At 66.2% G+C, this 110,149-nt stretch carries 110 protein-coding genes and 1 pseudogene (1 of these 111 cut by a window edge); 59 read left to right on the top strand and 52 right to left on the bottom strand.

Annotation, left to right across the window (positions count from 1 at the left end):
- On the bottom strand, positions 1–33 hold the start of the coding sequence (locus tag F624_RS0112760; RefSeq protein ID WP_019574699.1) for a DsbC family protein. Its footprint begins 696 nt before the window's first position; the window shows 33 of its 729 coding nt (coding positions 1–33); it begins with the start codon at positions 31–33; the stop codon falls past the left edge of the window.
- Between the two features lie 46 nt (positions 34–79).
- Complete coding sequence (locus F624_RS0112755) at positions 80–1,225, bottom strand: FAD-dependent monooxygenase (protein WP_019574698.1); 1,146 nt, start codon at positions 1,223–1,225, stop codon at positions 80–82.
- Between the two features lie 116 nt (positions 1,226–1,341).
- On the opposite strand from F624_RS0112755, the gene F624_RS0112750 reads away from it, so the two are divergent.
- From F624_RS0112750 to F624_RS0112735, 4 genes are all read left to right on the top strand, one after another.
- The gene (locus tag F624_RS0112750) at positions 1,342–2,217 is read left to right on the top strand and encodes an MOSC domain-containing protein (RefSeq protein WP_019574697.1); all 876 of its coding nucleotides are present in this window, start codon (positions 1,342–1,344) and stop codon (positions 2,215–2,217) included.
- A gap of 144 nt (positions 2,218–2,361) precedes the next feature.
- Positions 2,362–3,456, top strand: a complete 1,095-nt coding sequence (ychF, locus tag F624_RS0112745) for a redox-regulated ATPase YchF (RefSeq protein WP_019574696.1) — start codon at positions 2,362–2,364, stop codon at positions 3,454–3,456.
- 147 nt (positions 3,457–3,603) lie between these two features.
- Positions 3,604–4,386: a glycosyltransferase family 2 protein gene (locus F624_RS0112740; protein ID WP_169426594.1), complete on the top strand. Its 783-nt coding sequence runs from the start codon at positions 3,604–3,606 to the stop codon at positions 4,384–4,386.
- A 120-nt stretch (positions 4,387–4,506) separates the two neighbouring features.
- Positions 4,507–5,319 carry a flagellin N-terminal helical domain-containing protein gene (locus F624_RS0112735; protein ID WP_019574694.1) on the top strand — a complete coding sequence of 271 codons (813 nt, stop codon included), beginning with the start codon at positions 4,507–4,509 and terminating at the stop codon, positions 5,317–5,319.
- Positions 5,320–5,339: 20 nt separating this feature from the next.
- On the opposite strand, the gene F624_RS0112730 is transcribed toward F624_RS0112735, so the two are convergent.
- The 3 genes from F624_RS0112730 to F624_RS0112720 form a co-directional block, all read right to left on the bottom strand.
- A complete protein-coding gene (locus F624_RS0112730) occupies positions 5,340–5,948 on the bottom strand; it encodes an exosortase H-associated membrane protein (protein ID WP_019574693.1) in 609 nt (202 codons plus the stop codon).
- Positions 5,945–6,469 (bottom strand): exosortase H, encoded by a 525-nt coding sequence (xrtH, locus tag F624_RS0112725; RefSeq protein WP_019574692.1) that lies wholly within the window; start codon positions 6,467–6,469, stop codon positions 5,945–5,947. Before xrtH ends, F624_RS0112730 begins: the two co-directional genes overlap by 4 nt.
- An 85-nt stretch (positions 6,470–6,554) precedes the next feature.
- Positions 6,555–7,025 carry a YqaA family protein gene (locus F624_RS0112720; RefSeq protein ID WP_031254893.1) on the bottom strand — a complete coding sequence of 157 codons (471 nt, stop codon included), beginning with the start codon at positions 7,023–7,025 and terminating at the stop codon, positions 6,555–6,557.
- A gap of 169 nt (positions 7,026–7,194) precedes the next feature.
- Here F624_RS0112720 and dusB point away from each other — a divergent pair, with 169 nt between their 5' ends.
- The 3 genes from dusB to purH are packed head-to-tail and all read left to right on the top strand — an operon-like array spanning position 7,195 to position 10,117.
- Positions 7,195–8,247, top strand: coding sequence for a tRNA dihydrouridine synthase DusB (dusB, locus tag F624_RS0112715; protein ID WP_019574690.1), 1,053 nt, complete (start codon positions 7,195–7,197; stop codon positions 8,245–8,247).
- Complete coding sequence (locus F624_RS0112710; RefSeq protein ID WP_019574689.1) at positions 8,244–8,480, top strand: Fis family transcriptional regulator; 237 nt, start codon at positions 8,244–8,246, stop codon at positions 8,478–8,480. Before dusB ends, F624_RS0112710 begins: the two co-directional genes overlap by 4 nt.
- 47 nt (positions 8,481–8,527) lie before the next feature.
- Positions 8,528–10,117: a bifunctional phosphoribosylaminoimidazolecarboxamide formyltransferase/IMP cyclohydrolase gene (purH, locus tag F624_RS0112705; protein WP_019574688.1), complete on the top strand. Its 1,590-nt coding sequence runs from the start codon at positions 8,528–8,530 to the stop codon at positions 10,115–10,117.
- A gap of 87 nt (positions 10,118–10,204) precedes the next feature.
- On the opposite strand, the gene F624_RS0112700 is transcribed toward purH, so the two are convergent.
- Positions 10,205–11,104, bottom strand: a complete 900-nt coding sequence (locus tag F624_RS0112700; RefSeq protein WP_019574687.1) for a DMT family transporter — start codon at positions 11,102–11,104, stop codon at positions 10,205–10,207.
- 163 nt (positions 11,105–11,267) lie between these two features.
- Between F624_RS0112700 and F624_RS0112695 the strand changes: the two genes are divergently transcribed.
- Both F624_RS0112695 and F624_RS0112690 read left to right on the top strand, forming a co-directional pair.
- Entirely contained in the window at positions 11,268–12,251 is a 984-nt protein-coding gene (locus tag F624_RS0112695) for a quinone oxidoreductase family protein (RefSeq protein ID WP_019574686.1), read from the top strand.
- Positions 12,248–13,069, top strand: coding sequence for an NUDIX hydrolase (locus F624_RS0112690; RefSeq protein WP_019574685.1), 822 nt, complete (start codon positions 12,248–12,250; stop codon positions 13,067–13,069). The genes F624_RS0112695 and F624_RS0112690 overlap by 4 nt, the downstream gene beginning before the upstream one ends.
- On the opposite strand, the gene pip is transcribed toward F624_RS0112690, so the two are convergent.
- Together pip and F624_RS0112680 are read right to left on the bottom strand one after the other, a co-directional pair.
- Entirely contained in the window at positions 13,066–14,016 is a 951-nt protein-coding gene (gene pip, locus F624_RS0112685; protein WP_019574684.1) for a prolyl aminopeptidase, read from the bottom strand. The two genes, F624_RS0112690 and pip, sit on opposite strands and share 4 nt — an antisense overlap.
- A gap of 42 nt (positions 14,017–14,058) precedes the next feature.
- A complete protein-coding gene (locus tag F624_RS0112680; protein ID WP_019574683.1) occupies positions 14,059–14,967 on the bottom strand; it encodes a LysR family transcriptional regulator in 909 nt (302 codons plus the stop codon).
- A 112-nt stretch (positions 14,968–15,079) separates the two neighbouring features.
- Between F624_RS0112680 and F624_RS0112675 the strand changes: the two genes are divergently transcribed.
- Positions 15,080–16,063 (top strand): bile acid:sodium symporter family protein, encoded by a 984-nt coding sequence (locus tag F624_RS0112675; RefSeq protein WP_019574682.1) that lies wholly within the window; start codon positions 15,080–15,082, stop codon positions 16,061–16,063.
- A 124-nt stretch (positions 16,064–16,187) separates the two neighbouring features.
- Positions 16,188–17,108 carry an SMP-30/gluconolactonase/LRE family protein gene (locus tag F624_RS0112670; RefSeq protein WP_019574681.1) on the top strand — a complete coding sequence of 307 codons (921 nt, stop codon included), beginning with the start codon at positions 16,188–16,190 and terminating at the stop codon, positions 17,106–17,108.
- Positions 17,109–17,130: 22 nt separating this feature from the next.
- Here the strand turns inward: F624_RS0112670 and F624_RS0112665 are convergent, their stop codons facing one another.
- From F624_RS0112665 to F624_RS0112625, 9 genes are all read right to left on the bottom strand, one after another.
- Positions 17,131–17,982 (bottom strand): phosphodiesterase, encoded by an 852-nt coding sequence (locus F624_RS0112665; RefSeq protein ID WP_031254891.1) that lies wholly within the window; start codon positions 17,980–17,982, stop codon positions 17,131–17,133.
- A 26-nt stretch (positions 17,983–18,008) separates the two neighbouring features.
- A complete protein-coding gene (locus F624_RS0112660; RefSeq protein ID WP_031254889.1) occupies positions 18,009–19,070 on the bottom strand; it encodes an ABC transporter ATP-binding protein in 1,062 nt (353 codons plus the stop codon).
- Positions 19,060–19,857: an ABC transporter permease gene (locus tag F624_RS0112655; protein WP_031254887.1), complete on the bottom strand. Its 798-nt coding sequence runs from the start codon at positions 19,855–19,857 to the stop codon at positions 19,060–19,062. The genes F624_RS0112660 and F624_RS0112655 overlap by 11 nt, the downstream gene beginning before the upstream one ends.
- 4 nt (positions 19,858–19,861) lie before the next feature.
- The gene (locus tag F624_RS0112650; RefSeq protein ID WP_019574677.1) at positions 19,862–20,698 is read right to left on the bottom strand and encodes an ABC transporter permease; all 837 of its coding nucleotides are present in this window, start codon (positions 20,696–20,698) and stop codon (positions 19,862–19,864) included.
- A gap of 29 nt (positions 20,699–20,727) precedes the next feature.
- Positions 20,728–21,741 carry an ABC transporter substrate-binding protein gene (locus F624_RS0112645; RefSeq protein ID WP_019574676.1) on the bottom strand — a complete coding sequence of 338 codons (1,014 nt, stop codon included), beginning with the start codon at positions 21,739–21,741 and terminating at the stop codon, positions 20,728–20,730.
- Positions 21,742–21,774: 33 nt separating this feature from the next.
- Positions 21,775–22,830, bottom strand: a complete 1,056-nt coding sequence (locus F624_RS0112640) for a LacI family DNA-binding transcriptional regulator (protein ID WP_019574675.1) — start codon at positions 22,828–22,830, stop codon at positions 21,775–21,777.
- 132 nt (positions 22,831–22,962) lie between these two features.
- Positions 22,963–23,532: a signal peptidase II gene (gene lspA, locus F624_RS0112635; protein WP_019574674.1), complete on the bottom strand. Its 570-nt coding sequence runs from the start codon at positions 23,530–23,532 to the stop codon at positions 22,963–22,965.
- Positions 23,532–26,378, bottom strand: a complete 2,847-nt coding sequence (ileS, locus tag F624_RS0112630) for an isoleucine--tRNA ligase (RefSeq protein ID WP_019574673.1) — start codon at positions 26,376–26,378, stop codon at positions 23,532–23,534. Before ileS ends, lspA begins: the two co-directional genes overlap by 1 nt.
- A gap of 117 nt (positions 26,379–26,495) precedes the next feature.
- Positions 26,496–27,506: a bifunctional riboflavin kinase/FAD synthetase gene (locus F624_RS0112625; RefSeq protein ID WP_019574672.1), complete on the bottom strand. Its 1,011-nt coding sequence runs from the start codon at positions 27,504–27,506 to the stop codon at positions 26,496–26,498.
- A 177-nt stretch (positions 27,507–27,683) separates the two neighbouring features.
- Between F624_RS0112625 and F624_RS0112620 the strand changes: the two genes are divergently transcribed.
- Complete coding sequence (locus tag F624_RS0112620; protein ID WP_019574671.1) at positions 27,684–28,244, top strand: HNH endonuclease; 561 nt, start codon at positions 27,684–27,686, stop codon at positions 28,242–28,244.
- A gap of 70 nt (positions 28,245–28,314) precedes the next feature.
- Here the strand turns inward: F624_RS0112620 and F624_RS0112615 are convergent, their stop codons facing one another.
- From F624_RS0112615 to F624_RS0112600, 4 genes are all read right to left on the bottom strand, one after another.
- Positions 28,315–29,739: an alpha/beta fold hydrolase gene (locus F624_RS0112615; protein WP_019574670.1), complete on the bottom strand. Its 1,425-nt coding sequence runs from the start codon at positions 29,737–29,739 to the stop codon at positions 28,315–28,317.
- A 96-nt stretch (positions 29,740–29,835) separates the two neighbouring features.
- A complete protein-coding gene (locus tag F624_RS0112610) occupies positions 29,836–30,951 on the bottom strand; it encodes an acyl-CoA dehydrogenase family protein (RefSeq protein WP_019574669.1) in 1,116 nt (371 codons plus the stop codon).
- Between the two features lie 12 nt (positions 30,952–30,963).
- Positions 30,964–32,142: an acyl-CoA dehydrogenase family protein gene (locus F624_RS0112605; protein ID WP_019574668.1), complete on the bottom strand. Its 1,179-nt coding sequence runs from the start codon at positions 32,140–32,142 to the stop codon at positions 30,964–30,966.
- An 80-nt stretch (positions 32,143–32,222) separates the two neighbouring features.
- Positions 32,223–32,891, bottom strand: coding sequence for a YceH family protein (locus tag F624_RS0112600; protein ID WP_031254881.1), 669 nt, complete (start codon positions 32,889–32,891; stop codon positions 32,223–32,225).
- A gap of 184 nt (positions 32,892–33,075) precedes the next feature.
- Here F624_RS0112600 and purN point away from each other — a divergent pair, with 184 nt between their 5' ends.
- Positions 33,076–33,678 (top strand): phosphoribosylglycinamide formyltransferase, encoded by a 603-nt coding sequence (gene purN / locus F624_RS0112595; RefSeq protein ID WP_019574666.1) that lies wholly within the window; start codon positions 33,076–33,078, stop codon positions 33,676–33,678.
- On the opposite strand, the gene xopAW is transcribed toward purN, so the two are convergent.
- The gene (gene xopAW, locus F624_RS0112590) at positions 33,657–34,646 is read right to left on the bottom strand and encodes a XopAW family type III secretion system calcium-binding effector (protein ID WP_019574665.1); all 990 of its coding nucleotides are present in this window, start codon (positions 34,644–34,646) and stop codon (positions 33,657–33,659) included. The genes purN and xopAW overlap by 22 nt on opposite strands.
- A gap of 260 nt (positions 34,647–34,906) precedes the next feature.
- Between xopAW and F624_RS0112585 the strand changes: the two genes are divergently transcribed.
- Together F624_RS0112585 and F624_RS0112580 are read left to right on the top strand one after the other, a co-directional pair.
- The gene (locus F624_RS0112585; RefSeq protein ID WP_031254879.1) at positions 34,907–35,641 is read left to right on the top strand and encodes a response regulator; all 735 of its coding nucleotides are present in this window, start codon (positions 34,907–34,909) and stop codon (positions 35,639–35,641) included.
- Positions 35,629–36,849 carry an ATP-binding protein gene (locus F624_RS0112580; protein WP_019574663.1) on the top strand — a complete coding sequence of 407 codons (1,221 nt, stop codon included), beginning with the start codon at positions 35,629–35,631 and terminating at the stop codon, positions 36,847–36,849. The genes F624_RS0112585 and F624_RS0112580 overlap by 13 nt, the downstream gene beginning before the upstream one ends.
- Positions 36,850–36,852: 3 nt before the next feature.
- On the opposite strand, the gene F624_RS0112575 is transcribed toward F624_RS0112580, so the two are convergent.
- Positions 36,853–37,116, bottom strand: coding sequence for a DUF1653 domain-containing protein (locus tag F624_RS0112575; RefSeq protein WP_031254877.1), 264 nt, complete (start codon positions 37,114–37,116; stop codon positions 36,853–36,855).
- Positions 37,117–37,206: 90 nt separating this feature from the next.
- On the opposite strand from F624_RS0112575, the gene F624_RS0112570 reads away from it, so the two are divergent.
- The 3 genes from F624_RS0112570 to F624_RS0112560 all read left to right on the top strand — a co-directional run bounded on the left by F624_RS0112570 (position 37,207) and on the right by F624_RS0112560 (position 41,961).
- On the top strand, positions 37,207–38,475 hold the full coding sequence (locus F624_RS0112570; protein WP_031254875.1) for an RsmB/NOP family class I SAM-dependent RNA methyltransferase: 1,269 nt from the start codon (positions 37,207–37,209) through the stop codon (positions 38,473–38,475).
- A 206-nt stretch (positions 38,476–38,681) separates the two neighbouring features.
- The gene (locus tag F624_RS0112565) at positions 38,682–39,884 is read left to right on the top strand and encodes a DesA family fatty acid desaturase (protein WP_019574660.1); all 1,203 of its coding nucleotides are present in this window, start codon (positions 38,682–38,684) and stop codon (positions 39,882–39,884) included.
- Positions 39,885–40,455: 571 nt separating this feature from the next.
- Positions 40,456–41,961, top strand: a complete 1,506-nt coding sequence (locus tag F624_RS0112560) for an aminotransferase-like domain-containing protein (protein ID WP_031254874.1) — start codon at positions 40,456–40,458, stop codon at positions 41,959–41,961.
- A 96-nt stretch (positions 41,962–42,057) separates the two neighbouring features.
- Here the strand turns inward: F624_RS0112560 and rpmG are convergent, their stop codons facing one another.
- The 3 genes from rpmG to trxB form a co-directional block, all read right to left on the bottom strand.
- Positions 42,058–42,228 (bottom strand): 50S ribosomal protein L33, encoded by a 171-nt coding sequence (gene rpmG / locus F624_RS0112555; RefSeq protein ID WP_019574658.1) that lies wholly within the window; start codon positions 42,226–42,228, stop codon positions 42,058–42,060.
- Positions 42,229–42,239: 11 nt separating this feature from the next.
- Positions 42,240–42,473, bottom strand: coding sequence for a 50S ribosomal protein L28 (gene rpmB, locus F624_RS0112550; RefSeq protein WP_019574657.1), 234 nt, complete (start codon positions 42,471–42,473; stop codon positions 42,240–42,242).
- A 233-nt stretch (positions 42,474–42,706) separates the two neighbouring features.
- Positions 42,707–43,666, bottom strand: a complete 960-nt coding sequence (gene trxB, locus F624_RS0112545) for a thioredoxin-disulfide reductase (protein WP_019574656.1) — start codon at positions 43,664–43,666, stop codon at positions 42,707–42,709.
- 212 nt (positions 43,667–43,878) lie between these two features.
- Between trxB and F624_RS0112540 the strand changes: the two genes are divergently transcribed.
- The 5 genes from F624_RS0112540 to F624_RS0112520 all read left to right on the top strand — a co-directional run bounded on the left by F624_RS0112540 (position 43,879) and on the right by F624_RS0112520 (position 50,514).
- Positions 43,879–44,556 carry a Crp/Fnr family transcriptional regulator gene (locus F624_RS0112540; protein ID WP_019574655.1) on the top strand — a complete coding sequence of 226 codons (678 nt, stop codon included), beginning with the start codon at positions 43,879–43,881 and terminating at the stop codon, positions 44,554–44,556.
- A gap of 64 nt (positions 44,557–44,620) precedes the next feature.
- Positions 44,621–46,942, top strand: a complete 2,322-nt coding sequence (locus tag F624_RS0112535) for a DNA translocase FtsK (RefSeq protein ID WP_019574654.1) — start codon at positions 44,621–44,623, stop codon at positions 46,940–46,942.
- Positions 46,943–46,952: 10 nt separating this feature from the next.
- Positions 46,953–47,594 (top strand): outer membrane lipoprotein periplasmic chaperone LolA, encoded by a 642-nt coding sequence (lolA, locus tag F624_RS0112530; protein ID WP_019574653.1) that lies wholly within the window; start codon positions 46,953–46,955, stop codon positions 47,592–47,594.
- Between the two features lie 136 nt (positions 47,595–47,730).
- Positions 47,731–49,296 (top strand): DUF1800 domain-containing protein, encoded by a 1,566-nt coding sequence (locus F624_RS0112525; protein WP_019574652.1) that lies wholly within the window; start codon positions 47,731–47,733, stop codon positions 49,294–49,296.
- Positions 49,297–49,314: 18 nt separating this feature from the next.
- Entirely contained in the window at positions 49,315–50,514 is a 1,200-nt protein-coding gene (locus F624_RS0112520; protein ID WP_019574651.1) for a DUF1501 domain-containing protein, read from the top strand.
- A gap of 22 nt (positions 50,515–50,536) precedes the next feature.
- Here F624_RS0112520 and F624_RS0112515 read toward each other — a convergent pair whose 3' ends face one another.
- Positions 50,537–51,409, bottom strand: coding sequence for a dienelactone hydrolase family protein (locus F624_RS0112515; RefSeq protein WP_031254872.1), 873 nt, complete (start codon positions 51,407–51,409; stop codon positions 50,537–50,539).
- Between the two features lie 259 nt (positions 51,410–51,668).
- Between F624_RS0112515 and F624_RS0112510 the strand changes: the two genes are divergently transcribed.
- From F624_RS0112510 to F624_RS0112475, 8 genes are all read left to right on the top strand, one after another.
- Positions 51,669–52,973 (top strand): replication-associated recombination protein A, encoded by a 1,305-nt coding sequence (locus F624_RS0112510; RefSeq protein ID WP_019574649.1) that lies wholly within the window; start codon positions 51,669–51,671, stop codon positions 52,971–52,973.
- 499 nt (positions 52,974–53,472) lie between these two features.
- Entirely contained in the window at positions 53,473–54,402 is a 930-nt protein-coding gene (locus tag F624_RS0112505) for a branched-chain amino acid ABC transporter permease (RefSeq protein ID WP_027478040.1), read from the top strand.
- Between the two features lie 14 nt (positions 54,403–54,416).
- Complete coding sequence (locus F624_RS0112500; protein ID WP_019574647.1) at positions 54,417–55,499, top strand: ABC transporter permease subunit; 1,083 nt, start codon at positions 54,417–54,419, stop codon at positions 55,497–55,499.
- Positions 55,500–55,511: 12 nt separating this feature from the next.
- A complete protein-coding gene (locus tag F624_RS0112495; RefSeq protein ID WP_019574646.1) occupies positions 55,512–56,282 on the top strand; it encodes an ABC transporter ATP-binding protein in 771 nt (256 codons plus the stop codon).
- Positions 56,283–56,299: 17 nt separating this feature from the next.
- On the top strand, positions 56,300–57,019 hold the full coding sequence (locus tag F624_RS0112490; protein ID WP_157443456.1) for an ABC transporter ATP-binding protein: 720 nt from the start codon (positions 56,300–56,302) through the stop codon (positions 57,017–57,019).
- Positions 57,020–57,186: 167 nt separating this feature from the next.
- Positions 57,187–57,561, top strand: coding sequence for a DMT family protein (locus tag F624_RS0112485; RefSeq protein ID WP_019574644.1), 375 nt, complete (start codon positions 57,187–57,189; stop codon positions 57,559–57,561).
- A gap of 121 nt (positions 57,562–57,682) precedes the next feature.
- Positions 57,683–58,330 (top strand): DUF47 domain-containing protein, encoded by a 648-nt coding sequence (locus F624_RS0112480; protein ID WP_019574643.1) that lies wholly within the window; start codon positions 57,683–57,685, stop codon positions 58,328–58,330.
- A 14-nt stretch (positions 58,331–58,344) separates the two neighbouring features.
- Positions 58,345–59,355: an inorganic phosphate transporter gene (locus F624_RS0112475; protein WP_031254868.1), complete on the top strand. Its 1,011-nt coding sequence runs from the start codon at positions 58,345–58,347 to the stop codon at positions 59,353–59,355.
- A gap of 82 nt (positions 59,356–59,437) precedes the next feature.
- On the opposite strand, the gene F624_RS0112470 is transcribed toward F624_RS0112475, so the two are convergent.
- The 3 genes from F624_RS0112470 to kynB form a co-directional block, all read right to left on the bottom strand.
- Positions 59,438–60,205: a ParA family protein gene (locus tag F624_RS0112470; protein ID WP_019574641.1), complete on the bottom strand. Its 768-nt coding sequence runs from the start codon at positions 60,203–60,205 to the stop codon at positions 59,438–59,440.
- Positions 60,206–60,305: 100 nt separating this feature from the next.
- Complete coding sequence (kynA, locus tag F624_RS0112465) at positions 60,306–61,202, bottom strand: tryptophan 2,3-dioxygenase (protein WP_019574640.1); 897 nt, start codon at positions 61,200–61,202, stop codon at positions 60,306–60,308.
- 53 nt (positions 61,203–61,255) lie between these two features.
- Positions 61,256–61,900 carry an arylformamidase gene (gene kynB / locus F624_RS0112460; RefSeq protein ID WP_019574639.1) on the bottom strand — a complete coding sequence of 215 codons (645 nt, stop codon included), beginning with the start codon at positions 61,898–61,900 and terminating at the stop codon, positions 61,256–61,258.
- Between the two features lie 115 nt (positions 61,901–62,015).
- Here kynB and F624_RS0112455 point away from each other — a divergent pair, with 115 nt between their 5' ends.
- From F624_RS0112455 to F624_RS0112445, 3 genes are read left to right on the top strand one after another with little or no spacing between them, the layout of a single operon-like run.
- The gene (locus F624_RS0112455) at positions 62,016–62,318 is read left to right on the top strand and encodes a FeoA family protein (RefSeq protein WP_019574638.1); all 303 of its coding nucleotides are present in this window, start codon (positions 62,016–62,018) and stop codon (positions 62,316–62,318) included.
- Positions 62,318–64,195 carry a ferrous iron transporter B gene (feoB, locus tag F624_RS0112450; protein WP_019574637.1) on the top strand — a complete coding sequence of 626 codons (1,878 nt, stop codon included), beginning with the start codon at positions 62,318–62,320 and terminating at the stop codon, positions 64,193–64,195. The genes F624_RS0112455 and feoB overlap by 1 nt, the downstream gene beginning before the upstream one ends.
- 2 nt (positions 64,196–64,197) lie before the next feature.
- Complete coding sequence (locus tag F624_RS0112445; RefSeq protein WP_043425948.1) at positions 64,198–64,428, top strand: FeoB-associated Cys-rich membrane protein; 231 nt, start codon at positions 64,198–64,200, stop codon at positions 64,426–64,428.
- A gap of 31 nt (positions 64,429–64,459) precedes the next feature.
- Here F624_RS0112445 and F624_RS0112440 read toward each other — a convergent pair whose 3' ends face one another.
- Genes F624_RS0112440 through F624_RS0112430 form a run of 3 tightly spaced genes read right to left on the bottom strand, consistent with a single transcriptional unit; the run spans position 64,460 to position 66,929 of the window.
- The gene (locus tag F624_RS0112440) at positions 64,460–64,792 is read right to left on the bottom strand and encodes a YkgJ family cysteine cluster protein (RefSeq protein WP_019574635.1); all 333 of its coding nucleotides are present in this window, start codon (positions 64,790–64,792) and stop codon (positions 64,460–64,462) included.
- An 8-nt stretch (positions 64,793–64,800) separates the two neighbouring features.
- Positions 64,801–65,727, bottom strand: a complete 927-nt coding sequence (gene argF, locus F624_RS0112435; protein ID WP_019574634.1) for an ornithine carbamoyltransferase — start codon at positions 65,725–65,727, stop codon at positions 64,801–64,803.
- A complete protein-coding gene (locus F624_RS0112430) occupies positions 65,724–66,929 on the bottom strand; it encodes an aspartate aminotransferase family protein (protein WP_031254861.1) in 1,206 nt (401 codons plus the stop codon). The genes argF and F624_RS0112430 overlap by 4 nt, the downstream gene beginning before the upstream one ends.
- A 384-nt stretch (positions 66,930–67,313) precedes the next feature.
- On the opposite strand from F624_RS0112430, the gene F624_RS0112425 reads away from it, so the two are divergent.
- Positions 67,314–67,643, top strand: coding sequence for a DUF3579 domain-containing protein (locus F624_RS0112425; RefSeq protein ID WP_019574632.1), 330 nt, complete (start codon positions 67,314–67,316; stop codon positions 67,641–67,643).
- Between the two features lie 75 nt (positions 67,644–67,718).
- Positions 67,719–68,942, top strand: a complete 1,224-nt coding sequence (locus tag F624_RS0112420; protein ID WP_019574631.1) for a mechanosensitive ion channel family protein — start codon at positions 67,719–67,721, stop codon at positions 68,940–68,942.
- A gap of 148 nt (positions 68,943–69,090) precedes the next feature.
- Here the strand turns inward: F624_RS0112420 and rpsT are convergent, their stop codons facing one another.
- Positions 69,091–69,390, bottom strand: coding sequence for a 30S ribosomal protein S20 (gene rpsT, locus F624_RS0112415; protein WP_019574630.1), 300 nt, complete (start codon positions 69,388–69,390; stop codon positions 69,091–69,093).
- A gap of 110 nt (positions 69,391–69,500) precedes the next feature.
- Here rpsT and murJ point away from each other — a divergent pair, with 110 nt between their 5' ends.
- Together murJ and F624_RS0112405 are read left to right on the top strand one after the other, a co-directional pair.
- Entirely contained in the window at positions 69,501–71,066 is a 1,566-nt protein-coding gene (murJ, locus tag F624_RS0112410) for a murein biosynthesis integral membrane protein MurJ (RefSeq protein ID WP_019574629.1), read from the top strand.
- An 86-nt stretch (positions 71,067–71,152) separates the two neighbouring features.
- The gene (locus F624_RS0112405; RefSeq protein WP_019574628.1) at positions 71,153–72,004 is read left to right on the top strand and encodes a SirB1 family protein; all 852 of its coding nucleotides are present in this window, start codon (positions 71,153–71,155) and stop codon (positions 72,002–72,004) included.
- Positions 72,005–72,044: 40 nt separating this feature from the next.
- Here the strand turns inward: F624_RS0112405 and F624_RS0112400 are convergent, their stop codons facing one another.
- The 4 genes from F624_RS0112400 to F624_RS0112385 form a co-directional block, all read right to left on the bottom strand.
- A complete protein-coding gene (locus F624_RS0112400) occupies positions 72,045–73,127 on the bottom strand; it encodes a GlxA family transcriptional regulator (protein ID WP_051107392.1) in 1,083 nt (360 codons plus the stop codon).
- Positions 73,106–73,747 (bottom strand): DJ-1/PfpI family protein, encoded by a 642-nt coding sequence (locus tag F624_RS0112395; protein ID WP_019574626.1) that lies wholly within the window; start codon positions 73,745–73,747, stop codon positions 73,106–73,108. Before F624_RS0112395 ends, F624_RS0112400 begins: the two co-directional genes overlap by 22 nt.
- Entirely contained in the window at positions 73,744–74,310 is a 567-nt protein-coding gene (locus tag F624_RS0112390; RefSeq protein ID WP_019574625.1) for an isochorismatase family protein, read from the bottom strand. Before F624_RS0112390 ends, F624_RS0112395 begins: the two co-directional genes overlap by 4 nt.
- 125 nt (positions 74,311–74,435) lie before the next feature.
- A complete protein-coding gene (locus F624_RS0112385; RefSeq protein WP_019574624.1) occupies positions 74,436–75,296 on the bottom strand; it encodes an EamA family transporter in 861 nt (286 codons plus the stop codon).
- Between the two features lie 87 nt (positions 75,297–75,383).
- Here F624_RS0112385 and F624_RS0112380 point away from each other — a divergent pair, with 87 nt between their 5' ends.
- Positions 75,384–75,899 (top strand): MarR family winged helix-turn-helix transcriptional regulator, encoded by a 516-nt coding sequence (locus F624_RS0112380; protein WP_019574623.1) that lies wholly within the window; start codon positions 75,384–75,386, stop codon positions 75,897–75,899.
- Between the two features lie 78 nt (positions 75,900–75,977).
- Here F624_RS0112380 and purM read toward each other — a convergent pair whose 3' ends face one another.
- A complete protein-coding gene (gene purM / locus F624_RS0112375; protein ID WP_019574622.1) occupies positions 75,978–77,024 on the bottom strand; it encodes a phosphoribosylformylglycinamidine cyclo-ligase in 1,047 nt (348 codons plus the stop codon).
- A 95-nt stretch (positions 77,025–77,119) separates the two neighbouring features.
- On the opposite strand from purM, the gene F624_RS0112370 reads away from it, so the two are divergent.
- Genes F624_RS0112370 through folK form a run of 5 tightly spaced genes read left to right on the top strand, consistent with a single transcriptional unit; the run spans position 77,120 to position 81,780 of the window.
- Entirely contained in the window at positions 77,120–78,190 is a 1,071-nt protein-coding gene (locus F624_RS0112370; protein ID WP_019574621.1) for an AI-2E family transporter, read from the top strand.
- A gap of 26 nt (positions 78,191–78,216) precedes the next feature.
- The gene (hda, locus tag F624_RS0112365; RefSeq protein ID WP_027476970.1) at positions 78,217–78,903 is read left to right on the top strand and encodes a DnaA regulatory inactivator Hda; all 687 of its coding nucleotides are present in this window, start codon (positions 78,217–78,219) and stop codon (positions 78,901–78,903) included.
- Between the two features lie 47 nt (positions 78,904–78,950).
- A complete protein-coding gene (locus F624_RS0112360) occupies positions 78,951–79,625 on the top strand; it encodes a histidinol-phosphatase (RefSeq protein ID WP_019574619.1) in 675 nt (224 codons plus the stop codon).
- Positions 79,622–81,277: a polynucleotide adenylyltransferase PcnB gene (gene pcnB, locus F624_RS0112355; protein ID WP_019574618.1), complete on the top strand. Its 1,656-nt coding sequence runs from the start codon at positions 79,622–79,624 to the stop codon at positions 81,275–81,277. The genes F624_RS0112360 and pcnB overlap by 4 nt, the downstream gene beginning before the upstream one ends.
- Positions 81,278–81,303: 26 nt before the next feature.
- A complete protein-coding gene (gene folK / locus F624_RS0112350; RefSeq protein WP_019574617.1) occupies positions 81,304–81,780 on the top strand; it encodes a 2-amino-4-hydroxy-6-hydroxymethyldihydropteridine diphosphokinase in 477 nt (158 codons plus the stop codon).
- A 23-nt stretch (positions 81,781–81,803) separates the two neighbouring features.
- Here the strand turns inward: folK and F624_RS0112345 are convergent, their stop codons facing one another.
- Positions 81,804–82,787 carry a Bug family tripartite tricarboxylate transporter substrate binding protein gene (locus tag F624_RS0112345; RefSeq protein WP_019574616.1) on the bottom strand — a complete coding sequence of 328 codons (984 nt, stop codon included), beginning with the start codon at positions 82,785–82,787 and terminating at the stop codon, positions 81,804–81,806.
- A 135-nt stretch (positions 82,788–82,922) separates the two neighbouring features.
- Between F624_RS0112345 and F624_RS35525 the strand changes: the two genes are divergently transcribed.
- A complete protein-coding gene (locus F624_RS35525) occupies positions 82,923–83,240 on the top strand; it encodes a hypothetical protein (RefSeq protein ID WP_031254853.1) in 318 nt (105 codons plus the stop codon).
- A 103-nt stretch (positions 83,241–83,343) separates the two neighbouring features.
- Here the strand turns inward: F624_RS35525 and F624_RS0112335 are convergent, their stop codons facing one another.
- The 3 genes from F624_RS0112335 to F624_RS0112325 form a co-directional block, all read right to left on the bottom strand.
- Positions 83,344–83,778 carry a hypothetical protein gene (locus F624_RS0112335; RefSeq protein ID WP_019574614.1) on the bottom strand — a complete coding sequence of 145 codons (435 nt, stop codon included), beginning with the start codon at positions 83,776–83,778 and terminating at the stop codon, positions 83,344–83,346.
- Positions 83,762–84,346: a nucleotidyltransferase domain-containing protein gene (locus tag F624_RS33420; RefSeq protein WP_084679502.1), complete on the bottom strand. Its 585-nt coding sequence runs from the start codon at positions 84,344–84,346 to the stop codon at positions 83,762–83,764. The genes F624_RS0112335 and F624_RS33420 overlap by 17 nt, the downstream gene beginning before the upstream one ends.
- 195 nt (positions 84,347–84,541) lie before the next feature.
- Complete coding sequence (locus F624_RS0112325; protein WP_019574613.1) at positions 84,542–85,582, bottom strand: CDP-6-deoxy-delta-3,4-glucoseen reductase; 1,041 nt, start codon at positions 85,580–85,582, stop codon at positions 84,542–84,544.
- Between the two features lie 48 nt (positions 85,583–85,630).
- Here F624_RS0112325 and F624_RS0112320 point away from each other — a divergent pair, with 48 nt between their 5' ends.
- Positions 85,631–86,575: an SDR family oxidoreductase gene (locus F624_RS0112320; protein WP_031254849.1), complete on the top strand. Its 945-nt coding sequence runs from the start codon at positions 85,631–85,633 to the stop codon at positions 86,573–86,575.
- Positions 86,576–86,606: 31 nt separating this feature from the next.
- Here F624_RS0112320 and F624_RS0112315 read toward each other — a convergent pair whose 3' ends face one another.
- Positions 86,607–87,347, bottom strand: a complete 741-nt coding sequence (locus F624_RS0112315; RefSeq protein ID WP_019574611.1) for a TerC family protein — start codon at positions 87,345–87,347, stop codon at positions 86,607–86,609.
- Positions 87,348–87,590: 243 nt separating this feature from the next.
- Here F624_RS0112315 and ppk2 point away from each other — a divergent pair, with 243 nt between their 5' ends.
- Together ppk2 and F624_RS0112300 are read left to right on the top strand one after the other, a co-directional pair.
- Positions 87,591–88,847, top strand: a complete 1,257-nt coding sequence (gene ppk2, locus F624_RS0112305; protein WP_019574610.1) for a polyphosphate kinase 2 — start codon at positions 87,591–87,593, stop codon at positions 88,845–88,847.
- Positions 88,848–89,028: 181 nt separating this feature from the next.
- On the top strand, positions 89,029–90,588 hold the full coding sequence (locus tag F624_RS0112300; protein WP_019574609.1) for an AMP-binding protein: 1,560 nt from the start codon (positions 89,029–89,031) through the stop codon (positions 90,586–90,588).
- 40 nt (positions 90,589–90,628) lie between these two features.
- On the opposite strand, the gene F624_RS0112295 is transcribed toward F624_RS0112300, so the two are convergent.
- The 3 genes from F624_RS0112295 to F624_RS35360 all read right to left on the bottom strand — a co-directional run bounded on the left by F624_RS0112295 (position 90,629) and on the right by F624_RS35360 (position 93,605).
- Positions 90,629–91,879 carry a CaiB/BaiF CoA transferase family protein gene (locus F624_RS0112295; RefSeq protein WP_031254847.1) on the bottom strand — a complete coding sequence of 417 codons (1,251 nt, stop codon included), beginning with the start codon at positions 91,877–91,879 and terminating at the stop codon, positions 90,629–90,631.
- A gap of 255 nt (positions 91,880–92,134) precedes the next feature.
- Positions 92,135–93,331 carry an acyl-CoA dehydrogenase gene (locus F624_RS0112290; protein WP_019574607.1) on the bottom strand — a complete coding sequence of 399 codons (1,197 nt, stop codon included), beginning with the start codon at positions 93,329–93,331 and terminating at the stop codon, positions 92,135–92,137.
- 13 nt (positions 93,332–93,344) lie between these two features.
- On the bottom strand, positions 93,345–93,605 hold the full coding sequence (locus F624_RS35360) for a hypothetical protein (RefSeq protein ID WP_169426589.1): 261 nt from the start codon (positions 93,603–93,605) through the stop codon (positions 93,345–93,347).
- Between F624_RS35360 and F624_RS32495 the strand changes: the two are divergent.
- A pseudogene (locus F624_RS32495) lies at positions 93,504–94,458 on the top strand (LysR substrate-binding domain-containing protein). The gene F624_RS35360 and the pseudogene F624_RS32495 sit on opposite strands and share 102 nt — an antisense overlap.
- A gap of 104 nt (positions 94,459–94,562) precedes the next feature.
- Positions 94,563–95,510, top strand: a complete 948-nt coding sequence (locus F624_RS33415; RefSeq protein ID WP_157443454.1) for a dioxygenase family protein — start codon at positions 94,563–94,565, stop codon at positions 95,508–95,510.
- 561 nt (positions 95,511–96,071) lie between these two features.
- Here F624_RS33415 and F624_RS35355 read toward each other — a convergent pair.
- Entirely contained in the window at positions 96,072–96,242 is a 171-nt protein-coding gene (locus F624_RS35355) for a hypothetical protein (protein ID WP_019574603.1), read from the bottom strand.
- A 195-nt stretch (positions 96,243–96,437) separates the two neighbouring features.
- On the opposite strand from F624_RS35355, the gene F624_RS0112265 reads away from it, so the two are divergent.
- Complete coding sequence (locus tag F624_RS0112265) at positions 96,438–96,998, top strand: DUF2889 domain-containing protein (RefSeq protein ID WP_245573629.1); 561 nt, start codon at positions 96,438–96,440, stop codon at positions 96,996–96,998.
- A 24-nt stretch (positions 96,999–97,022) separates the two neighbouring features.
- On the opposite strand, the gene F624_RS0112260 is transcribed toward F624_RS0112265, so the two are convergent.
- Positions 97,023–97,907, bottom strand: coding sequence for a ParB N-terminal domain-containing protein (locus F624_RS0112260; protein WP_019574601.1), 885 nt, complete (start codon positions 97,905–97,907; stop codon positions 97,023–97,025).
- Between the two features lie 586 nt (positions 97,908–98,493).
- Between F624_RS0112260 and F624_RS0112255 the strand changes: the two genes are divergently transcribed.
- Entirely contained in the window at positions 98,494–99,639 is a 1,146-nt protein-coding gene (locus F624_RS0112255; RefSeq protein ID WP_031254844.1) for a GGDEF domain-containing protein, read from the top strand.
- A 48-nt stretch (positions 99,640–99,687) separates the two neighbouring features.
- Here F624_RS0112255 and F624_RS0112250 read toward each other — a convergent pair whose 3' ends face one another.
- On the bottom strand, positions 99,688–101,265 hold the full coding sequence (locus F624_RS0112250; RefSeq protein ID WP_019574599.1) for a methyl-accepting chemotaxis protein: 1,578 nt from the start codon (positions 101,263–101,265) through the stop codon (positions 99,688–99,690).
- 284 nt (positions 101,266–101,549) lie between these two features.
- On the opposite strand from F624_RS0112250, the gene F624_RS0112245 reads away from it, so the two are divergent.
- Together F624_RS0112245 and F624_RS0112240 are read left to right on the top strand one after the other, a co-directional pair.
- Positions 101,550–102,011: a DUF1569 domain-containing protein gene (locus tag F624_RS0112245; protein WP_245573628.1), complete on the top strand. Its 462-nt coding sequence runs from the start codon at positions 101,550–101,552 to the stop codon at positions 102,009–102,011.
- Between the two features lie 136 nt (positions 102,012–102,147).
- Complete coding sequence (locus tag F624_RS0112240) at positions 102,148–103,251, top strand: Acg family FMN-binding oxidoreductase (RefSeq protein WP_031254842.1); 1,104 nt, start codon at positions 102,148–102,150, stop codon at positions 103,249–103,251.
- A gap of 280 nt (positions 103,252–103,531) precedes the next feature.
- On the opposite strand, the gene F624_RS34865 is transcribed toward F624_RS0112240, so the two are convergent.
- Entirely contained in the window at positions 103,532–103,891 is a 360-nt protein-coding gene (locus tag F624_RS34865; protein WP_157443453.1) for a hypothetical protein, read from the bottom strand.
- 348 nt (positions 103,892–104,239) lie between these two features.
- On the opposite strand from F624_RS34865, the gene F624_RS0112235 reads away from it, so the two are divergent.
- From F624_RS0112235 to F624_RS36240, 3 genes are all read left to right on the top strand, one after another.
- Positions 104,240–104,983 carry a response regulator transcription factor gene (locus tag F624_RS0112235; protein ID WP_157443452.1) on the top strand — a complete coding sequence of 248 codons (744 nt, stop codon included), beginning with the start codon at positions 104,240–104,242 and terminating at the stop codon, positions 104,981–104,983.
- A 55-nt stretch (positions 104,984–105,038) separates the two neighbouring features.
- Positions 105,039–106,433: an ATP-binding protein gene (locus F624_RS0112230; protein WP_169426591.1), complete on the top strand. Its 1,395-nt coding sequence runs from the start codon at positions 105,039–105,041 to the stop codon at positions 106,431–106,433.
- 808 nt (positions 106,434–107,241) lie between these two features.
- Positions 107,242–109,035: a methyl-accepting chemotaxis protein gene (locus F624_RS36240; protein WP_043425958.1), complete on the top strand. Its 1,794-nt coding sequence runs from the start codon at positions 107,242–107,244 to the stop codon at positions 109,033–109,035.
- A gap of 35 nt (positions 109,036–109,070) precedes the next feature.
- Here the strand turns inward: F624_RS36240 and F624_RS0112220 are convergent, their stop codons facing one another.
- On the bottom strand, positions 109,071–109,523 hold the full coding sequence (locus F624_RS0112220) for a hypothetical protein (RefSeq protein ID WP_157443450.1): 453 nt from the start codon (positions 109,521–109,523) through the stop codon (positions 109,071–109,073).
- Here F624_RS0112220 and F624_RS34860 point away from each other — a divergent pair.
- Both F624_RS34860 and F624_RS0112205 read left to right on the top strand, forming a co-directional pair.
- The gene (locus tag F624_RS34860; RefSeq protein ID WP_157443449.1) at positions 109,522–109,923 is read left to right on the top strand and encodes a hypothetical protein; all 402 of its coding nucleotides are present in this window, start codon (positions 109,522–109,524) and stop codon (positions 109,921–109,923) included. The genes F624_RS0112220 and F624_RS34860 overlap by 2 nt on opposite strands.
- A partial coding sequence (locus F624_RS0112205) for a DUF1153 domain-containing protein (protein ID WP_019574590.1) occupies positions 109,920–110,149 on the top strand: 230 nt, incomplete at its 3' end. The genes F624_RS34860 and F624_RS0112205, both read left to right, overlap by 4 nt.

The following is a 110,149-nucleotide window of genomic DNA, read 5'->3' as shown; positions in this document are numbered from 1 at the left end:
CAGCAGCAGGCGGGGAATCAGGGCTGTTTTCATGGTGTGGGGTCGGGGTGTGGGGGCAAAAGGTGAAAAAGGGCCGGGATCAGGCCAGGCCCATGGCCAGGCGGGTCACCCAGCTCTTGAGGGGGCCGCTGCGGTTGAACTGGTTCATGCCCCAGTTGCGGGCGTTCTGCACGGTGGGCAAGGTGTGGTCGAACAGCCTTTGCAGCCCGTCGCTGGCCAGGCCCAGGGCCCAGATGCCGGCCTTGCGCTCGCGCTCGTAGCGGCGCAACAGCTTGGGGTCGCCCACGCTGCGCCAGTAGTCACGCTCGCGCAGCACGCGGGCCAGGGCTTCGACATCGCCCAGGCCCAGGTTCAGGCCCTGGCCAGCCAGCGGGTGCACCGCATGGGCCGCGTCCCCGGCCAAGGCAAAGCTGCGCACCTGGCCAGCCGGGGGCTGGCCGGGCATGGCACCCACCCAGCGGTCGGCCCGCGACTGCTGCAGCGACCAGCTGGCGCGCTCGCTGCTCAGGCTCAGCGAGCCCGCAGGCCAGCCGGCCTGGGCGGCCACGCGATCGGCAAATTCTTGGGGGGGCAGGGACATCAGTTCGGCAACCTCGGCATGAGGCACAGACCACACCAGCGCGATGGAGTTCCCTTGATCGCCACCCAAAGGCAAAAAAGCCATCACCTGACCGGGCAGAAACCACTGGCGCGCCAGTTGCCCGTGGGGCTCGTTGGCCTGCAGGCGGGCGGCAATGGCGGTATGCGGGTAGGGGGTGGTCTCGTACTGCACACCGAATTCTTCGCGGGTGCGGCTGGCGCGGCCTTCGCAGACCACCGTCAGGGCGGCATCGCGCGGGCTGTCAACCCGTTCGATCTGGGGCTGGTAACGCACCGCCTCGGTCAGCCGGGCCTCCAGCGCAGGCACATCGACGATCCAGGTCAGCGCCGGGGTGTTCTGCTCACGGGCCGAGAACACCACCTCACCGCCTTGATCGCCCAGCACCTGCATGCCGGTGACCGCCGTGACGGCATCGCCCTCCGGCCAGCAACGCAGCGAGTCCAGCAATTGCTGCGATGCGTTGTTCAGCGCATAGGCACGCACATCCAGGGCGGGGGGGGCGGTCTGGGCGGGGCGGGGCGGGGTCACCAGGGCCACCCGCAGGCGTTCACGGGCCAGCAACAGGGCGAGGGTCTGGCCGACCACGCCGGCACCACGGATACACACATCAAAGGCTTGCGTCATGGGGTCTGATTGTAGGAGGCAGGCACAATCGCGCCCTGACCTTGCGCAAGCGCCATTCGGCCTTGCAGGGGTGTTTGTGCCGACATGAATGGATGTGATGCAGGAGTGAGCAGGACATGACATGGGACCCAGAGGCTGATTTCGACGTTCAAGGCACGGTGGCGCGCCTGTTTGTGCACCCCATCAAATCCTGTGCCGCCGTCGAGGTGCAGGAGGCGGTGCTGACCGACACCGGTCTGGACCTGGACCGGGCCTGGATGGTGGTCGACCCTGAAGGCATGTTCGTGAGCCAGCGCGAGCTGCCGCGCATGGCGCTGATCCGCCCCCAGCTCAAGACCTACGAGATGGTGCTGCGCGCCCCGGGCATGCTGGCCCTGCACCTGGCCATCGATGGCGTCGAGGGCCCTTGCACCGCGCAGGTCTGGAAAGACACCGTCAAGGCCTACGACATGGGCAACCTGGCCGCCCAGTGGTTCAGCGACTTTCTGGGGCGCCCCCTGCGACTGGTGCGCTTTGACCCCGAGCAACGCCGCCTGTCCAGCCTGCAGTGGACGTCGGGCCTTGAGGCCCCCAACCAGTTCAGTGACGGCTTTCCCGTGCTGGTCTGCAGCGAGGCCTCGGTGGACGAACTCAACCAGCGCCTGGGCCAGGCCGGCCATGCGCCGGTCGGCGTGGAGCGCTTTCGCGCCAACGTGGTGCTGGCCGGGGTCGAGTCCTTTGACGAAGACCGCCTGGAAGACATCGTGATCCGGGCCGACGACGGCGCCGTCGTGCTGCGCCCGGTCAAGCCTTGCACCCGCTGCCCCATCCCCGACATCGACCCCGCCACCGCCAGCAGCAGCCCCGAAGTGGGCGACACCTTGCGCACCTTCCGCCGGGATGAGCGCGTGGGCGGCGGCATCACCTTCGGCATGAACGCCATCGTGATCGAAGGCGCTGAGCGCGTGTTGCGCGTCGGGCAGGTGGTGCAGGGGCGCTACCGCTTCGATTGAGCCGGCGCTGATCAGTACAATCAGCGCCAATTTCCCCGGGCAAGGCCAGCGGTCGATGGATCCGGTCGCAGCGGGCCGGATTCGCGCGTGGCCCTGTCGGTCGCACCGCCGTGCCAGGGAACCATCACCAAGAAAGCAACCTCCATGAGCCTCAAATGCGGCATCGTGGGCCTGCCCAACGTCGGCAAGTCCACTCTTTTCAACGCCCTGACCAAGGCCGGCATCGCGGCCGAGAACTACCCCTTCTGCACCATCGAGCCCAATGTGGGCACGGTTGAGGTGCCGGATCCGCGTCTGGACCAGCTGGCCCAAATCATCACCCCCGAGCGGATCGTCCCGGCCATCGTCGAGTTTGTCGACATCGCCGGCCTGGTGGCCGGTGCCAGCCAGGGTGAAGGCCTGGGCAACCAGTTTTTGGCCCACATCCGCGAAACCGACGCCATCGTCAACGTGGTGCGCTGCTTTGAAGACGACAACGTGATCCACGTGGCCGGCCGCGTCGACCCGATCGCCGACATCGAAGTCATCCAGACCGAGCTCTGCCTGGCCGACCTGGGCACGGTCGAGAAGACCCTGCAGCGCTCGATCAAGGCCGCCAAGTCGGGCAACGACAAGGAAGCCGCCAAGCTGGTGCAGGTGCTGACCCGCGTACAGGCCACCCTCGACGAGGGCAAGCCGGTGCGCACCCTGGACCTGAGCAAGGAAGACCTGCTGGTGATCAAACCCCTGTGCCTGATCACCGCCAAGCCGGCCATGTTCGTGGGCAACGTCAGCGAAGACGGCTTTGACAACAACCCCCTGCTGGAGCGCCTGAAGGAGTACGCCGCCGGCCAGAACGCCCCTGTGGTGGCCATCTGCGCCAAGATGGAGGCCGACATGGCCGACATGAGCGACGAAGACCGCGCCATGTTCCTGGCCGAGCTGGGCCAGGACGAACCGGGCCTGAACCGCCTGATCCGCGCCGGCTTCAAGCTGCTGGGTCTGCAGACCTACTTCACCGCGGGCGTCAAGGAAGTGCGCGCCTGGACCATCCATGTCGGCGACACCGCTCCCCAGGCCGCTGGCGTGATCCACGGCGATTTCGAGCGCGGCTTCATCCGTGCCCAGACCATCGCGTTTGAAGACTTCATCGCCTTCAAGGGCGAGCAGGGTGCCAAGGATGCCGGCAAGATGCGCGCCGAAGGCAAGGAATACGTGGTCAAGGATGGCGACGTGATGAACTTCCTGTTCAACGTCTGACCCTGGCCCCTGAGCCCACTGCCAAGCCGCACCCTGGTGCGGCTTTGTTGTTTTCAGGGAAAGCCTGAATGGCTGGCTTCGTGAAACCAGCCGCTGGCATGGCATTCTTGGTTCCATGTCTGTTCTGTCCACGCCATGACCCTCCCCGTGCCTGACCTCTCCATCATCATCCCCACGTTCCGTCGCGAGGCGTTGCTGCTGGAGGCCTTGCAAAGTGCCCTGGCGGTGCCTGGGCTGGCATTGGAGGTGCTGGTCATCGACGACAGCCCCGAAGGCGGGGCTCAGGCTGTGGTGCAGGCCCTGGGGGACCCTCGGGTGCAGTACCTGCAGCAGCAGCCTCCGAGCGGTGGGCGTCCGGCCGTGTTGCGCAACCTCGGGGCACAAATCGCCCGGGGGCGGCTGCTGTATTTCCTCGACGACGACGATCACGCCCTGCCCGAGGCCCTGGCAGAGGCCTGCAGGCGCCTGGATGGTGCAGGCTGTGGGGTGGCGATCGGTTTGCCGCGGCCGTTTGGCGCGGTATCCACCCGGGTCGAGGAGGAGCGGGTCTATTTCGACGCGGCGGCCCGTTTTCTGGCCCGGCATGGTTCGCGCTGGGCGGTGACGGCACGGCTGTTGTTCGGGCATGCCTTGGTGGTGTGCAGCACTTTTGTGCTGCGGCGCGATGCGTTTTTGGCCACCGGCGGCTTTCTCACCGACATGGCGGTGTATGAGGACATCGACCTGTGCATGCGTGTGGTGCGCCACGCCGGGTTCCTGAACCTGGGCCAGGCGATCGTGGCGCGCCGGGTTGGTGGGCCCAGTCTGATCAGTCAATCGACTCAGGCCCAGATGCTGGAAGCCTATCGCCTGTCGCAGGCGCATTACCGTCGCCAGCGTGGGCCCATGGAGTTTCTGGCGCTCAAGGTACTGAACCGGTGTATGGCTTGAGGCGAGGCGCGGCGCGGCGCGGGAAAGGGCCGGGGGCGGCTTTTTTCGCTTGGGTGGTGTTTTGAGGGGCAAAGTCCGATAATTCGGGCAAATCAACCGGCTGTCCTTTGCGAGGTCGCCATGAACGCCATCAACTCTTCCACCCCCAACGGCTTGCTCGCAGCCCAGTCTGCCTCGCTCACGCGACTGCAGTCTTTGGGACAGAAGCTGTCGTCAGGTCGGGCGATCAACTCGGCGCTGGACAACGCGGCGGGCCTGGCCCAGTCCAGTTCGTTCAGCGTACAGCTGTCCAGCACAGCCGTGGCCATGCAGGGCTTGCAGGATGGCAGCTCTCTTTTGCAAACGGCTTCGGGGGCCTTGGGTGAGGTCAGCTCGAACCTGCAGCAACTCAACGATCTGGCGGTGCAGGCGGGCAATGGCAGCCTGTCGGCCAGCGACCGGCAGGCCCTGCAGTCGCAGGCCAGCCAGCTCACCCAGAACCTGAATCAGATTTCGGGCAACACCCAGTTCAATGGCCAGAACCTGCTGGACGGCAGCTTCAGCGCCAGCCTGCAGACGGGGCCGAATGCGGGCGACACGCAAAGCCTGAGCCTGGGCAGCGTGTCGGCCAACGCCTTGGGGCTGGGCAGCGTCGATCTCACCAGCAGCAGCGGGCAGGCCAGCGCCATGCAGGCCATCAGCCAGGCACTGCAGCAGGTGAATGACCAGCAGGCCGGGGTGGGCGCCTCCCAGTCGGGGTTGCAGGCCAATTTCGATCAGCTCAGTGCGCAGTCGGGGGCCTTGGCGTCTTCGAACGCCAGCCTCAGCGATGCCGACCTGGCCCAGGCGGCCTCCAGCTTCTCGCAGGAGCAGGTGCGTCAGACGGCCGCCACGCGCATGCTGTCGCTCTACCAGTCCCTGCAGAAGGACACGCTCAGTCTGCTGCCCAAGTAAGCGGCGGTCAGATCGGGCCTTCAGTCCGGGGCGCCCGCACTCAAGGCGCCTTCCACCAGCACTTGCTGAATCAGGCGCCGGTCCAGCGCCAGCCAGATCAGGATGGGCGCCAGCGTGGGCAGCAGCAAAAAGCCGATCTGGTAGGCAGCGCCGATCAGGTTGACGTCAAAGGCATCAAACCGGGTCTGGGCGCGTGTGGCCTCGCCGGCCTGCACCGCCACCTGCAGCAGCCAGGTGAAGCACACCCCCCAGGCCTGAAAGGGCAGCAGGGCGACGGCGCCCACCGGGATCTTCCACCACCAGCCCTTGGCCCGCACGGCCAGGAACAAGGCCGCGAGCAGCGGAATGCCGTAGGCGTAGGTCAGCACGTTGGCCTCCGGCGCCACATCGGCCAGGCGGCCGCCGGGCATCTTGACTGTGAGCCCGGTCAGCAGCACCTGCTGGGTGCCGTGCAGCTCCGAGCCATGGGCCCAGAACGGAAACACCGCCTTCATGGCCCATTCGGCCAGCCAGGCCGGCGCCACGGCCACGTAGTTGCGGCCCAGGTACCAAAGCGCCAGGCAGGGCACCAGCCACAGGATGGCGCGCAGAAAAAAACCGCTGATGACGCTGTGCGAGGCCCGCTTCATGCCGCGACTCCGGTGTCGGCCTGCAGGTGTTCGCGGCGGAAGTCCTGGCGCGCCACCCAGCGCATCCAGACCAGCCAGACCACCACCACGTCCAGCATGATCAAGGCCTGCCACAGGTACAGGTGGGCAAATTCAAAAGCCTGGGCGTTCCAGCCCGCGAGGTAGAACAAGGTGATGATGCGCACCAGGTTCACCAGCTGGATGGCCACAAAGCCGATGCCGATGCCGACCAGCTTGTAGCGCCAGCGGGCCGGGTAGGCCGTCAGGGCCGCCAGCAGGATCAGGCAGGCCTCCACGCCATTGCAGCCGGCCTCGATCGACACCCCCATGCCCGTCTTGGCGTTTTGCAGCACCTTGCCGTAAGAGACCACGTTGGCGTCGACCGCCTGCACCAGAAAGGCACTGGCGGAGGCCAGAAAGCTCGTCCAGGGCACGATCAGCCACTGTTGTACCGGTGGGGTCAGTTCGCCCACGAAAAGCACCACCAACAGCACGAGGAAGATCGAGAAGAAACGCAGCATGGACAGGTCGCTCTTGAAGGAGGGAGGGAGTTCAGTTCAAGCCGGCACTGTAACCCAGGCGATTGCTTCTGCAGGCGCTTGCATTTCAGCCCGGAAACAGTTTCATCAGCACCGTGGTCATGGTCAGGTAGCGCAGGCCCTTGCCCACCAGCATCCAGCCCACGCAGGGCCAGAAGGGCAGGCGCAGCCAGCCGGCCACGGCGCACAGCGGGTCACCCAGCAGGGGCAGCCAGCTCAGCAGGCAGGCCTTGGGGCCCAGGCGCTGCAGCCAGCCCAGCACGCGCAGGTGGTGGGGCGAGCGTTGGTAGTGGTCGGCCACCCGGTGGGCGCCATAGCCCATCCACCAATCCAACGCCCCGCCCAGGGTGTTGCCCAGGGTGGCCACGGCGATGGCGGGCCAGAAAAGCTCGGGGTTGAGCTTGAGCAGGCCGAACAGCGCCGGCTCCGAGCCCAGGGGCAGCAAGGTGGCCGAGATGAACGACACCACAAACAGCGTGCCCAGTCCGTATTGGGGCAGCGCCAGAAGGGCGAGCAGAGAATCGAGCCAAGCTTGCATGGGCCCCAGTATAGGCAGGGCGGCCTGCAGCAAATCGACGGCCGGCACTCTCATGCATCGCTCATTTCAATTGCTGAAATTTTGAGCAGCTACAATCGTGCCTCATTTTTCAGCATGCCGTTGCCGACGGCCCCCCATCCTCCTCTCACCCGCCCACCCTGCTTTCCCCATGCAGATCGGACACCTGTCGCTTGAAAACACGCTGTTTGTCGCCCCCATGGCGGGGGTGACGGACCGGCCTTTCCGACAGTTGTGCAAATCGCTGGGCGCGGGCTACGCGGTGAGCGAGATGGTGACCTCGCGCCGTGATTTGTGGAACTCCCTGAAGACGTCCCGCCGCGCCAATCACGAGGGCGAGAAAGAGCCGATCGCCGTGCAGATCGCCGGCACCGAGCCGCAGATGATGGCCGATGCCGCGGTCTACAACATCGAGCGTGGCGCCCAGGTCATCGACATCAACATGGGCTGCCCGGCCAAGAAGGTGTGCAACAAATGGGCCGGCTCGGCCCTGATGCAGGATGAAGCCCTGGCCCTGTCCATCGCCGAGGCGGTGGTGCAGGCCTGCCTGCCGCACCGTGTGCCGGTCACCCTCAAGATGCGCACCGGCTGGTGCCAGACGCACAAGAACGCCGTGGTGCTGGCCCGGGCCTTCGAGTCGGCCGGCATCCAGATGCTGACCGTGCACGGCCGCACCCGCGAGCAGGGCTACAAGGGCCGGGCCGAGTACGACACCATCGCCGCCGTCAAGGCCGCGGTGCGGGTGCCGGTGGTGGCCAATGGCGACATCGACAGCCCGCACAAGGCGGCCGAGGTGCTGGCCTACACCGGGGCCGATGCCCTGATGATCGGGCGCGCCGCGCAAGGCCGCCCCTGGATCTTCCGCGAGATCGGCCACTACCTGAGCACCGGCACCCTGTTGGCCCCGCCCCTGGTGGCCGAGGTGCGCCGACTGCTGCTGGAGCACCTGCAAGACCACTACGCGCTGTATGGTGAGTTCACCGGCGTGCGCTCGGCCCGCAAGCACATCGGCTGGTACGTGAAAGGCCTGCCCGACGGCGAGGCCTTCCGTACCCGCATCAACGGCTTGGAAGACAGCGCCGCCCAAACGGCCGCTGTCGCTGATTATTTCGACGCCCTGGGAGACCGCATGGAGCGCTTGCCGGACAGCCCGGCAGCCCCCCTGGCCGGTGAGGACGAAGAACCCCTGGAAACCGCTGCATGAGCAACAAGAACATCGAAGACTGCGTCCGTGACAACCTGCTGGAGTATTTCCGCGACCTGCACGGCGAGGAGCCCCACGGCATGCACGAGATGCTGATCCGCCTGGTCGAGAAGCCGCTGCTGGAGGTGGTGATGGCCCAGGCCGAGCACAACCAGTCGCGCGCGGCCGAGTGGCTGGGCCTGAACCGCAACACGCTGCGCAAAAAGCTCATCGAGCACGAACTGCTCAAGTGACGACCGAACCTATTTCGAAATCCAAATCCAAAACTGAAGACCCTCGCATGAACGCACTTCTTTCTGTTTCCGACAAGACCGGCATCGTCGAATTGGCCCGGGAACTGCACGCCCTCGGCATCAAGCTGATCTCCACCGGCGGCACCGCCAAGCTGCTGGCCGAACAAGGCCTGCCGGTCACCGAGGTGGCCGAGGTCACGGCCTTCCCCGAAATGCTGGACGGCCGCGTCAAGACCCTGCACCCCAAGGTGCACGGCGGCCTGCTGGCCCGCCGCGACCTGCCCGAGCACATGGCCGCGCTGGCCGCGCACGGCATCGACACCATCGACCTGCTGGTGGTCAACCTGTACCCGTTTGAAGCCACCGTGGCCAAGCCCGGCTGCACCCTGGAAGACGCGATCGAGAACATCGACATCGGCGGCCCGGCCATGGTGCGCAGCGCCGCCAAGAACTGGAAGGACGTGGGCGTGCTGACCGACGCTTCGCAGTACGCGGGCGTGGTGGCCGAGCTCAAGGCCAATGGCAACAAGCTCAGCGACAAGACCCGCTTCGGCCTGTCGGTGGCCGCCTTCAACCGCATCAGCAACTACGACGGCGCCATCAGCGACTACCTGTCGGCGCTGAACTTCGAAGAAGGCAACAACACCCCCTCCAAGCAGCTGTTCCCGGCCCAGAGCAATGGCCGCTTCATCAAGCTGCAAGACCTGCGCTACGGCGAGAACCCGCACCAGCAGGCTGCCTTCTACCGCGACCTGTACCCCGCACCGGGCTCGCTGGTCACGGCCGAGCAGCTGCAGGGCAAGGAGCTCAGCTACAACAACATCGCCGACGCCGACGCCGCCTGGGAATGTGTCAAGAGCTTCGACGTGCCGGCCTGCGTGATCGTCAAGCACGCCAACCCCTGCGGCGTGGCCGTGGGCAGCGGCCCGCTTGAGGCCTACAGCAAGGCCTTCCAGACCGATCCGACCTCGGCCTTCGGCGGCATCATCGCCTTCAACCGCACGCTGGATGCGGCTGCGGCCCAGCAGGTCAGCAAGCAGTTCGTCGAGGTGCTGATGGCGCCCGATTTCACGCCTGAGGCCCTGGAAGTCTTCAAGACCAAGGTCAACGTGCGCATTCTGAAGATCGCCCTGCCCGCCGGTGGTGCCACCGCCTGGGACAAGGGCCAGAACCTGATGGACGTGAAGCGCATTGGCTCGGGCCTGCTGATCCAGAGCGCCGACAACCACGAGCTGCAACTGGCCGACCTCAAGGTCGTCACCACCAAGCAACCCACGGCCGAAGAACTGCAAGACCTGCTGTTCGCCTGGAAGGTGGCCAAGTTCGTCAAGAGCAACGCCATCGTCTTCTGCAAGGGCGGCATGACCATGGGTGTGGGCGCCGGCCAGATGAGCCGCCTCGACTCGGCCCGCATTGCCAGCATCAAGGCCGGCCACGCCAGTCTGAGCCTGCAAGGCACGGCCGTGGCCAGCGATGCCTTCTTCCCGTTCCGCGACGGCCTCGATGTGGTGGTGGACGCCGGTGCCACCTGCGTCATCCAGCCGGGCGGCTCGATGCGCGACCAGGAGGTGATCGACGCCGCCAACGAGCGCGGCGTGGCCATGGTCTTCAGCGGCGTGCGCCACTTCCGTCATTGACCTCACGCACGGTGGAGGGGCCTCCGAGCCCCGTCGCCTGTCAGACGCCCTGCGGCCTTGTGCCGGCAGGGCGTTTTTTCTGGACCCTCAGCGCCGGGCCGACACCACGATGCCGCCCACGATGAAGCCAAACGCCACCGCGTGGTACAGGTGCGGGTGCTCGCCCAGGAACAGCGTGGACATCAGCGCGGCAAACAAGGGCGTGAGGTTGATGAAGAAGCCCGCCACCCCAGGGCCGGCCTGCTGCACGCCGCTGCCCCAGCAGCGGTAGGCCAGCAGGGCTGGTCCCAGCGCGATGAAGGCCAGCGCGGCCAGCAGCGGCCAGCCCCAGCTGATGTGGGCGGGGGTCAGCAGCCATTCGCCGCCGGCGAACAGGCCCGACCAGCCCAGGCCGAACACCATCTGCGCGATCAGAAAACCCGACCAGTCCTGGCGCAGGCCCGGGGGCTCGGCGGTGCGCACCAGCAGCCAGCTGTAGAACGACCAGGCGATCGTGGCCAGCAGCATGAACAGGTCGCCCGCCACCAGCTTGAAGGCCATCAGCTGGGCCCATTCGCCGCGGCTCAGCACCAGCACCACGCCCACGATGGACAGCAGGGCGCCCAGCAACTGCTGGCGCGCCACCGGCACGCCGAAAAACAGCGCACCCACGCTCAGCATCCACACCGGCATGCTCGAGCCCACCAGCGTGGCATTGATCGGGGTGGAGGTCTGCAGCGCCAGGTACTGCAAGGCGTTGTAGCAGCCCACCCCCAGCAGGCCCAGCAGGCTGTAGCGCCGCCAGTGGGCCCACAGGGGGCTGTCGCGGCGCAGGGTGCGGCCGGCCAGCGGCAGCAGCAAGGCGAAGGCGATCACCCAGCGCAGCAGGTTCAGCGTCATCGGCGGCACCAGCTCATGCACCAGGCGGCCCACCACGGCATTGCCCGCCCACAGCAGAGGGGGCAGGGTGAGCAGGGCGATGGTCGAGGGGCTGAGTCGGTGTTGCATGGGGGCGCACTTTACAGTGCGGCCGCTGGCCTTGCGCCGAGAGACCAGCACGGCCCGCCAATTCGTGGCACCATTTCGCCCGGTTTGGCCTGCGCCGCAGCTGCTGGATGCAGAGTCCGTCCCCCACTTCGTTCCCTTCGCCCCCCGCAACCGGAGACATGACATGACCCGCGCCGTACGCATTGACCAGCCTGGTGGTCCCGAACAACTCAAGATCGTGGATGTGGAAGTGGGCCAGCCCGGCCCTGGCGAGATCCGCATCCGCCACCATGCGGTGGGCCTGAACTACATCGACGTCTACCAGCGCACCGGCCTGTACCCCTTCCCCATGCCGCTGCAGCTGGGCATGGAAGGCTCAGGCGTGGTCGAGTCGGTGGGCGAGGGCGTGACCCACCTGCGCGCCGGCGACCGTGCGGCCTATGCCGCCAACCCGCCGGGCAGCTACTCCGAAGTGCGCGTGATGCCGGCGCGCAATGTGTGCAAGCTGCCCGACGACATCTCGTTCGAGACCGGCGCGGCCATGATGCTCAAGGGCCTCACGGCCCAGTACCTGCTCAAGAAGACCCGCCCGGTGGAAGGCCTGCAGCCCGGCGACTTCGTGCTGTTCCATGCGGCGGCCGGCGGTGTGGGCCTGATTGCCTGCCAATGGGCCAAGGCCCTGGGCCTGCAACTGATCGGCACCGCGGGCTCGGACGCCAAGTGCGCCCTGGCCAAGGCGAATGGCGCGGCCCACGTGATCAACTACAGCACCGAGGATTTTGCGGCCCGCGTCAAGGAGATCACCGGCGGCCAGGGCGTCAAGGTGGTGTACGACTCGGTGGGCAAGGACACCTGGGACAAATCCCTCGACTGCCTGCGCCCCTTCGGCCTGATGGCCAGCTTCGGCAACGCCTCCGGCCCGGTGCCGCCCTTTGCCCCCGGCATGCTGGGCGCCAAGGGCTCGCTGTATGTCACGCGCCAGACCCTGTTCACCCACATCGCCACGCGCGAGAGCAACCAGGCCATGGCCGATGACCTGTTCGAGGTGGTGCGCAGCGGCCAGGTGAAGATCCACATCGAGCAGCGCTACCGCCTCGAAGACGTGCAGCAGGCGCACCGCGACCTGGAAGCCCGCAAGACCACGGGCTGCACCATCCTCACGCTGTGAACCACGACACCCCCCTGAGCACGGCCTGGTTGCAGGCCCTGCGCGCGCAGGCCCGGCAGGCGCCGCGTCGCCCGCGCCTGCCGCTGGTGGTGGCGGGCCACACCCCGGGCTCGGTGGAGGATGCGGTGCTGGGCACCCTGCCGGGGGCGGCGGGCCTGGGCCTGTCGCGCCAACTCGACGCGCGCGGGCCGAGCTGGCACCTGCGGGCCGAGCCCACCGAGGCCGGCATCACCGCCGCCTTGGAGCCCCTGGCCCTGGCCCTGCGCGCCGCCGGCCGTTGCGGCCCCTGGCGCAACGAAGCACTGGCCGTGGTCGGCGCCCAAGGGCAGCGCCTGGGCACCATCGAGCGCGGCGCGGTGCGTGTGCTGGGCCTGGCCACGCAGGCCGTGCACCTGGTGGGCCTGGCCCCCGACGGGCGCCACTGGGTGCAACAACGCGCCCATGACAAGCCCAACGACCCCGGCCTGTGGGACACCCTGATGGGGGGCATGGTGTCGGCCGCCGACACCCTGCACCAGGCCCTGGCCCGTGAAACCTGGGAAGAGGCGGGCCTGCATGTGGAGCAGATGCCCGCCCTGAGCCATGGCGGCCACGTCGAATTCGCCCGCCCCAGCGCAGAGGGGGGCGGCTGTGGCTACATGGTCGAGCGCATCGACTGGTTTGTCTGCGAGGTGCCGGCAGGGCGAGCCCCCGAGAACCAGGATGGCGAGGTGGCGCAGTTTGCCCTGCTCACCCGCGAAGAGCTGGTCCGGCGGGTGGCGGCGGGTGAATTCACCCTGGAAGCCAGCCTGATCATTGCCGCCAGCCTGGGGCTTTAGAGCCCGGCGAAGCGGTCGGTGGCGGCCAGCAACTGGTCCAGGATGCCGGGCTCGGTCCAGGCATGGCCGGCGCCCTCGATCAGGTGGAACTCCGAACCCGGCCAGGCCTGGTGCAGGGCGTGCGCGTAGCGCACCGGGCAGGGCATGTCGTAGCGGCCATGCACGATCACGCCCGGAATGCCGGCCAGGCGATGGGCCTCGCGCAGCAACTGGCCGTCGTCCAGCCAGGCGCCGTGCATGAAGTAGTGGTTCTCCAGCCGGGCGAAGGCCAGCGCAAAGTGCGGGTCGGCATGCTGGTCATGGTTGCCGGGGCTGGGCAGCAAGGTGATGGTTTCGCCCTCCCACAGGCTCCAGGCCAGGGCCGCCTCCTGTTGGCGGGCCGGGTCCGGGCCGGTCAGCAGGCGGTGGTAGGCCGCCATCATCTGGCCGCGCTCGGCCTCCGGCACCGGGGCCTGGAAGCGTGCCCACTTTTCGGGAAACATCTCCGACACCCCGTATTGGTAGTACCAGTCCAGCTCGGCCCGGGTCACGGTGTAGACGCCGCGCAGCACCAGTTCGCTCACGCGTTGCGGGTGCTTTTGTGCATAGGCCAGCGCCAGGGTCGAACCCCAGGAGCCGCCGAACACCAGCCAGCGCTCGGTGCCGGGCCGCAGCTGGCGCAGGGCCTCGATGTCGTCCACCAGGTGCCAGGTGGTGTTGGCCTCCAGGCCCGCATGCGGGGTGGAGCGGCCGCAGCCGCGTTGGTCGAACAGCAGCAGGTCGTAGCGGGCCGGGTCGAACAGGCGCCGGTGCTCAGGCGAGATGCCGCCGCCCGGGCCGCCATGCAGAAACACCGCCGGCTTGGCGCCCGGCGTGCCCACGCGCTCGTAATAAATGCGATGGCCGTCGCCCACGTCGAGCAGGCCGGTTTCATAGGGTTCGATGGCGGGGTAGAGGGTGCGTGGCATGGGGGCGGTGCCTGGGGGGATTGATGCCGGAAGTATCGCCGCTCAGCCCCCGGTGTCGGCCTGGCGCTGCCGAGCCACATCGCGGATCAGCTCCCAGGCGGCCTGGGCCAGGGGCGACAGGGCCCGGTTGCGCCGGTGCACCAGCATGATGTCGCGGTCCACCCGCGGCAGCAGGGGGCGCACGGCCAGGCCGTTCAGGCCCTCGGGGGGCAGGGCCAGATCGGGCACCACCGACAGGCCCAGGCCGGCCTCGACCATGCGGAAGATGGTGGTGGGGTGGCCCACGTCCTGCGCGTTTTCGGCCACCACCCCCTGGGCCTCCAGGGCCCGGTCGATCAGGCGTCGGCTGCCCGAGGCGTGGTCCAGCAGCACCAGGGATTCGCCCGCCAGATCGCGCCAGTGCACCTGGGCTTGCTGCGCCAGGGCGTGCCCGGGCGGGCACACCAGGCAGAAGGGCTCGGACAGGATGGGCTCGCAATGCAGGTCTTCGCGCTCGCCGGGGTCGATCACCACCCCGAAGTCGACCTCGCCCGAGCGTACGCTGTCCAGCACGTCGTGCTGAATGCGGTCCAGCAGCGTCAGTTGCAGGCCGGGCCATTGGCGCCGGCACAAGGCGATGCATTCGGGCATCAGGTTGGCCGACAGCGTGGGGCTGCTGGCCACGCGCACCCGGCCCCGGCGCTCGGTGGCCATGCCCTGCACGTCGAGCAAGGTGTTGTCCAGCTCCTCCAGCACGCGTTCCAGGCGGGCGGCCAACTTGCGGCCGGCCTCGGTCAGTTCGACCTCGCGCGTGGTGCGGTTGAGCAGCTTCAGGCCGAGCTGGGCCTCCAATTCGGTGATGCAGCGGCTCACTGCGGGCTGGGTCAGGCCGATCAGCTGGCCGCTGCGGCTGAAGTTGCGGGTGAGGGCCACGGAGCGGAACACCTCCAGTTGGCGCAGGGTGACATTCATGAGGTCGAATAATAAATCCATCAGTGAAATGCATTTCACTTTTGAATCAGGCTGAGGCTTAATCGCCCACCTGGGCCCGGCATGGCGCGGGGCCCACCGCTTTGGAGGCCGCATGGCGCGTTCGCGATTCATCCCTGACAACTACACCTTCGCCATTCTGGGCACCGTGGTGCTGGCCAGCGTGCTGCCCGCCTCGGGCCAGGTGGCCCAGGGCTTCGAGTGGCTCACCGTGGCCGCCGTCAGCCTGCTGTTCTTTCTGCACGGGGCCAAGCTTTCGCGCGATGCGGTGCTGGCCGGCATCAGCCACTGGCGCCTGCACCTGGTGGTGGTGGCCAGCACCTTTGTGCTGTTTCCGCTGCTGGGCTGGGCCCTGCGGCCGCTGTTGCAGCCGCTGGTGACGCCCGATCTGTACCTGGGCGTGCTGTTCCTGTGTGCCCTGCCGGCCACAGTGCAGTCGGCGATTGCCTTCACCGCTGTGGCTCGCGGCAACATGCCAGCCGCCATCTGCAGCGCCTCGGCCTCCACCTTGATGGGCATTTTCATCACCCCGCTGCTGGTGGGGCTGCTGCTGCAACGCCACGCGGCGGGCGGCGATCCGCTGGCCGCCATCGGCCACATCATGCTGCAGCTGCTGGTGCCTTTTCTGGCCGGCCACCTGCTGCGCCCCTGGATCGGCGACTTCGTGAAGCGGCGCGCCGCCATGCTCAAGTACGTGGACCAGGGTTCCATCCTGCTGGTGGTCTACACGGCCTTCAGCGCAGCCGTGATCCAGGGCCTCTGGAAGGACATGCCCATCACCTCGCTCCTGGGCCTGCTGCTGGTGTGTGCCGTGATCCTGGCCCTGGCCCTGGTCTGCACCACCTTGCTGGCGCGCAAGCTGGGGTTTTCGAAAGAAGACGAGATCACCATCGTGTTCTGCGGCTCCAAGAAAAGCCTGGCCAGCGGCGTGCCCATGGCCAAGGTGCTGTTCGCCTCGGGCACGGTGGGGGCCATCGTGCTGCCCCTGATGCTGTTCCACCAGATGCAGCTGATGGTGTGTGCGGTGCTGGCCCAGCGCTACGCCAGCCGTCAACAGATCACCCACGAAGAGCACTGAGGCCGGCGGGCCGGCCATGGGCCCCCGATGTCGCAAGACGGACTGACATCGGGGGGCGCTCTCCTTACAAGGAAGGCGCTGCGGGTTTTCGCAGCGCTTCACCTCACAAAGGGAGACAACACCCATGGCGATCGAACTCGAACTCACCTGCCTGGCCTCAGGCCTTCAATTCCCCGAAGGGCCGGTGCTGCTGCCCGACGGCAGTCTTTTGCTGACCGAGATCCAGCGCGGCACGCTGAGCCGCATCACGCCGCAAGGCGAGGTGCGGGTGGTGGCCGAGTTGGGCGGCGGCCCCAACGGGGTCGCCATCGGCCCGGATGGGGCGGCCTATGTCACCAACAATGGCGGCTCGTTCCGCTTTCACGCGGTGGATGGGCTCAACATCCCCGGCGCCACGCCGCCTGAACACCAGGGCGGCAGCATCCAGCGCGTGGACCTGGCCACCGGCGAGGTGCGCACCCTGTACACCGAATGCGAGGGCCAGCGCCTGATCGGGCCCAACGACCTGGTGTTCGACCGCCAGGGCGGTTTCTGGTTCACCGACCATGGCTGTGGCAACGAGCATTCGCGCCAGTTCGGCGGCTTGTACTACGCCTTGCCCGATGGCTCGCGCATCGTGCGCGCCGGCCCGCCGCTGCTGGCCCCCAATGGCGTGGGCCTGTCGCCCGACGAAAAAGTGGTCTACGTGGCCGACACCTACCTGGGCCGGCTCTGGGCCTTTGATGTGCTGTCGCCGGGCGTGGTGCAGACCGTGTCGCCGTTCCAGCCGGCGCGGGTGGTGGCCAACCTGCCGGGTTGCCAGTTTCTCGACAGTCTGGCCGTGCAGGCCGATGGCAAGGTGTGCGTGGCCACCATCCTGAACGGCGGCATCACCGTGTTCGACCCGGCCACAGGCCTGACCGAGCACGCGGCCGTGCCCGACCTGGTGTGCACCAACCTGTGTTTTGGCGGGGCCGACATGCGCGATGTCTGGATCACGGCGTCTGGCACGGGCAAGGTGTATCGCAGCCGCTGGCCCAGCCCGGGCCTGAAGCTCAACTTCTGATGCCCAACTTCTGATCAGTCGATCAGTCGATCAGTTGCCCCCCGTCGTGAAACGGGTAGGGGCCGGGGTGGCTGCCGCAGGCCACGGTGTGGCTCACCAGCACGCCGGCGTCGCTCCAGGCGTGCAGGCCGAAGCCGGGGGGCTCCAGCGTCCAGGCCGAGGCGGCGTCGGGTGCCAGGTCCAGGCACACCTGGTGGGCGGGCGAGGGCACGGTCTGCGCCAGCGTGCCGCCAAAGCGCACCTGGATGCTGCGGTGCAGGTGGCCGCAGATCACCCGCTGCACCTGGGGGTGGCGGGCCACCAGGGCCTCCAGTTCGGCGGCACCCTGCAGCAGGCCGATCCGGTCCATGTGGCCGATCAGGGTCTGGAACGGCGGGTGGTGCAGGGCCAGGATCACCGGGTGCTCGCGCTGGCGCTCCAGTTCGTCGGCCAGCCAGGCCAGGCGCTGCGGGCACAGCGTGCCGTGGCTGGCGCCGGGCACCACGGTGTCGAGCGCGATCAGCTGCAGCGGGCCCACCGGCACGCTGTACTGCACAAAGCCCTCGGTGCCCAGGTAGCGGTGCTGGGGAAAGCTCTGGCGCAGCTGATCGCGGTCGTCGTGGTTGCCTGGCATCAGGTACACCGGCATGGGCAGGGGGGCCAGCAGCTCGGCCAGGTGGGTGTACTCGGCGGCGCGGCCGAAGTCGGTCAGGTCGCCGGTGATCACCACCGCCTGGGGGGCTTGCGGAAGGTGCAGCAGGGTCTGCACGGCCTGCGCCAGGTAGGGGGCGGTGTCGAGGCGGCCATAGGCCAGGCGGCCGGGCTCGCGGATGTGCAGGTCGGACAGTTGGGCCAGCAAGGTGTTCATGGTGAGGCTTCGCTCGGGAGGGGGCATCGGTCTGGTGGGTGGCGGCGGGCCGCTCAGGCGGTGACCGCTTCGGCCGGCATCAGGTTCTGGGGCGCGACACGCACGCCCACGGTATCACCGGCACGGGCCGGGTGATCGCGGTCCACGTCGACCGAGATCAGCGGCTGGTGTGGCAGGCTGAGGCTGAGCTGCACGCGCTCGCCCAGAAAGCGCCGCTGCATCACCTGGGCCTCGGCCACCTCGGCGTGGGGCGTGCACAGCTCGATGTCCTCGGGCCGCAGCAGCAGCTGGGGCTGGTCGCCCCACAACGGCGGGCAGGGCAGTTCGATCCGGCCCAGCTTCAGCACGTGGCGGCGGCGTGCGTCCTCGTCGCGTTGCAGGCGGTTCACCCGGCCCAGGAAGGTGGCCACGAAGGGGTGCTCCGGTCGGCGGTACAGGGTTTCACCGTCGCCCACCTGCACGATGCGCCCGGCCTGCATGACGGCCAGGCGGTCGGCAATGGCCAGGGCCTCCTGCTGGTCATGGGTGACGTGCACCGCGGTGATGTGCAGGCGGCGCAGCAGCTCGGCCAGCTCGTCGCGCAACTGCTCCTTGAGCTTGGCGTCCAGGGCGGTCAGGGGCTCGTCCAGCAACAGCACGCGCGGGCGCACTGCCACGGCGCGGGCCAGGGCCACGCGCTGGCGCTGGCCGCCCGAGAGTTCGGCCGGGCGCCGATGCTCCAGCCCGTTCAGGCGCACCAGGTCGACCAGCTCGCCCACCACGCGGCGCTGCTCGGCCACGGGGGTGCCCCGCAGGCGCAGGCCGTAGCCGATGTTGGCCGCCACCGTCATGTGCGGAAACAGCGCGTAGTGCTGGAACACCATGCCCACGCCGCGCTGCTCGATCGGCAGCCGGGTGACATCGGTGTCGCCGAACATCAGGCGGCTGCCCTCATCGGGCAACTCCAGCCCGGCGATCAGGCGCAGCAGGGTGGTTTTGCCACAGCCCGAGGGGCCCAGCAGGGCCAGCACTTCGCCAGGCTCGATGTGCAGCGTGGTGGGTTGCAGGCCGCGGGTGCCGTCGGGGTAGGTTTTGGCGCATTGGACGATGTCCACGCGCGTGCGTTCAAGTTCCAAGGTTTTTCTCCATCAGGCGGCCCAGGCCCTGCAGGCCCCACAGCACCGGCAGGATCACCAGCAGGAAGACCAGCGTATAGGCCGAGCCCACCTCCAGGCGCATCGAGGCGTAGCTGTCGGCCAGGCCCACGGGCAGGGTTCGGGTCAAAGGGGTGTGCAGCATCCAGGTGAGGTTGAATTCCCCCACCGAGAGCGTGAAGACCATCAGGCAGCCGGACACGATGGCCGGCAGCACGGCAGGCACCAGCACGCCCAGAAAGCGCTGGTCGAAGCGCGCGCCCAGCGAGCGGGCGGCCTCTTCGAGCGAGCGCAGCTCATCGCGTTGAAAGGCGGCGCCCACCGTGCGCACCATGAAGGGCAGGGTGAACACGATGTGGCCGATCAGCACAAAACCGTAGCTCTGGCGCAGGCCTTGCCAGGCGCCATAGGTGAGGATCAGGGCCAGGGCGCTGGCCAGCCCGGGCACGGCCACGGGCAGGGTCAGCAGCTCTTCGAACAGGCGGGCCCAGCGCGAGCGGCTGCGCGCCAGCGCATAGGCGCAGGGCACGCCCAGCAGCAGGCAGGCCAGCACGCAGGCGCCGGCCAGGCCCAGCGAGGCCAGCACCGTGCCGCCATAGGTGTCCCACACCTCGGCGAGCCAGCGGGTGGTGAGGCCGCTTTTCAGGCCCCGGCTGTAGTTGTTGAGCAGGCCGGCCAGCACCGACAGGGCGATGGGGGCCAGCATGAACAGGGCCACCAGGGCGGTCAGCGCCAGCAGCACAGGGGAGGCTTGTCGTGGGGTGCGCATGGCTTCAGGCTCCGGCCAGGGGCGCTTTGTGGGCTTTGCGGGCGTCGGGGCCGAGCCGCCGCGCCAGCCACAGCACGCCCCAGGTCATCGCGCCCAGGCTCAGCGAGAGGCTGGCGGCGAGCGCGAAGTTGGCGTAGTTGGTGAATTCGTTGTAGATCGTGATGGGCAGCACCTCGTACTGGCTGGCCAGCGTGAAGGCGGTGCCGAAGGCGCCCATGGCGGTGGCGAACACCATGGCGCCGCAGGCCACGGTGGTGGGGGCCAGCTCGGGCCACCACACGTCGCACACCACGCGCCAGGGGCCGGCCCCGAGCGATCGGGCTGCTTCTTCCAGGGCTGGGTCCATGGCGCTGGCAGCCGCCGTGTAGCTGCCGATGGCGCGTGGCAACGAAAAATACAGGTAGGCCAGGAACAGGCCGCCCAGCCCGTAGGCCAGGGTCAGGCGCCCCGCGCCCAGGGCTTCGGTCAGGTCGGCCACCAGGCCTTGGCGGCCGCCCAGCAGGATCATGAAAAAGCCGATGATCACGCCCGGAAACGACAGCGGCAGCGTCAGCAGCGACAGCAGCAGCCCCCGCCCCGCAAAGCGCTGGCGCGCCAGGGTCACGCCCACGCCGGCCCCCAGCACCAGGGTGGCCGCGGTCACGACCAGCGACAGGCCCAGGGTCTGCAGCAGGCTTTTCAGGTAGCGGGCCTCGGTCAGCACGGCAAAGTAGGTGGCCCAGCCCTTTTGGGCGGGCAGGGCCACGAGTTGCAGCACGGGCAGCAACCAGAAGGCGGCGAAGAAGGCCAGCGCCGGGGCGGCGCAGGCCAGTCTCTGGGCCTGGGGAGACAGTGTGGGCATGATGATCCGGCCGGGGCTGTCGTGTTGGCTTACTGGGCTTCTTTGAGGTAGCGCTCGGAGAAGGCCTTCTGCACGGCGGCCATCTTGGCGTAGTCCACCGTCTTGGCGCGGGCGTACTCGCTGGCGGGCAGGAAGCGGGCCTGCACTTCCTTGCTCATGGCGCCGGCGCGCACCGGGCGCAGGTAGGCGTTGGCCCACAGGGCCTGGCCCTCATCCGACAGCACGAAATCGAGCACCTTGCGGCCGTTGTCGGCGTGCGGGGCGTTGGCCACCAGGCTCATCACATAAGGCACCACCAGCGTGCCTTCGGCCGGGATCACGAACTGCACATTGGCCTGGTCCTTGTACTTGGCGCGGTAGGCATTGAAGTCGTAGTCGAGCAGGATGGCGATCTCACCCGACAGCACGCGGGCGTAGGAGGTCTGCTTGGGCACGATGGGCTCGTTCTTCTGCAGGGCCTTGAAGTAGTCGATGGCCGGGCCGAAGTTGTCCAGCGAGCCACCACGGGCCTGGTTGATGGCCACGGCGCCCACGTAGCCCACAAAGGCCGAGGCCGGGTCGAGGTAGCCGATCAGGCCCTTGTAGTCGGGCTTGAGCAGGTCGGCCCACGACTTGGGCACGGGCTTGCCTTTGAGGGCGTCCACATTGACCATGAAGCCCAGGGTGCCCGAGTGGATGGTGAACCAGTGGCCTTGCGGGTCTTTCAGGCCGTCGGGGATGTCGGCCCAGGCGGCGGGCTTGTAGGCCGCCACCACGCCGTCCTTCTGGGCCTGGATGGCAAAGGTGACGCCGAGGTAGGTCACATCGGCCACCGGGCTGGCTTTTTCCGCCACCAGTTGGGCCAGCGACTGGCCCGAATTCTTGTTGTCGGGCGGCACGGTGATGCCGGTCTTGGCCTTGATGGCCTTGATCTGGCCGCCCCAATCCGCCCATTCGGTGGGGCAGTTGTAGCAGATGGCGTTCTGGGCCAGGGCCAGGCTGCTGGCAGCCAGGCCGGCGGCCAGCACGCTGGCACGCAACAGGGGGGTGATGAGGTTTCGCATCGGTTCACTCCAGGGTGGTGGAAAGGACAGGGTTCAACTGACAAAAAGGGTGTCGGACATCGGCGTGCCGGACATTGGCGTGTCGGACAGGGGGGTGTCTGGCGGTGCGCAGGTCTCGCCCACCCGGAAGCCGTGGGCCAGGCTGCGGCTGCCGCTGGGTGGCGGGGCCAGGCCCTCCTGCAGGGCCTGCAGCAGCCACTCGACGCTTTGGCGCCCCAGTTCGGCATTGGGCTGGGTGATGGTGCTCAGGCGCAGGCTCAGGTCTTCGCCCAGGGTGATGCCGTCAAAGCCCACCACGCTGAGCTGGCCGGGCACCGACAGGCCGGCCAGGCGGGCGGCGCGCAGGCAGCGCAGGGCCAGCAGATCGTTCGAGCCGATCAGGGCAGTGGGCCGGTGCGGACCGCGCAGGTGTTCGATCAGGGTGTGCTGGCTGGGCTCCAGGAAGGGCACCTCCAGCACCGGGGCCGGGCTCAGGCCGGCGGCCCGCATGCCGGCGGCATAGCCGCGGCAGCGCTGCTGGGCGCGGTCGGAGGCGGCGCGCTGGCCGCTGACCATGGTGATGTGCCGGTGCCCTTGCTGCACCAGTCGGCCCACCAGGGCCGCCACGGCCTGCTCACCGTCCACCGACACGCAGGGGTGGGCCGGGTGGCGGTTGTAGCACAGCACATAGGGGTGGCCCAGGGCCTGCAGCCGCTGCAGGGCGCTCGACTCGGCCGGGTCGCTCACCACCAGGATCATGCCGTCCACATTGCCGGCCAGCAGTCTGGCCACGGCCTGCTCCTCGTGGGCCAGGCGGTAGTCGGTGGTCAGGGGCACGATGGCGTAGCCCGCGGCGCTGGCCGCGCTGGCAATGCCCTGCAGGCACTCGGCAAACACCGGGTTCACCAGGGTGGGCAACACCACGCCCAGGGCGCGGCTGCGCTGGGTGCGCAGGGTGCGGGCACTGGCGTTGGGCAGATAGCCCGTGTCTTGCGCGGCTTGCTCGACCAGGGCCCGGGTCTCGGGGGCCACCTTGTCGGGCAGGTTGAACACCCGCGACACCGTGGCCACCGACACCCCGGCCCGGCGAGCCACTTCCTGGATGCTCATGGGACGCTGGGGGTTCGATGTAAACGTTTACATTGAACCGTCAGCGTGTGACGAGGTGATGACGGAAAACGGAAAAGAAGAGAAGGCCCGATCCGGCTGGCGGATCGGGCGCCAGATCGGGGGCCGGGGCGCTCAGCGCCCGCGCTTCACGCGCAGCAGCTCATCGAGCACCAGGCAGATGGCGCCCAGGGTGATGGCGCTGTCGGCGATGTTGAAGGCCGGAAAGTAGCCGCCCGGGAACATGGGGGCCAGAAAATCCCAGTGGAACTGCAGAAAGTCGACCACGTAGCCGTGCATCAGCCGGTCCACCACGTTGCCGATGGCGCCGCCCAGGATGCTGGACAGGGCGAACGAGAACAGGCGCTGGCCGCTGTGCTGGCGCAGCTGCCACAGGATGAAGCCGGCAGCCGTGAGGCCGATGCCGGTGAACAGCCAGCGCTGCCAGCCCGCCGCCGTGGCCAGGAACGAGAACGCCGCCCCGGTGTTGTGGGCCCGCACGATGTTGAAGAAGCTCAGCACCGTGGTGCTGTCGTGCAACTGGTAGTAGCCCAGGATCAGCACCTTGGTGAACTGGTCCGCGATCAGCACGATCAGCGCCCAGGCCAGCCAGGGCAGCAGAGTGCTCAGCGGGCCGCCGCCCCCCTTGACCAGTTTGACCTTGGGGGCAGCACCCGCGCCGCCCTTGCCACGGGGCGCCGCCATCAGGCGAAGCTGCGGCTTTCGCCGGCCCCATGCAGGTTGCTGTCACAGCGGCCGCACAGGGTCGGGTGGGCGGGGTTGCTGCCCACGTCGTCACGGTAGTGCCAGCAGCGCTCGCACTTGGCGGCGGTCGAGGGGGTCACGACGACCTGGGTTTCGCTGCCGGCGGCGCCTGCGTTGAGGGTGGCGGCCGAGGTGATCAGGACGAACTTCAGGTCGTCACCCAGGCTTTGCAGGGCGGCCAGCAGTGCGCTGTCCTGGGCCACGTTCAGGCTCACGTTGGCCTGCAGCGAGGCCCCCACCTGGCCGGCCGAGCGCAGGGCTTCGATCTCTTTGTTGACCCCTTCACGGGCGGCGCGGATGCGGTCCCACTTGTCGAGCAAGGCGGCTTCGGTGGCGCCGAAGTTCCAGTAGGTGTCGATGAAGATCGACTCGGAGTTGCCCACCAGCTTCCAGGCCTCTTCGGCGGTGAAGCTCAGGAACGGGGCCATCCAGCGCAGCATGGCCTGGGTGATCTGGTAGAGCGCGGTCTGGGCGCTGCGGCGGGCCAGGCTCTTGGGCGCGGTGGTGTAGAGGCGGTCCTTCAGCACGTCGAGGTAGAAGGCGCCCAGGTCTTCCGAGCAGTAGACCTGCAGCTTGGCCACCACGGGGTGGAACTCGTACTTCTCGTAGTGCGCCAGGATGGTGTCTTGCAGCTGGGCCGCGCGGGCCAGGGCGTAGCGGTCGATCTCCAGCAACTGGTCGGCCGGCACGCTGTCGGTGGCGGGGTTGAAGTCGCTGGTGTTGGCCAGCAGGAAGCGCAGGGTGTTGCGGATGCGGCGGTAGCTGTCGACCACGCGGGCCAGCACCTTGTCGTCACCGGCGATGTCGCCCGAGTAATCGCTGGCCGCCACCCACAGGCGGATGATCTCGGCGCCCAGCTTCTTGCTGACCTCATCGGGCTCGATGCCGTTGCCCAGCGACTTGCTCATCTTGCGGCCCTGGCTGTCTACGGTGAAGCCGTGCGTCAGCAGGCCGCGGTAGGGGGCCCGGCCCTCGACGGCCGAGGCCAGCAGCAGGGACGAGTGGAACCAGCCGCGGTGCTGGTCATGGCCTTCCAGGTACAGGTCGGCTTCGGGGCCGCTTTCGTGGTGGGCGGCCGGGTGGGTGCCGCGCAGCACATGCGAGAAGGTCGAGCCCGAGTCGAACCACACCTCAAGGATGTCGCTGCTCTTGGTGTAGTGCGGTGCGTCTTCGGCGCTCAGGATGTCTTCCACCGTGACGCGGCTCCAGGCCTCGATGCCGCCTTGCTCGATCAGTGCGATGGCGCGGTCGATGATGGCCATGGTGTCGGGGTGCAGCTCGCCGCTGTCCTTGTGCAGGAAGAAGGGCAGGGGCACGCCCCAGCTGCGCTGGCGGCTGATGCACCAATCGGGCCGGCCGGCAATCATGTCGTGCAGGCGGGCCTTGCCGTTCTCGGGGTAGAAGCTGGTCTGCTCAACCGCGGCCAGGGCGATCTGGCGCAGGGTCTGCGGGGCCTTGTCGGTGGTGAACACGCCCTCGCCCTCGTCCATGCGCACAAACCACTGCGCGGCGGCGCGGTAGATCACCGGGGTCTTGTGACGCCAGCAATGCGGGTAGCTGTGCACGATGTCGTGGGTGGCGAACAGGCGGCCGGCGTTGCGCAGTGCCTCGATGATCACCGGCACGGCCTTCCAGATGTGCTGGCCGCCGAACAGCGGGAAATCGGCCGCGTAGGTGCCGTTGCCCTGCACCGGGTTCAGGATGTCGTCATAGGCCATGCCATGGGCGACGCAGCTGTTGAAGTCATCCACACCATAGGCCGGCGAGGAGTGCACCAGGCCGGTGCCGTCGTCGGCCGTGGCGTAGTCGGCCAGGTACACCGGGCTGAAGCGGGCATAGCCCGGGTCCACGTCGTACAGCGGGTGCTTGAAGTTGATCAGGCCCAGGTTCTTGCCCAGGGTGGTGGCCAGCACCTCGCCGCTCAGGGCGTAGCGCTCCATGCATTTCTCGACCAGCGAGGCGGCCAGCACCAGCAGGCCACGCTCGGTCTTGACCAGGGCATACTCGATTTCGGGGTTCAGGTTCAGGGCCTGGTTGGCGGGGATGGTCCAGGCGGTGGTGGTCCAGATCACGGCAAAGGCGGGCTGGTCCAGGGCGGGCAGGCCGAAGGCTGCGGCCAGCTTGGCCGGCTCGGCGCACTCGAAGGCCACGTCCAGGGTGGTGCTCTTCTTGTCGGCGTATTCGATCTCGAATTCGGCCAGCGAGCTGCCGCAGTCGAAGCACCAGTACACGGGCTTCAGGCCGCGGTAGACGAAGCCGCGCTCCATCACGCGCTTCAAGACGCGCAACTCGCCGGCCTCGTTGGCGTAGTTCATGGTCTTGTAGGGGTTGTCCCATTCGCCCAGCACGCCCAGGCGCTTGAAGCCGGCCATCTGGATGCCGATCTGCTCATTGGCGAAGGCGCGGCTCTTGGCCTGCATGTCGTCGCGGCTCAGGTTGCGGCCGAACTTCTTCTCGATCGCGTTCTCGATCGGCAGGCCGTGGCAGTCCCAGCCCGGCACGTACATGGCGTCCATGCCCTTGAGCTGGCGCGCCTTGACGATCATGTCCTTCAGGATCTTGTTGACCGCGTGACCCATGTGGATCTGGCCGTTGGCGTAGGGCGGGCCGTCGTGCAGGATGAACTTGGGCGCGCCGCAGCGGGCGTCACGCAGCTTCTTGTAGATGCCCTTGTCCTCCCAGTCCTGCACCCAGCCCGGCTCGCGCTTGGGCAGGTCGCCCCGCATCGGGAAAGGGGTGTCGGGCAGGTTCAGGGTGCTGCGGAAATCAGGGGTTTGTTCAGCCATGGCTTTGTGTTGGATGGGGCATTGACAGGCTCAAACCCGGGCGCGGCCCGGTGCGGGGAGAAGTCAGCCGTTTGCCCTGAGCCTGTTCCAAGGGGCGCGCAGCACGGTGTGCCGGCGTTAAATTCGGTCGCGCGTGGTCTGGCGATGGGTCTCGGCGTGCATGGACGCCAGAAACCGGCGAGCGTCATCGCAGTCCTGGTTGATGCCCTTCATCAGGGCGTCCAGACCGTCGTACTTGAGCTCATCATGCAGTTTGTGCAGCAGTTCCACGCGGACAATTTTACCGTAGCCCCCGTCGGCACCCAGCGAGGTGGGCCAATCGAAGCAATGCGTCTCGAGCAGCACGCGTCCGCCATTGACGTCATTCGGGTCCAGCGAGGGGCGCACGCCCAGGTTGGCCACGCCCTCCACGGGGCGTTCGGTCAGGCCATGCACGCGCACCACGAAGATGCCGCTGGCGGCGGGTTTCCAGTGTGAAAAGCGCAGGTTCAGGGTGCGGAAGCCCAGCTCGCGCCCCAGCTTGCGGCCGTGCACCACATGGCCGCTGATGGCGTAGGTGCGGCCCAGCAGGCGGCCCACGGCCTCCAGATCACCCCGGCCCAGGGCCTCGCGCACGGCCGAGCTGGACACGCGCAGGCCGCGCACCTCGTAGCTGTTCATGCGGGCCACGTCAAAGCCGCGCGCCGAGCCACTGGCGTCCAGCAGGGCGTAGTCACCGGCGCGCTTGGCGCCGAAGCGGAAGTCGTCTCCCACCAGCACATAGCGCACGCCCAGGCCCCGGATCAGCACGTCGTCGATGAAGCCTTCGGGCGGCTGGCTGGCCAGCCGCGCGTCAAAGGGCAGCACCACGGTCTGGTCGATGCCGCAGCGGGCCAGCTCTTCGAGCTTGTCGCGCAGCGTGCCGATGCGCGCCGGTGCCAGCTCGGCGCGCCCGGTGGCGGCCGCGAAATAGTCGCGCGGGTGGGGCTCGAAGGTCAGCACGCAACTGGGCACACCCCGGTGCTGGGCCTCGCTGCGCAACAAGGCCAGCATGGCCTGGTGGCCGCGGTGCACGCCGTCGAAGTTGCCGATGGTGAGTGCGCAGGCAGGGGCAATGCCCGGGTGCTGAAAGCCGCGGAATATCTTCATTGGGATGTTATCTTTTTGATAGCAAGGGGCGCCCGTCAGTCAAGCGCCTGAAGCCAAATTGTCATGAAAACAGGTTATATTGTGCGGTAGCAGGCGCGGCTTCGATGCAAATCGCTGCGGCTGCCCCCGAGATCTGCGTTCCATGTCAGTGGTTTTCAACCCTTGTAGGAGTGTCACTTGAAGGTCTTGAAGCTGTCCGCCCAGGGCTTGCCCCAGTCCTGGATCACCCTTGAGCAGGCCGTGATTCATTACGCGGCCGGCGAGGTCCGTTGGGAGTCTGGCGCCCAGATCGCGGTGTTCCGCGGTGGGTACAACGCGATCACCGGCGAGCAGTCGCAGATCGTGGTCAACAGCATCATCGGCACCAAGGGTGTGCCCAACATCAACCCCTTCGAGCTGCGCCCAGGCCTGACCAACAGCAAGCTGTTTGCGCGCGACCGCAATGTGTGCGCCTACTGCGGCGAGCACTTCCACGAAACCGAGCTGACCCGCGAGCACATCGTGCCCTTTGCCCAGAACGGGGTGGACACCTGGATGAACGTGGTCACGGCCTGCAAGGCCTGCAACCACCGCAAGAGCCACCGCACCCCCGAGCAGGCCCGCATGCCTCTGCTCTACACCCCCTACGTGCCCAGCCTGTGGGAAGACTTCATCCTGCGCAACCGGCGCATCCTGTCGGATCAGATGGAATTCCTGATGGCGCATGTGCCCAAATCGTCGCGCCTGAGTGCGCATTGACATTGTCCTGAGTCGCAGATGCCGGGGCCAGGGGCCAGGCCCCTGAACCGATTCCAGACCGCTCACGGCCTCAGTAGGTGAGTTCCAGCACCGTGAGGTGTCCTGCCTCTGCCGGCCAGTTGCGCCCGGCCACGGTTTCCCCATTGAACTGTCCCACCACGGCACGCTGCGCCTGGGCGGCCAGACGCAGGCGCGCCGACGAAGCGCCGGCGGTGCCACTGGCCGGCACGCCGGGCAGGGTGGCCTGCCCATCCAGGCTCAGGCTGTCGCGGCGTGGGTCGAAATACCCGCGGGGGCGGGTGAACACCAGCACGCTGCCAGGCTGACGCGCTTCGGCCTCGGCCAGGCGCTCGGCGCGCAGGTGCACCCAGTCGCTGGAGCGGGCAAAGGGGCTGCGGTAGAGGTGGGTGGTGGCGTAGCCCGGTGCGCTGACCACGAACTCGTAGGCCTGCCCGGACTCCGCCGTGAAGGGCCCCCACAGGCCATCGTTGCCCACGATCTTCTGGTGCACCGGAGCGCCCTGGCGCAGGCCGGTTTCAGCGCCCACGGCGTAGATCTCAAGCTGGGCCCCGGGCAGGGGCAGGTTGTTGCTGTAGTTGCCGCTGGCGGGGGCCAGCGGGTTCAGGCCCAGCCCGGTGATCTTGCCTTGCAGCACCGGGTGGGCTTGCATGGCGATGCCCTGGCGGCGCGGTGCCTCGCCGGTCAGAAAGCGCCACATGGCTTCGAAGGCGGGGCGCGAGTAGGCGGTTTCGCGGTGGTCCAGGCCAGCGATGACCACGTTCTCGGCGCCCTTGAGTTCGGGGCCGGCGGCTGTCACGAAGGTGGGCTGGCCGGGGCGGCCGATCCAGACCCCGTCGGGCGAGGCGAACTTGTCGTTGTGGTCGGACCGGATGGTCAGCCAGCGCGTGGGGCCGTCCACCTCGTCGCCGGCCGCGTTGCGGGGGCGGTTCAACCCGCTCAGGAAAGGGCCGGTGCCCGAAAACTCATTGCCCTCGCGAAAGCCGGGAATCGCCCACACGCCGTGGTTGGGCGTGCCCCCCAGGATGGCGTGGCTCACGGTGCGCTGACCACCGCCGTGGCGGATGTAGTTGCGGATGGCGTTGCCGCCGCGCGAGTTGCCGATCAGCACCACCTGGGCGCTGCCGGTGGCTTGCATCACCCGCTCGACCTCGGCCTTCAGAAAGGCCATGTGTTCGGCCGTGGAGCTGCGCCCAGGCTGGGCTTGGGCGTCGTCGTCGCGAGCCAGGGGGTAGGGCAGGTCGATGGCGAACAGGCGGTCTGCCGGCCAGCCCTCGGTCTCGAAGCGCCAGGCGGTGGTGATCCACAGCGCGGCCGTGTCGCCGTTGCCGTGCACGAACACAATCGGCGGGTGGGGCTTCGGTGCTGGGGCCAGGCTGGCGCAGCCCGACAGGGCGCCCAGGGCCAGCGCGCTGCCGGACAGGCCCAGGAAGCCGCGGCGTGACAAACGGGCTCGAATCGGAGAGGTGCTGGGCATGGTGAGGTTCCTGTGAAAAAAAATGGCCCGCTGCGAGGGGCAACGGGCCATGGTGATGCCGTGATTTGACGGCGCTGTGGCAAGAACCGGGCAGGCTCAGGCAAAGACGCCTGCGGTGTCCTGCATGCGGCTGGACACCTCACCCAACTGGTGCAGGCTGTCGCCGAAGGTCATCTCGAGCTGGGTGAGCTTCTTGAAGTAATGGCTCACGATGTACTCGTCGGTCACGCCGATGCCGCCATGCAGTTGCACGGCCTGCTGGCCCACAAAGCGCATCGACTGGCCCAACTGGTACTTGGCGCGGGCCATGGCGGCGCGGCGCTCGGCGGTCGGGGCGTTGAGCTTGAGCGAGGCGTAGTAGCTCATCGAGCGGGCCAGTTCGAGCTGCATCTTCATGTCGGCCACGCGGTGACGCAGGGCCTGGAAGCTGGAGATCACCACGTTGAACTGCTTGCGCGTGTTCATGTACTCGACCGTCACGGCCAGGGTCTTGTCCATCACGCCCACGGCTTCGGCGCAGGCGGCTGCGATGCCGATGTCCACTGCATGTTCGAGCGCGGTCTGGCCGTCGGCGGTGATCAGGGTGGCCGGGGCATTGCTGAAGCTCAGCTCGGCGGCACGGCCGCCGTCCTGGGTGCCGTAGCCCCGGGCGCTCACGCCAGCGGCCTGGCGCTCGACCAGGAACAGCGCGGTTTGGCCGTTGAGCTGGGCCGGCACCACGAAGGCGTCGGCCTGGTCGCCTGCGGGCACCACGCTCTTGTGACCGGTGACGGTGTGGCCAGCGCCGACTGCGGCGGCCGTGGCTTCGGTGGCGTCCAGGCGGTAGCGGGCCTTGCGCTCCTGGTGGGCCAGCACCACCAGGGCTTCGCCCGAGGCAATGCGGGGCAGCCAGGCGGCCTTCAGGTCGGCGCCGGCATAGTGGGCCAGCACGGCGCCCGAGATCAGGGCGTGGGCAAAGGGTTCGGCCACGATGCCGCGGCCCAGCTCTTCGAGCACCACCATGCCTTCGATCGGGCCCATGCCCAGGCCGCCATCGGCCTCGGGGATGTACAGACCGGTCAGGCCCAGCTCGGCCAGTTCGCCGTAGGCCTCGCGCGAGAAGCCGCCGCTGTTGGCGATGCCCCGGCGGCGGTCGAAGTCGTAGCCCTTGTCAACCCATTTGCGCACGGCGTCGCGGAGTTGTTCCTGGTCGTCGGTGAAATCGAAATCCATGTGTGTCTCCTCTCAGCCCAGCACCGTCTGGGCGACGATGTTGCGTTGCACTTCGTTCGAGCCGCCGTAGATGGTGGTCTTGCGCATGTTGAAGTAGGTGGATGCCAGGGGCGCGCAGTAGGCGGCGCCCACGTGGTCGCCTTGCCAGCCGGCGTCCATGGCTTCATGGATGTAGGGCAGGCTGTAGGGGCCGGCGGCCAGCATCATGAGTTCGGAGTAGCGCTGCTGGATCTCGCTGCCGCGGATCTTCAGCAGGCCGGCGATGTCGAGCGAGTTCTTGCCCGACTTCTCGGCCGACAGCACGCGCAGCACCAGCATTTCGAGGGCCACGACATCGACTTCGAGCTTGGCGATCTCGTCGCGGAAGCGCAGGTCGTCGTACACGCCTTCGGCCTTGGCGATGCGCTTGAGGCGTTCGAGCTCGCGCTTGGCACGGTTCACGTCGGCGATGTTGGTGCGTTCGTGGCTCAGCAGGTGCTTGGCGTAGGTCCAGCCCTTGTTTTCTTCGCCGATCAGGTTCTCGGCCGGCACCTCGACGTTGTCGAACCAGACCTCGTTGACCTCATGGTCACCATCGAGCAGCTTGATGGGGCGCACGGTCACGCCGGGCGACTTCATGTCGATCAGCAGGAAACTGATGCCGGTCTGCGGCTTGCCTTCGTTGCTGGTGCGCACCAGGCAGAAGATCCATTCGCCGTACTGGCCCAGGGTGGTCCAGGTCTTCTGGCCGTTGACGATGAACTTGTCGCCACGGCGTTCGGCGCGGGTCTTGACCGAGGCCAGATCCGAGCCCGAGCCCGGTTCGCTGTAGCCCTGGCTCCACCACACGTCGCCGCTGGCGATGCCGGGCAGGAAGCGCTGCTGCTGCTCGGCGTTGCCGAAGGCCATGATCACCGGGGCCACCATCACGGGCCCGAAAGGCACCACGCGCGGGGCGCCGGCCAGGGCGCATTCTTCTTCGAAAAGGTGCTTTTGCACGGCATTCCAGCCGGGGCCGCCGAACTCTTTGGGCCAGGCGTGGCCCAGCCAGCCTTTCTTGCCAAGGATCTTGGCCCAGCGTTGCATGTCGTCACGGGTCAGGCGCAGCGCGTTGTGCACCTTGTGCGACAGGTCGGCGGGCAGGTTTTCCTTGACCCAGGCGCGAATCTCTTCGCGGAACTTCTGTTCTTCAGGGGTGAATGCCAAATCCATGGGGTTGTCTCCGAATGAAGCTTATGTCGTCCGACCGAGGCGTCGGAAGGCAACCCGCGATTTTTAGCACGGTCGTTCGATCAGTCCTGTCCGGGGTGTGACAAGCCCAGTTGCTCGCACAGTTTTTCGAGGGTGGCGCGCAGCGTGGCCACCTCGGCCTCCAGCGCTTCGACCCGGGCCTGCAGGGCCGGGCTGGCGGGCACCGGCGTACCCGCGGCAGGTGCGCTCAGCAGGGCCTCGTCCACCGGCCCGCACAGCAGGTGGGCCCAGCGGGCCTCGCGCGATCCCGGTGCCCGGGGCAGCTTGATCACCAGCGGCCCACCCTTTTCGCTGGAGCGTTCCTGCAGTTCGTCCAGAAAGGCCTCGACCGAGGAGATGTCGGCAAAGCGGTGCCAGCGCTCGCTGTTGATGCGCAACTCGCCGGCGGTCTGGGGGCCGCGCAGCATCAGCAGGCCGAGCAGCACCGCCGACTGGTCGGGCACTTCGAGCACGCGTTTGAAGTTGTGTTCGTAACGCGAGGCCCGCCCGCCACTGGTCTCAAACACCAGGGACAGGTGCTTGAGCTCGTCGAGCGCCTCCTGGGCCTCGGCATCGCTGAGCTGCATCAGGGGTTCGCGACTGGTCTTCTGGTTGCAGCCCGAGACCACGGCGTTGAGGGTCAGCGGGTAGCTGTCGGGCACGGTGCGTGCCTTTTCCATCAGGGTGCCAAGGACACGGGCTTCGGTGGGGCTCAAGGGGCGAAGAGGCATGGTGGGATTCCTGGGGCAGAGATCGGTGCGGCGGCCGCTGCAGCAGGGCAGGGCCCGCTGGCGGCAGGCCGGATTTTGCCTGCAGTGGGCGGGGCCCGGGCCGAACGGCCGTCGCCTGGTGGGCTCTGGGATAATCGCGGGTTGTTCTCAGAGGGCTCCGGCATGCCGCGGGCCTGTCCCATCCATGAAAAACATCGTGATCCTGATCTCCGGCGGCGGCTCCAACATGAAGGCGCTGGTCGGTGCCGCCCAGCGCGAGAACTGGGCGCAACGCCATGGCGCACGCATCGTGGCGGTGATCAGCAACAAGGCCGATTCGGCCGGCCTGGCCTGGGCCCAGGCGCAGGGCCTGGCCACGGCCGTCCTGAGTCACCGCGACTTTGCCAGCCGCGAAGCTTTTGATGCGCAACTGGCGCAATTGATCGACCTGCACGCGCCGGCGCTGGTGTTGCTGGCGGGCTTCATGCGCATCCTCACACCGGGTTTTGTGGCCCGCTATGAGGGCCGGCTGATCAACATCCACCCCTCTTTGCTGCCCGCCTTCACCGGCTTGAACACGCACCAGCGCGCCATCGAGGCGGGCTGCGCCTTCGCCGGCGCCACAGTGCACCGGGTGACGGCCGAACTGGATCACGGCGAAATCCTCGGCCAGGCCGTGGTGCCTGTGCTGTCGGGAGATCGTCCCGAACAGTTGGCGGCCCGGGTGCTGAGCCAGGAGCACCAGCTCTACCCGGCCGTGGTGGCACGGTTGCTGGCGCGCCAGGCTCAGGCCGATGCGCTGAGCTGACTGCCGATTTCGTTCCAGCCGTGCATGTGGGCCTGGTATTCGCGCCGGGCGGCCTGGACCAGTTGGGCCAGATCCTGGGTGGAGGCGCTGTTGCTGTTGCTGTCTGTGCTGCTCGAATGGCCGGTGTCGCTGCTGCTGACGCTCGTTCCATTCGTGCTGTCGAGCTGACTGGCCAGCTGGCTCAGAAAAGTCTGCGCCTCGCTGCTGCTGATGTCGCCGCTCTGATCGCTGTCGATGGTGTTGAACAAGGCTTGCAGCGGGTCTTCGGAGGTGCTGGCGCTGCCCGTGCCGTCCGTGCTGCTGGTACTGCTGGTGCCGGTCACCAGGCTGCCGCTGTTCAGGCTGCTGTCGGTCCAGGGCGGCGGGGGTGGCATGCCGCCCTGAGGGGGCCCATCCTGGCCTGGGGGGCGCGCGGCGTCTAGCTCACTCGAGTTCAGGCTGCCATCGCCATTCGTGTCGAGCTGGCTGATCACATCCGAGGCACTGAGGGCCGAGCTGCTGTTGCCCTGGTCTGAGGCCATCTGGTCGAGCAGGCTTTGCAGCTCGTCCTGGCTCACGCTGCTGTCGCCGTTGGTGTCGAGCTGGCTGAACAGGTCGTCGCCGGCCTGACCGTTCGCTGTGGTGGTTGGACTGCTGCTGCGTGACTGGACAAAATCAAGTGTGGAGGGGGGCGGCGGCAGCACGGATTTCAGCGCGTTGCCCAGTTCGCTGGCGCTCAGGCTGCCGTCCCCGTTGCTGTCGCTGGCTGACAGCAGGTCGGAGGCGGTGCTGCTGCTGGTGCTGATGCCGGTCTTTTGCGAGACATCGGACAGCAGGTTTTGCAGCTCGGTGCTGTCCACACTGCCGCTGCTGTCGGTGTCGAATTGGCTGAACAGGCGCTCTGCCGCTTTTCCCCCACCGGATGGCCTGGGCGGTATGGCGTTGGCCCAGCCATGGCTGGCGCTGTTGACGGTGCTGAGACTGGACATGGTGCTTCCTTTCAGATCGGGCTGAAGCGGCTCCCATGCAGACGTCGGGCGGTCAGATCTCGCCAGCGTTCATGGGCTGGGATCGATTTTTTGAGGCCTGGGTAAATCCTGTTTGTCGGTGGTGTAACTGCCTTGATACGAAAGGCTTTTCAAAGCTTTGAAAAGCGGGGGTAAAGAAGATGGGCAAGCGTTTCCAATCGCTAACGGGCTGCTTACACTGCGGCCACAAATTGCCTCTTCATTGCTTCTTTCGACTACCCATGCAACATATTTTGGTGGTGGACGATGACGCAGACATCACCACCTTGCTGGCCCAGTACCTGGGCCGTTTCGGATTCACGGTGCACACGGCCTCCGATGGTGAGTCCATGCGTGCACGGCTCAACAGCCACCCCATCGACCTGGTCGTTCTGGACCTCATGCTGCCCGGTGCGGACGGTCTGGCGCTGACGCGCGAGCTGCGCGCCCGCTCTTCCCGCCTGCCCATCATCATGCTCACGGCCCGAGGCAATGCCTACGACCGCGTGCTGGGCCTGGAGATGGGGGCCGACGATTACATGAGCAAGCCCTTCGAGCCGCGTGAGCTGGTGGCGCGCATCCAGACCGTGTTGCGGCGCACCGCGGCTGGGGCCGCGACGGCACCCCAGGCGGCAGAGGCGGAAGTGGTGCATTTCGATGGCTGGTCGCTCTACCGCATGGAGCGCCACCTGGTCTCGCCCGAGGGGGTGGTCATTCCCTTGTCGAACGCCGAGTTCCGCTTGCTGTGCACCTTTCTGGGCATGCCCCGGCGCATTTTCAGCCGCGACCAACTCATGGAGCAGGCCCGTGGACGGGCCATGGATACTTTTGAGCGCAGCATCGATCTGCTGGTGTCCCGGTTGCGCCAGAAGCTGTCGGATGACCCCCGCGAGCCTCGTCTGATCAAGACCGTGCGCGGTGCGGGGTACCTGTTCAACGTGCGTTCGGTTCAGGGCCACGTCGGATGGCAGCGCTGAGGCCTGCCGGCCCCAACCACGACACGCCCGGCCAGGATGCCGGCGCGCCGCAGGCCGTGCCGCCCCCGCCCACCTGGCGGCGCTGGCTGAACCGTTGGGTGCCGCGCACCCTGTTCGGACGCCTGGCCTTGCTGTTGTTCGTGGCGGTGCTGGCCAGTCATGTGCTGGCGCTCACGCTGATGTTCAACCTGCACGATCTGACGGGCCATGGCCCGCCACCGCCGCCACAGGAACTCCAGGAGGTGGCTGATGGTGCGACCGCTGAGGAGTCCGTGCAGCCCGGGGCGCTTCGTCTACCAGGGCCTCCGGGCCCGGGCCAGCATGGCCCGCCGAGCCTCTGGGATGCAGGCTTGCTGCTGGACATTGGCGTGCGCCTGTCGGCCTTGATGGTGGCGGCCTGGGTGGGCGCACGCTGGTTGTCCAAGCCCATAGACCGCCTGGCACTGGCGGCCCGCGAGCTGGGCAAGAACATCGACCGCCCCCCTTTGTCCGAAGATGGCCCGGCCGAATGCAAGGAGGCGATCCAGGTCTTCAACCAGATGCAGGCCCGCATCCGGCAGCAACTGGAGGAGCGTGATCGCTTCGTGGCGGCGGTGTCGCACGACCTGCGCACCCCGCTGACCCGCCTGCGCCTGCGGGCCGAAACCCTGGAAAGCAGCGAGGACAGGCGCCAGTTCGGCCGCGACATCGTCGAGATGGACGAGATGATCACCGCCACGCTGGACCACCTGCGCGGGGTGGCCGATCCTGAACCCATGGTGCAGCTCGATGTGAAGGCCCTGGTCGACAGCCTGGCCGACGACCAGCAGGCCTGCGGCCATTGGGTGCCGGTGCATGGCCGTGCCGGCCTGCTGCCGGCCCAGGCCGGGGCTTTGCGCCGCTGCGTGGGCAATCTGATCGGCAATGCGATCCGCTATGGTGGGCAGACCGAGGTGTTTTTGTGGGACACCGGGGACGAGGTCGGCATCGAGGTGCGTGACCATGGCCCCGGCCTGCCTGAGGCCGAGCTGGAGCGTGTGATGGCGCCGTTCTACCGCGTTGAGGGCTCGCGCAACCGGCACCATGGCGGGGTGGGGCTGGGCCTGTCGATCGCGCGCGACATCGTGGCCCGGCATCAAGGTCGGCTGCAGTTGCGCAATGCAGCGGGCGGTGGCCTGCTGGCCATCGTGGTGCTGCCGCGTCTGCCCCTGCTGCCGGTGGCGGCCTGAGTTTCAGGCCCCTGGCAGATCAGGCTCGTGGACCGCTGTGAAGCGCTGCACGCGCCGGCCTTCGACCTCGACGTTCTCCAGGAACATGGCGGCGGGCCGGACCCACAGCCCCTGCTGGCCATAAAGGGCCTGGTACAGCGTGAGGGGTTCCAGGGTTTCGCTGTGGCGCACGGTGTCGATCACGCGGTACAGGCCACCGCGGTAATGGCGGTACAGGCCGGGGGGCACGCGCGGGCTGAGTTCGGGCAGATCGGAGTCGTCTGGCATGGTTTGGCGGTGGGTGGCCGTGGGGGTGATGGGGCCGCGCAGTATGCCGCAACAGCCGGGCGTCCTGACAAGCATGGGAAAATGCGGCCCATGCACCCTAAAGCCCTGTTGGATGCCTGCGCCGAACTGGTCAGGCTCTCCCTTCTTTTCGACCACCCCGCTGACTCGGTGGTGTCCCGTTTTTTCCGTGATCACCGCAACCTCGGGCCTCGCGAGCGCGCCACGCTGGCCGAGACCACCTACAACGTGCTGCGCCAGAAGCTGCGCTTCGAATACCTGGCCCGTTCGGGCTCGGGCCCGAAGGAACGTCGCCTGGCCATCCTGGGTTTTCATGGCCCGCGCGACTTCGTCAAGAGCGCCCTGACCGATCAGGAGCGCAACTGGCTTGACGCCTGCGATGCCGTGACCGACGCCGATCTGCTGGAACCGCATCGCCACAACCTGCCCGAGTGGCTGGCGGCGCCGCTCAAGGCCCAGGTGGGCGAGGGCTTCTGGGCCCTGGCCGCCAGCATGAACCAGGGTGCCCCCCTGGATCTGCGGGTGAACGCCCTGGCCGACAAGCGCGAGGCTGTGCAGAAAGAACTCAAGACCGCCGGCATCAAGGCCGAACCCACACCCTACTCACCCTGGGGTCTGCGCGTGGATGGCAAGCCGGCCCTGACCAAGCTCGATGCCTTCACCCGTGGGGCCATCGAAGTTCAGGACGAGGGCAGCCAGTTGCTGGCCCTGTTGCTGGACGCCCACCGCGGCGAGATGGTGGTCGATTTCTGTGCCGGCGCCGGGGGCAAGACCCTGGCCATCGGGGCCAGCATGCGCAACACCGGGCGTCTGTACGCCTTTGACACCTCGGGCCACCGTCTGGACGCGCTCAAGCCGCGCCTGGCCCGCAGCGGCCTGTCGAACGTGCATCCGGCGGCCATCGCCCACGAGCGTGACGACCGCATCAAGCGCCTGGCCGGCAAGATCGACCGCGTGCTGGTGGATGCCCCTTGCTCCGGCCTGGGCACCTTGCGCCGCAACCCCGATCTGAAGTGGCGTCAAAGCCCCAAGGCGATCGAGGAACTGGTGGCCAAGCAGACGGCGATCCTGCAAAGCGCAGCGCGCCTGCTGAAGCCGGGTGGGCGTCTGGTGTATGCCACCTGCAGCATCCTGCCGCAAGAGAACGAGGCGATTGCCGAGGCCTTCTCGGCCGCCAACCCCGACTTCCTGCCCCTGGATGCCGCGCCCACGCTGACCCAGCTCAAAGTGCCGCAAGCCGAGGGCCTGTGCACCGGTGAAGGCGGGCGTTACCTGCGCCTGTGGCCGCACCTGCACGCCACCGACGGCTTCTTTGCCGCCGCCTGGACGCGCAAGGCCTGAGCGCCTGTTCAAGTCTTCCTGACACTGAACAGTCTCTAAGACGGGGCTGGCACGCCCCGTCAAGCCTGGATAGCAGGGCAATCCATAAGGTTAAAAAAACCGTGTATAGGCTTTGAGCGATTAAAATTCGTGCTAGCTGCGTCCTGCAGCTTTGTTTTTTGGGGAGCAGTCCCCATGAATTCCTTCATCGAGGACAAGGTTCATACATGTTTTTACCGGACTGGGCTGTGCTGAATGCGGCCATCGACTGGCTGGGTCACGGCCTTTGGGATCTGACCTGGTGGCAGGTCGTGCTGTACACACTGGTGACCACCCACCTGACCATCTGTGGCGTGACCATCTTCCTGCACCGTTCGCAGGCCCACCGGGCGCTGGATCTGCACCCCATCCCCCAGCATTTCTTCCGCTTCTGGCTGTGGATCGGCACCGGCATGGTGACCAAGCAGTGGGTGGCCATCCACCGCAAGCACCACGCCAAGTGCGAAACCGCTGAAGACCCGCACAGCCCGCAGACCCGCGGCATCGAGACGGTGTTCTGGCAAGGTGCCGAGCTGTACCGTGCCGAAGCCAAGAACACCGAGACCATCGCCCGTTTTGGCCATGGCACCCCGGACGACTGGATCGAGCGCAACCTGTATTCGCGTTTCAGCTGGCAGGGCGTGGGCCTGATGCTGATCCTGAACCTGGCCATGTTCGGCGCTTTGGGCGCCACCGTGTGGGCGGTTCAGATGCTGTGGATCCCGATCACCGCGGCCGGCATCATCAACGGCATCGGCCACTACTGGGGTTATCGCAACTTCGAGGCGCCGGACGCCAGCACCAACATCTCGCCGATCGGCATCATCATTGGTGGCGAAGAACTGCACAACAACCACCACACCTACCCGACCTCGGCCAAGTTCGCGGTCAAGCCCTACGAATTCGACATCGGCTGGGTCTATATCAGCCTGATGTCCAAGATCGGCTGGGCCAAGGTCAAGAAGACGCCGCCCAAGCTGCAACTGGGTGACATCCGCCCCGTGGCCGACGAAAAGACGCTGGAAGCCCTGATCGCCAACCGTTACGAAGTGATGGCCGGCTATGCCCGTGGCGTGCGCCAGGAACTGGCTGCGCTCAAGGCCAAGCAAGGTGATGCTCCTCTGCTGGATGCCGCCCGCCGCTGGCTGCACCGCGATGCCGAAAAAGTGCCCGCTGCCGCCCAGCCCGAACTGGCCCAGGCCCGTGCGGCCTACCCGGCGCTCGACAAGATGGTGGTGATGCGCGAAGAGCTGCGCCAGTTGTGGCTCAACACCTCGCAGTCGCGTGAGCAGCTCACCCGTGATCTGCAGGCCTGGTGCCGCCGTGCCGAAGAGAGCGGCATTGCCGCCCTGCGCGACTTCTCGATCAGGTTGCGCGCCGCCCAGGCCTGATCGCCGTCAGCCAGGCCCCCATCAGCCGCCCCCAGGTCGTCAGGCCGGGGCGGCTTTTTTGTGGCTGGGTCGTGGCGCTCGGGGGCGGACGGTGTGGCTCCGTTTCAGGTGCCATCCGCCATTGTCCGCGGCAAGCTGTGGCCCCTGGGTTGTGCAGGCTGACCCAGCCTGTGCCCGGGCTGCGCCAGCCTTGCCCGGCTTGCAGTCGAAATGGCTGGCGCGTGTCGGGCTGGCCCGGGTAGAGGAGGACTTGCAGTGGGCCGTTCAAGCCCTGCAACTCGCTGCCCTCAGCCACCCATAGCAGGCGCTGGCCTGAGGGTTCGAGCGACAGGATGCGCTGAGACCGGGGTGCCGGTGGTGGGGCAGCGCCCGGGGTGGCGAGGGGGGTAGCGAGGAGGGTGGTGCTGGCGTTTTTCATGCCTTCAGCGTAGGGCGCCGGGGCTCTGGGCAACAGGCACAGCCAGGAGGGGTCAGGGGCGCATCAGATCCGAAAAAACACCGCTGTTTCGGTATCACGCGCGGGTTTCTGTATCTGTTGCGGTGCGGTGCCTTGGGGCATCATGCTTGCCTCATGTCCGATCTACAGACCCGCCCGCTCGCCGAGCCTTCTCCTCTTTACCGGCAGGTGGCCGAGCACTACCACCAGGCGATCCGGCAAGGGGTTTTGGGCGTCGGCACCCGCATGCCCTCGGTGCGCGAGCTGATGCAGCGCCATGGCGTGAGCCTGAGCACCGCCTTGCAGGCCCTGCGCACGCTGGAGTCCCTGGGCTGTGTGCAGGCCCGGCCCCGGGTGGGGTATTTTGTGTGCGACAGCCCGCAGTCCTTGCTGGGCGAGTGCTCCGAGCCCGATCTGCGGCTGCCTTTGCATCGCCTGGATGGGGCGGAGTTCGCAGGCATCAATGAACGCATTTCGCTGTGGCTCGAAAAAAGCCGCCTGGCGCAGGTGCGCATCGATCTGGGCTCGGCCATGCCGGCGGCCGAGTTGTTTGACGGCGCGGCCTTGAATCGCATCGGTGCGGCGCTGTTGCGGGAGCATCCAGAGATCCTGGTGCAGGGACATTCGCGGCCCGGCACCCATCCGATCTTCCAGGCGGCGATGGCCCGGCGCGCCCTGGAGTCGGGTGTGCATGTGGCGCCGCACGAAGTGATGTCGACGCTGGGCAACTCCGAGGCGGTGAATCTGGCGCTCAGCGCGGTGGCCGAGCAGGGGGATGTGATTGCCATGGAGTCACCCACTTTCTACGGCCTGCTCCAGGCCGTGGAGGCGCAGAACCTGCGGGCCATCGAGATTCCCAGCAGCGCCCGCACCGGTCTGTCGCTGGAAGCGCTGGAGCTGGCCGTGCAGCAGGAGCCCCGGCTCAAGGCCGTGGTGGTGGTGCCGCATCTGCAGATGCCCCACGGCGCGGTGATGCCCGATGCCCACAAGGCCCGTCTGGTTGCCTTTTGCGGGCAGCACAACCTGGCGCTGATCGAGGACGACATCTACCGTGAACTGGTGGACACCCCTGGCATTTCGCGCCCGCTCAAGGCCTGGGATCGCAGCGGCCAGGTGATTTACTGCGTGTCCTTCAACAAGACCTTGGCGCCGGGCTTGCGACAGGGTTGGATGAATGGGGGCCGCTGGCACACCCGGGTGCAGATGCTCAAGTTTGCCAAGACCCGCAACATGCAGGTCTGGGCGCAGTTGCTGGCGGCGCGCTGTGTGGATTCGGCCGCCTTCTCGCGCCATCTGAGCCGGCTGCGCGGCCACCTGGCCCGGCAGCGCGAGCGCAGTGTGCAGGCGGTGGCGCGGCATTTTCCTGTGGGCACGCGCCTCAGCGTGCCGCCGGGTGGCCTGAGCCTGTGGATCGAGCTGCCTTTGGGGGTGTCTTCGTCGCTGCTGTTCGAGCGCGCCCTGGACTGCGGCATCCGGGTGGCGCCGGGGCCGATGTTCTCCAACACCGGCCGCTATGAGCGCTTCATGCGACTGAGCTGTGGCCTGCCCTTCACGCCCGAGGTCGAGGCGGCTTACGTCACGCTGGGCCAGCTGGCCAAGGCCATGATCGCGCAAGACCCACTGGGCCTGTCGGCCGCCTGATCCTGTTCGCCTCGGGCTGGTGGTGTCTGTGATGTGGCGCGGGCAACAAAAAAGCCACCGGGCCGGGGCCGGGTGGCTTGACTGGAAAGGGCTGAATTACTTCAGCTTGATTTCCTTGTAGTCGACGTGCTTGCGAGCTTTCGGATCAAATTTCTTGATCAGCATCTTCTCGGGCGTGGTCTTCTTGTTCTTGGTGGTGGTGTAGAAGTGGCCGGTACCCGCAGTGGATTCCAGCTTGATCTTTTCGCGTCCGCCTTTGGCTGCCATGGTGATTCTCCTTAAGCCTGGCCACGTGCGCGCAGATCTGCGAGCACAGAGTCGATACCGTTCTTGTCGATCAGACGCAGAGCGGCGCTGGAAACACGCAGGCGAACCCAACGGTTTTCAGTTTCAACCCAGAAACGGCGGTATTGCAGGTTCGGCAGGAACCGGCGCTTGGTTTTGTTGTTGGCGTGGGAAACGTTGTTCCCGACCATCGGGCCCTTGCCCGTGACTTCACATTTGCGTGCCATGTGGACACTCCTAAGACTGTTAACGGCCGAAGCCGCACCTCGCCACCCGGGCCGGTCAAGGCGCTTGCCATGGTGTTTCGGGGCAGGCCCGAGGCACCCGGCAGGGTGGCGGTGGAGGTAATTTGCAAATTGGGTGCAGCCAAAGACTGCGCCTTTTCAGCAAAGCTAAAGATTATAGCCTGCGGGCTGATTGGGCTACAAGCGGTTGGCTGGCTGTGGCCAGCGGCGCTGCCTCAGGCCTGGCCGTCTTGCTCCAGGAAGCGCTGTGCGTCGAGTGCCGCCATGCAGCCCGTGCCGGCGCTGGTGATGGCCTGGCGGTAGATGTGGTCTTGTACGTCGCCGGCCGCGAACACGCCGGGCACGCTGGTCATGGTGGCAAAGCCCTGCAGGCCCGAGCGGGTGACGATGTAGCCGTCCTTGGTGTCGATCTGGCCCTGGAAGATCTCGGTGTTGGGCTGGTGGCCGATGGCGATGAAGCAGCCGGTCAGCGCGATGTCTTCGGTGCTGCCGTCTTCGGTGCTCTTCAGGCGCACGCCGGTCACGCCCGAGGTATCGCCCAGCACTTCTTCCAGGGTGCGGAACAGCTTGAGCTCGATCTTGCCGGCTGCCACCTTCTCGGCCACCTTGTCCACCAGGATGGGCTCGGCCTTGAATTTGTCGCGGCGGTGGATCAGGGTCACCTTGCGGGCGATGTTCGACAGGTACAGAGCTTCTTCGACAGCGGTGTTGCCGCCGCCCACCACGCACACGTCCTGGTCGCGGTAGAAGAAACCGTCGCAGGTGGCGCAACCCGACACGCCGCGGCCCATGAAGCTTTGCTCCGAGGGCAGGCCCAGGTACTTGGCCGAGGCGCCGGTGGCGATGATCAAGGCGTCGCAGGTGTACTGGCCGCTGTCGCCGCTCAGGGTGAAGGGGCGCTTGGACAGGTCCACCGAGTTGATGTGGTCAAAGACGATTTCGGTCTTGAAGCGCTCGGCATGCTCCAGAAAACGCTGCATCAGCTCCGGGCCTTGCACGCCGTTCACGTCGGCAGGCCAGTTGTCGACCTCGGTGGTGGTCATGAGCTGACCGCCCTGGGCCATGCCGGTGACCAGGACCGGGTTCAGGTTGGCGCGCGCTGCATAGACTGCGGCGGTGTAGCCGGCAGGGCCGGAGCCGAGGATGAGAACTTTGGCGTGTTTGGTGTTGGACATGGTAAAAGCCTGATGAAATAGCGACCGTTGGTCCCCTGAATTGGGGGGTGCTGCAGAAGTATCAACCGGTGTCACCTGATCGGCGACCCCGCGTTTTCAATGATCGCGATTGTAAGAACCTAATCGGGATCCAGGCCCCTGAGGGGTTTACAAGCCCCTGTTAACCTCAACATCCGGTGCTGGCGCCGGGTGTGCCAAGGAGATTTCACGACATGACGACCATGGTGTCCAACCTTGAATTGCTGCGGCGCGTGCCTTTGTTTGCCTTGCTGACGGCGGCCCAGGCAGAGCTGATTTCGCGGGTGGTGGTGAAGCGGCGCTTCAAGCGCGGCGAGGCCTTGGTGGAGCAGGACAGCAAATCAGATGCCCTCTTCATTTTGCTCAATGGCCGCGTCCGCGTCCTGACCACCGACAAGCGGGGCCGTGAAGTGATCCTGGCCACCTTGCGTACCGGCGATCACCTGGGCGAGATGAGCCTGATCGACAACCAGACCCATTCGGCCACCGTGCGGGCCGAAATCCAGACCGACGTGTTGACCTTGGGGCGGGCTGAGTTTCTGCGTTGCCTGCAGGACAACAGCAGCGTGGCTTACGCCGTGATGAAGCGCCTGGTGCAGCGCCTGCGTCAGGCGGATCAGAAGATCGAATCATTGGCATTGATGGATGTCTATGGCCGGGTAGCGCGGGCCTTGATGGAGCACGCCACCGAAGGCCCCGATGGGGCGCTGGTGATTCGTGACAAGCTCTCGCGCCAGGACATTGCCAAGATGGTGGGCGCCTCGCGCGAAATGGTCAGCCGGGTCATGAAAGACCTGGAGGAGCGCGGCTTTGTTCAGACCGACGAGGCCGGCTGCATGACGGTCAAGGACCGGCTGCTGCAGCTGACCTGAACACCGCCGGCCCCAGCGGCGCAGCCGCCCTGCGCTGCGCTAAGCTTGGCGTCCTTGACTGCCTATGACCTATTCCCTTCACACCCTGAATTCCTCCGCCGCGGCCCGTGACCGCGATGCCCCGGTGCGCTACGGGGTCAGCCGCTTCACCCACGAGATCGGCCTGATCGTCTGGGCGGCTCTGCTGGTGCTGTGGCTGCTGGCCCTGCTGACCTACCACGCGCAAGACCCGGCCTGGTCGACCACGGGGGGCAGCCTGAAGGTCCTGAACTGGAGCGGGCGCCTGGGCGCCTGGCTGGCCGATGTCAGCTACTTCATGCTGGGTTTTTCCGTCTGGTGGGGGGTGGCGGCGGCCGTTCGTGCCTGGCTGGCCAGCCTGGCGCGCTGGATGCGCGCCGACGAGGCCGGTCAGCCTGGCGCGCGCTGGCCGTTCTGGCTGGGCCTGGTGCTGCTGGTGCTGGCCAGCACGGCGCTCGAATGGACGCGGCTGTACCGCTTCGAGGGGCATCTGCCGGGCCACGCCGGGGGCGTGCTGGGCTACCTCACGGGCCCTTTGCTGATGAAGTGGCTGGGTTTCACCGGATCGGCCCTGCTGACCCTGACCGTCGGCCTGGTCGGCAGTGCATTGGTGTTCCGTTTCTCTTGGGGCCATGCGGCCGAGCGCCTGGGCGCAGCGCTGGACTCGCTGGTGCAGTCGCGGCGCAAGAAGAGCGAGATCGCCGAAGACCTGGCGGTGGGCAAGCGCGCGGCGCGTGAACGCGAGGAGGTGGTGCACGAAGAGCGCATCGAGATCCGCGAACACCACCCGCAGCCCGTGCAGATCATCGAGCCGGTGATGATCGACGTGCCCAAGAGCGAGCGCGTGGTCAAGGAGCGGCAAAAGCCCTTGTTCACCGAAATGCCCGACAGCAAGCTGCCGCAGGTTGACCTGCTCGACGGCGCCCTGCTGCGCCAGGAGACCGTGGCCCCCGAAACCCTGGAGATGACCAGCCGCCTGATCGAGAAGAAGCTCAAGGATTTCGGCGTCGAGGTGCGCGTGGTGCTGGCCTCGCCGGGCCCGGTCATCACCCGTTACGAGATCGAACCCGCCACCGGGGTCAAGGGTTCGCAGGTGGTGAACCTGGCCAAGGACCTGGCGCGCTCGCTGAGCCTGGTGTCGATCCGGGTGATCGAGACCATCCCGGGCAAGAACTTCATGGCGCTGGAGCTGCCCAACGCCAAGCGCCAGACCATCAAGCTCAGTGAAATCCTGGGCTCGCAGATCTACCACGAGGCCAAGTCACTGCTGACCATGGGCCTGGGCAAGGACATCATCGGCAACCCGGTGGTGGCCGACCTGGCCAAGATGCCCCACGTGCTGGTGGCTGGCACCACGGGTTCGGGCAAATCGGTGGGGATCAACGCGATGATCCTGTCGCTGCTGTACAAGGCCGAGGCGCGTGACGTGCGCCTGCTGATGATCGACCCCAAGATGCTGGAAATGTCGGTCTACGAAGGCATTCCGCACCTGTTGGCCCCGGTGGTCACCGATATGAAACAGGCCGCCAACGGCCTGACCTGGTGCGTGGCCGAGATGGAGCGCCGCTACAAGCTGATGAGCAAGCTGGGCGTGCGCAACCTGGCGGGCTACAACACCAAGATCGATGAGGCCAAGGCGCGCGAAGAGTTCATCTACAACCCCTTCAGCCTGACCCCCGAGAGCCCGGAGCCGCTGCAGCGCCTGCCCCACATCGTGGTGGTGATCGACGAGCTGGCCGACCTGATGATGGTGGTGGGCAAGAAGATCGAAGAGCTGATCGCCCGTCTGGCCCAGAAGGCCCGTGCCGCCGGCATCCACCTGATCCTGGCCACCCAGCGCCCCAGCGTGGACGTGATCACCGGCCTGATCAAGGCCAACATCCCGACCCGCATCGCCTTCCAGGTGAGCAGCAAGATCGACAGCCGCACCATCCTCGACCAGATGGGGGCCGAGGCCCTGCTGGGCATGGGCGACATGCTTTACATGCCCAGCGGCACCGGCTTCCCGGTGCGGGTGCACGGCGCCTTCGTCAGCGATGAAGAGGTGCACCGCGTGGTCAGCTACCTGAAAAGCCAGGGCGAGCCCGATTACATCGAAGGCGTGCTCGAAGGCGGTACCGTGGACGGGGACGACGGCCCGGGTGGCGAGGGCGGCGGCGAGGGCGGCGAGAAAGACCCGATGTACGACCAGGCCGTCGAGGTGGTGCTGAAAGACCGCAAGGCCAGCATCTCGTATGTGCAGCGCAAACTGCGCATCGGTTACAACCGCTCGGCCCGCCTGCTCGAAGACATGGAAAAAGCCGGACTGGTGAGTGCCCTCACTTCCAGCGGCCAGCGCGAGGTGCTGGTGCCCGCGCGCAACGAATGAGAGTGAGCCCATGAAGTTTCGACAACATCTGCTGGCCCTGGGGCTGGGTTTGAGCCTGGCCGGGCCCGCCTTGGCCACTGGCCTGGACGCCCTGGAGACCTTTGTCAAAGGCACCCGCAGCGGCAAGGCCGAGTTCACCCAGGTGGTGACGGCGCCGGCACGCGAAGGGCAGGTGGCGCGCAGCAAGAGCTCCAGCGGCGTGTTTGAATTTCTGCGCCCCTCGCGCTTCCGTTTCGACTACCGCAAGCCTTTCGAGCAGCAACTGGTGGCAGACGGCCAGACCGTTTGGCTGTACGACGTGGACCTGAACCAGGTCACCGCGCGCAAGCAGTCGCAGGTGCTGGGCTCCACCCCGGCCGCCTTGCTGGCCTCGGCGCCCGACCTCAAGTCGCTGGAGGCCGAGTTCAAGCTCAGTGCCTTGCCCGAGCAGGACGGCCAGCAGTGGGTGCAGGCCCTGCCCAAGTCGCGCGATGGTCAGATCCAGAGCGTGAAGATCGGTTTCAAGGGCGAGCAGCTGGCCACCCTCGACATCCTGGACAGCTTCGGCCAGCGCTCGGTGCTGAGCTTCACTGGTTTTCAGGCCAACCCCAGCCTGCCGGCCGACACCTTTCAGTTCAAGCCCCCCAAGGGGGCGGATGTGGTGCAGCAGTAGGGGTTGGTCGGCGCTGGCGGTCTTTACCATCCGTTTGTCAACGCCAGCCTGCCGCGGGTCGTTGCGAGTTCACCTCGGGTGACGGGCTGGCCTCTTGGCTGGCACGTGCGCCTGGCGCTCAACCGGGAAACCCATCATGGATCTGATGCGTCGACACCTGCTCGCCGGCTCTGCCGCCGGCGCCTGCCTGGGCTTGGCGGGCTGCGCCAGCCTGCCGGGCGCTGAAGGCGGCCCCCGCGATGGCCAGGCCGATAGCGCGGCGGCCCAGGTGCGCTGGCTCAACCGACTGACCTGGGGCGCCACGCCCGAGGCGGCGCGTCAACTGGCCGCTCAGGGCTTGTCGCGCTGGCTGGCGCAGCAGCTCAAGGCACAGCCGGGCGTGCCTTTGCCGCCCGAGGCCCAGGCCCAGATCGAGGCCATGACCATCACCCGTGAGCCCTTGGTGGCCCGCGTGGTGGCCTTGGAGGCGCAGCGGCGTGCCGCCGATGCCTTGAAGGACGATGAGGCCAAGAAGGCCGCCCAGCAGGCCTACCAGCAGGAGTTGAACCGCCAGGGGCGCGAATCGGCCCAGCGCTTCGTGCTGCGCGCCCTGTATTCACCCCAGCAGGTGCAGGAGCAGATGGTCTGGTTCTGGATGAACCATTTCAGCCTGCACCTCTACAAGGGCAATCTGCGGGCGCTGATCCCGGATTTCGAGGATCAGGCCGTTCGCCCCCACGCCCTGGGCCGGTTTCGCGATCTGCTGGGGGCCACGGTCTACCACCCCGCCATGCTGCGCTACCTGGACAACGAGCACAACGCGGCGGGCCGCCTCAACGAGAACTACGCCCGCGAGCTGATGGAGCTGCACACCCTGGGCGTGGGCGGGGGCTATTCTCAACAAGACGTGCAGGCCCTGGCGCGGGTGCTGAGCGGCCTGGGCGTGGTCAACCCGCCCGACGCGCCGCCGCCCCAGTTGCCACCCGCCCTGCAGGGGCAGTATGTGCGCCGGGGCCTGTTCGAGTTCAACCCGCGTCGCCACGATGACAGCCCGCAGTCGCTGCTGGGCCAACCCCTGCCCGGGCGGGGCCTGGCCCGCGTCGAGGCGGCGCTCGACCGGCTGGCCCGGCACCCGTCCACCGCGCGCTTCGTGGCCCGCAAGTTGGTTCTGTTCTGGGTGTCTGACACCCCGGCGCCCGGCCTGGTGGACCGGGTGGCTGCGGCTTTCCAGCGCAGCGATGGCGACATCGCGGCCACGCTGAATGCGCTGTTCTCCAGCCCGGAGTTCGCGGCCTCGCTGGGCACGCTGTTCCGCGACCCGGTGCACTACGTGCTGGCCGGCGTGCGCCTGGCCTATGACGGGCGCGTCATCCTCAACCCCAACCCGGTGCTGAACTGGATCAACCGCCTGGGTGAGCCCTTGTACGGCCGCAGCACGCCCGACGGCTACCCGTTGGAGGCTGCGGCTTGGTCCAGCGCGGGGCAGATGAGCACCCGCTTCGAGGTGGCCCGGGCCATCGGCTCGGGGCCGGCCGGCTTGTTCAAGACCGAGGCCACACCCCCGGTCGAGCAACCGGCCTTTCCCCAGCTGTCGAACGCGCTGTACCACCAGGGCCTGGCGCCCAGCCTGAGCCCGCGCACCCGGCAGGCCCTGGAGCAGGCCAGCTCGCCGCAGGAATGGAACACCTTCTTGTTGTCGTCTCCTGAATTCATGAACCGCTGACTCAAAAGCGAGGCCAACATGCAACGCCGACACCTTCTTCAGCGCCTGGGCGCCGCCAGCCTGGCGCCGCTGGCCTTGCACGGTAGCCGCAGTTGGGCGGCGCCGGGGGCCGGGCGCAACAAGTTTCTGCTGGTTTTTTTGCGCGGCGGCTATGACGCGGCCAACCTGCTGGTGCCCACGGCCAACACCTTTTACGAGGAGTCGCGCCCCAACATCGCCATCGCCCGCCCCGGTCGCCCGCAAGGGGCCTTGCCGCTGGACGCCCAGTGGGGGCTGCACCCGGCCCTGGCCAGCACGGTGCTGCCCCTGTACCAGCGCGGGCAGGCGGCCTTCATCCCCTTTTGTGGCACCGACGATCTCACGCGCAGCCATTTCGAGACCCAGGACAGCATCGAGCTGGGGCAGGGCGTGGGCGAGCGGCGCGACTTCCGCTCCGGCTTCCTGAACCGCCTGTGTGCTGAGTTGGGCGGGGCCGAGGGCCTGGGCATCGCCTTCACCGACCAATTGCCCTTGGTCTTGCGTGGCCCGGTGCCGGTGGCCAACGTGGCCCTGTCCTCGGTGGGCAAGGCCGGGGTTGATGAGCGCCAGGCCCGCATCATCGAGGCCATGTATGGCGGCGGCCCACTGGCCACCCCGGTGCGTGAGGGCTTTCAGGTGCAGGCCGAGGCGCGCCAAAGCCTGCAGGCCGAGATGGAAAGCGCCAACCGGCGTGCCATGAGCTCCCGTGGCTTCGAGCAGGTGGCGCGTCGCCTGGCCTTTTTGCTCAAGTCGGGCCACGACATCGGCTTTGTCGATGTGGGCGGCTGGGACACCCATGTGGCGCAAGGGGGCGCCAGTGGCGCCCTGGCCAGCCGCTTCGAGGAACTGGGCCAGGGCCTGGCGGCGCTGGCCGACGAGATGGGCGAGGCCTGGGGCCGCACCACGGTGGTGGTGATCAGCGAGTTTGGCCGCACCTTCCGCGAAAACGGCAACCGGGGCACCGACCACGGCCATGGCTCGGTGCTGTGGGTGTTGGGCGGCGGCCTGCGCGGCGGGCGGGTGCTGGGCGAGCAGGTGGCCATCAGCCCGGCCACCTTGTTCCAGAACCGGGATTTCCCGGTGCTCAACGACTACCGCAGCGTGCTGGCCGGCCTGCTGGGGCGCCAGTATGGCCTGGGGCCGCAGGCCTTGCAGAGGGTCTTTCCGGGCGCGGCCGTGCGTGATCTCGGTTTGGTCTGAGCCTGGACGCGCGTTGCCGTTTTCAGGGCGCTGGCCGCTCAGCCAGGGCACGCCTCAGAAAGCCGGCCACGGCGTCCTGTGCGGCCGGCCAGTTCAGCAAGGTGTGCGGGGCGTTGGGGATCAGCAGCACGCTGGCCCGGGGGTTGTCCTTCAGGGCCGTGGCGCAATGCCCTTGGGCTTCGGCTGCACCCAGCCAGGGGTTGCTGCGCGAGAAATACGGGTCGGTGCTGCTGATCAGGTTGAGCACGGGCTGTCCCGGCGCAAAGGCGTTGCGCGGGGCCTGCACAAAGTAGTTGGCCTCGCAGCTCCACGAGAACACCATGCGTGCTGCGACGCCATCGCCAGCATAACGGGCCACCGCCACCGCGCCTTCGCTGGTGCCCGCCAGCACGATGCGCCGGGCATCGGCCCAGGTTTGGGCCTGCAGGGCCGCCAGCGCCGGCGCGATTTCCGAGCCGCGCAGCGCATGGATGCGCTCATAGTCCTGGGCTGAGATCGGCGACTGGTAGGTCACCCGCTCGGGCAGGGCAAACGAGTCCGGGGCCAGGCTGGCAATGCCCTGGTCGGCCAGCCACTGTTGCCAGGTGGCGATGGCGCTCAGGCCCAGGCCGGACGATCCATGCAGAAACAGCACCACCGGCACGGCCTGACCCTGTGTCGCAGGCCGTGCACTGAAGGCCCCGGTGTACCGGGCGCCGCCGGTGGCGCGCTCGGGCAGCACCAGTGCCGCCCGCGCCACGCTGGCGGCCAGCGAGGCCGGGGTGTGCTGCCAGGCCGTGCCCTCGATGCGGCCAGTCGGCGTGGTCTGCGCCAGGGTGTGGGCGCTCATGAGCAGGCTCAGCCCCAGCAGGGCGATGCAGCGCATGGGAAGCACGGAGATGCGAGCTGGGGACATGGGTTGCGCCTCTTTGTTCGGTGGGCCCAGTGTCGCGTGCCGGAGCGGTCGTTGCCATCCGTGAAAACCGTGCCCAGGTGCATGGACAATCGAGGCATGAACACGCCTCGCCCAGCCTCCAAGCCTGACACGGCCTTGTCTGTCCCCCTGGCCGAGCGGCTGCGTCCGCACCCGCCGGTCCGCTCATCCTTGCATGAACATCTCGCAATGGCCCTGGTGCAGTTCCCTGGGCTTTTGCTGGGCTCAACGGGGGTGAAGCATGGCTGATCTGTTCGAGCAGGAGCCTTCGGCACCGCTGGCCGAAGCACTTCGCCCCAAGACCTTGGACGAGGTGGTCGGACAGTCGCATTTGCTGGGCGAGGGCAAGCCTCTGCGGCTGGCTTTCCAGTCGGGCAAGCCTCATTCCATGATCTTCTGGGGGCCGCCCGGCGTCGGCAAAACGACCCTGGCACGCCTCACGGCCTCCGCCTTCAAGTGTGAGTTCATTGCCCTGTCTGCGGTGTTCTCGGGGGTCAAAGACATCCGGGCTGCCATGGAGCAGGCCCAGCAGAACCTGTCGCTGGGCAAGCACACGATTCTGTTCGTGGACGAAATCCACCGATTCAACAAGTCGCAGCAAGACGCACTTCTGCCCTATGCGGAAAGCGGTCTGGTCACCTTCATCGGTGCCACCACGGAGAACCCTTCCTTTGAAGTGAACTCGGCGCTGTTGTCGCGGGCACAGGTCTATGTTCTCAAGTCGCTGACCGATGACGAACTGAAGCTGTTGCTGGCACGTGCCCAAGAACTCGCGCTGGGCCACCTGGTCTTCGACGACCTGGCGACGGACACGATCATTGGCTATGCGGACGGCGACGCGAGACGGTTCTTGAACCTGCTGGAGCAGACCAGCACCGCCGCCAAAGCGTCTGGCCTGACCACGATCACCGCCGATTTCCTGCAGAACGCCCTGACCTTGAACAGCCGTCGCTTTGACAAGGGCGGCGACAACTTCTACGACCAGATTTCAGCCCTGCACAAGTCGGTGAGGGGCTCCCACCCGGATGCCGCCCTTTACTGGCTGACCCGCATGCTGGACGGCGGGGCGGATGCCCGGTATCTGGCGCGGCGCATTGTCCGCATGGCTTGGGAAGACATTGGCTTGGCCGACCCCAGGGCCATGCAGATTGCCAACGATGCGGCCCTGACCTATGAACGGCTGGGCAGTCCGGAAGGCGAACTGGCCCTGGGCCAGGCGGTCATCTACCTGGCGGTGGCTGCCAAGAGCAACGCGGGCTACAAGGCCTACAACCAGGCCAAGGCCTTTGTGAAGCAGGACAAGAGCCGTGAGGTTCCGGTGCATCTTCGCAATGCGCCCACCAAGCTCATGAAGGAATTGGGCTACGGGCACGAGTACCGGTATGCCCATGACGAGCCCAATGCCTACGCGGCGGGTGAAACCTACCTGCCTGACGGCATGGAGGAACCGGGTTGGTACCAGCCCGTGCCGCGTGGGCTGGAGCTCAAGATCGGCGAGAAACTGGCCCATTTGCGTGCCCTGGACGATGCCGCACGTCGCACCTGAGTTTTTTTTCATCCCGAATTTCTGAGCTTTGCCGGTCTGGCGATGAGCATTTCCGGTCACGAATGCACTCCTCTGGTGCGTTCGTGTTTGAAATGGGCTTCGGCCTTCCTTGCGCTGATTTTTGAGCGCGCCAACACCTCATTGCTATTGAACTTGTAGCGGTGATTTATGACGGCAAGCCATCTTGCGCCACGATGGGTGGGGTCGCGGATGGCGCGGTCTGCCGTTTATGAGTGCCAGCCTGTCAGCAGTCACGTGAATGAACCGCGGTTTTCATCAGTTTTTATGATGCCCAAATAGGCCTGCTGATGCAGGTCAAAACACGGGTAAACCCCGGTCAGTCAATAACTTTTTCATTCTGTACCGTTGGCTACAATCCCGGCCACCAACCCGCATCCGATTTATCTGGCGGGTTTTTTGCTAGGTGGAAGACGGCTTTGTTGTGCCCCGGCGATCCGCCCGGGGATCGGCAGGGCATCTGACTCAACGGAGAAACTTTATGGAAATATTGCTGCAGCAGATCATCAACGGTCTGGTACTCGGCAGCATGTATGCCTTGGTAGCCCTGGGCTACACCATGGTGTACGGCATCATCAACCTGATCAACTTCGCCCACGGCGAGGTGCTGATGGTCGGGGCACTCACCAGTTGGACCATCATCGGGTTCATGAAGGACGCAATGCCTTCAGCGCCCGGCTGGCTGATCCTGCTGATCGCGGTGATCATCGCCTGCGTGGTCTCGGCAACGCTGAACTTCGTGATCGAAAAAGTGGCTTACCGGCCGCTGCGCAACAGCCCCAAGCTGGCTCCGCTGATCACGGCCATCGGCATGTCGATCCTGCTGCAGACGCTGGCCATGATCATCTGGAAGCCCAACTACAAACCCTATCCCTCGCTGCTGCCCTCGGCACCGATCGAAGTGGGTGGCGCGGTGATCACGCCCACCCAGATCCTGATCCTGGGTGTGACGGCCGTTTCGCTGGCCGTGCTGATGTGGCTGGTCAACTACACCAAGCTGGGCCGTGCCATGCGTGCCACGGCTGAGAACCCCCGCGTGGCCGCCCTGATGGGCGTGAAGCCCGACATGGTCATCTCGGCCACCTTCATCATCGGCGCCGTGCTGGCTGCCATTGCCGGCGTGATGTATGCCGCCAACTACGGCACCGTGCAGCACACCATGGGCTTCCTGCCCGGCCTCAAGGCCTTCACCGCTGCGGTGTTTGGCGGCATCGGCAACCTGGCCGGCGCCGTGGTGGGTGCCATCCTGCTGGGTCTGATCGAGTCGATCGGCTCGGGCTACATCGGCGCCCTCACCGGGGGCCTGCTGGGCAGCAACTACACCGACATCTTCGCCTTCGTGGTGCTCATCATCGTGCTGACCCTGCGTCCTTCCGGCTTGCTGGGTGAACGTGTGGCCGACCGCGCCTGATCGGGGGAATCAACATGAACCAAGACAACAAGACCCTCAAGTACGTGGCCGCTGGCGCGGCCCTGCTGCTGCTGCCGTTGGTGCTGCAGTTCTTCGGCAACGCCTGGGTGCGCATCGCCGACCTGGCCCTGCTGTACGTGATGCTGGCCCTGGGCCTGAACATCGTGGTTGGCTACGCCGGCCTGCTGGACCTGGGCTACGTGGCTTTCTATGCCGTGGGCGCCTACATGTTCGGCCTGCTGGCTTCGCCCCAGCTGACCGACAACTTTGCCTGGATCGCCTCGATGTTCCCGGGCGGCTTGCACACGCCGTGGTGGGTCATCATCCCGCTGGGTGCCGTGCTGGCGGCCTTCTTTGGCGCCTTGCTGGGGGCCCCGACGCTGAAACTGCGTGGCGACTACCTGGCGATCGTGACCCTGGGTTTCGGTGAGATCGTGCGGATCTTCATGAACAACCTGGACCACCCGATCAACATCACCAACGGCCCCAAGGGCCTGGGGCAGATCGACTCGATCAGCTTCTTCGGTCTGGACCTGGCCAAGCGCCTGTCCATCGGCGATTACGACATCAACTCGGTCACGCTGTACTACTACCTGTTCCTGGTGCTGGTGATTTTCACCGTGATCATCTGCTACCGCCTGCAGGACTCACGCATCGGTCGTGCCTGGATGGCCATCCGTGAAGACGAGATCGCCGCCAAGGCCATGGGCATCAACACCCGCAACATGAAGCTGCTGGCTTTCGGCATGGGCGCCAGCTTCGGCGGCGTGGCCGGTGCCATGTTCGGCGCCTTCCAGGGCTTTGTGTCGCCCGAGTCCTTCAGCCTGATGGAGTCGGTGATGATCGTTGCCATGGTGGTGCTGGGTGGCATTGGCCACATCCCTGGCGTGATCCTGGGTGCCGTGCTGCTGTCGGCTCTGCCCGAGGTGCTGCGCTATGTGGCCGGCCCCCTGCAGTCCATGACCGACGGCCGTCTGGACTCGGCCATCCTGCGCCAGCTGCTGATTGCGCTGGCCATGATCATCGTGATGCTGTTGCGTCCGCGTGGCCTGTGGCCCGCGCCCGAACACGGCAAGTCGCTGCAGCAAGTTCGTTAAGGAGAGACACCCATGGCAGAAACCGTACTCAAGGTGTCCGGCATTTCCAAACGCTTCGGCGGCCTTCAGGCCCTGAGCGATGTGGGCATCACCATCGAACGTGGCCAGGTCTATGGCCTGATCGGCCCCAACGGCGCCGGCAAGACCACGTTTTTCAACGTCATCACCGGGCTGTACACGCCCGACACCGGCAACTTCGAGCTGGCCGGCAAGCCCTACCAGCCGACGGCCGTGCACGAAGTGGCCAAGGCAGGCATTGCCCGCACCTTCCAGAACATCCGCTTGTTCGCTGAAATGACCGCGCTCGAGAACGTGATGGTGGGTCGCCACATCCGCACGGGCTCGGGCCTGTTGGGGGCGATCTTCCGCACTTCGGGCTTCAAGGCCGAAGAGGCCGCGATTGCCAAGCGCGCTCAGGAGCTGCTCGATTACGTGGGCATCGGCAAGTACGCCGACTTCAAGGCGCGCACGCTGTCCTACGGCGACCAACGCCGCCTGGAGATCGCCCGCGCCCTGGCCACCGACCCGCAGCTGATTGCGCTGGACGAGCCGGCCGCCGGCATGAACGCCACCGAGAAGGTGCAATTGCGCGAGCTGATCGACCAGATCCGCCGCGACAACCGCACCATTTTGCTGATCGAACACGACGTGAAGCTGGTCATGGGCCTGTGCGACCGCGTCACGGTGCTGGACTACGGCAAGCAGATTGCCGAAGGCCTGCCCGCCGACGTGCAGAAGAACGAAAAGGTGATCGAGGCTTACCTCGGCGCCGGTGGCCATTGAGTGAGAAAGACAAACCCATGACAGCGAAAACGCTTTTGAAAGTGGCTGGCCTGAAGGTGTCCTACGGGGGCATTCAGGCGGTCAAGGGCGTGGACTTCGAGGTTCACGAGGGCGAGCTGGTCTCGCTGATCGGCTCCAACGGTGCGGGCAAGACCACCACCATGAAGGCCATCACCGGGGGCCTGGCGGCCAATGCTGGCGACATCTTCTACCTGGGCAAGCCCATCAAGGGGCAGGGCGCCTGGGACCTGGTCAAGCAAGGCCTGGTGATGGTGCCCGAGGGCCGCGGTGTGTTCACCCGCATGACCATCACGGAAAACCTGCAGATGGGTGCCTTCATCCGCAACGACAAGGCCGGCGTGCTGGCCGACATCGACAAGATGTTTGCCCTGTTCCCGCGCCTCAAGGAGCGCCGCGATCAGTTGGCCGGCACCATGTCGGGCGGCGAGCAGCAGATGCTGGCCATGGCCCGCGCGCTGATGAGCCAGCCCAAGGTGTTGTTGCTGGACGAGCCCTCGATGGGCCTGTCGCCCATCATGGTCGACAAGATCTTCGAAGTGGTGCGCGATGTGTCGGCCCAGGGCGTGACCATCGTCCTGGTCGAACAGAACGCCAGCCGTGCCCTGGCCATTGCCAGCCGCGGCTACGTGATGGAATCCGGTCTGATCACCATGACCGGCAAGGGCAAGGACCTGCTGAGCGATCCCAAGGTGCGCGCCGCCTATCTGGGCGAGTAAGCCACAGCTCCTAGCGCTGCCTGCCGACGGCGCGCTGCGACTGCCAAAGCCGGGTTTCGACCCGGCTTTTTTCATGGGGCCGGCGCTTTGGGGGTCTGCCCGGAAGTGCCTGGCGCGTTAGTGGGCATGCGGTTTGGGTGGGGGCGTCAGTGGCGTGCCTGCGGATAATGGCGCCCATGCTGACCTTTTTCCAATCCTTCCCGGTGCCGCTGCAGGCCGCGGCCCTGCTGGTTCTGTCCAACCTGTTCATGACCTTTGCCTGGTACGGGCACCTCAAGAGCCTGGCGCAGACGCCCTGGTACACCGCCGCCTTCATCAGCTGGGGCATCGCGCTGTTCGAGTACCTGCTGCAGGTGCCGGCCAACCGCATCGGTTACACCCAGCTCAATGTGGGGCAACTCAAGATCATGCAGGAAGTGATCACCTTGACGGTGTTTGTGCCGTTTTCGGTGCTTTACATGCAGCAGCCGCTCAAGCTTGATTACCTCTGGGCGGGCCTGTGCATGGTGGGGGCGGTGTACTTCATCTTCCGCGGCGCCTGAGCTGTCAGCCTGAGGGGGTTCCGGGTTCAGCTGCCGCCCATCCAGGCCGGCCGGTTAGAATCAGAGGCTTTGTCATATTCTCGTCACAATCTGTGACCCCCTCAGTCCGCTAGGAGTCGCCATGCTGTTTGGCAAGCTGTTGCCCCGAGAAGGCAATTTTTTCGAGATGTTCAACCAGCACGCCCAGCACATCGTGGAGGCTGCGCGTGCGTTCTCCCAGTTGGTGGCCAACTACGGCGACCCTCATCTGCGTGAGAAGTACAACCAGGACGTGGACGCTGCCGAGCACGCCGCTGACCGCGTGACCCAGGACGTCAACCGCCTGATCCACAAGACCTTCATCACCCCGATCGACCGCGAGCAGATCCACTCGCTGATCAACACCATGGACGACGTGGCCGACCTGATCCAGGACTCGGCCGAGACCATGGCCCTGTATGACGTGCGCGTGATGACCGATGAGATCAGCCGCCTGACCGACCTGAGCCTGAAGTGCTGCGAGCGCCTGCGCGACGCGGTGCAGCTGCTCGACAAGATCGCCGACCAGCCGGTGGCCGAAGCCGCCCTCAAGACCTGCGAAGAGATCGACCGCCTGGAGTCGGACGCCGACCGCGTGATGCGCTCTGCCATGAGCAAGCTGTTCCGCGAAGAGCCCGATGTGCGCGAGGTGATCAAGCTCAAGGCCATCTACGAGTTGTTGGAAACCATCACCGACAAGTGCGAAGACGTGGCCAACCTGATCGAGGGCATCATCCTCGAGAACTCCTGATCTGGGGCACTCACATGAGCAATGTTCCGGTAGCACTGTGGGCTGTCATGGTGCTGGTCGCCATGGCCCTGGTGTTCGACTTCATGAACGGGTTTCATGATGCCGCCAACTCGATCGCCACGGTGGTGTCCACGGGGGTTCTGAAGCCCGGGCAGGCCGTGGTGTTTGCGGCCTTCTTCAATTTCATCGCCATCTTCATCTTCCACCTCAGCGTGGCCGCGACGGTGGGCAAGGGCATTGCCGATGCCGGTGTGATCGACATCCACGTGGTGTTCGGTGCCCTGGCAGGGGCCATTTTCTGGAACCTGATCACCTGGTACTACGGCATTCCCAGCAGCTCTTCGCATGCCCTGATCGGCGGCATCGTGGGTGCCGTGATCGCCAAGGCCGGCGCCAGCGCGCTGATCGGTGCCGGCATCCTGCGCACGGTGGCTTTCATCTTCATCTCGCCCTTGCTGGGCTTTCTGTTTGGCTCGCTGATGATGGTGGCCGTGGCCTGGATCTGCCGCCGCACCCGTCCGTCCAAGATCGATCGCTGGTTCCGACGCCTGCAACTGATTTCGGCCGGCGCCTACAGCCTGGGCCACGGTGGCAACGATGCGCAAAAGACCATCGGCATCATCTGGATGCTGTTGATCGCCACCGGCTACGCCTCGGCCCAGGAAACGGCCCCGCCGACCTGGACCATCATCTGCTGCTACATGGCCATCGGCCTGGGTACCATGTTCGGCGGCTGGCGCATCGTGAAGACCATGGGCCAGAAAATCACCAAGCTCAAGCCCGTGGGCGGCTTCTGCGCTGAAACCGGCGGGGCCATCACGCTGTTCATCGCCACCTTGATGGGGGTGCCGGTGTCCACCACCCACACCATCACCGGCGCCATCGTCGGCGTGGGCTCGGTGCAGCGCGCCAGCGCCGTGCGCTGGGGGGTGGCCGGCAACATCGTCTGGGCCTGGGTGCTGACCATTCCGGCCTCGGCCTTTGTGGCCGGTGTGGCTTACTGGGTGAGCCTGCAGCTGTTCTGAGCCAGCTCGCACCATCCCGAAACCATCCCGAAACCCCGCCAGCGGTCCTCCGTGGCGGGGTTTTGTTTTTCCGGCGTTCTGCTCAGGTGTTCAGGGACTCGTACAGGGCCACCAGTTCCTGCGTCAGCTTGTGGCGCGGGTCGAGGTGGATCATGGGCCGGGCCAGTTCGTGTGACTCCTTGATCTTCACGCTGGCGCTGAGGTAGGGCTGGCACACCGGCAGGCCTTCGTCGATCAGCTCCTGCACCGTGCGGCGGGGCAGGGCGGCGCGGGGCTGGAACTGGTTCACCACAATGCCGTCCACGCGCAGATCGGGGTTGTGGTCGGCCTGGATCTCCTTGACGCTGTCGAGCAGGCCATAGAGCGCCCGGCGCGAGAAGTCATCGCAGTCAAACGGGATCAGGCACGACTCGGCCGCGATCAGTGCCGAGCGGGTGTAGAAATTGAGCGCCGGCGGCGTGTCGATCCAGATCGCGTCGTAGTCGTCCGCCAGCTCTTGCAGGGCATCGCGCAGCTTGTAGATCTTGTAGCGGCTCTCCAGCTTGCCATGCAGTTCTTCCAGGGCCGGGCTGGACGGCATGACGTGCAGGTTCTCCCAGGGGGAGGCGACGATGAAGTCGCTGGTGGCCGGTGCACGCAGGGTGAACTTGAGCGTGGTGTCGAAAAAGTCGGCCACCCCGCTCAGATCCTGCTCTACCGCGTCACCCAGCAGGTAGCGGCTGGAGTTGCCCTGGGGGTCGAGGTCGACCACCAGGGTGCGTTGGCCCAGGTGCGCGCCGATGGCGGCCAGGTTGCTGGTGATGGTCGATTTGCCGACCCCGCCCTTCTGATTGAAAACAACGCGTCGCATGACCGATTCCGTGCAGTTGCAATGGGGGTATTGTGCATTGCAACATGCCCAAGGTCTTCAGGGAACCTAGGTGTGCCACCCAAGGTTCTTTGCAGGCCGCTCAGAGGTCGGTGCGCAGGCGCCAGATTTCAGGAAACAGCACCACGTCGAGCATCTTGCGCAGGTAGCTCACGCCGCCGGTGCCTCCGGTGCCGCGCTTGAAGCCGATGACGCGCTCGACCGTGGTCAGGTGGCGGAAGCGCCACAGGCGGAAGGCGTCTTCGAGGTCGGTGAGCTCTTCGCCCAGTTGGTACAGATCCCAGTGCGCCTTGGGGTCGCGGTACACCGTGAGCCAGGCCTGTTCGACGCCGTCGCTGGCCTCGTAGGGCTGGGTCCAGTCGCGCTCGGTGTGGCTGGCGGGCACGGCCAGGCCGCGGCGCGCCAGCAGACGCAGGGCCTCGTCGTACAGCGAGGCGCTCTGGTAGCGCTCCTGCACCATGGCCAGCAGCTCGGGGCGGTGCTCGTGGGGCTTGAGCATGGCGGCGTTCTTGTTGCCCAGCGCGAATTCGATGCAGCGGTACTGGTAGCTCTGGAAGCCGCTGGAGTTCACCAGGTAGGGGCGGATGGCGCTGTATTCGGGTGGTGTCATGGTGGCCAGCACGTCCCAGGCATGCACCAGTTGCTCCATGATCTTGCTGACCCGGGCCAGCATCTTGAAGGCCGTCTGCAGGTCGTCGGCCGCGATGTGGCGGATGGCGGCACCCAGCTCGTGCAGCATCAGCTTCATCCACAGTTCGCTGGTCTGGTGCTGCACGATGAACAGCATCTCGTTGTGGTCGGGCGAGCGCGGGTGCTGGGCCGTCAGGATGCTGTCCAGTTGCAGGTAGTCGCCATAGCTCATCGACTGGCTGAAGTCGAGCTGGGCGCGCTCTTCGGTCACGATGCGCTCGGTGGCGTGGGCCGGGGTCGGTTCCTGCGGCTGGTTGGGGTTGGCTTCGGTGTTGTGGTAGGGGCACATGGTGGGGGTCCTTCTTGTGTTAGCTGGGGTTGCAAAGGTCGTGGATGGGGTCGTCAGCGCGGCTGCGGCAGGCGTCTCAGCACGGCCCGCACCGGCGAGGCGTCGGCGCTGATCAGCTTCAGGGGCAGGGCGATCAATTCGTAGTCGCCTTCGGGCACCTCGTCGAGCACCAGGTTTTCCAGCACGCGCAGGCCGCGCCGGCGGATCACCTGGTGGCTGTCCAGCGTCTTGCTGTCGGCGGGGTCGATGCTGGCGCTGTCGATGCCGATCAGGCAGACCCCCAGGTCGGCCAGTTGCTCCAGGGTCTCGGGGGCCAAGGCGGGCAGGTTCGGGTCCCATTGCGTGGGGGCCTGCTGGTAGCAGCGCACCAGCACGCGCGGGGGCATGGCTTGCCCCGCGGGCAGGGCGTGGGCCAGATCAGACCAGTTCAGCAGCGGGCCGCGGCCGATGGCATGGATCACCCGGCAAGGGCCCAGAAAGGGCTCCAGCGGCAGCAGCCCGACGGGGCTGCCACCCGCGTCGTAATGCAGTGGCGCGTCGGCGTGGGCCCCCACATGGGGCGACAGGCTGAGGGTGGCGACATTCACCGGGCAGCCCGGGCCCAGGGTGGCGGCCCAGTGCTGCTGGTAGGGCGCATCGCCCGGAAACACCGGGGTGCCGACATGGATGGGGGGAGAGATATCCCAGATCTGTTGCATGGGCGCTGACGTTACTGGCGCCAGAATTTCGTGGTGTCGCTTATTTCAGACAGGCGGCGCATTTTCTGGAGCGACTAGAATAAGAATAGTTTTCATTCAGAAGGCGACTGTGCCGATGTCCAAGCCCCCCGTGGTCAGCTCCCCCGCCCAGGAGATGGGAGTCCATGAATTGCCGCTGCGCGTCGATGCGCAGGTGGTGCGCCTGGAGTTGCCCAGCTCACCCGAAGACCAGGAGTTGCTGTTGCGCCTGCTCGAAATCGGCTTTCTGCCCGGCGAGCCCGTGCGGGTGATTGCCCGCGGCTTTCCGGCCGCCGATCCGATTGCCGTGCGTGTGGGGCACACCACCTTTGCCTTGCGCAGCCATGAGGCGGCGCTGATCCGGGTGTCCCTGGCCGCCCCTGTTGAAAAGAGAATCTGATGACCGAGGCCGCTCCCTCTTTACGTGCCGCCTTGCTGGGCAACCCCAATTGCGGCAAGACCGCGCTCTTCAACCTGCTCACCGGCAGCCGCCAGAAGGTGGCCAACTATGCAGGCGTGACCGTCGAGCGCAAGGAGGGGGTGGTGGCCACGCCGGGTGGGCGGCGCGTGGTGGTGCTGGACCTGCCGGGCGCTTACAGCCTGAACGCCTTGAGTGCCGACGAGGCCGTCACGCGCGACATCGTGACCGGCCACCGGGCCGGCGAGCCGGTGCCCGATCTGCTGGTGTGCGTGGCCGATGCCACCAACCTGAAGCTCAACCTGCGCCTGGTGCTGGAGGCCCGTTCCCTGGGCCTGCCGATGGTGCTGGCCCTGAACATGAGCGATGCTGCGCGTCGCGAGGGCATCCACATCGACCGCGAGGTGCTGGCGCGTGAGCTGGGCATGCCGGTACTCGAGACCGTGGGCATCCGCCACGACGGCGCCCACGAGCTGCTGGCCTTCTTCGAGCAGTGGCAGTCCACCCGCCGCCCCGGCCAAGCGGCGCGGGCCTGGCATGCGCCCCACTTCGACGAGGTGATGGCCACCCAGCTGGAGGTGCGGCGCATCCTGGGCCTGGCGGTTCAGACCCCGGCCGACACCCTGCACACCGACGACGCCATCGACCGCGTGGTGCTGCACCCGCTGTGGGGCATGCTGATCCTGGCGTTCACCCTGTTCATGATGTTCCAGGCCGTGTTCAGCTGGGCCACCGTGCCCATGGACGCGATCAAGGGCGGCGTGGATGGCCTGGCCGAGCTGGTGCGCGAGCAGGTGCCGCCTGGTGTGCTGCAAAGCCTGCTGGCTGATGGCGTGCTGGCCGGGGCGGGCGGCGTGCTGGTGTTCCTGCCGCAGATTCTGATCCTGTTCTTCTTCATCCTGGTGCTGGAGGATTCGGGCTACCTGCCCCGGGCGGCCTTTCTGCTGGACCGGGTCATGGGTACGGTGGGTCTGTCGGGCCGCTCGTTCATCCCGCTGCTGTCGAGCTTTGCCTGCGCCATCCCTGGCGTGATGGCCACCCGCACCATCACCCATTGGCGCGACCGCCTGGTCACCATCATGATTGCCCCGTTGATGACCTGCTCGGCGCGGCTGCCGGTGTATGCGCTGCTGATCAGCGCCTTCATCCCCGAGCGCACGGTGGGCGGTGTGTTCAACCTGCAAGGCCTGGTGATGTTCGGCTTGTATGTGATGGGCATCGTCGGCGCCATGGCGGTGGCCGCGGTGTTCAAGCTGTGGCGTGGCCATGCCCGGCCCACGCCCCTGGTCATGGAGTTGCCGGCCTACCGCTGGCCCAGTCTGCGCAACCTGGCCCAGGGCCTGTTCGAGCGCGCTTCGATCTTCGTCAAGCGGGTGGGCAGCATCATCCTGGCCCTGATGGTGGTGCTGTGGTTCCTGTCCACCTACCCGGGGGCGCCCGAGGGCGCGACCGGCGCTGCCATCCAGTACAGCTTTGCCGGCCAACTGGGCCGCCTGCTGGAAACCGTGTTTGCACCCATCGGCTTCAACTGGCAGATCGCCATCGCCCTGGTGCCCGGCCTGGCCGCGCGCGAGGTGGCTGTGGGTGCCTTGGGCACGGTGTATGCCCTGTCGGCCAGCGGTGAGGATGTGGCGGCCGAACTGGGGCCCTTGATTGCGCACAGCTGGTCGCTGGCCACGGCGCTGTCCTTGCTGGTCTGGTATGTGTTTGCACCGCAGTGCATCTCGACCCTGGTCACCGTGCGCCGCGAAACCAACAGCTGGCGCTATGTGGCGCTGATGGCCGGCTACCTGTTTGCCCTGGCCTACGGGGCCAGCTGGCTCACCTATCGGATCACCTTGATGCTGGGAGGCGCTTGATCATGTGGCAGCAATGGATTGTGGGCCTGGTGGTGGCACTGGCCGGGGTGTATGCCCTGTGGTATTGGATGCCTGCCGCCTGGCGCAAGCCCCTGGGGCGCGTGCAGAAAAAGCTGGGCGAGGCCCCAGGCTGTGGTGCCTGCAGCGATTGCGCGGGCTGCGGCCCGAGCAAGCCACCGGCGGCAGGCGCCGCCAGCGGCCGGGAGCCGCTGTGGATGAAGCCGGGGGGCTGATCCGGGTTGATGGACTGATCGCAGGTCGCTTTCAAACGATGCGGTCGCCCACCACCTCGGCATAGGGCGGCAGGCCGTGCCGGGCACGGGCCTTTTCACAACCGGGGTCGCCTGCCTGCAGCTCATGGCAGGGCGCCGGGCGCCATTCGTAGATGCCGCAAGCCACCTTTTCGCCCACTTTGCCGGTGAGTGCGGCGCAGCGGATCGGCACATGGTCGGTGCCCCGCATGCGGCAGGTGCTGCCATTGACCTCGACCACCAGCCCGGACGGCACGGTGCCGCCTTGTTCGTCCAACTCGCAGACCGAGAAATCGACCCGGTAAGCGGCGCAGCAAGCGCCGCAGCTCAGGCAGGGGTGGCTCATGGCAGACCTCAGCTGACGCGCCCCAGCAGCAGGAATTCCATCAAGGCCTTTTGCACGTGCATGCGGTTCTCGGCCTCGTCCCAGACGACGGATTGGGGGCCGTCGATCACGTCGGCTTCGACTTCTTCGCCGCGGTGGGCGGGCAGGCAGTGCATGAACAAGGCGTCCGGTCGGGCCACCTTCATCATCTCGGTGTCCACGCACCAGTCGGCGAAGGCGGTGCGGCGGGCCTCGTTCTCGGCCTCGTAGCCCATGCTGGTCCAGACGTCGGTGGTCACCAGGTCGGCGTTGCGGCAGGCTTCCAGCGGGTCGCTGAATACCTCAAAGCAATCGCGGCGGCTGACGCCAGCCACGCTCTCGTTCACCTCATAACCATTGGGCGTGCTGACATGCACCTTGAAGTCGAGCAGCTCGGCTGCCTGCAGCCAGGTGTTGGCCATGTTGTTGCCGTCGCCCACCCAGGCCACCGTCTTGCCCTGGATCGAGCCGCGGTGCTCGATGTAGGTGAAGATGTCGGCCAGGATCTGGCAGGGGTGGAACTCGTTGGTCAGGCCGTTGATGACGGGCACGCGCGAGTGCTCGGCAAAGCGCTCGATCTTGTCCTGGCCGAAGGTGCGGATCATCACAAGATCGACCATGCGGCTGATCACCTTGGCGCTGTCATCGATGGGCTCGGCGCGGCCCAGCTGGCTGTCGCCGGTGGTCAGGTGAACCACCGAGCCACCCAGCTGGTACATGCCGGCCTCAAAGCTCACCCGGGTGCGGGTGCTGGCCTTCTCGAAGATCATGGCCAGCGTGCGGTCGGCCAGCGGGTGGTATTTTTCGTAGGCCTTGAACTTCTTCTTGATGATGGCGGCGCGCTGCAGCAGGTGCGCGTATTCATCGGCGCTCAGGTCCTTGAACTGCAGGTAGTGGCGCAGGGCGTTGGTGCTCATTGCGCGCCTCCCGCCAGGAAGGCCTTCACCAGCGGCGCCAGGATGGCGACGATCTGGTCGGCTTCGTCGGTGCTGAGGATCAGCGGCGGCACGATGCGGATCACGCTGTCGGCCGTCACGCTCAGCAGCAGGCCGGCTTCGGCCGCCTGGCCGGTCAGGGCGCCACAGGGGCGGTCGAGCTCGATACCGATCATCAGGCCTTGGCCGCGGATGTCCTTGACCCCGGGCAGGCTGCCCAGTTCGCGGACCAGGGCGGCGCGCAGGTGGGCGCCGACGCGGGCGGCGTTGTCCAGCAGGCCGTCTTCTTCCATGATGCGGATGGTTTCAACCCCGGCGCGCATGGCCAGCGGGTTGCCGCCGAAAGTGGTGCCGTGGTTGCCGGGCTGGAAGATGGCTGCGGCCTTGGGGCCCGCCACCACCGCGCCGATCGGCACGCCCGAGCCCAGGCCCTTGGCCAGGGGCATCACATCGGGCACGATGCCGGCCCATTGGTGGGCAAACCACTTGCCGGTGCGGCCCATGCCGCACTGCACTTCGTCGATCATCATCAGCCAGTCACGCTCGGTGCACAGGGCGCGCAACTGTTGCAGGTACTCGATCTGCATCGGGTTGATGCCGCCTTCGCCCTGGATGGTCTCGAAGAACACCGCCACCACGTTCGGGTTGCCTTCGGTGGCCTTCTTGAGGGCTTCGATGTCGTTCACCGGCACACGCAGAAAGCCTTCGACCAGGGGGCCGAAGCCTTGCTGGATCTTCTGGTTGCCGGTGGCCGACAGGGTGGCGATCGAGCGGCCGTGGAAGGCCTTCTCATAGACCACGATGACGGGCCGGTCGATGCCCTTGTCATGGCCGAACTTGCGGGCCAGTTTGATGGCGGCTTCGTTGGCTTCCAGGCCGGTGGAGCAGAAAAACACATTGCTCATGCCCGAGAACTCGACCAGCTTGGTCGCCAGGGCTTCCTGGCCGGGCACGTGGTAGTAGTTGCAGCAATGGATCAGCTTAGCGATCTGGTCTTGCAGGGCGGGCACCAGCTTGGGGTGGTTGTGCCCCAGGGTGTTGACGGCAATGCCAGCCAGACCGTCGAGGTACTTTCGCCCATTCACGTCCCAGACCCAGGCGCCTTGCCCGTGCGACATCGCGATGGGCAGGCGGCCATAGGTGTTCATCACGTGGGGTGAAGAGGCCTCAATCAGTGCGGTCATGCTGTACTCCAAAACAGGGCTTAAGGTCGCCAAAAACCAGGTCCCGTTCTATAAAGGCGTGTCGGTCGGGCTTGGCATCGGTCTTGCGATGTCTCGGAGGCCCTGCCGGGATGGATTCCCGGGCGGGCTGAAGGGACATTTCGCTTGGCGGATTTCAAGCCCGGCTGGGTGCCAGCGGGGCCGGTTTTTGGCCGGTAGCTCAGCGACGGTCAAACCGCTGAAACGCAATTCTAGGCGCTGCTTGGCGAAGCTTTTTTGACCATTTCGCATTACAGCAATGCATGTCGTCAGGTGGTTTTTAGTCTTATATAAGATAGAATACTCATGCTGAACCGGGCAGTGATCCTGTCTGAGCTTCTTCCAACCCCACAAGCCCTCACCCCCATGGTTTCTGATTCCGCCAAAGAAGTCTTCATCCAGGGTCTTACCCATGATGGCAAGACCTTCCGGCCCAGCGATTGGGCTGAGCGCCTGGCGGGTGTCATGAGTCAGTTCCGTCCTGGCGGGGCCCACCCGGGCAGTCACCTGAGCTATTCGCCCTGGTGCATTCCGACCACGCTCAATGGCATCAAGTGTGTGGTGGTGCATCGGGATCTGCGCGATTTCGAGCCCATGGCCTGGGATTTCGTGCTCAATTTCGCACGCGACAACCACCTGCAGGTTGCCGAAGCCTGCCTGGTGCCTGACGCTCCCTCCAAGCCCAAAGCGGGCTGAACTGCCGGTTGATCTGCGGCAGGCGCTTGCGTTTGTAACGCTGGCGGGCCATTCGACTCTTCTATCATCGGCCGCATGACGACCGATCTGATTCTGGCCTGGGGCCTGGCTGCACTCGAAACCGGCTTGCTGCTGGCCTTGTTGTGGGGCATCTGGCACCTGGCGGGGCGGCTGCGCCATTGGCTGGACGACTCTGTGGCGCGGTCGTGCGATGAGGAGCTGGCTGATCACCACGCCGAACCCCATTCGGACCGACTGGCGCTGCCGGTGCGCGTGCCTGGCTGGATGCCCTACTTGCGTTCGCTGCTGGCTCGGGTTGTCGAGTTGATGGCCATCTTCCTGTCGGCTGCGCTGCTTTTCTCCTGGCTGAGCTCGGTGCTGCTGCTGTTCCCGCTGACCGAAGGCGTTGGGCATCGGCTGGGCGGTTTTCTGGGCGATGCGCTCAGCACGGTGGGTGGGGGCCTGCTCAAGCAGTTGCCCGGGCTGATCGTGGTGGTGGTGATCGTGGCCCTGGCGCAGGCGGCGGTGCAGGCCTCCAACACGCTGTTCCGGGCCGTGTCGCGGCGGCAGCTGCAGTTGTCGGTGATCCACCCGGAAACCGCCAGCGCCACCCGGCGCCTGGTGGCGTTGGCGATCTGGGCCTTTGCCGTGGTGGCGGCCTACCCCTATCTGCCGGGCTCGCAGAGCGATGCCTTCAAAGGGCTGTCGGTGCTGCTGGGGGCGATGGTGACCCTGGGCTCCAGCGGGGTGGTGAACCAGCTCATGAGCGGCCTGGTGCTGGTGTATTCGCGGGCCCTGCGGGTGGGCGATCACGTGGTCATCGGGCAGGGGGCTGATGCGGTGGAAGGGGTGGTGCAGCAGGTGGGTGGCCTGGCCACCAAGCTGGTCAATGTGCGCAACGAGGAGATCACCATTCCCAATGCGGTGCTCATGAGCAATGCCATCAAGAACTACTCCAGGCTGTCGGGCAGTTCGGGCACCCTGTTCAGCACCCGCATCAGCATCGGCTACGACGCCGAGTGGCGGCAGGTGCACGCCCTGATGTTGCAGGCCGCCGCGCGCACGCCGGGTTTGCGCTCCGAACCCAAGCCCTATGTGCTGCAGCGGGCCCTGGGCGATTTCTATGTCGAGTACGAGCTGCTGGCCCACCTGGACCGGCCGCTGCAGCGCCTTCTGGTGCTGTCGCACCTGCACGAGAACCTGCAGGATTGTTTCAATGAGGCGGGGGTCCAGATCATGTCGCCGCATTTCATGATGCAGCCCGCCCAGCCGGTGATGGTGCGGCGCGAGGCGCCATGACCCCGTGCCCGTGTCGGGCATGGTGCAAAAACGACAGGCAACAAAAAACCGCCCGTAGGCGGTTTTTGCTTTGCTGACAGCGCACCCGTGGCAAACGGCGGACAGAACGCTTGAAAAGCGGCCCGTCCGGGCTGTTTTACCTGAAAACTCAGGCGGCGAGGGCCAGGGCCTTCACCTTGGCGGCCAGGCGGCTCTTGTCGCGCGCGGCCTTGTTCTTGTGGAAGATGCCCTTGTCGGACACGATGTCGACCACGCTCTGGGCCTTGGCAAAGGCTTCAGCAGCCTTGGTCTTGTCGCCGGCGGCGACGGCCTTCTCGACGTTCTTCACAGCGGTGCGGTACTTGGAGCGCAGCGAGGTGTTGGCGGCGTTGATCTTGACGTCTTGGCGAACGCGCTTGCGGCCGGAGGCCAGACGCGGGTTCTTTTTCTTGGGCTTGGTAGATGCCATTTTTAAATTCCTTGTGTGTTTGGAGATGTTGCCAGCAAAGCCCGCGATTGTAGCCCAGCTGTCATGAAGCGTCCAATATTGGCGCCTTGGACTGCGCATACACTCGGTGCGTGACCCTTTTCAAAGCCGCCTCTACCGTCTCGCTGCTCACGCTGGCGTCCCGAATCACCGGTCTGGTGCGGGAGTTGCTGGTGGCCTCGGCCTTTGGTGCCAGCGCGATGACCGACGCCTTCAATGTGGCGTTCCGCATTCCCAACCTGTTTCGCCGCTTCTTTGCCGAAGGGGCATTCAGCCAGGCTTTCATCCCGGCGCTGGCGGCCAGCAAGGAGCAGCACGGCGAGGAGGCCACCCGGCGCGTGATCAGCCAGGTGGCCACGGTGCTGGCCTGGGCCCTGGTGCTCACCTGCGTGCTGGGCGTGCTGGGCGCGCCCTTGATGGTCTGGGGCATGGCCAGCGGCCTGCAGCAAGACCCGGCCGGTTATGACGCGGCGGTGTTCATGACCCGCTGGATGTTCCCCTACATCGGTTTCATGTCGATGGTGGCCCTGTCGGCCGGGGTGCTCAACACCTGGAAGCGTTTTGCCGTGCCCGCCGCCACCCCGGTGTTGCTGAACCTGTCGATGATCCTGGCCGCCTGGCAAGGCGCGCCGTGGCTGGCGCGCATGAACATCGAACCTATTTTTGCCATGGTCGGTGGCGTGATGCTGGGCGGCGTGCTGCAACTGCTGGTGCAGGTGCCGGCGCTGCGCCGCCTGGGGCTTTTGCCGCGCATCGGTCTGAGCTGGCGTCAGCTGCGCCAGGCCTGGCAAGACCCGGCCACACAGCAGGTGGTCGGGCTGATGCTGCCGGCTCTGCTCGGGGTGGGCGTGGCCCAGATCTCAATGATGATCAACACCCAGATCGCCTCGCACCTGGCCCCGGGCAGCGTCAGCTGGATCACCTATGCCGACCGGCTGATGGAGTTCCCGACCGCCATGCTGGGTGTGGCGCTGGGCGTGGTGCTGATGCCTCAGCTGGCGGCCGCGCGCTCGCGCAAGGACACCGCAGGCTATTCCGACCTGCTCGACTGGGGCCTGCGCCTGGTCATGTTGATGTCGGTGCCCAGCGCCGTGGCCCTGCTGACCTTTGCCAAACCCCTGGTGGCCACGCTGTACCACTACGGCCATTTCAGCGATCGCGACGTGCTGCAGACCACCACCGCCCTGATGGGCTGGGGCGTGGGCCTGGTGGGTGTGGTGGCGATCAAGGTGCTGGCGCCGGGCTACTTCGCCAACCAGGACACGCGCACGCCGGTGCGCATCGCCATCGGCGTGCTGGTGCTGACCCAGGTCTTCAACTACCTGCTGGTGCCCTACCTGGAGCACGCGGCGCTCACGCTGTCGATCGGCCTGGGGGCCCTGGTCAATGCGGGCTGGTTGCTGGTGGGCCTGATGCGCCGCGGCTCTTACCGCCCGCTGCCCGGCTGGGGCCTGTTCATGCTGCAGGTGGTGGCGGGCAGCGCGGTGCTGGCCATCTTCCTGATCTGGGCGGCCAACAACTACGCCTGGCTGACCTTGCGCGACACCCCCTTCGTGCGGGTGGCTCTGCTGGGCGGGGTGATGCTGGGGGCCATGTTGATTTATTTCGGTGCCTTGTGGGCCGCCGGCCTCAAACTGCGCCATCTGCTGCGGCGTTGATCTGGCCCCATGAGCGGCGGGCAAGCCCTCTCGCCGGTAGGCGTCACGGGCTTGACGGTCGTGTTCACCCCATTTAAAACCTGACCATGGAACTGCGCTTTTCCGCTCCCACCCCCTTGGCGTACTTCCGCACGCTGGTGCAGAGCGACGACCAATTCCCGCTGCTCGAAGCCGTGGCCAGCCTGGGCCACGACGAGTACCCCGAGCTGGATGTGCAGCAGGTGCTGGGCGATGTGGACCAGTTGCAGGCCAGGTTGCGGCGGCGCATCGCCACCGACGCCGCGGCCATGCAGAAGCTGCAGGTGCTGAACCAGTTCTTTTTTGCCGACCTGGGCTTTGGCGGCAACCTCAACAACTACTACGACCCCGACAACAGCTACCTGCACGCCGTGCTGCGCACCCGCCAGGGCATCCCCATCTCGCTGGCGGTGCTGTGGCTGGAGTTGGCCCAGGGCCTGGGGCTGCAGGCGCAGGGGGTGGGGTTTCCGGGGCACTTTCTGGTCAAGGTGAACCTGGCCGAGGGGCAGGTGGTGATCGATCCCTTCAATGGCCAGTCCCTTGGCCGCGAAGCCCTGTCCGAGCGGCTTGAGCCTTTCCGCCACCGCAGCGGCCTGGGCGACGATTTCGAGGCCCCGCTGGGCCTGTACCTGCAGGCCGCGCGGCCACGCGACGTGGTGGCACGCATGTTGCGCAATCTGAAAGAGATCCACCGGGCCCAGAAAGACTGGGAGCGCCTGGTGGCGGTGCAGAACCGCCTGGTGATCCTGCTGCCCGATGCCTGGGTCGAGTACCGCGACCGCGGGCTGGCCCTGGCCGAGCAGGGCCAGGACGCGTTGGCCCGCGAAGACCTGCAGACCTACCTGCGCCATGCCCTGGACGCGGTCGACGTGGCCGAAGTGGCGGATCGCCTGGCCAGCCTGCGCTCCTCGGGCGCCTGAACCCACCTGAACCCTTCTGAACCCACCCAGGCCGCCGCATTCAGCCTGCGCTGGCCTGCGCCGAAGGCAGGCCCGCCATGCCCAGGTCATGCCAGGTGCGGCGCAGCTGGGTGTCCGAGCTGAAGCCCGCCATCGCCGCCGCCTGGGTCACGTTGTGGCCCGATTGCAGCGCGGCCTGGGCCACGGCCAGCCTGAGCTGGCGCAGGTAGGCCAGGGGCGCGATGCCCGCGTGCTCGGCAAACAGTCGGCCCAGGTGGCGGGCCGAGGTGTGGGCCACATCGGCCATGCGGGGCACGGTCCAATCCAATTGGGGTGACTGGCTGACGGCATCCTGCACCCGGTGCAGGGCCGGGTGCAGGTGGTTGCGGTGGTTCAGAAAGGGCGACAGCTCTGGGTCATGCGGGCCGCGGCGCAGCGCCACCACCAGGGTCTGGGCCACCAGGGCGGTCACGGCCGGGCCACATTCGCCGGCAATGCGGTGCAGCATCAGGTCGATGCCCGTGGTCACGCCGGCGCTGCTGCTCAGGGGCGGGTCGAGCACAAAGACCCGGTTCTGCACCACCTCGCAGAGGGGCTCGGCTTCGCGCAGTTCGTCCAGATGCTGGTGGTGGGTGGTGGCCCGGTGCCGGGCCAGCAGGCCGGCGTGGGCGGCAATCACGGCGCCCGCGCAGACGCACAGCAGCTCCAGCCGCTCTGGCGCCAGCCGCAGGCCGCGCAGCCAGTGCAGCACGGCGCGGCCCTCGGCATGGTCCAGGTCGAGTCGGCGCCCGGGTTGCCCCACCAGCACCACCCAGTCGACCACCCCGTCGCCATGGGTGGCCGTTGTGGTGGCTGTTGTGGTGGCCGTTGTCGCATCGGGATGGGCTGCGGGGTGCAGCTCGGGCAGGGGCTCGATCTGGCTGATGCAGGCCCCCACCGAGCTGCGTGTGCTGGGGCTGGGGCCCACGAAATGCAGCTCGAACACGGCCTCCTGCCCCTGGGCCAGCAGCACCTGGTTGGCGATGCGCAAGGCCTCGGCCGGGCCGGCCCAGTCGAGGATCAGGCTGTCGGGCAGCAGCACGAAATGCACGGCCACCCGGCGCGGCCGTCGCGGTTCCGGCGTCAATCCGCCTGTTGCAGCCATCGGTAATCCATCTGACGCGCGGTGCGTTCAGCCAAGGCCTGCCCGGCCAGCCGGGCCACCAGGTGCAGGCTCATGTCGATGCCCGCGCTGATGCCGGCTGAGGTGAGCAGCGTGCCGTGCTCCACCCAGCGCACGCCTTCGCGCACTTGCAGGCCCGGGTGTTGGCGTCGCAGATCGTCCAGGTCTTCCCAGTGGGTGGTCACCGGCTCGTCGCGCACCACGCCGGCGCTGGCCAGGATGAACACCCCCGTGCACACCGAGGCCGTGAGGCGGGCGTGGCGTGCCGCCTCGGCCACCCAGTCCTGGGTGGCCGGGCATTGGGCGGCCTGGTCGACCACGCCGCCCGGCACCACCAGCACATCGGGCCGCGGGCATTGGGCAAAGCTGCGCGAAGCCTGGATGACCAGACCGGCACGGGCCCGCACGGGCGTGCCGTGCCGGCTGATGCAGTGCACCTGCCAACGGGCTGCGGCCTGCAACTCATCGCCACTGGTGGTGCCGGCCATGCGGGCGGCCATGCGCGCCGCGGTGGTGAACACCTCGTAGGGGCCGGCCAGGTCCAGCACCTCGACCTCATCGAAGCCCAGGATGCCGATCTGCAGCGCTGGCGCCTCGCTCATGCGGCCTCCGTGGCGCGCTGCAAGGCCTCGTCCACGCTGCACAGGGTGCAGAAGCGGCCTTGCAACACCGTGCCGGTGCGCAGCTTGATGTCAGCCGCGCTCAGGGTGCTGCCGTCGGGTTGGGTCATGTCCCAGGTCAGGGTGGCCTCGGTCACGTAATCGACCGTCCAGCCCAGGTCGGAGGCGTGGCGGGTGGTGGTCTCGCAGCATTGTTCGGTGCGGATGCCGCTGATGATCAGCCGACCCACGCCATGGCGGGTCAGCCACACCTCCAGCCCGGTACCGACCAGGGCGCTGTGCCGGTGCTTGATGACGGTGGCGGCCGGCTCGAAGGCGGCCAGCCCTTCCAGCGGGCGCACCTGGCCCGAGACCTCGGCAAACGGGTTGCTGGCCACTTCAGGCCCGTCGCTGTGCAGCACGCGGATCACCGGCAGGCCCCGCGCCACGGCGCCTTCGATGAGCGCGTTCTGCGCCGCCAGGTAGGCCGGCAGCGTGTGCTCGGTGAAAAACGGGCGATGCCGGAAAGACTCTTGCACATCGATCACGATCAGGGCGGTGTTCATTTTCAGACTCCATCAAGGTGGTTTGGAGCCTTGATTCTTCCCAGTTTCATGCGGCTTGACCGCTCGGGTCAAGACCGGATTCGATCATTTTCGGACTTCGGTGTGAGGCGGCTGGCGGATTGTCTTCACTTTTTGGGGGCGCTGGCCCATTGCACCGTCAGGATGCTGCCGAACACCAGCACCAAGCCCAGCAGCGACCAGCCCGTCATGGCCTGCCCCAGCCAGACCCAGCCCAGCACCACGGCCGTGAGCGGGCTCAGCAGGCTCAGCGAGGACACCGCCACCGAGGGCAGGCGGGCAATGCCGCGAAACCACAGCGAATAGGCCAGCAAGGCCCCGACCAGCGACAGGTAGGCATAGCCCAGCCCGGCGGTCCAGCCCAGGGTGGGCAGGGGCGGGTCGATCACCCAGGCCAGCGGCGCCAGGATCAGGCCGCCCAGCAGCAATTGCCAGCCTGTGAAGGCCAGCACGGGCAGCTCGCTGCGCCAGCGCCGGGCCAGCAGCGTGCCTGCGGCCATGCAGGCGGTGCCGGCCAGCGCGGCGCCCAGGCCCACCGGGTTCCAGGCGGCACTGGGCGACAGCAGCAGGGCCGCCATGCCGAACACCCCCAGCCCGGCCGCCCCCAGGGCCAGTGGCACCGGGCGCTGGCGGTCCAGCAGCCAGGCCAGGCCCATCACCAGCAAGGGCTGGATGGCGCCCACCACGGCGGCCAAGCCGCCGGGCAGGTGGTAGGCCGCGATGAAGAGCAGGGCCTGGAAGAAGCCGATGTTCAGGGCCGACAGCAGCAACAGCCGGCCCCAGTCACCGGCCCGGGGCCATTGGCGGCAGTACAGCGTCAGCAGCAGGCCGGCGGGCAGGGCGCGCAGCAGGGCGGCCGTGAAGGGCCGGTCGGGCGGCAGCACCTCGGTCGTGACCAGGTAGGTCGTGCCCCAGATCATGGGGGCCAGTGCGGTCAGGAGGGCGTCGCGCCAGGAGGGTTGGGACATGGGGATGGGCCTATTTATCTCTAGTTCAAGATAAATAAGCGTAGCAGATAATCTTGAGATCGAGATAAAACCCTGTCAGGAGTGAGCATGCCCCCCATCGAAAACCGGCCGCCGGACGCGGTCGACGCCATCCTGGCCCAGTGGCATCGGGAGCGCCCTGATCTGGACGTGAGCCCGATGGGCCTGATCGGGCGGCTGAAGCGCTGCGAGGTCTTGCTGCGGCGCAGGCTGGACGAGAAGTTCGCCGAGTTCGGTCTGGCCGGCTGGGAGTTCGACATGCTGGCCACCTTGCGGCGTTCCGGCGCGCCTTACTGCCTGGCGCCCACGGCCTTGTTCTCCGCCATGATGGTCAGCTCGGGCACCATGACGCACCGCCTCAAGGGCCTGGAGTCTGCCGGCTGGGTGCAGCGCGTGGCCAACCCCGAGGATGCGCGCAGCACCCTGGTGCAGCTCAGCGAGGCCGGGCTGCAGCTGATCGACCGGGCCGTGGCGGCCCACGTCGACAACGAGCGCGCGCTGCTGGCCGCGCTGTCAGCCGCCGAGCAGCAGGTGCTGGACCAGGGCCTGGCCCGCCTGCTGGCCTCGCTGGAGCCGGCCCCATGAAAAAACCAGCCGCAAGGGCTGGTTGATTCGGGGCAGGGCCGTGCTGCGCTGCGGCAGACCGGCCCGGTGGGCGGTGGCTCAGGCCACCACGACGGCGGCGCCGTCACCGCGTTCGGCGATGGCGCCGATGGTGTAGACGGTTTCACCGGCGGCGCGCAGCGTGGCTGCGGTGGCTTCGGCTTCGGCCGCATCCACCACCACCACCATGCCGATGCCGTTGTTGAAGGTGCGGTTCATCTCGATGTCGTCGATGCCGGCCACCTTCTGCAGCCAGGCAAACAGCTCGGTCTGCGGCCAGCTGCCCTTTTGCAGGTGGGCGGCCGTGCCTTCGGGCAGCACGCGGGGGATGTTCTCGAGCAGGCCGCCACCCGTGATGTGGGCCAGCGCCTTGATGGGGTGCTGGGCCAGGGCTTGCAGCACCGGCTTCACGTACAGGTGGGTCGGGGCCATGATGGCTTGCTTGAAGGGCTGGCCGTCCAGGGTGGCGGGCAGGTCGGCACCGGCGCGTTCGATCACCTTGCGCACCAGGCTGAAGCCGTTGGAGTGCACACCGGCCGAGGTCAGGCCCAGCACCACGTCACCGGGCTTCACGTTCTGGCCGGTCAGGATCTTGGATTTTTCAACCGCGCCGACGGCAAAGCCGGCCAGGTCGTATTCGCCATCGGGGTACATGCCCGGCATCTCGGCGGTTTCGCCACCGATCAGGGCGCAGCCCGACAGCTCGCAACCACGGGCAATGCCGCCCACCACGGCGGCGGCCGTGTCCACGTGCAGCTTGCCGCAGGCAAAGTAGTCCAGGAAGAACAGCGGCTCGGCGCCTTGCACCAGCACGTCGTTCACGCTCATGGCCACCAGATCGATGCCCACGGTGTCGTGCATGTTCCATTCAAATGCCAGCTTGAGCTTGGTGCCCACGCCGTCGGTGCCGCTCACCAGCACGGGTTCCTGGTAGCGTTTGGGCACTTCGAACAGGGCTCCGAAGCCGCCGATGCCGGCCAGCACCCCTTCGCGCATGGTTTTCTTGGCCAGCGGTTTGATGCGCTCGACCAGGGCGTCGCCAGCGTCGATGTCAACGCCGGCGTCTTTGTAGGACAGGGGTGTGGAGGAGGTATTGGAGGAGCTCATTTGAAATGGACGGCACGGACAGGCGTGCACGGCGACTAGAATTTGAGGTGATTTTAAGGGGTGCCCCGACCGGGCAGCCTGCAACCCCCACCTTCATGCATTTTTCCACCACTCAAAAACGCGCCTTCACCTGGGTCGGCCTGGCCCTGGCGGCCTGGCTGCTGCTGTGGGCGCTCAAGCCCGTGCTGGCCCCCTTCGTGGTGGCGGCCGTGCTGGCCTACGCCCTCACGCCCATGGTCAACTGGCTCGACAACCTGGGCCGCGGACGCCTGCCCCGGGTGGTGGCGGTGGTGCTGGTCGAGGTGCTGTTCATCCTGCTGGCGCTGGGCCTGGTGATGCTGATCGTGCCCATCCTCACCAAAGAGCTGCCCCTGATGCGCGACCAGGTGCCCCAGTTGTTCGATCGGCTCAATGCCTTGCTCAAACCGCTGGCGGCACAGTTCGGTGTCACCTTGGCGGTGGATGTGGACACGCTCAAGGCCCTGGTCCTCAAGTACCTCAACACCAACACCGAAGACCTGCTGAGCCCGGTGCTGTCCTCGCTCAAGCTGGGCGGCAGCGTGGCCCTGGCCCTGGTGGGCAATGCGGTGCTGATCCCGGTGGCGCTGTTCTACCTGCTCGTGGACTGGGACACTTTTGTGCGCCGCCTGGTCGAACTGGTGCCCCCCCGCCTGCGCGAGGGCTACGACAGCTTCATGGACGATGCCGACGCCGTGCTGGGCCAGTACCTGCGCGGGCAGTTGCTGGTGATGCTGCTGCTGGCCATCTTCTACAGCGCCGGCCTGGCCGCGTTCGGGCTGGACCTGGCCTTGCCCATCGGCATCTTCACGGGGCTGGCGGTGTTTGTGCCTTACCTGGGCTTTGGCCTGGGCCTGGTGCTGGCCACCGTGTCGGGCCTGATGCAGTTCGTCGGACTCAAGGCGCTGATCATGGTGGCGGTGGTGTATGGGCTGGGGCAGTTCGTTGAAAGTTTCATTCTCACCCCCCGCCTGGTGGGCGAGCGCATCGGTCTGCACCCGCTGACCGTCATTTTTGCATTGCTGGCCTTCGGGCAGGTGCTGGGCTTTGTGGGCGTGTTGATCGCCTTGCCCGCCAGCGCCGTGCTGCTGGTGGCCGTGCGGCGCCTGCGCTCGGGCTACCTGGCCAGCCGGCTCTACACGGGTTGAAGAGGGGCTGGGAAACACGCGTCATGATGAAGCAACTGGCACTCGACATCGGCCTGGCCACAGGTCCCACCCTGGACCGGTTTTTTGCCGGCCCCAACGAAGCGGCCCTGCGCCACCTGCAGTTGTGGACCGGCGACGGCGCCCACGAGGCCCAGCGCTCGCCCGTGCCCACCTACCTGTGGGGCGACAGCGGCAGCGGCAAGACCCACCTGCTCAAGAGCGTGCAGACCGCGCTGCGCGAGCAGGGCGCCCGCGTGGGCTGGCTGGATGCCTCGATCCACGAACCCCCCGAATTCGACGAAACCTGGGCCGCCGTGCTGATGGACGAGGTGCACCTGTACACCGCGGTGCAGCAGCATGCGGCCTTCAACTGGTTCGTCAACGCCCACACGCACCAGCGCTGGGTGCTGGCCGCGGGCGAACTGCCGCCGGCCGACCTGAAACTGCGCGAAGACCTGCGCACCCGCCTGGGCTGGGGCCATGTGTTCCATCTGCACGTGCTCAGCGAGCCCGAGCGGCGCGCCGTGCTGCGCCAGGAGGCCGATGCCCGCGGCATCTTCCTCGGCGACGAGGTGATGGACTTCATGCTGAACCGCTTTTCGCGCGACCTGGGCAGCCTCATGCAACTGCTCGACCAGCTCGACGGTTACGCCCTGCGCACCCAGCGCGCCATCACCATTCCCCTCATCAAGGCCATGCTCGAATCCGAGTGAGGCCGCCACCCGCACCCAACGCATCCCGAATGCCAAGTCAGCCCCGCATGAAACTGGTTCTGTTCGACCTCGACCACACCCTGCTGCCCATCGACTCCGACTACGCCTGGGGCCAGTTCACCACCCGCATCGGCTGGACCGACCCGGTCGAGTTCGCCCGCCGCAATGACGAGTTCTTTGCCCACTACCAGGCCGGAACGCTGGACGTGCACGACTACGTGCGCTTTGCCATCGAGGCCGTGCGCGTCAAGGGGCCCCAGGCCGCGGCCGAGGCGCATGAGCGCTTCATGCAGGAGGTGATCCAGCCGGCCATCACGCCCCAGGCCCTGGCCTTGCTGCGCCAGCACCAGGCCGCGGGCGACACCGTGCTCATCATCACCGCCACCAACGAATTCGTCACCCGCCCGATCGCCCGTGCCCTGGGCGTGGACGAGCTGATCGCGGTGCAACTGGCCCGCGACGAGCAGGGCTGGTTCACCGGCGAAATCGACGGTGTTCCCTCCATGCGCGAAGGCAAGGTGCGGCGCATGGAACAATGGCTGGCTGCGCGCCAGCTCGACTGGACGCAGGTCGAGAGCACTTTCTACAGCGATTCCACCAATGATGTGCCGCTGCTGGAGCAAGTGAATCACCCTGTGGCCACCAACCCTGACGACCGCTTGCGCGCCCTGGCCCAAAGCCGCGGCTGGCGCATTCTGGACCTGTTCACCGAGACACCATGATCAAGAAGTTCATCGACAAATTGCTGGGCAAGGGCGCTGCGGCAGCCCCCAAGGCGGGCCGCCCCAAGTTCGGCAAACGCGAGGAGGTGCCCTTCAGCGTGCACGGCATCAACCCCGATCTGGTCGATCGGCGGGCCAACGACGTGGTGCACACCCTGAAGTCGGCCGGCTACGAGGCCTACATCGTGGGCGGTGCGGTGCGCGACCTGCTGCTGGGCCTGCGCCCCAAAGACTTTGACGTGGCCACCAACGCCACGCCCGAGCAGGTCAAGAGCCTGTTCCGCCGCGCCTTCATCATCGGCAAGCGCTTCCGCATCGTGCACGTGGTGCATGGCCGCGGCCGCGAGCATGAGGTGATCGAGGTCTCCACTTTCCGCGCCTACCTCGACAACGCCGCGGCCGAGCAGGTCAGTGGCAACGAACGCACCAGCAAGCAGGCCCTGGCCGGCATGACCCATGCGGTCGATGCCAGTGGCCGCGTGCTGCGCGACAACGTCTGGGGCCCCCTTGAGGAAGACGCCGTGCGCCGCGACTTCACCATCAACGCCATGTACTACGACCCCGAGGCGCAGGTGGTGGTCGACTACCACAAGGGCATCCAGGACGCCAAGAAGAAGGTGCTGCGCATGATCGGCGACCCGGCCACGCGCTACCGCGAAGACCCGGTGCGCATCATCCGCGCCGTGCGCTTCGCCGCCAAGCTCAGCCCGCTGGGCTTCGAGATCGAGCCCAAGACGGCGGGCCCCCTGCTGTCGTCGCAGACCCTGCTGGCCGATGTGCCGCAGAGCCGGCTGTTCGACGAGATGCTCAAGCTGCTGCAGACCGGCCATGCGCTGGCCACGATCGCCACCCTCAAGAAGCTGGGGCTGCAGCGTGGCATCTACCCGCTGCTGGACGTGGTGGTCGAGCGTGCCGATCAGCCCTTTGTGACCGCGGCCCTGCAAGACACCGATCGGCGCGTGGGCGAAGGCAAGCCGGTGGCCCCGAGCTTCCTGCTGGCCACCGTGCTGTGGCAAGACGTGCGTGACGGCTGGGAGCAGCGCCTGGCACAGCGCCAGCACCCCTTCCCGGCCCTGCAGGATGCCATCGACGAGGTCTTCAACGCCCGCATCGGCGATGTGTCGGGCCGCGGCAAGCTGGCCGCCGACATGCGCGAGATCTGGGTGATGCAGCCACGCTTCGACAAGCGCACCGGCAGCGCCCCCTATGGCCTGGTCGAGCAGGCCCGCTTCCGCGCCGGTTTTGACTTCATGCGCCTGCGCGCCGACATCGGTGAGGTCGACGAAGCCCTGGCCGAATGGTGGGAAGAGTTCAGCACCGGCGACGACGCCACCCGCGAAGACCTGCTGGAGCAGGTGCGCGAAGAGCAGCGCGCACGCCAGAAGGCCACGGCCCCCAAGGTGCGCCGCGTGCCGCGCCAGGCCGAGCCGCAAGGCGAGGGCGCACCCGCCCAGCCCGCCCCGGCCAGCCGCGAACCGTCCGAGCACCCTTCAGAGCGATCGTCAGAGCGATCGACAGAGGGTGAGGGTTCCGAGGGCGCCACGCCCGCGCCGCGCAAGCGCCGCCGCCGCAAGCCTGCGGGTGCGCGTGGGGGGCAAGGCGGCGGCCAGGGTGGCGGCCCCTCCGACAGCGGCGGCGACGCCCAGGGCTGAGGCCCATCCGCCCCCTGTTGAACGCCATGACCGACCTCCTTGCTGTGCCCGCGCTGGCCTGCATCGGCGTGGGTGGCAATCTGGGCGACGCCCAGGCTACCGTGCGCCAGGCCCTGGCCGATCTGGCCCGGCTGCCGCACAGCCAACTGCTCAAGGCCTCTTCGCTGTACCGCAGCGCTCCGGTGGATGCCGGAGGGCCTGATTTCATCAATGCCGTGGTCCTGCTGCAGACCCAATTGGCGCCCTTGGCCTTGTTGCACGCCCTGCAGGCGCTGGAGCAGGCGGCTGGGCGCGAGCGGCCCTACCGCCATGCGCCACGCACCCTTGATCTGGACCTGCTCAGCCACGGCGACGCCCGGCTGGACAGTGCCGAGCTGACCCTGCCGCACCCCCGCATGCGCCAGCGTGCCTTTGTGCTGCTGCCGCTGGCCGAGGTCTGGCCCGAGCAGGTGCAGGCGGCCGAGCTGGCCGCGGTGGCCGATCAGGCCATCACCCGGTTGTGAGTGCCTGCCGCTGAGCGGGGAATTCAGTCCACCTTGGCGCCAGACGCCTTCACCACCTTCTCGTACTTGGCCAGTTCGCCCTTCATGAAGGCACCGAACTGCTCGGGCGAGGTGGGCACCGGCTCGGCCATCAGGCCCGCAAAGCGGGTCTTGGTCTCGGGCGAGTTCAGGGCCGCCACAAAGGCCTGGTTCAGGCGTGTGATCACGTCCTTGGGCGTGTGCGCCGGGGCCACCAGGCCCCACCAGGTGTCGATGCTGAAGCCCTTGTAGGTCTCGGCCACGGCGGGCACCTCGGGCAGCAGCGGGCTGCGCTGGGCGGTCGTCACGGCCAGGGCCTTGAGCTTGCCCGAGCGGATGTTGGGCGCTGCCGTGGCCAGGTTGTCGAAGTTGAAGTCGACCTCGCCTGCCAGCAGGGCCAGCTGTGCCGGGTTGCCGCCGTTGTACGGAATGTGCAGCGCGTAGATGCCGGCCTGGGCCTTGAACATCTCGCCGGCCAGGTGGCCTGCGCTGCCACTGCCGCCGCTGCCGAAATTGAGCTTGGCCGGGTTGGCCCGCGCATAGGCCACCATGTCGGCCAGGGTGTTGATCTTGAGGCGCCGTGCGGTGTCGGCATTGATCACCAGCACATTGGGCACGCGCACGATCTGGGTGATGGGGCTGAAATCACGCAGCGCATCAAACGGCATGCGGCTGTACAGCCAGGGGTTGACGGCATGGGTGGCGGTGGCAGCGATGCCAATCGTCAGCCCGTCGGGGGCCGCCTTGGCCACCTGATCGGCACCGATGTTGCCACCCGCGCCCGGCTTGTTTTCGATGATCACCGGGCCCAGCGAGTCTTTCACCCGTTCGGCCAGCACGCGGGCCGTCACGTCGATGGGGCCTCCGGGGGCATACGGCACGATGATGCGGATCGGGCGCCCGGCAGCGCCGGTCTGGGCCAGGGCCGGCAGGTTGGAAAGCGCCGGCAGGGCGGCCAGCGGGCTGAGGAGGACGTTTCTGCGCTTCATGGCCTGATTGTCGTCGCGTCTGAAGGTGCAAACAAATGCTTACATCCCTTTGCAATTCAGGCGTCATGCCCTCGCACAGCCCGCGGCGTTGTCATCCACATGGAGGTTGTCTCCATGTCAATGAAGGAAGTCATCATGAAAGTCCAAGCTCTCGTCTCCGCCGTGATCGTTGCCCTGGCTGCCGGCGTGTCCGGCGCTGCATTTGCCCAGGCGCCCGCTGCGGCACCAGCCGTCGGCCCGGCGCCCGCCACGGCCACCGTGAAGACGCCTTCCACCGTCACCCCGGTGGCCGAGCCCGCTGCTGCCACCCCGGCCGCCCCGGCCGCCGACACCAAGGCCGAGCACAAGCACAAGCGCCACCACAAGCATCACAAGGATGCTGCAGCCGCCGCGGCTCCTGCCACCCCGGCTGCCCCCGCAGCCCCTGCAGCCCCCGCTGCGCCGGCCAAGTAAGTCGGCAACCAGTCCGCCCTGCCTGAGGGGGTTCGGGCGGATGCGAAAAAGCCACCCTGACGAGCGTCGGGGTGGCTTTTTTTGTTGGAGTCCCTGTGCAAGCTCATGGCGGGCGGCCAAGAAGCGAGAGCAGTTCAGGAGCGACCTTGTCGAGGACCTTCAGCGCGAACAGGATGTCATCCGCAGAGGGTTCTATCCCTTGGTATTGGTTGTTGCGGAGGTCGCGGATCGCGTCGACCTGATCGTGCACGGACTCCGTGATTCCGGCGTAGGCACAGGCTGCCTCCAGCGTCTGCATGTGGTGCCCGTCCGCGCTGCCGGCGCGCCAGCCCTGGCTCGACAGCACTGCCAGGCTCAGGTTGAGCAAGGCGTCGTAAGCCGCACCAATCCGCGTCGTTGGGGAATTGCTTTCGCGCTGAGCGTCTGCCACATTGCCTTTGCTGATGACAATCCAGCCGTCGATGCTTCTGCGATGGATGGGGGCCTTCTGAAAGACCTTGCTGCCCGCTTTTTGGAAGTCTTCAGGTTTTCTCAGCACGGAGACTCCCTACAAGAGGAATGATGGGGTTTCTCAGGATTTCGCCAATCAACTCAGGGTTGCCTGGGGCTTCCTTCCAGTCCTGGGGGCTGAACGTCAACACGTTCACTGCACGGCCCAGCAGGCGACCTGCAGGCTTGAAATGTGCCTGCATTTGCAGGCGTGAATTTGCTGTGATGAGCAACAGGTCGATATCGCTGTCTGTGCGTTCTTCACCTCTTGCGACCGAGCCAAAAATGGCAGCTGCTTGCACAGGCTGTTCAAGCTCGGCCAAGCGGGTACGCAGAACACGCACCATGTCGCTGTCTTGACGCAGCAATTGAGCCAGGGGGGTCAACTCACCCCCTGTCGCTGCCGCATATTTGACAGACCGTTCTTGACCTTGTTTTTCGAGCAGGCCCACTTCGGCCCATCGACGAAGCCAGCGGGACGTCGCTCCCGGGTCAATGCCTGCCGCCGCAGCCAACTCTCGGGCCCCATAGCCCCGACCTGGGTGTTCGAAAAGAACACGCAATGCCTTGTAGCGGGCGCTGCCCCCGAAAAGTTCGGCCATGAGTTGCTGGTTCATGATGTGGGCTTACGTGAGGGGCGTGCTGGGCGATGGGGATGGCTATGTTGCCTATTCTGCATCATGCGTTGCTCAATCGGCAACAAGCGATCGCAAGCCGGGCTGTTGTCGATTCAACAACCGGGTTGTGGAGCGGGCACGTGATCCAGCCCCATTGGGGCATGGGCTCAACCCGCTCAACCCGCTCGATCCGACTCAAGCGGCTGCGTGCTTGTCGGCTTCGCTGGTGAAGGCGTCGGCGTAGAACTCTTCGGCGGGCAGGCCGCGCTGGGCGCTGTAGGCCGTCCGGGCCGATTCGACCACGATGGGGGCGCCGCAGGCATACACCTGGTGGCCCGACAGGTCGGCAAAGTCGTCCAGCACCGCCTGGTGCACAAAGCCGGTGCGGCCGCTCCAGCCGTCTTCGGGCTGGGCGTCAGACACCACGGGCACGTAGCGCAGCTGGGGCATCTCGGCCGTGCGGGCCAGCACCCAGTCGTGCAGATACAGGTCTTGCGGGCGGCGGCCGCCCCAGTACAGGGTCACGGCGCGGGTGCTGCCCTTGAACTGCAGCTGCTCGATCAAGGCCTTGATCGGCGCAAAGCCGGTGCCCGAGGCCAGCAGCACGATGGGCTTGTCGCTGTCTTCGCGCAGGTAGAAGCTGCCGAAGGGGCCTTCCACGCGCAGGATGTCTTTTTCCTTCATGGCGCCGAACACGTGGTCGGTGAACTTGCCGCCGGGCATGTGGCGGATGTGCAGTTCGACGCCGGGCGCCTCGGCCTGGGTGTGCGGGGCGTTGGCCATCGAGTAGGCGCGGCGGGCGCCGTCACGCAGGATGAACTCGATGTACTGGCCTGCGTGGTAGCGGAAGGTCTCGGTGGCCGGCAGTTGCAGGCGCAGTTGCATCACATCGGCCGACTTCTTTTCGAGCGCCGCCACGCGCACCGGCATCTTCTTGATCGGGAAGGCGCTCTCGTCGGTCACCTGGCGCGACTCCAGCACCAGATCGGTCTGCGGCACGGCGCAGCAGGTCAGGATGAAGCCCTGGGCCGCTTCTTCGGCGCTCAAGGCCTTGCTCTGGTGTTCGCCATGCACCACTTCGCCTTCGAGCTTCTTGCATTTGCACGAGCCACAGGCGCCATCCTTGCAGCCATAGGGCAGGCCCACGCCCTGGCGGATCGCGGCGGCCAGCACGGCTTCTTCGGGGTTGGCGGTGAAGGCTCGCCCACTGGGCTGCACGGTGATGTTGAAGCTCATCTTTTCGGTATCCTCGGGGCGATCTTTAGAAACTGGAAAGCTCCGATTTTGCCTTCAAACCAAAGCCCTCTCGGCGCCTTGCCCGCGCGGTTCCGGCGCCAACGCCTGTTGATCGTGGGCTGCGGTGACGTGGGCCAACGCGTGGCACGCCAGTTGGTGGGACGCGTGCGCGTGCTGGCCCTGACCTCGTCGCCTGAGCGTGTGGCTGCGCTGCGTGCCCAGGGCATCACGCCCCTGCTGGGCGATCTGGACCAGGCCGCCACCCTTCGCCGCCTGGCCGGCCTGGCCCAGCGGGTGCTGCACCTGGCGCCGCCGCCGGCCCAGGCCGCGGGGGCTTGGTGGCTGGACCCGCGCTCGCTGGCCCTGGCGCGCAGCCTGCGCCGGCGCAGCCTGCCCAGTGCCCTGGTGTATGGCTCAACCAGCGGGGTGTATGGCGACTGCGCCGGGGCCGTGGTGGCCGAAACCCGCGGGCTGCAACCCACCACGCCACGGGCCCAGCGCCGGGTGGATGCCGAGCGCGTGATGCGCCACCTGGGCCGCAGCCTGCGCGTCAGCATTCTGCGCATCCCCGGCATCTATGCCCCTGACCGCGAAGGCGGTACGCCGCGCACCCGCCTGCTGCGTGGCACGCCCGTGCTGCGGCGCGAAGACGATGTCTACACCAGCCACATTCATGCCGACGATCTGGCCACCGCCTGCCAGCTGGCGCTGTGGCGCGGCCAGCCCCAGCGCATCTACAACGTGTGCGATGACACGCGCTTGTTGATGGGCGACTACTTTGACCTGGCGGCCGATCTGTACGGCCTGCCGCGGCCGCCCCGGGTGGCCCGCAACGAAGCCCGCGAGCAGTTGCCCCTCAGCCTGCTGAGCTTCATGAGCGAGTCGCGCCGGCTGCTCAACAGCCGGCTGAAGACCGAGTTGCGGCTGGCGCTGCAGTACCCCACTGTGCGTGAGGGCTTGGATGAGGGAGTGCCTGAGGCTGTGACGAGCTGAGCCCTGGTGCGGCGTTGCTCCGTTCGGGTGCTCAGTCTGGCTTGTGGGCCTGCACCTCGGCCTTGGAGACCTGGCGGCGCAGCCGGATGTTGAGCATTTCCACCGCCACCGAAAACGCCATCGCGAAGTAGATGTAGCCCTTGGGCACGTGGTGGTCAAAGCCCTCGGCAATCAGCACCACCCCCACCACCACCAGGAAGGACAGGGCCAGCATCTTGATCGTGGGGTGCTGCGACACAAAGCGCCCGATGGCGCTGGCAAACACCATCATCAGGCCCACCGAGGCCACCACGGCGGCAATCATCACCGTCACGTTGTCGACCATGCCGACGGCGGTGATGATCGAGTCGAGCGAGAACACCAGGTCGACCAGCATGATCTGCACGATCACCGAGCCGAAACTGCTGCGCCCGCCGGCGCTGTCTTGGTGCTCTTCGCCCTCCAGGGTCTGGTGGATCTCGCCGGTGCTTTTCCAGATCAGGAACAGGCCCCCCGCGATCAGGATCAGGTCGCGCCCCGAGATGTCCTGGCCCCAGGCGCTGAACACCGGGGCGTTGAGCCCAATGATCCACGACAGCACCAGCAGCAGGCCGATGCGCATGAACATGGCCATGAACAGGCCCAGGCGCCGGGCCCGGTCGCGCTGGGCTTCGGGCAGGCGGTCGACCAGCACCGAAATGAAGATCACGTTGTCGATGCCCAGCACCAGTTCCAGGGCCGTCAGGGTGGCAAAGGCCAGCCAGGCCTGGGGAGAGCTCAGGAGTTCCATCATGGTGTGTTGTCTCGTTGCGAAAAGCCGTTTGTAGCCGGTTTCTGCGCTTATGGGCAGGGTCAGATGTAAAAGGGTGGTGCAGGGGTGGGCGGCGGACAGCAGGCCGATGTCCATTGATGCGGGTCAAGCCTGAGTGTGGGGCGGAGGTCGAAAATGACACTTTGATGACCGATGGGGTGGCCTCCGTGGTGCTGCCCCAGACAGGTTCTGAGCACGGCCACGATGTTTTCCGGAGACCCTGACATGACAGAACGCCCATCGACCCCCCGAGCGGCTGGCGCGCCCACTGCCGGCGCCCAAGCCAACCCCAGCAACAACGCGGCGGCGGCCGCGGGCAAAGCCCGCTCTAAAGGCGCTGCACCCCCTGCACGATCTGCACGCAGTGAGCGCAGCACGCGCCGCGGCGACGTGGCGCCTTCGGTGGCACCGCGCGCCCTGGCCCGCCACGTGGCCCGCGAGGCCACCGATGCGGCGCAGCACAAGCAGCTGTCGGTGGTGAAGTCGCTGGTGGCGGGCGGGGCGGGTGATCCGGCTGAAGCGGCGGCGTCGATCGAGCAACGCACCGCCTCCCTGCGCGCCATGCTCGATGGCGTTTCCCAGGACGACCTGCAGATGCTGCTGCAGGAGCTGCGCCCCAACCAGGCCCTGACCGGCGAAAAAGACACCGGCAACCCCGACGAGGAACTGGCTCGCGACTGGCGCCAGGGCGGCTACCCCTACCGGCACCTGATGCGCCGCGCCAGCTACGAGCGCGAGAAGTTCAAGCTCCAGGTCGAGCTGCTCAAGCTGCAGGCCTGGGTCAAGGAGACCGGCCAGCGCGTGGTGATCCTGTTCGAGGGGCGCGATGCCGCCGGCAAGGGCGGCACCATCAAGCGCTTCATGGAGCACCTCAACCCCCGCGGCGCGCGCGTGGTGGCCCTTGAGAAACCCTCCGAGATCGAACGCGGCCAATGGTATTTCCAGCGCTATGTGCAGCACCTGCCCACGCGCGGCGAGATCGTGATGTTTGACCGCAGCTGGTACAACCGCGCCGGGGTCGAGCGGGTGATGGGCTTCTGCACCGATGCCGAATACACCGAGTTCATGCGCCAGGCGCCCGAGTTCGAACGCAACCTGGTGCGCAGCGGCGTGCACCTGATCAAGTTCTGGTTCTCGGTCAGCCAGAGCGAGCAGCGCCGCCGCTTCAAGGAGCGCGAAGCCCACCCGCTCAAGCAATGGAAGCTCAGCCCCATCGACAAGGCCTCGCTCGACAAATGGGACGACTACACCCGGGCCAAAGAGGGCATGTTCTTCGAGACCGACACCGCCGATGCCCCCTGGACGGTGATCAAGAGCGACTGCAAGAAGCGCGCGCGCCTGAATGCCATGCGCTATGTGTTGCACATGCTGCCGTACGGCAACAAAGACAGCGAGCACCTCGGCAAGCTCGACCCCCTGATCGTGGGCCGTGCCCATGTGGTCTATGAGCGCGGCGAGCGCCCGGGCGGCGCGCTGCTGTAGGCACCGTTGAGGGGCATCCTTGGCCCAGCATGTCGCCGAGGTGTCCTCGGCGGTCTCTGGCGTCGATAGCATGGCCGACGGGTCCCCGGGCCCGTCGGCTGGGCACCGGGCGCCTGCGCACCGGCCGGCTGGCAGGCCAACGGGGTCTTGTTCGATACAACCACCGTACCGGAGACAAGCCATGCCTTTCCAGCCCTCTGTCATCCAGCGCATCGCCATTGGCGACATGCTGCGCCGTGCCGCCGCCCGAGCGCCGGGCAAGACCGCCCTCATCGAAGGCGAGCGCCGCCTGAGCTACCGCGAGCTCGACCAGCGCTGCAACCAACTGGCCAACCACCTGCTGGCCCAGGGCCTGAAAAAAGGCGATGCGGTGGCCACGCTGTGCCTCAACAGCATCGAGCAGGTGGTGATGGCCTTCGGCATTGCCAAGGCCGGCCTGGTCTGGGTGCCCATGAACGTGATGCTGGCGGGCGAGCAGATCCAGTACATCCTGGGCCAGGTCGAGGCCCGGCTGGTGATCGCCGACGACGAGCTGCTGGCGCCCGTGCGCGCCGCCATCGAGGCCGTGTGCCCTGCCGTGCTGGTCAACCGGGTCAGCAGCCCGCCCGGGGTGGCCGGCCCCTGGCTGCAAGAGGTCTTGCAGGCCGCCCCCACCGATGAGCCCGAGGTGCAGATCGAAGACCGCGACCTGGCCCAGATCATGTTCACCAGCGGCACCACGGCCCACCCCAAGGGCGTGGCGATCAGCCACCTGGCGGTGTTTGTGGCCTCGCTCAGCGGGGCGATCGAAGGCGGCATCCAGCATGACGACGTGACCGGTGTGGTGATGCCGATCTTCCACTGTGCCGAGCACTCGCTGGTGGCGGCCTTTGTGCACCTGGGGGCCACGATGGTCATCGTGCGCCGCTTCGAGCCCGTGGCCTTCATGCGCACGGTGCAGCAGCACCGCCTGAGCTGGATCTTTCTGCTGCCCATGATGTACCGGGCCCTGCTGGACCACCCCGAGCGCGCCGGGTTCGACCTCAGCTCTTTGCGCCTGTGCCTGTATGCCATGCAGCCCATGGAGCCGGCCTTGCTGCGCCGCCTGACCGAAGAGATCTGCCCGCGCTTTGCCCTGGCCAGCGGCCAGACCGAAACCTACCCCGGCACCACCTATTTCAAGCCCGAGTACCAGCTGAGCAAGCCCGGGCCCTACTGGGGCACGCCCGCGTTGATCAACGACATGGCCATCATGGACGACGAGGGGCAACTGCTGCCCCAGGGGCAGGTGGGCGAGCTGGTGGTGCGCGGCCCCAATGTCATGAACGGCTACTACAAGAACCCCGAGGCCACGGCCGAGGCCTGCCGCCACGGCTGGCACCACACGGGCGACCTGTGCTTCTACGACCCCGATGGCCTGCTGGTGTTTGTGGACCGCAAGAAAGACATGATCAAGACCGGGGGCGAGAACGTGGCGTCCATCACGGTCGAGACCGCCTTGCTGGGCCACCCTGCGGTGGGCAACGCCGTGGTGGTGGGCCTGCCGCATGAACACTGGACCGAGGCCGTGACCGCCTTCGTGGTGCTCAAGCCCGGCCAGGCCGCCGATGCCGAGGCCGTGCTGGCCCATTGTCGGCAGCGCCTGGCGCGCCACGAGGTGCCCAAGGCGGTGGTGTTTCTGCCGGCGCTGCCCACCACGGCCACCGGCAAGATCCAGAAGAACGTGCTGCGCCAGCAATACCAGCAGCACTTTCAGGCCTGAGGGCGCGCTGGGCTTGGGTTCTGCTGGGGTGAGCTGTGGCTCAGAGCACCTTCTGGGCGCGCAGCTCGGCGATGCGGGCGGCATCCAGCCCCAGCTCGCGCAGCACCTCGTCGGTGTGCTGGCCCAGGGCCGGCGGGGCGTTGCGCAGCACCGGCGGGTTGTCGGCCAGGCGCAGCGGGCTGGCCACGCCGCGAATCTGCGCAATGCCGTCGCCCGCCTCGCGCGGCAGCGTCACGGCCAGGCCGCGGGCCTGCACCTGGGCATCGTCAAAGGCGCGCCCGATGTCGTTGATCGGGCCGCAGGGCACGGCCTTGTCTTCGAGCAGGGTGATCCAGTCGGCCGTGTTGCGGCTGCGGGTCAGCTCCGCCATCAGCGGGATCAGCGTGTCGCGGTGCTTCACCCGCAGGGTGTTGGTGACAAAGCGCTCGTCCAGGGCCCATTCGGGCCGCCCGGCAGCGGCGCAGAAGCGGGCAAACTGGCCGTCGTTGCCGATGGCCAGCAGCACGGCGCCGTCGGCCGTCGGGAAGTCTTGGTAAGGGGCCAGGCTGGGGTGGCTGTTGCCCTGGCGCCCGGGCACCTTGCCGGTGTTGAGAAAGCCCGCCGCCTGGTTGGCCAGGATGGCCATGCCCACGTCCAGCAGGGACATGTCGATGTGCTGGCCCTTGCCCGTCTGGTGCCGCACGTTGAGCGCGGCCAGGATGGCGGTGGAGGCATAGACGCCGGTGAACAGATCGGTCAGCGCCACACCCACCCGCAGCGGGCCGCCGCCGGGCTGGTCGTCGGCCCGGCCGGTGATGCTCATCATGCCGCTCATGGCCTGGATCATCAGGTCATAGCCGGCCCGCTCGGCATAAGGCCCGTCCTGGCCGAAACCTGTCACCGAGCAGTAGATCAGCCGCGGGTTCAGCGCCAGCAGGCTGGCGTGGTCCAGCCCGTACTGCTGCAAGCCACCCACCTTGAAGTTCTCCACCACGATGTCGGCGCGCAACGCCATCTCGCGGATCAGGGCCTGCCCCTCGGCACTGGCCATGTCGATCGTCACCGATCGCTTGTTGCGGTTGCAGGCCGTGAAATAGCTGGCCTGGCTCGTGTCCTGCCCCGCCGCATCCTTCAGGAAGGGAGGCCCCCAGTGCCGGGTGTCATCCCCCGCCCCAGGCCGCTCCACCTTCACCACATCCGCCCCCAGATCCGCCAGGATCTGCGTGCACCAGGGCCCCGCCAGCACACGGGACAAATCAAGAACTTTGAGACCCGCAAGGGCCCCAGGCTGGGGTGTGGGCAGTTGAGTCATGTGGCAGATTTTTGGCAATAACAGACTGAATCTCCGAGTGCTGCTCAGGCAGGCATCGTTGTCGGGCGATACAGAGTGCGAGGATTCAACCGGAGGTTTGAAGAACAGGCGCTCGACATGTCGCACGGCCTGGTCTTCTCCAGGCGAGCGAAGCGAAGCCCGTTCCAGGATACCGCGGAGCTGGCTTTGCCAGGCCGCAGGTATCGCCCCCTGGGGGGGAGGGGGCTACACGCAGTGAGCCCCAACAGGGGGGTCTCAGTTCCCGAAAGCCGCGATCCCAGTTTGCGCCCGGCCCAGGATCAGGGCGTGCACGTCATGGGTGCCTTCGTAGGTGTTCACCACCTCCAGGTTCACCAGGTGGCGGGCCACACCGAACTCGTCGCTGATGCCGTTGCCACCCATCATGTCGCGCGCCAGGCGGGCGATGTCGAGGGCCTTGCCGCAGGAGTTGCGCTTGATGATCGAGGTGGTTTCCACCGCGGCCGTGCCTTCGTCCTTCATGCGGCCCAGGCGCAGGCAGCCTTGCAGGCCCAGTGCGATCTCGGTCTGCATGTCGGCCAGCTTCTTCTGGATCAGCTGGTTGGCAGCCAAGGGGCGGCCGAACTGCTTGCGGTCCAGGGTGTATTGGCGTGCGGTGTGCCAGCAGAACTCGGCAGCACCCAGGGCGCCCCAGGCGATGCCGTAGCGGGCGCTGTTCAGGCAGGTGAAGGGGCCCTTCAGGCCTTGCACCTCGGGGAAGGCGTTTTCTTCAGGCACGAACACGTCGTCCATCACGATTTCGCCGGTGATCGAGGCGCGCAGGCCCACCTTGCCGTGGATGGCCGGGGCGCTCAGGCCCTTCATGCCCTTTTCGAGCACAAAGCCGCGGATCGGACCCACAGCGCCGCCTTCGGACACTTCCTTGGCCCACACCACGAACACGTCGGCGATGGGGCTGTTGGAGATCCACATCTTGCTGCCCTTGAGCTTGTAGCCGCCGGCCGTCTTGTAGGCGCGGGTGGCCATGCTGCCGGGGTCGGAGCCGTGGTCGGGTTCGGTCAGGCCAAAGCAGCCGATCCATTCGCCGGTGGCCAGCTTGGGCAGGTACTTCTGGCGCTGGCCTTCGGTGCCGAATTCATAGATGGGCACCATCACCAGCGAGCTCTGCACGCTGGCCATCGAGCGGTAGCCCGAATCGACGCGTTCGATTTCGCGGGCGATCAGGCCGTAGGCCACGTAGTTCAGGCCGGGGCCGCCGTACTGCTCGGGGATGGTGGGGCCCAGCAGGCCCAGCTCGCCCATTTCGCGGAAGATGGCCGGATCGGTCTTTTCGTGGCGGAAGGCTTCCAGCACGCGCGGTGCCAGCTTGTCCTGGCAGTAGGCGGCGGCAGCGTCGCGGATCATGCGCTCGTCGTCGGTCAGCTGTTGGTCGAGAAGAAAGGGGTCAGCCCATTGGAAGGCGGCACGGCTCATGAGGGGTCTCCGGTCAGTGGCAGAAAAGCGATTGCTTGATGCTGTGCATCGTAGCGGGCGGCATGGCTTGGCGCAAACGAGTATTTGACATCCAGATATTCATCAAATGCATTTCTTGTTTCAAAAAAACCCTGAAAATGCCTTCAATCCGCTTCACAAGTTCCATAACAGCATGAGACGCAAAATCCCCTCCACCCAGGCCCTGGCCTGCTTCGAGGCCGCGGCCCGGCACGAGAGCTACACCCGCGCCGCGCAGGAGCTGGCCCTCACGCAAAGCGCCGTCTCACGTCAGGTGACGGCCCTGGAAGATTTTCTCGGCGTGGCCCTGTTTCGCCGCACCCGGCACGGCGTGGCGCTGACGCCCAGCGGCGCCAACTACTGGCGCCAGGTGTCGCGCCGCCTGCAAGGCCTGGAGCGTGACACGCTGGACGTGATGGCCCACCAGGGCCTGGGCGGGGGGGCTGGTGCTGGCGGCCGTGCCCACCTTTGCCACCCGCTGGCTGATCCCGCGGCTGCCGGATCTGGCCCAGCGCCACCCCGACCTGGTGGTGCACATCGAGACCCGCACCCGCCCGTTTCTGTTTGCCGACACCGAGTTCGACGCCGCCCTGTACGCCGGCACGCCCGAGCAGGTGGCCAACTGGCCCGGGGTGCGGGCCGTGCACCTGCTGAGCGAGGATGTGGTGCCGGTCTGCAGCCCCAGTTGGCTGCGCAGCCGGGGCCTGAGCCCGGGCGGGCTCACACCGCAGGCCCTGGCCGGCCTGCCCCTGCTGCAGCAAAGCACCCGGCCCTATGGCTGGCGGCAATGGTTCGATGCCCAGGGCACCGAGGCCCCGCGGGCCATGGAGGGGCCGCGCTACGAGCTGTTCTCGATGCTGGCGGTGGCCGCCTCGCATGGCCTGGGGGTGGCGTTGATGCCGCCGCTGCTGATCGAGTCCGAGCTGGCGCGCGGTGAGCTGGTGCTGGCCTGCACCGCCTCGCTGCAGGGTGAGCGGGGCTACTACCTGGTCACGCCCGCGCAGGACGACCCGCCGGTGCTGACGGCTTTTCGCGACTGGTTGATGGGGCAGGTGGCCCAGGCGGGTGGGGCGAACCCGCTGCAGCTGGCGCAGGGCGCGGCAGCGTGAAAACTGCGTTTTTTTAGCATTTACAAGCGCTTTGTTCATCTGCGGCTGACCGGTTTCCGTTAGGCTTTTGAGCTTTGCCCGAACCGCTTGCCAAGGACGCTGCCTTGAACCCGAATTGCTCCGAAGTCCCCCTGACCTCTGTCCTGTTGCGTCGCCGTCTGCTGGGGGTGACGGCGGCTTTGCTGGCGGCGCCAGCCTTGGCAACGCCCTCCAAGAACAAGGGCCATGCGGCGCCCGCTGGCAAGGCCGCGGCCGTCAAGGGCAAGGCGGCCCCGGTGCGCGGCGCTCGGGCTGTGGCGCCCGCCGCAGGTGCCTCGCCGTCCCCGGCCCCCCGCATCGTGCAGCGTGAGCCGGCCCTGGTGCCGCGCCTGACCTCGGCCGCACCGGAGGGGCCGCATTACCTCGATGCCTCGGGCCTGATGCGCGCCGACATCAGCGAAGGCTTGCCGGGCGTGCCGCTGGAGTTGCGTTTCGTGGTGGTCGATCAGACCGCCATGCCTTTTGCCGGCGCCTTGGTCGATGTCTGGCATTGCGATGCGCGGGGCGTGTACTCCGGTTTTGCAGGGCAGGGCGACAACGGCGACATCGACGCCCGGGGGCGCAGCTTTTTGCGCGGCCGCCAGGCCACCGACCGCAATGGCGTGGCCGCCTTCCGCACGATTTACCCCGGCTGGCATGCCGGGCGCACAGCCCACATCCACTTCAAAATCTGGAACGGCGAGCGCACCGTGCTGACCTCGCAGCTGTTCCTGCCCGATGCGCTGAGCGAATACCTGTACAGCCAGCAAGACGCCTACCTGCGCACCCGCCTGCGCGACACCCTCAACAGCACCGATGCCGTGGCCCTGCAGGCCGGCAACAGCGTGGTGGGCTCGGTGCGTGAAGAGCGCGAGCAATATGTGCTGACCCTGGCCGTGGCGGTGGACCGCTCGGGTCGCCCGTCCGGGGACGCCGCCGACGCGGCCACGTCTGGCGCCGCAGCCAACGCCTTGCGCCTGGACATCGACAGCCCCGAGCGCCGTCAGGCCCTGGTGCCGGGCCTGCGCCGCTGACGCTGCACGATCTATCCCCGCCCACGCTGGACAACATTGTGGACAAGCCGTGGGGCGGGCGGGGAGGGCCTGCCTAAGCCCTTGATTCCATTGGGAAAGCCTTGCGCTGCTCAAAGATTGGGCAGGTGGATGATTCAGACCCCTTGAGGGCTTGAAACCGCAGCAAAACCTCACCGAAACAGCGCTTTCCGGGCCCTGTGCCCCTTGAAGACGGGCTGTACCGCCCCGCTTGCCGGGCCGGCATGAGCTGCGGGCAGCGTGCTGCCGTGTTGTCCCTGTCAAACGAGGAGAACCCTGTGGACAAGCCGTGTGGCGAGCCCTATCAACTGGGCTAAGTTGTTGATTTAAAAGCGCTGTTCTTGCGCTGCTTAAAAAACAGGCAGTGCTGGCGTGGGGGCTCGGTGGGGGCGCCGGCCGGAGTGGGGTTGGTGGTCCCAGCGGGTTCGGCTGGGGGGCGCAAATGGCGCCGCTCCATGCAAAAAGCCCTCGGGCACGGGGCTCGCGAGGGCTTTTGGGGCCTGGGGCAGGGGCCTGCACCCAGTGGCTCGGGGAAAAGAGGCCTCAGCCGCCCTTCTTGGAGCGCTTGCCAGGGTTCTTCTTGCTGCGGGTGGCCACGCCACGCTCCAGGCTCACGCGTTGGCCGCGGCCACCGGTGGGGTTGGGCATGCCCGGCAGGGGAGCGGGTGCGGGAGTGCGCTTGCGATCAGCTTCGGTGACGATTTTGTTGCCCATGGCGTTCTTCTGTACAAAAGGTTGAAACCCCTTATTAGGCCACAGGTCGAAAGTCCCCAAGCCAAACTATGACCTAGCCCGGGGGGCTGGCTTGATGCGCAGGTGACCTGGCACACCGGGCGGTCTCACTAGAATCGCGCTGCCCGCGGGCCCGGCCCGCTGTTTTCTTCAGCCAACAGAGGTGCCGATTTGCCCTTGCCCGAACCCAGCCCACGCCGCCCCTCGCACACCCGCGAGGTGCTCTACAGGGCTTTCCAGCGCGACGATGGCCTGTGGGACATCGAAGGCGAAATGCGCGACACCAAGAGCGAGGTGTTCGACATCCCGGGCGAAGGCCTGTGGCAGCCCGGCGAGGCCATCCACCACATGCACATCCGCCTGACGCTGGACACCGCTTTCGTAGTGCAGGACATCCACGTGGCCATGGACAGCGTGCCGCACGGCGAGTGTCCTTCGGCCCAGGCCACCATGCGGCGCATGGTGGGTTGCTCCTTGTCGGGGGGCTGGCGCCAGACCATCGAGCGCCAGCTGGGCGGCGTGCAGGGCTGCGCCCACCTGCGTGAACTGCTGTTCAACATGGCCACCGTGGCCTTCCAGGCCCTGCCCAATGCCTTCTCGGGCGATGCCCAGCGGCCGCCGCTGCACCTGGGCCGCTGCAAGGCCTGGGATTTTGACGGACCGCTGGTGCAGAAGCACCACCCCGTGTTCTTCGGTTACCAGCCCAAGCCCAAGAAGCCGGCGCCGCCTCAGGCTTGAACCGGGCCAGGCACGCTCTGCGGATCAGAGCTCTTCGCCGCGCTGGCCCTTGAGGCGGGCCACCTCGGCCTTGAGCGCGCTGTTTTCGGCGCTCAGTTCGACGATGGTCTGGCGCAGGCGCGCAATCACGCCTTCGGGGGTTTCGGGCTCGGTGCGCTCCACCGCCTTGGCGGCGCGCACCTTGCGTGCGGCCTGCTGCAACTCCTTCTTGCCCCCGGCCGCGGCGGCCACCTGTTCTTCGACCGGCAGCGTGGCCACGGTGGCGGCCGCATTGATCGAGATGGTGCCCGACTTGACGGCTGCCACCAGTTCAGGGGCGGCGGCCTTCTGGATCTTCTCGATCTGCACCATGGTGGCGTTGCTCACCCGGGCCGCACGGGCCAGGGCTTCGCGGGTCAGGGCAGCATCGGGCTCGGCCGGGGTGGCTGTGCTCGCGGGCGCGGTGGCGGCGCTGGCTGGGGCGGCCGTTGCGTCACCTTCCCAGGGCGGGGTGGCGTTGCCGGCATCCCCCTCGCCGCCGGTCTGCAGGTCGGCCGGGGCCAAAGGGCTCGACGGCGCCGGGGTGGGGGCGGCCGCGGGTGTCTCGCGGCTGGCGATGATCTCTTTTTTGCGCAGTGCCAGCACACCCCGCTGGAAGTCGCTCAGGCTGCGGCGGCCCAGGTGCTGGTCGATCATCCACAGGCGCACGTCGTCCATGGATTTGAACTGGGTGTTCTGCACCGTGTTGAACGCAATGCCGTGCTTCTGGCAGATGCCGTAGCGGTTGTGGCCGTCCACCAGCACATCGCCCCACAGCACCAGGGCATCGCGGCAGCCTTCGGCCAGGATGCTGCGCTCCAGGGCGGCGTGTTCGTCGGGGGTCAGGGGGTCGATGTAGGCCAGCAGTTCTTCGTTGACGATGATGTCCATGGCGGTCAATAGCTTCGCGTGAGGCGCGCCGCGGGGCGGCGCGAGGGAGGGGGTGATGGGGTTTGAGTCACCGGCGCCAGCCTGTTCAGGCCAATCGTCTCGATCATTGGCCAGGGCTCGGCTCAACAGCGTTGCTGTGGGTGGCCTGGCCGGGGTTGCCGGCGGGCTGCGGAGTATAGCCCCAAGCCCACCCCGCCGGCCTGTGCCGAGTGGCGGTGGCGCAAAGCCACCCGTGCCGGAAAGGGAATGGCGTGGCAGGGCTTGCGCGGGTTTTCCCTAGGATGTAAGATTCAGCCTTGTCTCCCGGTCAACCCTGTTGATCGTTCATCCTCAAGGCCCAAAACCTTGGGGATTTTTTCTTTCTGGACAGGCTTCGACGCATGGGAGCCTTCTGGCAGGTGGTCCGGCTAAGCGCCACAGGCCACCCGGCTTCCACCACCATCCAGCCAGTCGGTGCCGTCAATCCCCCATTTGGATGCACTTGCCCCGCTTTCGTGCTGGGCACCACAGCCGCGTTTTTTCTCTGTTACACGTTGCTGGGTCAACGCTACATTTAGCCGATGTTTGCCCGCACCCTTGCAACGCCGTGATTCGATTTGACCTGCCCACTGTGATTGCCTATGCGGGCGTCATGAGTTGCATGATGGGCTTGATCCTGGGCTTCATCGGCCGGGACCGCACGGCCTCCATCAAGGGCCTGAACTTCTGGGCGGCGGCCACGCTGGTGGCCGGGCTGGGCACCCTGACCCGCATCCTGTTGCGCAACTTCACCTCCGATGCGGTGGCCATCGGTGCGCAGAACGTGTGCCTGATCCTGACCGCAGCCCTGTTTCTGGCGGGCACCTGCGAGTTTTTTGATCGCCCGCTGCCGCGGCGATTTCTTGGGTGGCTGGTGGCCGTTGCCGCGGCCGCCATGGTGGTTTTTGCCAGTTACGACGATGGGCCAATCCACCGCCGCATCTTTGCCAGGGGGGTGCTGGTGGCGCTGTATGCCTACCACGCCTGGGTGATTTACCGGCAGGAAAAGACCTTTGCCCGGTACTTGACCTTGGGCTCGCTGCTCATGCTGCTGCTGCTGATCTTGGCCCGGGCCGTTGTCGGCTACCTGGTTCCCGAGAGCGATGGGGTGGATTCCATCGAGATCATGCAGGTCGTCTACGCGGTGGGCTTTTCTTCCTCTGACGTGTTGATTCCTGTCTGCGCCATCTTGATGACCCACGAAAACATCCGGCTGATGCTGGAGGACATGGCCATGCGTGACAGTCTGACGGGCGCCTTGAACCGCCGCGCCTTGTTCCAATTGGGCGACAGCGCCTTGGCCGGCTGCCAGCGCCGAGAGCAGACGCTGTCGGTGCTGCTGCTGGACCTGGACCATTTCAAGCAGATCAACGACCTGCAAGGCCACCATGTGGGCGACCTGGTGCTGAAGCACTTTGCCGACCGGGTGCAGGGCATTCTGCGGCGCCCGGCCTTGCTGGCGCGCTATGGCGGAGATGAGTTCGTGGTGGTGCTGCCCGGCACCACGCCAGAAGACGCCGAGCAGGTGGCTGAGCGCATCCGAAACGGCTCGGTGGCCTTGCCGGAGGTGCCGGTTTGCCATGTCAGCATCGGGGTGGCCAGCTCGGTGCAGGGCCACCTCGAATCTCTGGCGGCGCTGATCCAGCGCGCCGACAAAGGGCTGTACCTTGCCAAGAATGCCGGGCGCAACCGGGTCGAGATGATCGGGGCCTGACGTTGGCCCGGCCCACCTGCAGCTGGCCGGGGCGGCTGTTCGGCGGAATCAGTTCAGCAGGGCGTGCTGGCTGCCCGACGCGTCCAGCCGGAAGCGTGCCACCACCTGGTTGAGCCGTTGCGCCTGGTCGCTCAGGCTGTGGGCGGCGGCCGTCGATTGCTCCACCAGGGCGGCGTTCTGCTGCGTCATCTGGTCCAGCTGCGACACGGCGGTGTTGACCTGGTCGATGCCCTGGCTTTGCTCGGCCGTGGTGGTGGTGATGTCGCGCATCATCAGCGTCACGCGCTCGATGCTGCTCACGATGTCGTTCATGGTCTGGCCCGCATCGCCCACCTGGCGGGCGCCGGTTTCCACGTTCTCGACACTCGAGCCGATCAGCGCCTTGATCTCGCGAGCGGCCTGGGCCGAGCGCTGCGCCAGCGAGCGCACCTCGCCAGCCACCACCGCAAAACCCCGCCCTTGCTCGCCGGCGCGGGCCGCTTCCACGGCCGCGTTCAGGGCCAGGATGTTGGTCTGGAAGGCGATCCCGTCGATCACGCCGATGATGTCGGCAATCTTTTTCGAGCTGCCATTGATCTGGTCCATGGTGCGCACCACCTCGGACACCACATTGCCACCGCGCGCGGCCACCTGGGCGGCCGAGCCGGCCAGGCTGGCCGCTTGCGAAGCGGCGGCCGCGCTCTGGTGCACGGTGCTGGTGAGCTGCTCCATGGCGCTGGCTGTCTGCTGCAGGTTGCTGGCCGTCTGTTCGGTGCGCGCGCTCAGGTCCTGGTTGCCCGATGCGATTTCGCTGCTGGCGGTGGAGATGCTGTTCACCACCCCGTGCACCTCGCGCAGTGCCTGCTGAAGCGCCGAGCGCATGCGGTCGACGGCCTGCAGCAACTGGCCGGTTTCATCGCTGCTGTAGCTGGCCTGGGGCTGGCCCGTCAGGTCCATGTCGGCAATCTGGTGAGCGATGCCTTGGGCCTTGCGCAGCGGCACGGTGATGCTGCGCGCCAGGGACCACGCCAGGGCCGAGCCCAACACCAGACCCAGGCCGGCGCACAGCATCAGCAGCATGCTGGTCTGCGAGCGCAAGGCCTCACTGCGCTGGGCGGATTCGTCCAGCCGCTTGCGTTGGCGGTCGGCCACTTCCTGCACCGAGGCCAGGTACTGGCGCGAGGTGGGCTCGAACACCTCGGTGAAGGCACGCGCCGCCGCATCCGCATCGCCCGACTTCTTGTGCTTGCTGACCTCTTCGCGGGCGCTCAGGTAGGTCTTGCGCAGCTGTGCCACCTTGTCGATCAACTGCTTGTCGTCGGGCGCGGTCATCTGGGCTTCGACCTGCTTCTGCAGGTCATTGGTCAGGCGGATCGACTCGGCCGTGGCGGGCGCAAAGTACTCGATCAGGGCGGCGTCGCCACTCTTGGCAATGGCCGCCGCACGCTGAATGCCGGCCGTGGTGTGGCGCAGCCAGTCGGACGTGGCCCGCTCGGTCTTGAGGTTGATGGCCAGCATGGATTCGGACACCTCGCCCATCTCTTTGAGCTTGATCACGGCGACCAGGCTGCTGAGCAGCGACAGGGCCAGGATCAAGCCCAAAACCAGCGCCAGGCGCTTTCCGATGGAGAGTTGTGTGAGGAACATGGTGACAAGCGGTTGCGTACGGTGGCAAACATTGTTCGGGGTGAACACTTGAATGTGCCACAAACAGGTGCCTGGGTGTGCCCCGGATTGGTGCGCCGCAACACGTTGCGAGTGTTTTGGTTATGAAACTACGTTTTCATTGTCGCGTACTTGTCTATTGACGCTGGACCGGCGGACTTGGCGGGGGCCCAGGCGTGTGAAACGCGGCGTTGAACGCTAGCATCTGCGCCATGCAACGCAGACACTTTTTGGCCCTGCAAGTGGGCGCCTTATCAGGAATGGCCATGGCAAGCAGCCCCATCGCCCCGGTTCAATCACTCGACGACGCCCTGCGCTGGCTCGACCGGGTGGACCAGGCCGGCAGCGTGCGCAGCAGCACCGACTGGAAGATGGGGGCCGTCTTCGAGCACCTGGCTCAAAGCATCGACATGAGCCTGGACGGCTTTCCGCAGCCCAAGAGCGCGCTGTTTCAGCAGACCGCCGGCACGCTGGCCTTTTCGTTCTTCAAATGGCGCGGCCACATGAGCCATGGCCTCACCGAACCCATCCCCGGTGCGCCCGCGCTCACCCAGCAAGAGGCCTGGAAACCCGGTGCCCTGCGCCTGCGTGCGGCTATCGCCCGCTTTCAGGCCCACACCGGCCCGCTGCAGCCCCACTTTGCCTACGGCGCCCTGAGCCGCGCCGACTATGGCCTGGCCCACACCTTCCACATTGCCAACCACCAGGACGCGATCGTGGTGGCCTGAGGCCCCCACCATGAGCCCACCCATGAGCCCAACCATGGGTGCGCCTGGAGGCTGACTTCGAGCGGCGTGCTGCCGAACTGGCCGGGTGTTGCCATGCATCAAAGGGCTTGCGCGCCAATCGAACACCATGGTGTCCATGGTCACGCGCAGACAAATCATCCTGGGTTCGGGCGCTCTGGGTGCGGTCATGGCCGGCTCGGTCGGGTGTTCTTCCAGCGTGGGCGAGCAAGACGCCGCCCATGCCCTCAGGCGGCCCCTGGCCGCCGACACCGGGGACCCGGTGCAACGCATGCGCGAGCTGGTGCGGTATGCCACCCTGGCCCCGTCCAGCCACAACACCCAGTGCTGGCATTTCCACTTGCAGGATCGGGCGCTTGCCATCACCCCGGATCTGTCCCGCAGGTGTGCCGTGGTCGATCCGGATGACCACCACCTGTATGTATCGCTCGGCTGCGCCACCGAGAACCTCGCCCACGCGGCGCTGGCCGCCGGCCTGCAGCCCGACATCCAATTCGACCCGGCCGGCCTTGGCACTGTCCACGCCCGGTTCAGCCCCACCCGCCCCAGCGAAACACCGTTGTTCCGTGCCATCACGCAGCGCCAGTGCACCCGGGGTATTTACGACGGCCAGCCGCTGGCCAGCATGGAGCTGCGCCTGCTTGAGCAGGCCGGCACGGGCGAGGGCGTGCGGGTGCTGCTGCTGACCGAACGCCCCGCCATGGAGCAGGTGCTGGATTTCGTCATTGCCGGCAACACCGCACAAATGGAAAGTGCCGCCTTCATGGCCGAGCTCAAGGCCTGGATCCGATTCAGCGCCAGCGAGGCCGAAAGCACGGGCGACGGCCTGTTTGCCGGTGCATCCGGTAACCCCGCTTTGCCACGCTGGCTGGGCAGCCGTGCCATGGACCTGTTTTTCTCGGCGAAATCTGAAAACGACCGCTATGCCCAGCAGATCCGCAGCTCTGCGGGCCTGGCCGTTTTTGTGTCAGACCGCAGCGACCCGGCGCATTGGATCGAGGCCGGCCGCTGCTACGAGCGCTTTGCGCTGCAGGCCACCGCCCTGGGCTTGCGCAACGCCATGGTGAACCAGCCTGTCGAGGTCAGTGCAGTACGGCAGCAACTGGCCGCTGCACTGGGCCTGAGGCCAGGCCCGCAACGACCAGATCTGGTGGTGCGCTTCGGGCGCGGGCCGGGGCTGCCGCTGTCGATGCGTCGGCCTGTGGAGGCGGTGCTGGTTTGAAGGCGGGGCATTATTGATCAACATCCAGGTATGTCATCTTCTTATGTGCGAGATGATGGAGGCTGTTAAAAATGCTGGCCAGAATGTCATGATAATGCACGTATGCAAAGTGATGGACAAGACTTTGTTAAGGCATTTTTTGAGTCTGAAAGATGGTTTTTCTGAGTCTTCCTCGAAATCTATCGATGAATGCCTCCATTCGTCAACATGACTGCGACCGTCTTTGAGGTGAGTGATAAGAGAAAAAATTAAACCAAGCCCAGCATAAGTGTGTTGAAGATCACTTGCGTGCCACATGTTGCCACCTGTCAAACACCTTATTTTTTTGGCTGAATCTATAAAAAATACCAAACCAAATTTTTTTCAACCAATAAGCACTCAATGGAGGGCTTGCTTTATTGGGGTGTCGTCTTGGCCTCATGTCCTTGATGGGGCCTCGATCTTTCGCCAAGGCAGAGTGCTCCTTTGCCATGCGTGAATCACGACTCAATTCTCGGAAGTCGATGTCATATTTTGAGTTTTCAGATGGTTTGAAGACTGAGTCAATGAAATTTTGCGCACTGGCATCGTCTGAGCGGAATGCGTCGTGAAGCTGCTTGTTGAGTTCTTCAGGCGAAATATCGGAATCAATCGAGTCCATGAATTGAACTTCCAAGCCCCGTCGGTTTTTGCGCATGGCATACCCCTCTTCCTGATTGATTTTTGGGAGGAAGCGATTTCATGAGATTCTTTGGCTTTTCTGAAATGGATATCTCTGCGGCTATCCTGCCTGTATCAAAACAGCATAATCAATCCTGAATGCTGATGACTGATATTAAGTTGCAGTGACTACTTTGAAAATTTGGGAATTCATGCGATCTCTTCATCGACTCCCAATGTAGCGAAAGCGCTTGGATATTTTTAAGACGAATTGCGACGAATTGCGACAATATCGTCACAAAGCGTCTCAACATGTCTTACTTCTTATCCAGTGGAATCGCTTACCATCTTGGCGAAGCTGCTCACCCCACCCTTTCGAATCTGCTCTGCCATGGTCAATCCTGTCGTGCTTGTCGTCGATGACGATGAGGAACTGTCAACAATGCTTCTGCGACTGCTCGGGAGCGAAGGATGGACGGCCCAGGCTGCCTTCAACGCAGCACAAGCGGAGTTGTCGTTGCGTCAGGGCTTGCCCGATGTGGTGCTGTTGGATGTGATGCTGCCCGATGCCAACGGGATGGAGTTGTGCCGTCGCTGGCGTCAGGCGCATCCCCATCTGAACATCCTGATGCTGACCGCACGAGGTGATCCGATTGATCGCGTGCTCGGGTTGGAGCTGGGGGCTGACGATTACCTGCCCAAGCCGTTTGAAAAGCGCGAGCTTGTGGCCCGGTTGCGCTCATTGATCCGCAGGCAGTCTTCGCCACCCCAAACCCCCTCGCTTGTATGGCAGTTCGGGGGGCTGAGCATTCACTTTCTGACCAGGGAGGTGCGGGTCAACGGTGAGGCCATCGCACTGAGCGGCACTGAATTCAAGCTTTTGGTTGAAATGGCCAGAGCACCCGGGCAGGTTGTCAGTCGCCAGCAACTGAGCAACGCCGTGCAGGCCAGCGCCTACCGGCCGCAGGACCGAACAGTCGATGTTCAGGTCAGTCGTTTGCGCCGTCGCCTCGAACAGGAGTTGCCCGGCGGTGAGTGGATAGAAACGGTCCGCGGTGAGGGCTACGCCTTTGTTCCTCGGGGGGCTTCGTGACCGTTGCCGCCTGCCAATGATTGCGGTCAGGTTTGACTCGCTGTTTCTGCGCCTGATGCGTGCCCAGGTCGTGCTGCTCGCCTGCACCTTGCTGATCTTTGAAGCCTCTTTGCTGATTCAACGCAATGAAATGCTTGCCCCTCAGTTTGCAGAGCTTTGGGCGCCGCGAATCAAAGCCATGCTGTTCGACCCCCTGAACACCGACGTGGTGCCGCCTGACAGGCCGGACGCAATCATCGTGCGTCATGACGCAGAGCCACAAGGGCTCACCCTTCGGATATCCGCCTTTCCCGCGGTGGCCGTTTTCAGTGAAGAACTGAGCCGTTTCGGTGTGATGGTGGGTGACGCCCGATTGCGCTACACCGATGAACATTTCGACATGTGGCTGCTGGTGCAAGTACCGGATGCCGCGCCAGTCTGGTTGAGCGGTACCGTGCCCTGGGCCTTGCTGCCGGTCTGGTCGCGCCGTCTGACCGCTGCCACGGTACTTTTGAGCCTGCTCATTGGCCTGTTCAGCTGGAATTTTGCGCGACGGGTCACCAATCCGCTCGCGCATTTGCGCAACCGCATGCAGGCGCATGCAAGCAAAGGGACCGAGCTGCCCCCGCCTGCACAATCCATGCAAGAGCGAAAGGCACCGCCCGAGCTCATCGAGATTGACCAGGCCTATCGCCAGTTGGCCGAACGCCTGCAGCGCAACGAGCGCGAGCGTGCGCTGCTGATGGCAGGCGTTTCTCACGATCTGCGCAGCCCGCTGAGCCGGATTCGGCTTGCCGCTGAAATGTTGCCCGAGTCACCGGACAATGCCGAGGGCGTGGCCTCCATCACTCGCAACGTGGACGTTGCTGACCGACTGACAGCCAGTTTTCTGGAGTTTGTGCGGGCCAGCACAGTGCCGCTGAACGAAGTGGTGGATCTGGCCGATCTCATGCGGCATGTGCTTGCGGGTTTTGACCGAGCTGCAGACGAGCTGACGGCCCATTTGCCGGCCAAGCTGTTGCTGCCGGTGGGCAACCTCTTGCTGATCGAGCGCCTGATGTTCAACGTGGTCGACAACGCATTCAAACACGGGGGCGCACCGGTCACGGTCGATCTGATCGAACAGGGCGGCTGGGCCACGTTGGCGGTTTCCGATGCGGGGCCGGGCCTGCCAGAAAATGGCGCCGAACAATTGATGGAAGCATTTGCCCGGGGCGATGCCAGCCGAGGCTCCCCCGGCTTCGGCCTGGGGCTGGCCATTGTTCAGCAGGTCGTGGTGCGCCTGCAGGGAGAACTGCTGTTTGGCCAGCACCTGAATCGGCACCAAGTCACCGTGCGCCTGCCATTGCGCACCCCGGTCACCCCCCTGTTGATCTGTCAAACGCAAGGCCCAGGCGCTGCATCGCCCGGCGCTGTACGAACTACACGCGCGCCGTACAGAGGTGGCATACCCTTGTCGACCCGGTTCTGAGCAGGGCCTTGCGACGGATTCCGCCGGTCGATGCCACCCAATCATCGCTCCAAGTGCCAGGCACGATGCCGTGAACCAATGACGGCGCCAAAGTGGGCTCCAACCCTTGCCCAGTGCGATGAAGGAACGCTTCGCGTTCTTGACGACCCGCACCGGGGCTCGGCAGTGGTGGCCTTGCACTTGGCAGGCGGTTCTCGCCAACAGGGTTCGGTGGGTGACGAGGGGTTTGTCCGGTGCGGGTACGCAGTCATGTCAAAACCCTGACAAAACCCTGTCCAGCCGATGAGTGATGCGCCCGCGCCACGCCCTTCATCCTGCGGTAGACCCGCGATTCACGCGGCGGTAGTCTAGATCCATGCACACAAGGCAAGCTCGCGATGAAGCGCCGCAAACCCGGCGGCAGATCAAACGACAGGCCCAGCGCCAGGCCGCGCTGCCACCGCCTCGGGACTACCCCGAGAGGGATGTGGCGCCGTGGAAGCCGATGGGTTAGTTGGCGTGAATAGGCGGATCGCGGTCTGCCCTGCCGAGCGCTCATGCTCGTGCAACTGAGGCCAGCCTGTCATGCCACGGCCAAAGCCCATGGCGTGGGGTGTTTGGCGTCGTTGCCTCCGGCGCGCTTTCCGCGAATCCTGGCCTAAATTATCGAATATCGAAATCAGAGTTTGCAGATTTTGCTGCATTTCTTTGTTTTCCCGGTGCCCAACCATGGGATTTGGCCGGTTGCAGTAGCCCTTCGGTGACGGGTGTCACAGGATTTGGTTAAACTGAATCATTTAATCCGCTGGATCCATTGGGGATGCTAGAAATGAATTTGAAAATCAGGCCTCGTTTGTGGGTCGGCTTTGGTGTTGTCATTTTTATGATGGCGATCATCATTTTTCTGGGGTTGGCACGCCTTTCGGGTTTGAAAAACTCACTGGTGGAAATTAATGATCGACGGGTTCCGATCCTGCAAGAGCTTGATGATCTTGCCTACCGAACCATGGACAATGCCCGGATTACCCGCAACATGATTCTCGTCAAAGATAACGAGGCACGTCAGAAAAACTATGATGCATTCTTGAAGAATCGCGAAGAGGTGAATAATAAAATTCTTCCAAGACTACGGCAGCAAATTCAAGCAGATGGTGCTCCAAAATTGAAGGCTCTTGAAGAGGCTCAAATGCCATTCGCTAGTTTCACGGATGATGTGGTGAAGCTGGCCATGGATCAGAAAAACGAAGAGGCAATTTCACTTCTTTATGGTGAGCGATATCGAACCCAGGGCGATTATCTGGCGGCCATCAAGAGTGCCATCGACTATCAAAAGGGGAAGATGCATGAAGACAAAGTGGCGGCAGAAAATGATGCCGACAATGCACGCAACCTGATCCTCGGAGCAGGGCTGGCGGCCACCTTGATTGCCGTTTTGGCGGCCACCTACATTGCCCGATCCGTGGTCAAACCCATCAATGACGCGGTAGAGATGGCATCTTTGGTAGCTGCTGGTGATCTGACTTCTTCTGTTCAGATTGACAGCACGCGGCAAGATGAAACCGGGCAATTGCTGGCAGCATTATCAAAAATGAGGGTTAACCTGGTTTCCATTGTTGAGAAAGTTCGGCAGGGATCAGAAGCTGTTTCTGACGGAAGCTCTGAAATCGCGTCGGGCAATCAAGACCTGTCTGCCCGCACAGAAAGCCAAGCCAGTGCGTTGGAGCAAACGGCGGCATCTATGGAAGAGCTCAGTTCGCAAGTCAAAAACAACGCAGAAAATGCCCACCAAGCCAATCAACTGGCCAGCAATGCATCCGCCATCGCCGCCAAGGGCGGTGAAGTGGTGGGGCGTGTCGTTGAAACCATGAAGGAGATCAACGACTCTTCGCGAAAGATCTCCGACATCATCAGTGTCATTGATGGCATCGCCTTCCAGACCAATATCCTGGCCTTGAACGCCGCCGTTGAGGCGGCGCGTGCCGGAGAACAAGGTCGAGGTTTTGCCGTGGTGGCTTCCGAGGTGCGATCCCTGGCGGGTCGCAGTGCAGAGGCCGCCAAAGAAATCAAGGGCCTGATCAATGCGAGCGTCGAGCGGGTAGAGCAGGGTGCCGCCCTGGTTGACGAGGCTGGAGCGACCATGTCGGAGGTGGTCTCTTCCATCAAGAAGGCCAGCGACCTGGTCGGTGAAATCAGCTCGGCCAGCAATGAGCAGGCCGCCGGGGTGGCCCAAGTGGGTGAAGCTGTGACCCAGATGGACCAGGCAACGCAGCAGAACGCAGCGCTGGTTGAGCAGATGGCCGCAGCTGCAGGCAGCCTGAAATCTCAATCTGAAGAGTTGGTCGCCACCGTGGCCGCGTTCAAGCTGGATGCCCGGGCCGGCAGCGACAGCCGCTCGAGCGCCCGACGCTGGGTGGCCGCGCCGCAGACAATCCAGCGCAAGGACGACGCGCCCAGGATTGCCAGTGCCGGTGCTGGTTCCAGTGCTGGTGCCATCGAGCCCCCGCCCAAGGCCGCACCGAAGGCGCCTGGCCTGTTGGCGAAGGCCCCCAGCCCGGCATCGACCCGTGTGGCAAAAGCCACCGCCACGGTTGGCGAGGGCAACAACGACTGGGAGTCGTTCTAAGCAGGGCCGCTGATCAGGTGTCGCCAGACACGCGCTCAGGGCTTGGGGCTGACCAGGGGCGCCCGCATGTCCACAATGGGCTGATGGGCCGCGTTCTGGTCCAGGCGGCCTGTTGCGGGCTCTTGGCGCAATGAACCCCGAGGCACGGTGGTGACCAGGATCGACATCCGCCCCGCCTGGCAAGTCGCGATCGCGATGCCCCCGACGCCGCCAGGCTGCGGCCGGACGGTGACCGTCAAGAGGTTCATCCCCTCGGGCTGCAGGCGCCAGAAGCGATGCTGGTCACGGGGTGCCAGTTGCAAACCGTCGACGCCATAGAGCGTGACAAGAGAAGGGGCCTGCTCCACCTCACCCAAGGCCAGCTTCAGCCTCCAGGCTTTGGCGGGGCCGGCCGCCTCGACTGCCTCGAAGTGGCGGAACACCGTGATGCCCGAGCCTTGCTTGCCATCGGCAAAATTGTCGATGCGCTGCCATGCCGCATCGCCCATGATGTCTTTTTCGGGCCGGGCTTGCGACAAGGGGCCGGCCAGCGCCGGGCAGGCACGGGCGGCATCATTCGCGGCCGGCCGCGCGGGCGGCGCTGCGGCAAGGCGAGGTGCCAGCTCCCAGCACCACCCCCAGCGCTATCACCAGTGCCGGCAGCAGGGTGGGCATCTGCGACGTCAAGATGCTGGGGCCCACTGCAAGACCTTGCAGAACCACCTTGATCCGGGCAAGGTGCGCAAGGAAGAAAAGGCCAAGGTCGTCTACGAAGCCGGCAACACCTTGGAGACCGTGGCCAGGGATTGGCTTGAACATCAGGCCGCCCGATGGGAGCCCGTCACGATGGGCTGTATTGACCCAGTGATTTCCTGCTCGGGTGTTATCGTTGAAAGGCAACACAGATGAGCACCCTGATGGAAGACGACATCAAGCGTTGGACGGCCAAGAGAAAGACGGCTTTGGTCCTGGACATCATTCAAGGCAAGACCACGGTCTCAGAGGCCAGCCGTGCCTATGACCTCAACCCATCTGAGGTTGAACAGTGGGTCGATGAAGGCAAGCGCGGCATGGAGAACGCCCTGCGCAGCAAGCCCCTGGAAATCAAAGAGCAGTACGAACGGCAACTCAGTGA

The organism is Curvibacter lanceolatus ATCC 14669 (assembly GCF_000381265.1).
GTDB classification, from domain to species: Bacteria; Pseudomonadota; Gammaproteobacteria; order Burkholderiales; family Burkholderiaceae_C; genus Curvibacter; species Curvibacter lanceolatus.
The sequence above is the reverse complement of the archived record's forward strand: the minus strand, read 5'-3'. Positions and strand labels throughout refer to the sequence as shown.

Excerpts from the sequence above, each read along its gene's own strand:
- rpmB (WP_019574657.1), bottom strand. The coding sequence starts at position 42,473 with ATGGCACGCAAATGTGAAGTCACGGGCAAGGGCCCGATGGTCGGGAAC.
- F624_RS0112440 (WP_019574635.1), bottom strand. The coding sequence starts at position 64,792 with ATGAGCCACCCCTGCCTGAGCTGCGGCGCTTGCTGCGCCGCTTACCGG.
- F624_RS0112500 (WP_019574647.1), top strand. The coding sequence starts at position 54,417 with ATGAACCAAGACAACAAGACCCTCAAGTACGTGGCCGCTGGCGCGGCC.
- feoB (WP_019574637.1), top strand. The coding sequence starts at position 62,318 with ATGACCGAGGCCGCTCCCTCTTTACGTGCCGCCTTGCTGGGCAACCCC.
- F624_RS0112505 (WP_027478040.1), top strand. The coding sequence starts at position 53,473 with ATGGAAATATTGCTGCAGCAGATCATCAACGGTCTGGTACTCGGCAGC.
- F624_RS0112515 (WP_031254872.1), bottom strand. The coding sequence starts at position 51,409 with ATGTCCCCAGCTCGCATCTCCGTGCTTCCCATGCGCTGCATCGCCCTG.
- F624_RS0112565 (WP_019574660.1), top strand. The coding sequence starts at position 38,682 with ATGTTTTTACCGGACTGGGCTGTGCTGAATGCGGCCATCGACTGGCTG.
- F624_RS0112755 (WP_019574698.1), bottom strand. The coding sequence starts at position 1,225 with ATGACGCAAGCCTTTGATGTGTGTATCCGTGGTGCCGGCGTGGTCGGC.
- F624_RS0112610 (WP_019574669.1), bottom strand. The coding sequence starts at position 30,951 with ATGGATTTCGATTTCACCGACGACCAGGAACAACTCCGCGACGCCGTG.
- xrtH (WP_019574692.1), bottom strand. The coding sequence starts at position 6,469 with ATGCTGCGTTTCTTCTCGATCTTCCTCGTGCTGTTGGTGGTGCTTTTC.
- F624_RS0112730 (WP_019574693.1), bottom strand. The coding sequence starts at position 5,948 with ATGAAGCGGGCCTCGCACAGCGTCATCAGCGGTTTTTTTCTGCGCGCC.
- ppk2 (WP_019574610.1), top strand. The coding sequence starts at position 87,591 with ATGACAGAACGCCCATCGACCCCCCGAGCGGCTGGCGCGCCCACTGCC.
- F624_RS0112645 (WP_019574676.1), bottom strand. The coding sequence starts at position 21,741 with ATGCGAAACCTCATCACCCCCCTGTTGCGTGCCAGCGTGCTGGCCGCC.
- F624_RS0112400 (WP_051107392.1), bottom strand. The coding sequence starts at position 73,127 with ATGGCTGCAACAGGCGGATTGACGCCGGAACCGCGACGGCCGCGCCGG.
- purN (WP_019574666.1), top strand. The coding sequence starts at position 33,076 with ATGAAAAACATCGTGATCCTGATCTCCGGCGGCGGCTCCAACATGAAG.
- F624_RS0112300 (WP_019574609.1), top strand. The coding sequence starts at position 89,029 with ATGCCTTTCCAGCCCTCTGTCATCCAGCGCATCGCCATTGGCGACATG.
- kynB (WP_019574639.1), bottom strand. The coding sequence starts at position 61,900 with ATGCAACAGATCTGGGATATCTCTCCCCCCATCCATGTCGGCACCCCG.
- F624_RS0112220 (WP_157443450.1), bottom strand. The coding sequence starts at position 109,523 with ATGGGCGATGCGGCATGGCAGCGCATCGACAATTTTGCCGATGGCAAG.
- F624_RS0112360 (WP_019574619.1), top strand. The coding sequence starts at position 78,951 with ATGAAACTGGTTCTGTTCGACCTCGACCACACCCTGCTGCCCATCGAC.
- F624_RS0112640 (WP_019574675.1), bottom strand. The coding sequence starts at position 22,830 with ATGAGCATCCAGGAAGTGGCTCGCCGGGCCGGGGTGTCGGTGGCCACG.
- folK (WP_019574617.1), top strand. The coding sequence starts at position 81,304 with ATGACCGACCTCCTTGCTGTGCCCGCGCTGGCCTGCATCGGCGTGGGT.
- F624_RS33420 (WP_084679502.1), bottom strand. The coding sequence starts at position 84,346 with ATGAACCAGCAACTCATGGCCGAACTTTTCGGGGGCAGCGCCCGCTAC.
- F624_RS0112445 (WP_043425948.1), top strand. The coding sequence starts at position 64,198 with ATGTGGCAGCAATGGATTGTGGGCCTGGTGGTGGCACTGGCCGGGGTG.
- rpmG (WP_019574658.1), bottom strand. The coding sequence starts at position 42,228 with ATGGCAGCCAAAGGCGGACGCGAAAAGATCAAGCTGGAATCCACTGCG.
- F624_RS0112370 (WP_019574621.1), top strand. The coding sequence starts at position 77,120 with ATGCATTTTTCCACCACTCAAAAACGCGCCTTCACCTGGGTCGGCCTG.
- F624_RS0112405 (WP_019574628.1), top strand. The coding sequence starts at position 71,153 with ATGGAACTGCGCTTTTCCGCTCCCACCCCCTTGGCGTACTTCCGCACG.
- F624_RS0112570 (WP_031254875.1), top strand. The coding sequence starts at position 37,207 with ATGCACCCTAAAGCCCTGTTGGATGCCTGCGCCGAACTGGTCAGGCTC.
- F624_RS0112260 (WP_019574601.1), bottom strand. The coding sequence starts at position 97,907 with ATGGACATCATCGTCAACGAAGAACTGCTGGCCTACATCGACCCCCTG.
- F624_RS35525 (WP_031254853.1), top strand. The coding sequence starts at position 82,923 with ATGAAAGTCCAAGCTCTCGTCTCCGCCGTGATCGTTGCCCTGGCTGCC.
- purM (WP_019574622.1), bottom strand. The coding sequence starts at position 77,024 with ATGAGCTCCTCCAATACCTCCTCCACACCCCTGTCCTACAAAGACGCC.
- F624_RS0112510 (WP_019574649.1), top strand. The coding sequence starts at position 51,669 with ATGGCTGATCTGTTCGAGCAGGAGCCTTCGGCACCGCTGGCCGAAGCA.
- F624_RS34865 (WP_157443453.1), bottom strand. The coding sequence starts at position 103,891 with ATGGACTCGATTGATTCCGATATTTCGCCTGAAGAACTCAACAAGCAG.
- F624_RS0112700 (WP_019574687.1), bottom strand. The coding sequence starts at position 11,104 with ATGCAACACCGACTCAGCCCCTCGACCATCGCCCTGCTCACCCTGCCC.
- F624_RS0112615 (WP_019574670.1), bottom strand. The coding sequence starts at position 29,739 with ATGCCCAGCACCTCTCCGATTCGAGCCCGTTTGTCACGCCGCGGCTTC.
- F624_RS0112240 (WP_031254842.1), top strand. The coding sequence starts at position 102,148 with ATGGTCACGCGCAGACAAATCATCCTGGGTTCGGGCGCTCTGGGTGCG.
- F624_RS0112585 (WP_031254879.1), top strand. The coding sequence starts at position 34,907 with ATGCAACATATTTTGGTGGTGGACGATGACGCAGACATCACCACCTTG.
- F624_RS0112495 (WP_019574646.1), top strand. The coding sequence starts at position 55,512 with ATGGCAGAAACCGTACTCAAGGTGTCCGGCATTTCCAAACGCTTCGGC.
- F624_RS0112390 (WP_019574625.1), bottom strand. The coding sequence starts at position 74,310 with ATGAACACCGCCCTGATCGTGATCGATGTGCAAGAGTCTTTCCGGCAT.
- F624_RS0112650 (WP_019574677.1), bottom strand. The coding sequence starts at position 20,698 with ATGCCCACACTGTCTCCCCAGGCCCAGAGACTGGCCTGCGCCGCCCCG.
- F624_RS0112430 (WP_031254861.1), bottom strand. The coding sequence starts at position 66,929 with ATGACCGCACTGATTGAGGCCTCTTCACCCCACGTGATGAACACCTAT.
- ileS (WP_019574673.1), bottom strand. The coding sequence starts at position 26,378 with ATGGCTGAACAAACCCCTGATTTCCGCAGCACCCTGAACCTGCCCGAC.
- F624_RS0112525 (WP_019574652.1), top strand. The coding sequence starts at position 47,731 with ATGGATCTGATGCGTCGACACCTGCTCGCCGGCTCTGCCGCCGGCGCC.
- hda (WP_027476970.1), top strand. The coding sequence starts at position 78,217 with ATGAAGCAACTGGCACTCGACATCGGCCTGGCCACAGGTCCCACCCTG.
- F624_RS0112470 (WP_019574641.1), bottom strand. The coding sequence starts at position 60,205 with ATGCGACGCGTTGTTTTCAATCAGAAGGGCGGGGTCGGCAAATCGACC.
- argF (WP_019574634.1), bottom strand. The coding sequence starts at position 65,727 with ATGAGCACCAACGCCCTGCGCCACTACCTGCAGTTCAAGGACCTGAGC.
- F624_RS0112475 (WP_031254868.1), top strand. The coding sequence starts at position 58,345 with ATGAGCAATGTTCCGGTAGCACTGTGGGCTGTCATGGTGCTGGTCGCC.
- F624_RS0112670 (WP_019574681.1), top strand. The coding sequence starts at position 16,188 with ATGGCGATCGAACTCGAACTCACCTGCCTGGCCTCAGGCCTTCAATTC.
- F624_RS0112655 (WP_031254887.1), bottom strand. The coding sequence starts at position 19,857 with ATGCGCACCCCACGACAAGCCTCCCCTGTGCTGCTGGCGCTGACCGCC.
- F624_RS0112380 (WP_019574623.1), top strand. The coding sequence starts at position 75,384 with ATGCCCCCCATCGAAAACCGGCCGCCGGACGCGGTCGACGCCATCCTG.
- rpsT (WP_019574630.1), bottom strand. The coding sequence starts at position 69,390 with ATGGCATCTACCAAGCCCAAGAAAAAGAACCCGCGTCTGGCCTCCGGC.
- F624_RS0112425 (WP_019574632.1), top strand. The coding sequence starts at position 67,314 with ATGGTTTCTGATTCCGCCAAAGAAGTCTTCATCCAGGGTCTTACCCAT.
- F624_RS0112385 (WP_019574624.1), bottom strand. The coding sequence starts at position 75,296 with ATGTCCCAACCCTCCTGGCGCGACGCCCTCCTGACCGCACTGGCCCCC.
- lspA (WP_019574674.1), bottom strand. The coding sequence starts at position 23,532 with ATGGCGGCGCCCCGTGGCAAGGGCGGCGCGGGTGCTGCCCCCAAGGTC.
- F624_RS0112665 (WP_031254891.1), bottom strand. The coding sequence starts at position 17,982 with ATGCCCCCTCCCGAGCGAAGCCTCACCATGAACACCTTGCTGGCCCAA.
- pcnB (WP_019574618.1), top strand. The coding sequence starts at position 79,622 with ATGATCAAGAAGTTCATCGACAAATTGCTGGGCAAGGGCGCTGCGGCA.
- F624_RS0112575 (WP_031254877.1), bottom strand. The coding sequence starts at position 37,116 with ATGCCAGACGACTCCGATCTGCCCGAACTCAGCCCGCGCGTGCCCCCC.
- ychF (WP_019574696.1), top strand. The coding sequence starts at position 2,362 with ATGAGCCTCAAATGCGGCATCGTGGGCCTGCCCAACGTCGGCAAGTCC.
- F624_RS0112680 (WP_019574683.1), bottom strand. The coding sequence starts at position 14,967 with ATGAATGTCACCCTGCGCCAACTGGAGGTGTTCCGCTCCGTGGCCCTC.
- F624_RS0112345 (WP_019574616.1), bottom strand. The coding sequence starts at position 82,787 with ATGAAGCGCAGAAACGTCCTCCTCAGCCCGCTGGCCGCCCTGCCGGCG.
- F624_RS34860 (WP_157443449.1), top strand. The coding sequence starts at position 109,522 with ATGATGTCTTTTTCGGGCCGGGCTTGCGACAAGGGGCCGGCCAGCGCC.
- lolA (WP_019574653.1), top strand. The coding sequence starts at position 46,953 with ATGAAGTTTCGACAACATCTGCTGGCCCTGGGGCTGGGTTTGAGCCTG.
- F624_RS0112245 (WP_245573628.1), top strand. The coding sequence starts at position 101,550 with ATGGCAAGCAGCCCCATCGCCCCGGTTCAATCACTCGACGACGCCCTG.
- purH (WP_019574688.1), top strand. The coding sequence starts at position 8,528 with ATGAACGCACTTCTTTCTGTTTCCGACAAGACCGGCATCGTCGAATTG.
- F624_RS0112560 (WP_031254874.1), top strand. The coding sequence starts at position 40,456 with ATGTCCGATCTACAGACCCGCCCGCTCGCCGAGCCTTCTCCTCTTTAC.
- F624_RS0112695 (WP_019574686.1), top strand. The coding sequence starts at position 11,268 with ATGACCCGCGCCGTACGCATTGACCAGCCTGGTGGTCCCGAACAACTC.
- F624_RS0112580 (WP_019574663.1), top strand. The coding sequence starts at position 35,629 with ATGGCAGCGCTGAGGCCTGCCGGCCCCAACCACGACACGCCCGGCCAG.
- xopAW (WP_019574665.1), bottom strand. The coding sequence starts at position 34,646 with ATGTCCAGTCTCAGCACCGTCAACAGCGCCAGCCATGGCTGGGCCAAC.
- F624_RS0112520 (WP_019574651.1), top strand. The coding sequence starts at position 49,315 with ATGCAACGCCGACACCTTCTTCAGCGCCTGGGCGCCGCCAGCCTGGCG.
- F624_RS0112455 (WP_019574638.1), top strand. The coding sequence starts at position 62,016 with ATGTCCAAGCCCCCCGTGGTCAGCTCCCCCGCCCAGGAGATGGGAGTC.
- F624_RS0112295 (WP_031254847.1), bottom strand. The coding sequence starts at position 91,879 with ATGACTCAACTGCCCACACCCCAGCCTGGGGCCCTTGCGGGTCTCAAA.
- F624_RS36240 (WP_043425958.1), top strand. The coding sequence starts at position 107,242 with ATGAATTTGAAAATCAGGCCTCGTTTGTGGGTCGGCTTTGGTGTTGTC.
- F624_RS0112420 (WP_019574631.1), top strand. The coding sequence starts at position 67,719 with ATGACGACCGATCTGATTCTGGCCTGGGGCCTGGCTGCACTCGAAACC.
- F624_RS0112735 (WP_019574694.1), top strand. The coding sequence starts at position 4,507 with ATGAACGCCATCAACTCTTCCACCCCCAACGGCTTGCTCGCAGCCCAG.
- F624_RS0112600 (WP_031254881.1), bottom strand. The coding sequence starts at position 32,891 with ATGCCTCTTCGCCCCTTGAGCCCCACCGAAGCCCGTGTCCTTGGCACC.
- F624_RS0112605 (WP_019574668.1), bottom strand. The coding sequence starts at position 32,142 with ATGGATTTGGCATTCACCCCTGAAGAACAGAAGTTCCGCGAAGAGATT.
- F624_RS0112720 (WP_031254893.1), bottom strand. The coding sequence starts at position 7,025 with ATGCAAGCTTGGCTCGATTCTCTGCTCGCCCTTCTGGCGCTGCCCCAA.
- F624_RS0112325 (WP_019574613.1), bottom strand. The coding sequence starts at position 85,582 with ATGAGCTTCAACATCACCGTGCAGCCCAGTGGGCGAGCCTTCACCGCC.
- F624_RS0112710 (WP_019574689.1), top strand. The coding sequence starts at position 8,244 with ATGAGCAACAAGAACATCGAAGACTGCGTCCGTGACAACCTGCTGGAG.
- F624_RS0112675 (WP_019574682.1), top strand. The coding sequence starts at position 15,080 with ATGGCGCGTTCGCGATTCATCCCTGACAACTACACCTTCGCCATTCTG.
- trxB (WP_019574656.1), bottom strand. The coding sequence starts at position 43,666 with ATGTCCAACACCAAACACGCCAAAGTTCTCATCCTCGGCTCCGGCCCT.
- F624_RS35355 (WP_019574603.1), bottom strand. The coding sequence starts at position 96,242 with ATGGGCAACAAAATCGTCACCGAAGCTGATCGCAAGCGCACTCCCGCA.
- F624_RS0112535 (WP_019574654.1), top strand. The coding sequence starts at position 44,621 with ATGACCTATTCCCTTCACACCCTGAATTCCTCCGCCGCGGCCCGTGAC.
- F624_RS0112395 (WP_019574626.1), bottom strand. The coding sequence starts at position 73,747 with ATGAGCGAGGCGCCAGCGCTGCAGATCGGCATCCTGGGCTTCGATGAG.
- dusB (WP_019574690.1), top strand. The coding sequence starts at position 7,195 with ATGCAGATCGGACACCTGTCGCTTGAAAACACGCTGTTTGTCGCCCCC.
- pip (WP_019574684.1), bottom strand. The coding sequence starts at position 14,016 with ATGCCACGCACCCTCTACCCCGCCATCGAACCCTATGAAACCGGCCTG.
- kynA (WP_019574640.1), bottom strand. The coding sequence starts at position 61,202 with ATGTGCCCCTACCACAACACCGAAGCCAACCCCAACCAGCCGCAGGAA.
- F624_RS0112490 (WP_157443456.1), top strand. The coding sequence starts at position 56,300 with ATGACAGCGAAAACGCTTTTGAAAGTGGCTGGCCTGAAGGTGTCCTAC.
- F624_RS0112230 (WP_169426591.1), top strand. The coding sequence starts at position 105,039 with ATGCGTGCCCAGGTCGTGCTGCTCGCCTGCACCTTGCTGATCTTTGAA.
- F624_RS0112540 (WP_019574655.1), top strand. The coding sequence starts at position 43,879 with ATGACGACCATGGTGTCCAACCTTGAATTGCTGCGGCGCGTGCCTTTG.
- F624_RS0112480 (WP_019574643.1), top strand. The coding sequence starts at position 57,683 with ATGCTGTTTGGCAAGCTGTTGCCCCGAGAAGGCAATTTTTTCGAGATG.
- F624_RS0112485 (WP_019574644.1), top strand. The coding sequence starts at position 57,187 with ATGGCGCCCATGCTGACCTTTTTCCAATCCTTCCCGGTGCCGCTGCAG.
- F624_RS0112250 (WP_019574599.1), bottom strand. The coding sequence starts at position 101,265 with ATGTTCCTCACACAACTCTCCATCGGAAAGCGCCTGGCGCTGGTTTTG.
- F624_RS0112290 (WP_019574607.1), bottom strand. The coding sequence starts at position 93,331 with ATGAGCCGTGCCGCCTTCCAATGGGCTGACCCCTTTCTTCTCGACCAA.
- F624_RS0112750 (WP_019574697.1), top strand. The coding sequence starts at position 1,342 with ATGACATGGGACCCAGAGGCTGATTTCGACGTTCAAGGCACGGTGGCG.
- F624_RS0112625 (WP_019574672.1), bottom strand. The coding sequence starts at position 27,506 with ATGAAGATATTCCGCGGCTTTCAGCACCCGGGCATTGCCCCTGCCTGC.
- F624_RS0112315 (WP_019574611.1), bottom strand. The coding sequence starts at position 87,347 with ATGATGGAACTCCTGAGCTCTCCCCAGGCCTGGCTGGCCTTTGCCACC.